Origin of the sequence: Paraburkholderia nemoris (assembly GCF_905221015.1) — a bacterium.
Lineage (GTDB): Bacteria > Pseudomonadota > Gammaproteobacteria > Burkholderiales > Burkholderiaceae > Paraburkholderia > Paraburkholderia nemoris.
Genome location: NZ_CAJNBO010000008.1, coordinates 1 through 115,343 on the forward strand (window position 1 = coordinate 1; position 115,343 = coordinate 115,343).

106 protein-coding genes (1 of these 106 running past the window's edge) are annotated in these 115,343 nt (G+C 62.3%); 37 read left to right on the forward strand and 69 right to left on the reverse strand.

The annotated features are described in order from the left end of the window. The 4 genes from KHO33_RS13820 to KHO33_RS13835 all read left to right on the forward strand — a co-directional run. The coding region (locus KHO33_RS13820) for a transposase (protein WP_211629215.1) at positions 1-331 on the forward strand (331 nt) is incomplete at its 5' end. A gap of 483 nt (positions 332-814) precedes the next feature. Further along, the gene (locus KHO33_RS13825; protein ID WP_200564765.1) at positions 815-2,359 is read left to right on the forward strand and encodes a methyl-accepting chemotaxis protein; all 1,545 of its coding nucleotides are present in this window, start codon (positions 815-817) and stop codon (positions 2,357-2,359) included. A 356-nt stretch (positions 2,360-2,715) separates the two neighbouring features. Continuing rightward, complete coding sequence (locus tag KHO33_RS13830) at positions 2,716-3,339, forward strand: trimeric intracellular cation channel family protein (RefSeq protein ID WP_200564766.1); 624 nt, start codon at positions 2,716-2,718, stop codon at positions 3,337-3,339. 120 nt (positions 3,340-3,459) lie between these two features. Continuing rightward, on the forward strand, positions 3,460-5,208 hold the full coding sequence (locus KHO33_RS13835; protein WP_200564767.1) for a peptidoglycan D,D-transpeptidase FtsI family protein: 1,749 nt from the start codon (positions 3,460-3,462) through the stop codon (positions 5,206-5,208). Between the two features lie 54 nt (positions 5,209-5,262). On the opposite strand, the gene KHO33_RS13840 is transcribed toward KHO33_RS13835, so the two are convergent. Then, complete coding sequence (locus tag KHO33_RS13840) at positions 5,263-6,378, reverse strand: GGDEF domain-containing protein (RefSeq protein ID WP_200564768.1); 1,116 nt, start codon at positions 6,376-6,378, stop codon at positions 5,263-5,265. A gap of 311 nt (positions 6,379-6,689) precedes the next feature. Between KHO33_RS13840 and KHO33_RS13845 the strand changes: the two genes are divergently transcribed. Next, positions 6,690-6,947 carry a DUF2866 domain-containing protein gene (locus tag KHO33_RS13845; RefSeq protein WP_093632986.1) on the forward strand — a complete coding sequence of 86 codons (258 nt, stop codon included), beginning with the start codon at positions 6,690-6,692 and terminating at the stop codon, positions 6,945-6,947. A gap of 22 nt (positions 6,948-6,969) precedes the next feature. Here the strand turns inward: KHO33_RS13845 and KHO33_RS13850 are convergent, their stop codons facing one another. Beyond that, the gene (locus KHO33_RS13850) at positions 6,970-7,608 is read right to left on the reverse strand and encodes a glutathione binding-like protein (RefSeq protein WP_200564769.1); all 639 of its coding nucleotides are present in this window, start codon (positions 7,606-7,608) and stop codon (positions 6,970-6,972) included. Between the two features lie 65 nt (positions 7,609-7,673). Between KHO33_RS13850 and KHO33_RS13855 the strand changes: the two genes are divergently transcribed. The 3 genes from KHO33_RS13855 (at position 7,674) to KHO33_RS13865 (ending at position 9,065) form a co-directional block, all read left to right on the forward strand. Next, positions 7,674-8,354, forward strand: coding sequence for a TetR/AcrR family transcriptional regulator (locus KHO33_RS13855; RefSeq protein ID WP_200564770.1), 681 nt, complete (start codon positions 7,674-7,676; stop codon positions 8,352-8,354). 77 nt (positions 8,355-8,431) lie between these two features. Then, the gene (locus tag KHO33_RS13860; protein WP_172737764.1) at positions 8,432-8,581 is read left to right on the forward strand and encodes a hypothetical protein; all 150 of its coding nucleotides are present in this window, start codon (positions 8,432-8,434) and stop codon (positions 8,579-8,581) included. Between the two features lie 115 nt (positions 8,582-8,696). Further along, positions 8,697-9,065, forward strand: a complete 369-nt coding sequence (locus tag KHO33_RS13865; RefSeq protein ID WP_200564771.1) for a hypothetical protein — start codon at positions 8,697-8,699, stop codon at positions 9,063-9,065. Between the two features lie 70 nt (positions 9,066-9,135). Here KHO33_RS13865 and KHO33_RS13870 read toward each other — a convergent pair whose 3' ends face one another. Continuing rightward, on the reverse strand, positions 9,136-9,762 hold the full coding sequence (locus KHO33_RS13870) for a LysE family translocator (RefSeq protein ID WP_093632989.1): 627 nt from the start codon (positions 9,760-9,762) through the stop codon (positions 9,136-9,138). Between the two features lie 165 nt (positions 9,763-9,927). On the opposite strand from KHO33_RS13870, the gene KHO33_RS13875 reads away from it, so the two are divergent. The 4 genes from KHO33_RS13875 to KHO33_RS13890 all read left to right on the forward strand — a co-directional run bounded on the left by KHO33_RS13875 (position 9,928) and on the right by KHO33_RS13890 (position 13,335). Continuing rightward, entirely contained in the window at positions 9,928-10,512 is a 585-nt protein-coding gene (locus KHO33_RS13875; RefSeq protein WP_128576932.1) for an IMPACT family protein, read from the forward strand. Between the two features lie 255 nt (positions 10,513-10,767). After that, positions 10,768-11,307, forward strand: a complete 540-nt coding sequence (locus KHO33_RS13880) for a hypothetical protein (RefSeq protein ID WP_200564772.1) — start codon at positions 10,768-10,770, stop codon at positions 11,305-11,307. Between the two features lie 162 nt (positions 11,308-11,469). After that, complete coding sequence (locus tag KHO33_RS13885; RefSeq protein ID WP_200564773.1) at positions 11,470-12,090, forward strand: LysE family translocator; 621 nt, start codon at positions 11,470-11,472, stop codon at positions 12,088-12,090. Positions 12,091-12,357: 267 nt separating this feature from the next. Further along, positions 12,358-13,335, forward strand: coding sequence for a 2-dehydropantoate 2-reductase (locus KHO33_RS13890; protein ID WP_054042627.1), 978 nt, complete (start codon positions 12,358-12,360; stop codon positions 13,333-13,335). Between the two features lie 86 nt (positions 13,336-13,421). Here KHO33_RS13890 and KHO33_RS13895 read toward each other — a convergent pair whose 3' ends face one another. The 3 genes from KHO33_RS13895 to oxlT are packed head-to-tail and all read right to left on the reverse strand — an operon-like array spanning position 13,422 to position 17,214. Beyond that, entirely contained in the window at positions 13,422-14,873 is a 1,452-nt protein-coding gene (locus tag KHO33_RS13895; protein ID WP_200564973.1) for an aldehyde dehydrogenase family protein, read from the reverse strand. Continuing rightward, positions 14,863-15,843, reverse strand: a complete 981-nt coding sequence (locus KHO33_RS13900; RefSeq protein ID WP_200564774.1) for a LysR family transcriptional regulator — start codon at positions 15,841-15,843, stop codon at positions 14,863-14,865. Before KHO33_RS13900 ends, KHO33_RS13895 begins: the two co-directional genes overlap by 11 nt. 30 nt (positions 15,844-15,873) lie before the next feature. Continuing rightward, the gene (gene oxlT / locus KHO33_RS13905; protein WP_093632995.1) at positions 15,874-17,214 is read right to left on the reverse strand and encodes an oxalate/formate MFS antiporter; all 1,341 of its coding nucleotides are present in this window, start codon (positions 17,212-17,214) and stop codon (positions 15,874-15,876) included. Positions 17,215-17,599: 385 nt separating this feature from the next. On the opposite strand from oxlT, the gene KHO33_RS13910 reads away from it, so the two are divergent. Next, positions 17,600-18,547 (forward strand): LysR family transcriptional regulator, encoded by a 948-nt coding sequence (locus KHO33_RS13910; RefSeq protein WP_093632996.1) that lies wholly within the window; start codon positions 17,600-17,602, stop codon positions 18,545-18,547. Between the two features lie 96 nt (positions 18,548-18,643). After that, on the forward strand, positions 18,644-18,949 hold the full coding sequence (locus KHO33_RS13915; RefSeq protein ID WP_054042619.1) for an HAD family hydrolase: 306 nt from the start codon (positions 18,644-18,646) through the stop codon (positions 18,947-18,949). Positions 18,950-19,008: 59 nt separating this feature from the next. Here KHO33_RS13915 and KHO33_RS13920 read toward each other — a convergent pair whose 3' ends face one another. The 5 genes from KHO33_RS13920 to KHO33_RS13940 form a co-directional block, all read right to left on the reverse strand. Beyond that, positions 19,009-19,656: an NAD(P)(+) transhydrogenase (Re/Si-specific) subunit beta gene (locus KHO33_RS13920; protein ID WP_054042617.1), complete on the reverse strand. Its 648-nt coding sequence runs from the start codon at positions 19,654-19,656 to the stop codon at positions 19,009-19,011. Continuing rightward, positions 19,653-20,438 (reverse strand): fumarylacetoacetate hydrolase family protein, encoded by a 786-nt coding sequence (locus KHO33_RS13925; protein WP_054042616.1) that lies wholly within the window; start codon positions 20,436-20,438, stop codon positions 19,653-19,655. The genes KHO33_RS13920 and KHO33_RS13925 overlap by 4 nt, the downstream gene beginning before the upstream one ends. Before the next feature lie 18 nt (positions 20,439-20,456). Next, a complete protein-coding gene (gene frc, locus KHO33_RS13930) occupies positions 20,457-21,704 on the reverse strand; it encodes a formyl-CoA transferase (RefSeq protein WP_200564775.1) in 1,248 nt (415 codons plus the stop codon). Positions 21,705-22,155: 451 nt separating this feature from the next. Continuing rightward, the gene (locus tag KHO33_RS13935; protein WP_154563562.1) at positions 22,156-22,875 is read right to left on the reverse strand and encodes a GntR family transcriptional regulator; all 720 of its coding nucleotides are present in this window, start codon (positions 22,873-22,875) and stop codon (positions 22,156-22,158) included. Further along, positions 22,853-23,089 (reverse strand): hypothetical protein, encoded by a 237-nt coding sequence (locus tag KHO33_RS13940; RefSeq protein ID WP_200564776.1) that lies wholly within the window; start codon positions 23,087-23,089, stop codon positions 22,853-22,855. Before KHO33_RS13940 ends, KHO33_RS13935 begins: the two co-directional genes overlap by 23 nt. A gap of 366 nt (positions 23,090-23,455) precedes the next feature. Between KHO33_RS13940 and shiA the strand changes: the two genes are divergently transcribed. From shiA to KHO33_RS13955, 3 genes are all read left to right on the forward strand, one after another. After that, positions 23,456-24,784 carry a shikimate transporter gene (gene shiA, locus KHO33_RS13945; protein ID WP_200564777.1) on the forward strand — a complete coding sequence of 443 codons (1,329 nt, stop codon included), beginning with the start codon at positions 23,456-23,458 and terminating at the stop codon, positions 24,782-24,784. 463 nt (positions 24,785-25,247) lie between these two features. Further along, positions 25,248-26,651 carry an L-lactate MFS transporter gene (locus tag KHO33_RS13950; protein ID WP_200564778.1) on the forward strand — a complete coding sequence of 468 codons (1,404 nt, stop codon included), beginning with the start codon at positions 25,248-25,250 and terminating at the stop codon, positions 26,649-26,651. Between the two features lie 10 nt (positions 26,652-26,661). Beyond that, positions 26,662-26,790, forward strand: a complete 129-nt coding sequence (locus KHO33_RS13955) for an MFS transporter small subunit (RefSeq protein WP_054042608.1) — start codon at positions 26,662-26,664, stop codon at positions 26,788-26,790. Between the two features lie 133 nt (positions 26,791-26,923). Here KHO33_RS13955 and KHO33_RS13960 read toward each other — a convergent pair whose 3' ends face one another. Further along, positions 26,924-27,349, reverse strand: a complete 426-nt coding sequence (locus KHO33_RS13960) for a DUF3830 family protein (protein WP_054042606.1) — start codon at positions 27,347-27,349, stop codon at positions 26,924-26,926. A 660-nt stretch (positions 27,350-28,009) separates the two neighbouring features. Then, on the reverse strand, positions 28,010-28,921 hold the full coding sequence (locus KHO33_RS13965; RefSeq protein WP_200564779.1) for a helix-turn-helix domain-containing protein: 912 nt from the start codon (positions 28,919-28,921) through the stop codon (positions 28,010-28,012). Positions 28,922-29,105: 184 nt separating this feature from the next. Here KHO33_RS13965 and KHO33_RS13970 point away from each other — a divergent pair, with 184 nt between their 5' ends. Then, positions 29,106-30,110, forward strand: a complete 1,005-nt coding sequence (locus KHO33_RS13970; RefSeq protein ID WP_200564780.1) for a helix-turn-helix transcriptional regulator — start codon at positions 29,106-29,108, stop codon at positions 30,108-30,110. Between the two features lie 146 nt (positions 30,111-30,256). Here the strand turns inward: KHO33_RS13970 and KHO33_RS13975 are convergent, their stop codons facing one another. From KHO33_RS13975 to KHO33_RS13990, 4 genes are all read right to left on the reverse strand, one after another. After that, positions 30,257-30,778, reverse strand: coding sequence for an LbetaH domain-containing protein (locus tag KHO33_RS13975; RefSeq protein ID WP_200564781.1), 522 nt, complete (start codon positions 30,776-30,778; stop codon positions 30,257-30,259). Positions 30,779-30,795: 17 nt separating this feature from the next. Further along, positions 30,796-31,188, reverse strand: a complete 393-nt coding sequence (locus KHO33_RS13980) for a nuclear transport factor 2 family protein (protein ID WP_200564782.1) — start codon at positions 31,186-31,188, stop codon at positions 30,796-30,798. A gap of 8 nt (positions 31,189-31,196) precedes the next feature. Then, complete coding sequence (locus tag KHO33_RS13985) at positions 31,197-31,982, reverse strand: SDR family NAD(P)-dependent oxidoreductase (RefSeq protein WP_093633009.1); 786 nt, start codon at positions 31,980-31,982, stop codon at positions 31,197-31,199. Positions 31,983-32,086: 104 nt separating this feature from the next. After that, the gene (locus tag KHO33_RS13990; RefSeq protein WP_200564783.1) at positions 32,087-32,980 is read right to left on the reverse strand and encodes an alpha/beta fold hydrolase; all 894 of its coding nucleotides are present in this window, start codon (positions 32,978-32,980) and stop codon (positions 32,087-32,089) included. A 231-nt stretch (positions 32,981-33,211) separates the two neighbouring features. On the opposite strand from KHO33_RS13990, the gene KHO33_RS13995 reads away from it, so the two are divergent. The 7 genes from KHO33_RS13995 (at position 33,212) to KHO33_RS14025 (ending at position 41,840) form a co-directional block, all read left to right on the forward strand. Beyond that, positions 33,212-34,084: an SDR family oxidoreductase gene (locus KHO33_RS13995; RefSeq protein WP_200564784.1), complete on the forward strand. Its 873-nt coding sequence runs from the start codon at positions 33,212-33,214 to the stop codon at positions 34,082-34,084. Between the two features lie 129 nt (positions 34,085-34,213). Further along, on the forward strand, positions 34,214-35,803 hold the full coding sequence (locus KHO33_RS14000; RefSeq protein ID WP_200564785.1) for a DUF1302 domain-containing protein: 1,590 nt from the start codon (positions 34,214-34,216) through the stop codon (positions 35,801-35,803). Between the two features lie 100 nt (positions 35,804-35,903). Then, positions 35,904-37,295 (forward strand): DUF1329 domain-containing protein, encoded by a 1,392-nt coding sequence (locus KHO33_RS14005; RefSeq protein ID WP_200564786.1) that lies wholly within the window; start codon positions 35,904-35,906, stop codon positions 37,293-37,295. A gap of 84 nt (positions 37,296-37,379) precedes the next feature. Then, positions 37,380-38,162 (forward strand): 2-oxopent-4-enoate hydratase, encoded by a 783-nt coding sequence (gene dmpE, locus KHO33_RS14010; protein WP_093633014.1) that lies wholly within the window; start codon positions 37,380-37,382, stop codon positions 38,160-38,162. 33 nt (positions 38,163-38,195) lie between these two features. Beyond that, entirely contained in the window at positions 38,196-39,095 is a 900-nt protein-coding gene (locus KHO33_RS14015; RefSeq protein WP_200564787.1) for an acetaldehyde dehydrogenase (acetylating), read from the forward strand. Positions 39,096-39,105: 10 nt separating this feature from the next. Continuing rightward, the gene (dmpG, locus tag KHO33_RS14020; RefSeq protein ID WP_200564788.1) at positions 39,106-40,137 is read left to right on the forward strand and encodes a 4-hydroxy-2-oxovalerate aldolase; all 1,032 of its coding nucleotides are present in this window, start codon (positions 39,106-39,108) and stop codon (positions 40,135-40,137) included. Positions 40,138-40,976: 839 nt separating this feature from the next. Beyond that, entirely contained in the window at positions 40,977-41,840 is an 864-nt protein-coding gene (locus KHO33_RS14025; RefSeq protein WP_200564789.1) for a tyrosine-protein phosphatase, read from the forward strand. Positions 41,841-41,980: 140 nt separating this feature from the next. Here KHO33_RS14025 and KHO33_RS14030 read toward each other — a convergent pair whose 3' ends face one another. The 26 genes from KHO33_RS14030 to KHO33_RS14155 all read right to left on the reverse strand — a co-directional run bounded on the left by KHO33_RS14030 (position 41,981) and on the right by KHO33_RS14155 (position 72,165). Next, complete coding sequence (locus KHO33_RS14030) at positions 41,981-43,057, reverse strand: Rieske 2Fe-2S domain-containing protein (RefSeq protein WP_200564790.1); 1,077 nt, start codon at positions 43,055-43,057, stop codon at positions 41,981-41,983. A 175-nt stretch (positions 43,058-43,232) separates the two neighbouring features. Further along, on the reverse strand, positions 43,233-45,734 hold the full coding sequence (locus KHO33_RS14035; protein ID WP_200564791.1) for an efflux RND transporter permease subunit: 2,502 nt from the start codon (positions 45,732-45,734) through the stop codon (positions 43,233-43,235). Positions 45,735-45,831: 97 nt separating this feature from the next. Continuing rightward, entirely contained in the window at positions 45,832-46,842 is a 1,011-nt protein-coding gene (locus KHO33_RS14040; protein ID WP_200564792.1) for a beta propeller repeat protein, read from the reverse strand. Positions 46,843-46,936: 94 nt separating this feature from the next. Beyond that, the gene (locus KHO33_RS14045; RefSeq protein ID WP_200564793.1) at positions 46,937-48,142 is read right to left on the reverse strand and encodes an acetyl-CoA C-acyltransferase; all 1,206 of its coding nucleotides are present in this window, start codon (positions 48,140-48,142) and stop codon (positions 46,937-46,939) included. 39 nt (positions 48,143-48,181) lie between these two features. Further along, on the reverse strand, positions 48,182-48,667 hold the full coding sequence (locus KHO33_RS14050) for a MaoC family dehydratase (RefSeq protein ID WP_200564974.1): 486 nt from the start codon (positions 48,665-48,667) through the stop codon (positions 48,182-48,184). 20 nt (positions 48,668-48,687) lie between these two features. Further along, positions 48,688-49,491: an SDR family oxidoreductase gene (locus tag KHO33_RS14055; RefSeq protein ID WP_200564794.1), complete on the reverse strand. Its 804-nt coding sequence runs from the start codon at positions 49,489-49,491 to the stop codon at positions 48,688-48,690. Beyond that, a complete protein-coding gene (locus KHO33_RS14060; protein ID WP_200564795.1) occupies positions 49,488-50,684 on the reverse strand; it encodes an acyl-CoA dehydrogenase family protein in 1,197 nt (398 codons plus the stop codon). The genes KHO33_RS14055 and KHO33_RS14060 overlap by 4 nt, the downstream gene beginning before the upstream one ends. Then, positions 50,684-52,078, reverse strand: a complete 1,395-nt coding sequence (locus KHO33_RS14065; protein WP_200564796.1) for an acyl-CoA dehydrogenase family protein — start codon at positions 52,076-52,078, stop codon at positions 50,684-50,686. Before KHO33_RS14065 ends, KHO33_RS14060 begins: the two co-directional genes overlap by 1 nt. Positions 52,079-52,082: 4 nt before the next feature. Next, entirely contained in the window at positions 52,083-52,958 is an 876-nt protein-coding gene (locus KHO33_RS14070) for an SDR family oxidoreductase (RefSeq protein ID WP_200564797.1), read from the reverse strand. Positions 52,959-52,985: 27 nt separating this feature from the next. After that, a complete protein-coding gene (locus KHO33_RS14075) occupies positions 52,986-54,137 on the reverse strand; it encodes an acetyl-CoA C-acetyltransferase (protein ID WP_200564798.1) in 1,152 nt (383 codons plus the stop codon). Beyond that, positions 54,134-55,198, reverse strand: a complete 1,065-nt coding sequence (locus KHO33_RS14080) for an acyl-CoA dehydrogenase (protein ID WP_200564799.1) — start codon at positions 55,196-55,198, stop codon at positions 54,134-54,136. The genes KHO33_RS14075 and KHO33_RS14080 overlap by 4 nt, the downstream gene beginning before the upstream one ends. 69 nt (positions 55,199-55,267) lie before the next feature. Beyond that, positions 55,268-56,449 (reverse strand): acyl-CoA dehydrogenase family protein, encoded by a 1,182-nt coding sequence (locus KHO33_RS14085; protein WP_200564800.1) that lies wholly within the window; start codon positions 56,447-56,449, stop codon positions 55,268-55,270. Continuing rightward, positions 56,446-57,255, reverse strand: a complete 810-nt coding sequence (locus tag KHO33_RS14090; protein ID WP_200564801.1) for an enoyl-CoA hydratase family protein — start codon at positions 57,253-57,255, stop codon at positions 56,446-56,448. The genes KHO33_RS14085 and KHO33_RS14090 overlap by 4 nt, the downstream gene beginning before the upstream one ends. 78 nt (positions 57,256-57,333) lie before the next feature. After that, a complete protein-coding gene (locus KHO33_RS14095; protein WP_200564802.1) occupies positions 57,334-58,416 on the reverse strand; it encodes an NAD(P)H-dependent flavin oxidoreductase in 1,083 nt (360 codons plus the stop codon). Further along, a complete protein-coding gene (locus KHO33_RS14100) occupies positions 58,413-59,306 on the reverse strand; it encodes an enoyl-CoA hydratase (RefSeq protein WP_200564803.1) in 894 nt (297 codons plus the stop codon). The genes KHO33_RS14095 and KHO33_RS14100 overlap by 4 nt, the downstream gene beginning before the upstream one ends. An 8-nt stretch (positions 59,307-59,314) precedes the next feature. Next, positions 59,315-60,112 (reverse strand): CoA-transferase subunit beta, encoded by a 798-nt coding sequence (locus KHO33_RS14105; protein ID WP_200564804.1) that lies wholly within the window; start codon positions 60,110-60,112, stop codon positions 59,315-59,317. A gap of 10 nt (positions 60,113-60,122) precedes the next feature. After that, a complete protein-coding gene (locus tag KHO33_RS14110) occupies positions 60,123-61,007 on the reverse strand; it encodes a CoA transferase subunit A (RefSeq protein WP_200564805.1) in 885 nt (294 codons plus the stop codon). 54 nt (positions 61,008-61,061) lie between these two features. Further along, positions 61,062-61,958 (reverse strand): VOC family protein, encoded by an 897-nt coding sequence (locus KHO33_RS14115; protein WP_200564806.1) that lies wholly within the window; start codon positions 61,956-61,958, stop codon positions 61,062-61,064. 76 nt (positions 61,959-62,034) lie between these two features. Next, on the reverse strand, positions 62,035-63,684 hold the full coding sequence (locus KHO33_RS14120) for a FadD3 family acyl-CoA ligase (RefSeq protein ID WP_200564807.1): 1,650 nt from the start codon (positions 63,682-63,684) through the stop codon (positions 62,035-62,037). Between the two features lie 67 nt (positions 63,685-63,751). Next, complete coding sequence (locus KHO33_RS14125) at positions 63,752-64,870, reverse strand: ferredoxin--NADP reductase (RefSeq protein ID WP_200564808.1); 1,119 nt, start codon at positions 64,868-64,870, stop codon at positions 63,752-63,754. An 11-nt stretch (positions 64,871-64,881) separates the two neighbouring features. Then, positions 64,882-65,646, reverse strand: a complete 765-nt coding sequence (locus KHO33_RS14130; protein WP_200564809.1) for a glucose 1-dehydrogenase — start codon at positions 65,644-65,646, stop codon at positions 64,882-64,884. A 21-nt stretch (positions 65,647-65,667) separates the two neighbouring features. Continuing rightward, positions 65,668-67,365 carry an FAD-binding protein gene (locus KHO33_RS14135; RefSeq protein ID WP_200564810.1) on the reverse strand — a complete coding sequence of 566 codons (1,698 nt, stop codon included), beginning with the start codon at positions 67,363-67,365 and terminating at the stop codon, positions 65,668-65,670. Between the two features lie 16 nt (positions 67,366-67,381). After that, a complete protein-coding gene (locus KHO33_RS14140; RefSeq protein WP_200564811.1) occupies positions 67,382-67,900 on the reverse strand; it encodes a flavin reductase family protein in 519 nt (172 codons plus the stop codon). Continuing rightward, positions 67,897-69,672 carry an FAD-dependent oxidoreductase gene (locus KHO33_RS14145; RefSeq protein WP_200564812.1) on the reverse strand — a complete coding sequence of 592 codons (1,776 nt, stop codon included), beginning with the start codon at positions 69,670-69,672 and terminating at the stop codon, positions 67,897-67,899. The genes KHO33_RS14140 and KHO33_RS14145 overlap by 4 nt, the downstream gene beginning before the upstream one ends. Positions 69,673-69,683: 11 nt before the next feature. Then, on the reverse strand, positions 69,684-70,877 hold the full coding sequence (locus KHO33_RS14150) for a flavin-dependent monooxygenase (RefSeq protein ID WP_200564813.1): 1,194 nt from the start codon (positions 70,875-70,877) through the stop codon (positions 69,684-69,686). Positions 70,878-71,010: 133 nt separating this feature from the next. Then, complete coding sequence (locus KHO33_RS14155; protein WP_200564814.1) at positions 71,011-72,165, reverse strand: LLM class flavin-dependent oxidoreductase; 1,155 nt, start codon at positions 72,163-72,165, stop codon at positions 71,011-71,013. Positions 72,166-72,482: 317 nt separating this feature from the next. Here KHO33_RS14155 and KHO33_RS14160 point away from each other — a divergent pair, with 317 nt between their 5' ends. Next, positions 72,483-72,833 carry a VOC family protein gene (locus tag KHO33_RS14160; RefSeq protein WP_200564815.1) on the forward strand — a complete coding sequence of 117 codons (351 nt, stop codon included), beginning with the start codon at positions 72,483-72,485 and terminating at the stop codon, positions 72,831-72,833. Positions 72,834-72,914: 81 nt separating this feature from the next. Here KHO33_RS14160 and KHO33_RS14165 read toward each other — a convergent pair whose 3' ends face one another. Continuing rightward, on the reverse strand, positions 72,915-74,096 hold the full coding sequence (locus KHO33_RS14165) for a helix-turn-helix transcriptional regulator (RefSeq protein WP_200564816.1): 1,182 nt from the start codon (positions 74,094-74,096) through the stop codon (positions 72,915-72,917). A gap of 287 nt (positions 74,097-74,383) precedes the next feature. On the opposite strand from KHO33_RS14165, the gene KHO33_RS14170 reads away from it, so the two are divergent. The 4 genes from KHO33_RS14170 to KHO33_RS14185 are packed head-to-tail and all read left to right on the forward strand — an operon-like array spanning position 74,384 to position 78,303. Then, positions 74,384-75,328 (forward strand): alpha/beta hydrolase, encoded by a 945-nt coding sequence (locus tag KHO33_RS14170; RefSeq protein ID WP_200564817.1) that lies wholly within the window; start codon positions 74,384-74,386, stop codon positions 75,326-75,328. A 20-nt stretch (positions 75,329-75,348) separates the two neighbouring features. Continuing rightward, positions 75,349-76,152 (forward strand): enoyl-CoA hydratase/isomerase family protein, encoded by an 804-nt coding sequence (locus tag KHO33_RS14175; RefSeq protein ID WP_200564818.1) that lies wholly within the window; start codon positions 75,349-75,351, stop codon positions 76,150-76,152. A gap of 53 nt (positions 76,153-76,205) precedes the next feature. Beyond that, the gene (ribBA, locus tag KHO33_RS14180) at positions 76,206-77,381 is read left to right on the forward strand and encodes a bifunctional 3,4-dihydroxy-2-butanone-4-phosphate synthase/GTP cyclohydrolase II (protein ID WP_200564819.1); all 1,176 of its coding nucleotides are present in this window, start codon (positions 76,206-76,208) and stop codon (positions 77,379-77,381) included. A gap of 55 nt (positions 77,382-77,436) precedes the next feature. Beyond that, the gene (locus KHO33_RS14185; protein WP_200564820.1) at positions 77,437-78,303 is read left to right on the forward strand and encodes an SDR family NAD(P)-dependent oxidoreductase; all 867 of its coding nucleotides are present in this window, start codon (positions 77,437-77,439) and stop codon (positions 78,301-78,303) included. Between the two features lie 16 nt (positions 78,304-78,319). On the opposite strand, the gene KHO33_RS14190 is transcribed toward KHO33_RS14185, so the two are convergent. The 5 genes from KHO33_RS14190 to KHO33_RS14210 all read right to left on the reverse strand — a co-directional run bounded on the left by KHO33_RS14190 (position 78,320) and on the right by KHO33_RS14210 (position 83,594). Continuing rightward, the gene (locus KHO33_RS14190; protein WP_200564821.1) at positions 78,320-78,610 is read right to left on the reverse strand and encodes a hypothetical protein; all 291 of its coding nucleotides are present in this window, start codon (positions 78,608-78,610) and stop codon (positions 78,320-78,322) included. A gap of 322 nt (positions 78,611-78,932) precedes the next feature. Then, on the reverse strand, positions 78,933-79,694 hold the full coding sequence (locus KHO33_RS14195; protein WP_054042604.1) for an ABC transporter permease: 762 nt from the start codon (positions 79,692-79,694) through the stop codon (positions 78,933-78,935). Further along, positions 79,691-80,617 carry an ABC transporter ATP-binding protein gene (locus KHO33_RS14200; RefSeq protein WP_054042631.1) on the reverse strand — a complete coding sequence of 309 codons (927 nt, stop codon included), beginning with the start codon at positions 80,615-80,617 and terminating at the stop codon, positions 79,691-79,693. Before KHO33_RS14200 ends, KHO33_RS14195 begins: the two co-directional genes overlap by 4 nt. Before the next feature lie 191 nt (positions 80,618-80,808). Continuing rightward, positions 80,809-82,491, reverse strand: coding sequence for a tannase/feruloyl esterase family alpha/beta hydrolase (locus KHO33_RS14205; RefSeq protein WP_200564822.1), 1,683 nt, complete (start codon positions 82,489-82,491; stop codon positions 80,809-80,811). Then, positions 82,488-83,594: an OpgC domain-containing protein gene (locus tag KHO33_RS14210; RefSeq protein ID WP_200564823.1), complete on the reverse strand. Its 1,107-nt coding sequence runs from the start codon at positions 83,592-83,594 to the stop codon at positions 82,488-82,490. The genes KHO33_RS14205 and KHO33_RS14210 overlap by 4 nt, the downstream gene beginning before the upstream one ends. Positions 83,595-83,992: 398 nt before the next feature. Between KHO33_RS14210 and KHO33_RS14215 the strand changes: the two genes are divergently transcribed. The 3 genes from KHO33_RS14215 to KHO33_RS14225 all read left to right on the forward strand — a co-directional run bounded on the left by KHO33_RS14215 (position 83,993) and on the right by KHO33_RS14225 (position 86,430). Continuing rightward, positions 83,993-85,177: an acyltransferase family protein gene (locus KHO33_RS14215; protein WP_200564824.1), complete on the forward strand. Its 1,185-nt coding sequence runs from the start codon at positions 83,993-83,995 to the stop codon at positions 85,175-85,177. A 197-nt stretch (positions 85,178-85,374) separates the two neighbouring features. Further along, complete coding sequence (locus KHO33_RS14220) at positions 85,375-86,169, forward strand: sulfite exporter TauE/SafE family protein (RefSeq protein ID WP_200564825.1); 795 nt, start codon at positions 85,375-85,377, stop codon at positions 86,167-86,169. An 87-nt stretch (positions 86,170-86,256) separates the two neighbouring features. Next, a complete protein-coding gene (locus KHO33_RS14225; protein WP_200564995.1) occupies positions 86,257-86,430 on the forward strand; it encodes a hypothetical protein in 174 nt (57 codons plus the stop codon). A gap of 47 nt (positions 86,431-86,477) precedes the next feature. On the opposite strand, the gene KHO33_RS14230 is transcribed toward KHO33_RS14225, so the two are convergent. The 3 genes from KHO33_RS14230 to KHO33_RS14240 all read right to left on the reverse strand — a co-directional run bounded on the left by KHO33_RS14230 (position 86,478) and on the right by KHO33_RS14240 (position 90,332). Then, positions 86,478-87,029: a hypothetical protein gene (locus KHO33_RS14230; RefSeq protein WP_128576841.1), complete on the reverse strand. Its 552-nt coding sequence runs from the start codon at positions 87,027-87,029 to the stop codon at positions 86,478-86,480. Positions 87,030-87,564: 535 nt separating this feature from the next. Continuing rightward, positions 87,565-89,469, reverse strand: a complete 1,905-nt coding sequence (locus tag KHO33_RS14235; RefSeq protein WP_200564826.1) for an AAA family ATPase — start codon at positions 89,467-89,469, stop codon at positions 87,565-87,567. A 578-nt stretch (positions 89,470-90,047) separates the two neighbouring features. Beyond that, entirely contained in the window at positions 90,048-90,332 is a 285-nt protein-coding gene (locus KHO33_RS14240) for a hypothetical protein (RefSeq protein WP_200564827.1), read from the reverse strand. A gap of 293 nt (positions 90,333-90,625) precedes the next feature. Here KHO33_RS14240 and KHO33_RS14245 point away from each other — a divergent pair, with 293 nt between their 5' ends. After that, positions 90,626-91,693, forward strand: coding sequence for an AraC family transcriptional regulator (locus tag KHO33_RS14245; protein ID WP_200564828.1), 1,068 nt, complete (start codon positions 90,626-90,628; stop codon positions 91,691-91,693). On the opposite strand, the gene KHO33_RS14250 is transcribed toward KHO33_RS14245, so the two are convergent. Further along, on the reverse strand, positions 91,690-93,000 hold the full coding sequence (locus KHO33_RS14250) for an MFS transporter (RefSeq protein ID WP_200564829.1): 1,311 nt from the start codon (positions 92,998-93,000) through the stop codon (positions 91,690-91,692). The two genes, KHO33_RS14245 and KHO33_RS14250, sit on opposite strands and share 4 nt — an antisense overlap. Before the next feature lie 261 nt (positions 93,001-93,261). Between KHO33_RS14250 and KHO33_RS14255 the strand changes: the two genes are divergently transcribed. Next, positions 93,262-93,885: an ABC transporter ATP-binding protein gene (locus tag KHO33_RS14255; protein WP_054042594.1), complete on the forward strand. Its 624-nt coding sequence runs from the start codon at positions 93,262-93,264 to the stop codon at positions 93,883-93,885. Positions 93,886-93,933: 48 nt separating this feature from the next. Here the strand turns inward: KHO33_RS14255 and KHO33_RS14260 are convergent, their stop codons facing one another. From KHO33_RS14260 to KHO33_RS14280, 5 genes are all read right to left on the reverse strand, one after another. Next, positions 93,934-94,974 (reverse strand): fimbrial protein, encoded by a 1,041-nt coding sequence (locus tag KHO33_RS14260; protein ID WP_128576840.1) that lies wholly within the window; start codon positions 94,972-94,974, stop codon positions 93,934-93,936. Continuing rightward, positions 94,971-97,598 carry a fimbria/pilus outer membrane usher protein gene (locus KHO33_RS14265; RefSeq protein ID WP_200564830.1) on the reverse strand — a complete coding sequence of 876 codons (2,628 nt, stop codon included), beginning with the start codon at positions 97,596-97,598 and terminating at the stop codon, positions 94,971-94,973. Before KHO33_RS14265 ends, KHO33_RS14260 begins: the two co-directional genes overlap by 4 nt. 2 nt (positions 97,599-97,600) lie before the next feature. Beyond that, entirely contained in the window at positions 97,601-98,359 is a 759-nt protein-coding gene (locus KHO33_RS14270; RefSeq protein WP_234480535.1) for a fimbrial biogenesis chaperone, read from the reverse strand. A gap of 107 nt (positions 98,360-98,466) precedes the next feature. After that, positions 98,467-99,012, reverse strand: a complete 546-nt coding sequence (locus tag KHO33_RS14275; protein ID WP_054042590.1) for a fimbrial protein — start codon at positions 99,010-99,012, stop codon at positions 98,467-98,469. A gap of 902 nt (positions 99,013-99,914) precedes the next feature. Beyond that, positions 99,915-100,418 carry a hypothetical protein gene (locus tag KHO33_RS14280; protein WP_200564832.1) on the reverse strand — a complete coding sequence of 168 codons (504 nt, stop codon included), beginning with the start codon at positions 100,416-100,418 and terminating at the stop codon, positions 99,915-99,917. A 79-nt stretch (positions 100,419-100,497) separates the two neighbouring features. Here KHO33_RS14280 and KHO33_RS14285 point away from each other — a divergent pair, with 79 nt between their 5' ends. Next, the gene (locus KHO33_RS14285; RefSeq protein ID WP_200564833.1) at positions 100,498-102,099 is read left to right on the forward strand and encodes a hypothetical protein; all 1,602 of its coding nucleotides are present in this window, start codon (positions 100,498-100,500) and stop codon (positions 102,097-102,099) included. Between the two features lie 230 nt (positions 102,100-102,329). Then, a complete protein-coding gene (locus KHO33_RS14290; RefSeq protein ID WP_200564834.1) occupies positions 102,330-104,303 on the forward strand; it encodes an APC family permease in 1,974 nt (657 codons plus the stop codon). Positions 104,304-104,305: 2 nt separating this feature from the next. Here the strand turns inward: KHO33_RS14290 and KHO33_RS14295 are convergent, their stop codons facing one another. The 11 genes from KHO33_RS14295 to KHO33_RS14345 form a co-directional block, all read right to left on the reverse strand. Next, on the reverse strand, positions 104,306-104,722 hold the full coding sequence (locus tag KHO33_RS14295) for a universal stress protein (RefSeq protein ID WP_054038403.1): 417 nt from the start codon (positions 104,720-104,722) through the stop codon (positions 104,306-104,308). Positions 104,723-104,845: 123 nt separating this feature from the next. Beyond that, positions 104,846-105,193, reverse strand: coding sequence for a hypothetical protein (locus tag KHO33_RS14300; protein WP_200564835.1), 348 nt, complete (start codon positions 105,191-105,193; stop codon positions 104,846-104,848). 194 nt (positions 105,194-105,387) lie between these two features. Then, positions 105,388-106,086, reverse strand: coding sequence for a response regulator (locus KHO33_RS14305; protein WP_054038397.1), 699 nt, complete (start codon positions 106,084-106,086; stop codon positions 105,388-105,390). Positions 106,087-106,094: 8 nt separating this feature from the next. Next, on the reverse strand, positions 106,095-106,676 hold the full coding sequence (gene kdpC / locus KHO33_RS14310) for a potassium-transporting ATPase subunit KdpC (RefSeq protein ID WP_200564836.1): 582 nt from the start codon (positions 106,674-106,676) through the stop codon (positions 106,095-106,097). Positions 106,677-106,694: 18 nt separating this feature from the next. Then, positions 106,695-108,758, reverse strand: a complete 2,064-nt coding sequence (gene kdpB / locus KHO33_RS14315; RefSeq protein ID WP_200564975.1) for a potassium-transporting ATPase subunit KdpB — start codon at positions 108,756-108,758, stop codon at positions 106,695-106,697. An 85-nt stretch (positions 108,759-108,843) separates the two neighbouring features. Next, entirely contained in the window at positions 108,844-110,652 is a 1,809-nt protein-coding gene (kdpA, locus tag KHO33_RS14320) for a potassium-transporting ATPase subunit KdpA (RefSeq protein ID WP_200564837.1), read from the reverse strand. Further along, positions 110,649-110,744, reverse strand: coding sequence for a K(+)-transporting ATPase subunit F (gene kdpF / locus KHO33_RS14325; protein WP_028193906.1), 96 nt, complete (start codon positions 110,742-110,744; stop codon positions 110,649-110,651). The genes kdpA and kdpF overlap by 4 nt, the downstream gene beginning before the upstream one ends. A 340-nt stretch (positions 110,745-111,084) precedes the next feature. Further along, on the reverse strand, positions 111,085-112,104 hold the full coding sequence (locus KHO33_RS14330) for an O-fucosyltransferase family protein (RefSeq protein WP_234480536.1): 1,020 nt from the start codon (positions 112,102-112,104) through the stop codon (positions 111,085-111,087). 180 nt (positions 112,105-112,284) lie between these two features. Then, positions 112,285-113,580, reverse strand: a complete 1,296-nt coding sequence (locus KHO33_RS14335) for a copper oxidase (RefSeq protein ID WP_200564838.1) — start codon at positions 113,578-113,580, stop codon at positions 112,285-112,287. A 1-nt stretch (position 113,581) separates the two neighbouring features. Then, positions 113,582-115,015, reverse strand: coding sequence for a TolC family protein (locus tag KHO33_RS14340; RefSeq protein ID WP_200564839.1), 1,434 nt, complete (start codon positions 115,013-115,015; stop codon positions 113,582-113,584). After that, positions 115,012-115,343, reverse strand: the 3' portion of a protein-coding gene (locus KHO33_RS14345) for a hypothetical protein (protein ID WP_200564840.1). The gene runs 25 nt beyond the window's last position; the window shows 332 of its 357 coding nt (coding positions 26-357); its start codon lies beyond the right edge, outside the window — the gene reads right to left on this strand; its stop codon occupies positions 115,012-115,014. Before KHO33_RS14345 ends, KHO33_RS14340 begins: the two co-directional genes overlap by 4 nt.

The following is a 115,343-nucleotide window of genomic DNA, read 5'->3' on the forward strand; positions in this document are numbered from 1 at the left end:
CTTTGCCGAAGGGCCATGGGGCGCAAAGTATCCCACCATCGTGCAGTCGTGGCGACGGGCGTGGGAGAACGTCACACCGTTCTTCGTGTTTCCGCCCGAGATACGCCGGGTTGTGTACACCACGAATGCTATTGAGAGTCTGAACATGCAGCTACGCAAGATCATCAAGACCCGTGGCCACTTCCCCAACGACGAGGCCGCCATCAAACTGCTATGGCTGGCACTGCGCAACGTGCTGGCGAAGTCTGTTCGGGCGGCATTCGACTGGTCCTCCGCCATGAACCAGTTCGCTATTCTGTTTGGAGAGCGTTTTACCAACGCACGCGGGTAACTCCGCCAACCGCCTCGCACACAAAAATGCGGACAGGTTCGTCACAAGAGCATGTAGTGGCACGAACACAGATTCCAGTCGCACCACTACCCGTAGCAGACCGCGGTGCCCACTTAGCATTAGCGGTTTGAGCTGCTTTCTCTTGCCTACTTCTCTTTGCAGCCGGCAAAGAGAAGTAGGTGCCGCCCCGCACAGGGGCAACGCTAATAGACCACTAACAATGCAAGGAAAGGCCAAAGCCCTAAGAACACGGCCAAAAAGCGCCGCGCAGGCAAAAAAACCCCAAAACCAAACCAATATAGTCAGACAAATAAAACAACGGGTTTCCCCTCCCCTGCGGAGCAAAGAACAACAAGCCGTAAACACAGTCAGCAACAAGCCACTCGCTGCAAGCGAAAAAGCAAGAGCGAAAAGCGAAGTGCCTACCCTGACCGACCACCTCGCGAAAGCGAAAGCAAACGCGAAAGCAAAAAGCCCATTGCTATGACTCTGAACAAAAAACTAGCCTCAATGATCGCGGTCCTCTGGACCGGCCTGATCCTGATCGGCGGCTTCGGCGCATGGCAAAACCGCGCCTCGATGATCTCGGACCGCCGCGATCAACTCGTCGCGTTGATCGACCAGGCCAATCACATCGTCAACCGCTACTACACCGTCGCCCAGCAGCACACGATCACCGAAGACGAAGCCAAAAAGCAGGCGCTCGAAACGATCGCCGCCATGCGCTACGGCAAAGACGGCTATATCTCCGTCAACAACTCGCAATCGGTCATGCTGATGCACCCAATCAAGCCGGAACTGGTCGGCAAGAACATGGCGCAATTCACCGATCCGGCCGGCAATCATCTGTTCACGGATATCGTCACCGCAGGCAATCACGAAGGCGGCGGCTATGTCGACTATCTCTGGTCCAAACCCGGCAGCGACAAACCCGTGGCGAAAACCAGCTTCTCGCGCCACTTCGAGCCGTGGGACTGGTATCTCGTCACCGGCATGTACATGGACGACGTGCAGCGCGCGTTCTACGCGAATCTGCTGCGCTGGCTCGTCATCACCCTGACGCTCGGCGCCATCGCCACGACCGTCATGCTGCTGGTGTTGCGCAGCATCCGCCGCACGCTCGGCGGCGATCTCGAAGTCGCGGTCGAAGCGACTCAACGGATGGCGGACGGCAACCTCGCCACGCGCGTGCCGCTGCAAGCGAACGACACCGGCGGCAGTCTCTTGCACGCGCTTCACACCATGCAGGCCGGTCTCGTCGATACGGTTTCGCGCGTGCGTCTCGGCACTGAAAACATCAATATCGGCGCAACCGAAATCGCCGCCGGCAATACGGATCTGTCGCAACGCACCGAGGAACAGGCCGCGGCGCTCGTCGAAACGGCGTCGAGCATGGATCAGATGACGGTCAACGTGAAGCAGAACGCGGACAGCGCGCTGCAAGCGGCACAACTCGCCGGTCAGGCGGCGGATGTGGCCACGCGCGGCAGCCGCGTCGTCGACGACGTGGTCCGCACGATGGGCGAAATCACCACCAGCTCGCGGCAGATCGGCGACATCATCGGCGTGATCGACGGCATCGCGTTCCAGACCAACATCCTCGCGCTCAACGCAGCGGTCGAAGCGGCGCGCGCGGGCGAACAGGGCCGCGGCTTCGCGGTGGTCGCCGCGGAAGTGCGCAGCCTCGCGCAGCGCTCGGCCACGGCCGCGAAGGAAATCAAGGCATTGATCGAAACGTCGACCCATACCGTGGAAGCCGGCGCGTCGCTGGTCGCCAATGCCGGTTCGACCATGGGCGAGATCGTGCAGTCGGTGCGCCGCGTGAACGAAATCCTCGAGGAAATCAGCAACGCGTCGCGCGAACAGAGCGCGGGCATCGAACAGGTCAATCGCGCAGTCGGTGAAATGGATCAGGTCACGCAGCAAAATGCCGCGCTCGTCGAAGAAGCCGCCGCCGCGGCCCATTCGCTGAAGGATCAGGTGGGCGTGTTGCGCGAGGCAATCTCGAGTTTCGCTCTGCCGGCCTGAGGCAGCCAGCTCTTTCAGGCAGCGGGATATAAGCAGAAGAGGGGCAGAAAAAAGAAGGCACTCTACAGGCAGAGAGCGCCTCTTTAACACGCCGCGTCGGAGTCGACGCATTAATCGAACGAGCCAGCCGCGCGGATTTTTCAAGTCCACGCGGCTTTTTTGTATTCAACGAACGCTTACCGCGCCCGATTGCGCAACCACGTTAAGCCGAATTTGGCATCGCCGAATTCGGCTTAAGGCATTTTCATCAGGACCCGCCGCTTCCGATAATGGCCGCTTTCCAACGCGCGCCTCGCGGCAAGCTCCCATGCGGAGCCTTCCCTCTCGCGAGCGCCGTCCCATCAGGGGTCGCCGTCATGTTGCTCCACCTCCTCTACCTCGTGGCGATCATCGCCGAAGCCATGTCCGGCGCCTTGATGGGCATGCGCCGCGGCATGGACCGCTTCGGCCTGTGCCTCGTCGGCACCGTCACCGCGCTCGGCGGCGGCACCGTGCGCGACGTACTGCTCGGCCACTATCCCCTTGCATGGATCTCGCATCCAGATTACGTTCTGATTACAATCGGGGCAGCGTCGGTTGCGGCGGCGAGCGCTAAATGGCTGCGCAACTGGCAAGGGCTGTTCGTCACGGTCGATGCAATCGGCCTGATCGCGTTCACGGTTATCGGTTGCGACGTCGCCGCGACACTGGACGTGAGCCCGGCGATCGTCGTGCTGGCCGGCGCGATTACCGGCGTGTGCGGCGGCATGCTGCGCGATGTGCTGTGCAATCAGATGCCGCTCGTGTTGCGTGAGGAGTTGTACGCCAGCATCGCGCTCGGCGCCGGGGTGCTGTATGTCGCACTACAGGCCTGCGACGTGGCGTCGGGGCCGGCCTCGATCGTGGTGCTGGCCGTTGGTTTCGCGGTACGCATGCTGGCCGTGCGGTTTCGCTGGCAACTCAAGGTATTCACCGCCGCCGATTCGGGCGGCGCAGGTTAATCCCGCTGCACGCCACGCGCGTGTGGCTTTTGCTCGAGGAGCACACTCGACAGTCACGCGCAACAGGACATCGGCCTCGCCGGTTTCTCGCCCTCGCACTGCTGTTCGTTATCCGCACTCATGATCCAAAAGAAGAAATCGCAGTCGCACGATCCGTACGCGCCCGTCGTGAAGAACCAGTTGCTGGCCGCGCGCCTGCCGATGTGGCGTTCGAAACTTGTCGTCCTGCTGGTGTTCGGCGCGTTCGCATCGCTGGCGGCGCGCGCGTTCTGGGTGCAGGTAGTCAATCAGGACTTCTATGTCGATCAGGGACAAAAACGCTATCAGCGCACGCTCGAACTCGACGCGACGCGTGGGCGCATCGTCGACCGCAATGGCTCGATGCTCGCGGTCAGTCTCGCGACCTACGAGATCTGGGCCTCGCCCAAGCTGCTTGACGAAGCCTCGTTCGCACCGCTTTCGAAGCTGCTCGACCTGCCGCTAGTGGAACTGCGCCGGCGTCTGAATGGCGATAAAACCTTCGTGCTCCTCAAGCGTCAGGTGGATGCCGACACCGCCGATCATCTCAACAAACTGGGTCTCGCCGGCATCACGCAGATCGCCGATTCGAAGCGCTTTTATCCCGAAGGCGAATCGGCAGCGCACGTGGTCGGCTTTACAGATATCGAGGACAACGGCCAGGAAGGCGTCGAGCTCGCCGCCAACGAGCAACTGCTCGGCGTGCCGGGCCAGCGCGAAGTGATTCGCGACCGCCTGGGCCGCGTGGTGTCCGAGACCCGGCCGCTCGTGCCCGCGCAGAACGGCGACACCATCCACCTGACGATCGACCGGCGCATCCAGCAACTCGCTTACGCGCAACTGAAGGACGCCATCGCCAAACATCACGCCGAGGCCGGCAGCGTGGTCGTGCTCGATGCGCGCAACGGCGAAATTCTCGCGCTCGCCAACTATCCGAGCTTCGATCCGAACGACCGCGCGCGGCTCACCGGGCGGCAACTGCGCAATCGCGCCGTCGTCGACACCTTCGAGCCGGGCTCGACGATCAAGCCGGTCGTCGTCGCGCTGTCGATCGACGAGGGCAAGGTTCGGCCGCAAAGCATCATCGATACCGCGCCGGGCTGGTACAAGATCGGCCCGGCGGTGATTCACGACACGTCGAATCACGGCGCGATGACCGTCGCCGAAGCCGTGCAGAAGTCGAGCAATATCGCGCTCGCCAAGCTCGCACTGAATCTGCCCGCTGAAAAAATCTGGAACAAGTATCAGGAATACGGGCTTGGGTTGAGGCCCGAGTTGACCTTTCCGGGCGTCGCGTCGGGCAAGGTGCGTCCGTACAAACGCTGGCGTCCAATCGAACAGGCGACCATGGCGTATGGCTACGGCCTGTCCACTTCGCTACTGCAGATCGCGCAGGTCTATACCGCCTATGCCGGCGACGGCACCATGCATCCCGTGAGTCTGTTGCGGACAGACAAAAACGCGGACGGAACCTCGAGTGCAAGCAGCGCGGTGCAGACCATGTATAAGGGCCATGCAGTCACCACGCCCGCCACCGCGCGCGCGATCCGTTCGATGCTTGAAATGGCCACCGGTGTTGGCGGTACAGGGCGCGCAGCAGTAGTGGAAGGCTACCGGATCGGCGGCAAAACCGGCACCGCGCGCAAGCAGGTCGGCGCGACTTACGCGAAAAACCGTTACCGCGCGCTGTTTGTCGGCATGGCGCCGATGAGCGACCCACGGCTGATCGTCGCCGTAATGATCGACGACCCGGCCGGCAAGGCGTTTTATGGTGGGACGGTGGCCGGGCCGGTGTTCGGCGCGGTAACGGGTGGAGCGCTGCAATTACTGGGGGTGCCGCCGGACGCGTGAGGATCCGCTGCGCCGTGAATCGCGGCGCGCCGTTCGTTACTCCAGCAGCGACAGTTAGCGTCGCGCGTTATCGCTGCCCGCTTTTGCCAACGCCTCGATGCGGTTGCGGCCATTGCGTTTGGCCTGGTACATCGCCCGATCGGCTTCTTCCATCATCGCGTGGCCATGCACGGCCGCGTCGGCAGGCGCACCGGCAAGCGTGCGCGCCGCCACGCCGATCGACACGGTCAACGCGATGCGCTCGCCATGGTCGTCCTGCAAATCCAGCCTTTCGACAGCCAGCCGCACGCGCTCGGCGACCGTCAGCGCATCGCCCCGATCGCCTTGCAGCAACGCAGTGAACTCTTCGCCGCCGTAGCGCGCCACGGTGTCGCCCAGCCGCACCTGTTGCCGCACGCAGGCCGCCACGGCCGCCAGCGCACGGTCGCCGGTCTGATGGCCGTAGGTGTCGTTGATCCGCTTGAAGCTGTCGATATCGATGAAAAGACACGCAACCGGCACGCCATACCGGACGGCGCGCATGATTTCCTCGCGCAGCCGTTCATCGAAGTAGCGGCGATTGGCGAGGCCGGTCAACGAATCGGTCATGCCGAGTTGCTTGAGCCGCTCGCGGTGCGCGACATTGTCGAGACTCGCCGTGACGATGCTCGCAAAGCGCTCCAGGATATCCGTCGCCATGCCTTCGGCGAAACGCGCCGGGTCGTCGCTGCACAGACATAGATAACCGCTGACCGTGTCGCCGGCGGCAAGCGGCAGCAAGATCGCGCTCGCCGGCGCGTCGGCGTCGCCGAAGAATGCGCGGCGCGCCGTTTTATCCAGTTGCCCAGGCTTGCCCAGCCATGGCCGCCCCTCGTCGCAGAGACCAAGGGCTGCGAGGCCGCCTTCGCGCGACGTTCTCAGATTGGGCTGGTCGAGCGCATCCAGAGCGCCCGGATCGAGCAGTTCAAGCAGCATCGGCGCGCGGTCGTCGAGCCACAACGTCACGCTCGCCAGCGAGAACTCCTTCGGCAGATGGCTGAACAGCGTGTCGAGAAACGACGCGAAATCCTGCGCGCCGATCAACCTTAGTTCGACGTTCTGGAAGCGGCGCAGCGTGCGCTCGTTGTGCTGCACGGTATCGACGAGCGAGCGCAGTCGGTCTGAAAGCGGCGTTTGGGCGAGATTCGTCACGTTATTGATGCGGGCCCGGAGGCGAAGCGGGGTCGGCGGCCCCAACCGCTGTAATAACGGCCAATTCCGCGAGGTCTTGAGGGTTCGATCACCGCACACGCAAAAACAGCGGTTTAACAGGGCGATCACGCAGAGGGACCAAGCGCGGGAATTTTAAGCGTGATCTTAAGTTTGGCTTAATTCTTACCTGTAACTATGGCACGCAACATCCCCTGTTGAGCCGCCAGAACATCGGCGGCGCTTTTTTTCTCAAGGGATGTCGCCGACGCGCCGATAGATGGACAGCATGCCTGCGAAGAAGGAGTCAAACGATGGTGGAAGACACGGTATTCGAGCATCTGCGCGCGATGCCCGGCAACGAATGGGTGCGCCAGATCCACTCGTGCAAGGTCTCGGACCCCTTGCAGCCCCCTTGGGGACGCTCGTACAGACTAGTCGAATGGACCATGAAGCACACCCCCGAATCGAGCCGCCGCGTGGTGCCCGCGGAAAGCACGCCACTCGAAATCGCACAAGCGGTCGTATCGCACATTCCGGGGCGCCGCTTTTGCCAGCACGGCGACGATTGATCCTGTCGCCGGCAAGCTGCCCTTAGTTTTTCGCGCGCTTCGCCATTTCTTCCTCAAACAGTGCGAATTCTTCCCCTGCGGCTTTTGCCACACTCGGCCGGCGCATCAAGCGCTTGTAGTACGCCGCCACCGCAGGCCATTGCGACAGATCGATGCCGCCATGCGACGCCCAGTTCAGCACCGTGACCAGATACGCGTCGCCCACGCTGAACCCGTCGAGCAGATACTCGCTTTGCGCCAGATGATCCTGCAGAACGCCTAGCCGCAATGCGGCCTTGTCGCGCGCATACCGCTTCACGTCTTCGGGCGCGCGCACATCGAGCAACGGCACGAACACTGCCTTGTGCAACTCCGTACTGATAAAACCCAGCCATTGCTGCAAGCGCGCGCGCTGTGCCGTGCCCGCAGCAGGCGCGAGCCGTGCGGCCGGAAAATGATCGGCCACATACGGCAAGATCGCCGTGTTTTCAGTCAACAGCCAGCCTTCATCCGTGCGCAGCACCGGCACCTGCCCGAGCGGACTGATCGGATAGAAGTCCGAGCCATCCGACAACTGTTTCGACTTCGTGTCGACCCGAATGAACCCAGCCTGTGCCCCCGCCTCGTACAACGCGATTCGGGTGGCCAGTGAACAAGCGAGCGGCGAGAAGTACAGATCCATGGGGAATCCCCTGTCGTTGGTGTTTTTGTACTATATTGCATATAAATCACTTACGCCATATTTTTATGCCGACCAGTACAAAAAAAGAAGTCCGCCCGCGCGGCCGTCCGCGTGCCTATGATTCCGACCAGGCGCTCGCCGATGCAAGAGACGTGTTCTGGCGCAGCGGCTATGCGGGCACCTCGCTGGATCAATTGAGCACTGCGACCGGTATGAACCGCCCGAGTCTGTACGGTGCATTCGGCGACAAACATGCGTTGTATCTGACCACGCTCGAACGTTATATCGAGGCCGGCCGGCTCGCGATGGTTCATGCTCTCAGCGAAGACCTGCCCTTGCAGCAGGCCTTGCTACGCGTCTATGACGGCGCGCTCGCGTGGTACTTGCCCGCCGACGGCGATCCGCTCGGCTGCTTCATGATCGGCACCGCCGCGGTCGAAGCGGTGGATGACGCCGAAGTCCGCGCAGCACTAGCCGAGGGCCTGCGCACTTACGACAAGGCCTTCGAGAAACGCTTAAAGCTGGCGCAGGCCGAAGGCGAACTGCCGGCCGATGCGCAACCGCCCCTTCTCGCGAAGATCGCATCGGCGATTTTGCACAGCCTCGCGTTGCGCGCCCGCGCGGGTGATTCGCGCGCGTCGCTGCGGGCAACGGCGGTTGCAGGGGTGGCGTTGATATGCGGCAATGCGGGCGCGTCACCTGCGCCGGCAACGGGCAAAACCACAGCAAAAGGACGTGGACGGTAAGCGGAAGGAGTTCGCTCGCGTTCTTCGATTTCCGTTCAGATCACAGGCGGCCGAGGGTAGCCGCGCCTTTGCAATGCTTGACAGTCACGGGAAATGTTTATGCCTATGATGGGTCGATTCACCCGACACGTCATGGTTTCGACATGAACTATCCGTACGACGTACTGACCGCCGCCTGTCTTTTCATCATCGTGATCTCCACCACCATCATGCTCGCGCTCACCTGAGCGAGCGTTGTAACGCCCCCTGCTGTAGGGCGTGCCAGCAGGTCAACGCGCTCCCCGCGTTTCCGTAAAAAGACGGGATATACTGTACATATATACAGTACTTTTCGTCTGAACAATGCGCCTTCCTCCCTTCGAGCCTCCCACACTCGCCGAACTGCGTGCCTGGTGGCGCACGCGCGACGAGCAGAGCATCCAGCGCCTCATCCTCGAGATTCAACGGCAACGGCTCACGCTGCTGGAGTTGCGCAACCTGATCGACAGCGGCGTCCAGCAGGCGCGCGCCGCCGACCGCACGCTGGTCGAGCGCGGCGAACCATTAATGACGTTACGCATACGGATCGCGCAGGAAGTACTGCGCGTGGGTGATATCGACGATACACGGCAGATGAGCCGTGCCGCACAGGAAAAGCTCGCCGTGCGCACCGAGGGCCAGATGGAATACGCACGCGAAGGCCGCCTGAGGCGGCAGCGCCGGAATATCTAGTTCGAGTGTCGCAGCGTGTTTCCGCGCACCCGAAGGAAAAACGGTGCGCGGCCGGGTCAATGCTGCAGGTTCAGCGCGTTTGCGTGGCGACGCGCAAGCCGAGCGAAATGAACAGCACGCCGATAATCTTGTTTTGCCAGCGGCTAAGCCATGTCAGGCGCTTGACGAGTTTGCCCAACGGACGAATCGTCAGCACGATCAGCGTTGTATAAAGCGCGCTCATGCCAACGAAAATCAGTCCGAGCGTCGTGAATTGCAGGAACGAAGAACCGTGCTCAGGGCGAACGAACTGCGGCAGAAACGCGAGGAAAAACAGCGCGGTCTTGGGGTTCAGCACTTCGGCAGGGATCGCCTGAAAGAAGGCCTTGGAAGCGGATACCGGCGCAACTGTCGGCAAATGCGCGCTCGCCTGCTTTTCGCGCAAGGCGCGAATGCCCAGATAGACGAGATAGGCGGCGCCGACGATTTTCACGGCATTGAAGGCGAGCGCCGACGTCATCAGCAAGGCCGACAGGCCAATCGCGGCGCCCAGCGTGTGGATGAAATCGCCAGCGGCGACGCCAAGACCGGTGAGTATGCCGGCCTTGCGCCCACCATGCACCGTGCGGGTCAAAACCAGCAGCACGGCCGGACCGGGAATCAGAAAGAGCCCGAGTACAACGGCAACGAAGGTTCCTAGCGTAGAAAGATCAAGCATGTCGTCTCCTGTGTGGCGCGCTCGGCTCAACGGGCAGGCGCGCGTTCAGCTGACGATTGTAGATCGTTCGAAGATTCCCAGCCGACGATCCGTTACCATTGCGGGCACAGGGCCGCCTAAGCTCCATATGCGGCCCGCATTTTTTCATCCACTGAAGTCTTTGCCTTGCCCACCTACACCTTGCCCGCGCCGCTCTCTGCGGAACTCGAGATTCGCAAGAGCCGTTTCATCGCGCACGCGATACCGGTCGCCGACCGCGACGCCGCGATGGCCGAATTGCGGCGTCTGCGCGACGAGCATCCTGGCGCGACGCATGTCTGCTGGGCGCTGCTGGCAGGTGGCCAGTCAGGCATGTCCGACGACGGCGAGCCGTCCGGAACCGCGGGCCGGCCGATTCTCGAAGTGTTGCGGCATCACGATCTGGACGGCGTGCTGGCCGCCGTCGTGCGGTATTACGGCGGCGTGAAGCTGGGCGCCGGCGGGTTGGTGCGAGCGTACACCGACGCGATTGCTTCGGTTCTACTGGACGCGCCGCGGGTGGAGAGGATTGCCCAGGTTACGCTGATCGTCGAAGTGAGCTATGCCGATGAAGCGAAGGTGCGCAGATGGATCGAGGCTGAAGGTTACGGACTCGTCGACAGCGCCTACGGGATGCTGGTGAAGATGACTGTCCGCCTGCCCGTCAATGCGGTAGATGACGCGCGGCTAGCCCTGGTGGATATGACTCAGGGGAAAGCCGGATTCTTTTGATCGTGTTGCTCCCGGAGCGAGGCTGCTTCAATCGCTCGATAATTCCGGACCTCGATCCAGGTCATGCCCCAACTAAGAAGATGCGCGGGATCAGCTCGCTGTTACCATGCTGCTCTGTACCGGAATGACTCCACCTAAAAGGCACTTCCTCTGACCTCGACCGCCGCTTTTTCCAGCTCAGCGCCCGAGTCGCCGCAACAGAGTCAGTCTCTGCGGCCATCGCTCGATCCCTTGCGTCCGGGCCTGAGATCCGCCGTGCTCAAGGGTTGCGGCGTCGTCGCCCTGCCGTTGATGCTGTCTGCATGCTCCTGGTCGTGGTTCGGCCTGAATTGCCCACCGCGCGCAACCGCGCATCCAACCGGCTGGCTGAGCGTCGCGCCCGCCAGCGATTTCGCCTACATGCCGGCTCGCAACGGCCAGGTTTCGCCGAACCGGATCGAAAACACGGCGATGACCGGCATCGTGCTAAAAAGCGATATCAACGAAACCGTGCGCAACAGCATTGCCAGCAGCTTGCAGGTCGCGGGCTTTCACCTCACCGAAGGCAGGAAAGTGCTGAGCGGCAGCATCGAGAAGTTCACGGTGGACGACGCGCGGTCGCCGGCATCGTGGACGCTGAAAATGCGCTACATCGTGACCGATGCCTCAACCCAGAAGGTTGTGTTCTCAACCACCAAGACGGTCCGGCAGAAGTCGCCTAAATTCACCAGCAATACCATCGCCGTCGAAGACACGGTCAAGCTGAGCGTCGAAGCGTTGATCCGCGACCCGGGCTTCGTTAACTCGGTGAATTGAGCGGACGGACCGAATCGGCGCTGTGCGCCGATTCGCTACAATCGGGAAATATCGAGGGAAACGCAGAATCGGGCAAAATCGCGCAGCATCGAAGCGCCGCTGGCGCCTGCCATCTCGCGTGCCCGATTCTGCAACCCGGTCCCCTTTTCCGTGCGAGCCGTCATGTCAATCACCACCTGGCTGTTCTTCCTGCCCGCCTGCTTCGCGATCAATCTCGCGCCGGGCCCGAACAATCTTCTATCCATCAACGCTGCTGCGCGTCACGGCTTCATGACGGCTTTCGTCGGCGGCACCGGCCGGCTGGTCGCGTTCGCGTTGATGCTGGTGTTGGCTGCGACCGGCCTTGCCGTCGTGCTGCACGCATCCGAGTGGTTCTTTCTCGCGATCAAACTGGCCGGCGCCGCGTATCTGATCTGGCTTGCCATCCAGTTGTGGCGCAGCGACGCACCGGCCATCGATACGATCCAGCAGGACGATGCGTCGCTCTGGCGGATTGCCAGGCAGGAATGTCTCGTGGCCGCGGGCAATCCAAAGGCGATTCTGGTTTTCACCGCATTTTTGCCGCAGTTCGTGGATATCGCCAAACCGATGCTGCCGCAGTTCGCGGTGCTCGGCGCGAGCTTTCTGGTCCTCGAATGGGTGGCCATCGCGCTGTATTCGTGGGCCGGCATGCACCTTGGCAAGTGGCTGGTTCGCGCCAAGGTTCGCCGGTGGTTCAATCGCTGCTGCGGGGCGTTTCTGGCGGCAATCGGCGTGAGCTTTCTGCTGGTTCGGCGGACGTAAAACGCCTGGACTCAAAGCTTGATAGTCAGCCTTCCGAATTATCTGTCCGGCCACGCGCCGGCTGTATGACACCCTCTCGCGTCGTTGAAACCTGAATGGCAGTTCGGCCTGTTTGCAAAACCATAAACAATAGCTAATGCACGACCTCATAAACTTTAACTGTCAGTAATCGTCCTGCGCCTTTATGCTCGAAGAATGACCCGCCGCCGCAGCTGGACCATACGCGGCATCGGACAAGCGACTTCTCATAGTCATAGGGGCGGCATCATGAAGATCTGTATCTTCGGAGCAGGAGCGATTGGCGGTTTGATGGGCGTGCAACTGGCGCGTGCCGGCGCGGATGTGAGTTTCGTCGCGCGTGGGGCGCACCTTGCTGCAATGCGCGAACACGGCGCGCGTCTGATCATGGACGGCGAGACGATCAGCGCGCCAGTACGCTGCACGTCCGACCCGCGCGAACTCGGCGTGCAAGACTTCGTGATCATTACACTGAAGGCGCACTCGCTGCCTGGCGTAGTCGACGCAATGCAGCCGCTCCTCGGCAAGCATACGGCTATCGTCACCGGCGTGAACGGCATTCCCTATTGGTACTTTTATCAGCACGGCGGAAAATTCGCCGGCACCCGCCTCGCCAGCATCGACCCGGACGGCAGCCAATGGACCAAACTCGGACCGGAACGCGCGATCGGCTGCGTGCTGTATCCCGCTGCGGAGATCGTCGAACCGGGTGTCATCAAGCACGTGTACGGCAAGAAATTCCCGATCGGCGAGCCGAGCGGCGAACGCACGCCGCGCATTCAGCAGTTGCACGAGATCATGCAGGCAGCAGGATTCGATGCGCCGATTCGCGACAATATCCGCGACGAAATCTGGCTCAAGCTGTGGGGCAACCTGTGCTTCAATCCGATCAGCGCATTGACCCACGCCACGCTCGATATCCTCACCAGCGACCCCGGTACACGTGCGGTATCACGCACGATGATGCTGGAAGCCAAGCGTATTGCCGATCAGTTCGGCGTGCATTTTCGCGTGGATGTGGAAAAACGCATCGACGGTGCGGGGGCGGTCGGCGCGCATAAGACCTCGACGCTGGTCGATCTGGAGAATCGCCGTCCGATGGAGATCGATCCGCTCTTGACGGTGGTGCAGGAAATGGGCCGTCTCGTTGCGGAGCCCACGCCGACTATCGATGTCGTGCTTGCCCTCATCAAGCTGCGTGAACGGATGGCATTGCAGGGGGATTGAGACTGAGCGCCGGTTGGCGCTTCGACCCACGCCTCACAAGCCTCACAAAAGGATCGAACGCCACGCGTTCGATCCTTTTTACATCGCTATTGATCAATCGCCAGCCACACCGCCTTTGGCTCGGTGAAGTTTTCGATCGCCACGTCGCCGTGCTCGCGGCCAAAACCCGAATCGCCGGAACCACCCCAAGGCAAGCGCACATCGGTATAGCCGTAGGTATTGATCCACACAGTGCCCGCCTTCAGGTCACGCGCAACCCGATGCACGCGGCCGATATCCGCGCTCCATACACCGGCCGCAAGGCTATACAAGGTGCCGTTGGCGATACGGATCGCATCGGCTTCGTCGTTGAAACGAATCACGCTCGCCACTGGCCCGAAGATCTCCTCCTGCGAAATGCACATTTCATGCTCGACATTGGCGAACACTGTCGGCTCGACGAAGAAGCCGCGCTCGCCCACCCGCACGCCGCCGGTCACGAGCGACGCCCCTTCGGAGCGCCCTGTCTCGACATAGCCGAGTACGGTTTTCATCTGCGCCGCGGAAATAAGCGGGCCCATCGACGTTTCGCGCGCCGCCGGATCGCCGACCTTGATCGCCTTGGCACGCGCCGCGAGACGCTCGACCACTTCGTCGTAAACATCGCGGTGAGCCAGAATCCGCGAGCCTGCCGAACAGACCTGGCCCGTGTTGAAGAAAATCCCCGACGCCGCGGCTCGCACCGCGTTGTCGAGATTCGCATCGGGGAAGATCAGGTTCGCCGACTTGCCGCCGAGTTCGAGCGTGACGCGCTTGAAGTTGCCGGCCGCACCCTGCAGAATGCCGCGCCCCACGGAAGGCGAGCCGGTGAAGGTCACCTTGTCGATCCCGGGATGCGCCACCAGCGCATCGCCGACCACTCGCCCCTTGCCGGTGACGATGTTCAGTACTCCCGGCGGCACACCCGCCTCGAGCGCGAGTTCACCGAGGCGCAACGCGGTCAGCGGCGTAATCTCCGCGGGCTTGACGATCAGCGTGCAACCACATGCCAGCGCGGGCGCGATTTTCCACATGCCGATCATCAGCGGGAAATTCCACGGCACGATCGCGGCGACCACGCCGACCGGCTCGCGCAGCGTGTACGTCAAGGCATCGGGACGTACCGGCACCACCTGTCCATTGATCTTGTCGCACCAGCCTGCGTAGTATTCGAGCGTATCGATCGCCGCAGGAATATCCTGGCGCATTACCGCCGAGATGGGTTTGCCGGCATCGAGACTTTCGAGCGCCGCGAGTTCGTCCAGATTCGCACGCATCAGGCCGGCGAGCCGCATCAGTATGCGGCCCCGCTCGGCTGCCCGTATCGCGTTCCATACTTTCAACGCGGCGCGCGCGGCGTGCACCGCGGTATCGACATCGGCCGCGCTGCCTTGTGCAACCAGCGCAATCGGCTCTTCGGTCGCCGGGTTGATGTCGATGGAATATTCGCCGGTGCCGGGCGGCAAACGCTTGCCGTCGATCAGCAAATCATGGCGCCTGAGGTCGGTTTCAGTTTCCATCATGAAGCTCCTTGCTTGGGATGTTGCGTGGGCTGACCGGCAACGGATCGGCCGGCGCCGCGCCGGCGGCAGGCGAAGCCACATCGGCGAGCGCAGCAAACTGCGCCCAGGCCGCTGCGGCGTTGGGTCTGAGGGAGCGATTGCGGCGATGCACGAGCAGCGTCGTCAGATTTATCTCGGGCACGAGCGGCCGGCTTACCAGCGACGCGCCGGGCGCGGGCCAATGTGCATCGACGGGTAAAACGCCGACGCCAAGGCCCAATTCGACCATGCGCGATACTGCCGCAACATGGCCGAGTTCCTGCACGGGCCGTCGCTTCAGGCCGTGCGAATTGAAGGCAAGGTCGAGCGCGGCGCGCGCACCCGCGTCGGCATTCAACGTGACGAGCGCCCACTCGTGCAATGCATGCCATGCGACGCTGGCTTGCCGCGCCAGCGGATGCGCGGGCGGCATCACCGCATGCAGCGGCGTGGTGAACACCACTTGCGCGTGCAACTGATCGCTGGCCAGAGGCTCAGCCACGGAGACCACGCCGAAGTCCACTTCCCCCTGCTCGACGCTCGCGAGCACGCAGCTTTGCGAGTGATCCTTGACGGACACGATCAGCTCGGGAAACGCTGACGCGCAACGCGCCAGCCCCTGCGCCACCCAGCTCGACGACAACACGGGATTGCTCGCCAGCACGACCACGCCAGTGTGTCCGTCGTAAGCGGCGCGCTCCTCACGCAGCGTCAATTCGATTTCATCGAGCAGGCGGCCGATTCTGCGCTCCAGACTCGCGCCCGCATGAGTCAGTTCCACCTGCCGCGTGGTGCGGTCGAACAGCTTCAATTCAACGGCGTCTTCAAGTTCGCGCACGCAACGGCTCACCGCCGACTGCGTCAGATCGAACTCGCGCGCCGCGCGCGTAAAGCTCCGTTCACGCGCTACGGCGACAAACACCTTGAGTTGCTGCAGCGAAACATTCATAACGTTACTGCCGGGCGTGGATAGGTCACCCTATTCCCCTGACTGCTCAGGCCAATGGCTAAGCCGCGAGGCCTTGCTGCCGGCAACGGCCAGCACGCCCTGGGGTTCGTTGTGCGCTTCGATCCAGCGCGAACGCATTGGCGCAAGAATGAACTTCGCCGAGATGCCCGCGGCGATCGTGACGACGGCAGAAACGATAAAGACCAGACTCCAGCCGCCTGTGGCCGACAGTACCGAAGCAATCGGCACCAGCAGCGAGGCCGTGCCCTTCGCGGTGTACAGCGTGCCCGCATTGGCCGCCGCATATTTGCTGCCGAAGGTATCGGCGCAAATCGCCGGGAAGATCGAGAAAATTTCGCCCCAGAACAGGAAGATCAACGCGGCGAATGTCATGAACGCATACGGGTTGGTGCCGTACTGCATGAGGCCGAGCAAGGCGAGGCCTTCGCCGATGAAGATCACGAACATCGTGTTCTCACGGCCGAGTTTGTCGGAGATGAAGCCGCACAGCGGACGGGTGAAGCCGTTGCAGATATTGTCGATGGAAAGCGTGGCCGTGAGCAGCGGCAGGGTCATGCCGAAGATCGTCATCGGAATGCGTGCGAGCCCCCAGTCTTTGGCGATCGGACCGATTTGCGCGGTCGCCATCAGGCCGCCCGCCGCCACTGCGACAAACGACACGTAGATCACCCAGAACACCGGCGTCTTGATCATCTGGCCCGGCGTGTAATCGACCTTCGTGACCGCGAACTTCTTCTTCGGTGCAGCTTGCTGGCGCAAGTTTGGTTTCTTCAACAGCAGCGCAAGCAAAAGTATGCTGACGCCCTGCAGGATGCCGAAGAAAAAGAAGGTGTGCTCATAGCCCGAGCGCGTGATCATGTTGGCGATCGGAATGACCGTGACGGCCGCGCCCGCGCCAAAACCTGCAGCAGTCAAACCGGCGGCAAGCCCCCGGCGATCCGGAAACCACTTCAACGCGTTGCCGACACAGGTACCGTACACGCCGCCGGCACCGATCCCGGCAATGACCGCCGACACATACAGCATCGGCAAAGTCGTCGCATATGAATTCATCACCCACGCGATGCCGGCGCATACCGCGCCGCCGGCGACCACCGGGCGCGGTCCGAATTTGTCGACCAGCCAGCCCTCCACCGGCACGAGCCATGTTTCTGTGAGAATGAAAATAGCGAACGCGAGCTGAATGGATGCTTCACCCCAGTGATGCCGCGAATTCATCGGCGTGACAAACAACGTCCATGCGTATTGCAGATTGGCTACCAATGCCATGCACATCATGCCGATGACGAGCTGCCACCAGCGGTTCGCCCAGAATACGCGAGTCGTGGTCTGTCGAGTGATATCGTCCATGAACCTTGTCTCCGCTATTTATTGAGTGCGGCCGGCCGTCACGCCGCACTGTATGCGTCTCACCTTCTGCTTATGACCCGAACAGCCTTGCCATTCGGGAATATTTAATATTTGCGTCTTTAATTCGAATTCTTTAGGGCCTGTTCCTACCTGAATCATCGTTTTTCAGACGATTTCTTTATTCCGATCAATTAAGTATCGGCATTGCATCGGCGTTTCGCCGCTTCCCTTTCTACGCCTCAAATACAAGCGTTAACCCGAGTACTGCAACGAGCACAACACCGGCAATTCCGCTTCTTATACAGCCCCATGCTAGGGTCATTGCTGAATAACTAATAATTAAAGTTTGTTATTATGTCGATTCATATTTGCTTATACATCGGCCATGACGATGCGCAATGCCACTCTGCGGCAATTGAAGGTCTTTGAAACGGTAGCGCGCCACCTCAGCTTCTCGCGTGCCGCGGAAGAATTGCATCTGACGCAACCCGCCGTCTCCACCCAGGTGCGGCAACTCGAGGAACACGCAGGGCTGCCGCTGTTCGAGCAGCTCGGCAAAAAAATCTATCTGACGCCGGCCGGCACCGAGATGCTTCACTACAGCCGCGCGATCATTCAGCAGTTCCACGAAGTCGACGAGGCGATGAGTCAGCTCAAGGGCGTCTCCGGCGGCAAGCTGAACGTCGCGGTGATCAGTGCAGGCGACTACTTTTTCCCGCGCCTGCTCGCTGAATTCACGCGGCGTTACGCGGGCGTCGTGCTCAATCTCGCCGTACACAATCGCGCAGAACTGTTGCATCAACTCGCGACCAACCAGACCGATCTCGCCGTGATGGTGCGGCCGCCGCACGAAACCGACGCGACCAACGAACCGTTCGCGCCGCACCCTTATGTGATCGTGGCGGCGCCCACGCATCCGCTCGCGCACAAACGCAACATCAAGATGAGCCAGTTGGCGAGCGAGGCCTTCATCGTGCGCGAACGCGGCTCGGACACCTGGAATTCGATGGAAGAAGGCTTCGCCGGCCGTCTCGCCAATCTGAAGATCGCGATGGAGATCAAGAGCACCGAGACGATCAAGCAGGCGGTGATCGCCGGCATGGGCATCGCGTTCCTGTCCGCGCATACGATCAGTCTCGAGTTGCAGCTCGGCCATCTGGTCGTGCTCGATGTGGAAAGCTTTCCCGTCATGCTCAACTGGTACGTCGTGCATCGGAAGAACAAGCGCCTGCCGCCGGTTGCAGTCGCCTTCAAACGCTTCCTGATGGAGGAAGGCGCGGGTCTCATCGAGAAGATCACGCGCGTGAAGGAATTGAGCGTCTATAAGCAGTAGGCTATGGAAAGCCAATGAAACTTTAACTATTGCGGATTGATCAGTATCCCTATGCTGCAAGTGAGTTCCCTTACTTGTCAGCCCAGGAGGCCGATCATGAACCACGCTGCGGTTGAGTCTCACGCCAGCACACGTACTGCACGCGCCACCGCGAACAATCCGGACGACGCCCATCTGAGCGCGTTCAACGCGGCCTTCAGCGACCTTGGCCTGCGGTTCCGCTGGGACCAGGCCACACTCGATGTGTTGAAGGAATTCAACAGCGAAGCGGCGCGCATCACCGCCTACATCGAGCGGTTTCACGCGCATCTTCACAGCGCGTACGATGCTGAGTTTCTTGCCCAGATGATCCTGAGCAAGAAGGCCAAGTACTACAGCGAATTCGCGGCGGCCGGCGAATAAGGGCTTCGGCGGGACGATTCCGCCGCTCGCTCTGCCCGCCGTCCGGCGCATCGGTGTATTCATCTTTGACGGCACGTTGAGCGATGGGTGGCGCGTTGGCGGACAAACCCACGCTTTTGTACGCCCACCGTCCCAGTGTTATGCCGGCCGTGCCGGTGCCGGTATGCTGCTGCGCGCACCATGCCGGGTGTTATCTCGCGCAGCGCCCACGCCTGCTCTTCGCCGCCATGCCATTCGATGCGCGCCAACAACCCGCGCCGCTCAGGTGCAAATCCATCGCAACGTCCGGCCAACGCATGGCAGTGTGAATCGCGCTCGTTCGTCGAGTACTCGCGGCTTGTCATCAGATGCGTGCCTAGCGAAACGGCCAGCACGCTCATCGCAAGCAGCGCGGCGAGTCCGAACGGCTGCGCCTGTTCCGTGACGAAGCCGTAGCCGAGCCAGCCACACAGTAAAAGCGCCGAGACGTTGACAATGCCATGCCCCGGACGCGCGACTGTACTCAGGTCCAGCACGCCACGCAGTTTGCAGAATGCGATTGCAGAAGTGGCGAAGACCAGCGCACCAATGAAGACCGCGGCATAGAGCTCGATACGCTCGACATTCGCCTGCGCCGCCGCCGACAGGTAGCACGCAAACCCGCCCACCATGACGGCGAACCCCGTGCCACTGCCGAGCAACGCAACGAGCCGCGGCCGTCGCGTCATAGCGCTATCTCGCACACAGCGCTCAAGGTGTTACTCAATGTGCCGATCCCTTCGATAGAGATCGTGACGGTGGCGCCGTCCTTGATCGAACCGACGCCGACCGACGTGCCGCACGCGATCACATCACCCGGTTCGAGCGTCAGGTCCTGTGAGATCAGGCTCACCTGCTCGGCAGGCGAAAACACCATATCGGCAAGCGGATAATTCTGCCGCTCCACCCCGTCGAGCATCGTCACGAGACGTGCGGCGTGCCAGTCGAAACCGGAGACGATCGAGGGTCCTATACAGCAGAACGTATCGAAGCCCTTCGCGCGGCACCATTGCGGGAAGTGCGGGTTCTCGTTCAGCAGATCGGCGGCGGTGACATCGTTGACCAGCGTGTAGCCGAAGATCGATTCCGCAGCCTCTTCAATACTCGCGTCGCGGCAGCGCCGCCCGATCACGATACCGAGTTCGCCTTCGTAGACGATCTTGCCCGCGTAACTAAGCGGCCGACGGATCGGTTCACCCGAACCGATCACCGACCCCGCCGGCTTCAACAGAAATAGCGGATGCGCCGGCACAGGCTTGTCGAGCTTCGCCGCCAGCGCGTGAAAGTTATTCCACAACGCGACGATCTTGCCGGGCGCACAAGGCGCGAGCGGCGTGAGCGCACGTGTCGACAACACCGCACCGGTCGGCACCGGTTGATCGAGACTTTCGTACTCGTGCAGATAACCGCCTTCCACCCGGCCGAACACGACACCACCGTCGCTCGACATGAAACGCATCCACGTATCCATACATCGCTCCTTGAGCTATCAGATCGCGCCGGCGGTCCGCAATGCGCTGATCTGCTCGGGCGAGTAGCCGAGTTCAGTCATCACCTCTTCGGTATGCTCGCCCAGCAGCGGCGAGCGCGTAACTTCGGTCGGACTGTCCGACAGTTTGATAGGATTACCAACCGTCAGATACTTGCCGCGGGTCGGATGATCCACTTCGACAATCGTGCCGGTCTTGCGCAGCGACGGCTCTTCGGCGATTTCCTTCATCGAGAGAATCGGCCCGCAAGGAATGTCGTATTTGTTGAGGATCTGCATGGCCTCGAACTTGGTCTTGGTCATGGTCCAGCGCTCGATCTCGGCAAAGATATCCTTCAGATGCGGCAAGCGCGCGGCAGGCGTCGCGTAGTTCGGATCGGTGGCCCACTCTTCCTTGCCGATCACATTGCAGATCTTCGCCCATACCGGCGCCTGCGTGATGAAGTAGATATACGCGTTCGGATCCGTCTCCCAGCCCTTGCACTTCAGAATCCAGCCCGGCTGGCCACCGCCCGAAGCATTCCCCGCGCGCGGCACCGCTTCACCGAACGTTCCGTTCGGATATTGCGGATACTCTTTCATCGTGCCGGTGCGTTCGAGCCGCTGCTGGTCGCGCAGCTTCACGCGGCACAGGTTGAGCACGCCGTCCTGCATCGCGGCGAGCACCTTCTGACCGCGCCCGGTTAGCGTGCGCTGATACAGCGCCGTGACAATGCCGAGCGCCAGATGCAAACCGGTGCCGCTGTCGCCGATCTGCGCGCCGCTCACCACCGGCGGGCCATCGTCGAAACCGGTGGTCGAGGCCGCGCCGCCCGCGCATTGCGCGACGTTCTCGTAGACTTTGCAGTCCTCGTAAGGGCCCGGGCCAAAGCCCTTCACGGAGGCCACGATCATGCGCGGGTTCAACTCCTGAATCCGCTCCCACGTGAAGCCCATCCGGTCCAGCGCGCCCGGGGCGAAATTCTCCACCAGCACGTCGCACTTCTGGATCAGCGCCTCGAGCACCAGCTTGCCTTCCGGGTTCTTGGTATCGATCGTGACCGAGCGCTTGTTGTGATTGAGCATCGTGAAGTACAAGCTGTCCACGTCGGGAATGTCCCGTAGTTGCTCGCGCGTGATGTCGCCGGCGCCGGCCCGCTCCACCTTGATCACGTCCGCGCCGAACCACGCGAGCAACTGCGTGCAAGTCGGACCCGATTGCACATGCGTGAAATCGAGAATGCGCACGCCGTCGAGTGCTTTGCTCATGTCAAGTCTCCTGTCCTGATCAGTCTCAGTTGTGTGCAACGGTTATCGACCGACGCGCCTGCTTCGATAACGTCCGCTCCAGCGGATGTCCGGTTAGCCCCGGTACATACGGTATGTGATATATCACATTCAATCAAGCGCGATCTCAAAATGCGGCTGTTTCGGGATTTCTGCTCTGAATGCTTATCAGGCCTACGTTTCAACGAGATGAAGCCGTGCCGGTCTGCTCGATTCGAGGGAAAACACCGAGATGTCGCTTGTCTCGATCACATTTGATATATCACATACTACATTTCAGTCACCGTCAAGCCGGGCTTAACCCCACCCACTGCGAGGCGACGACTAGAGAGGAAAGAAATGGATCGAAAACGCAAAAAAGGCCCGCGGTGACGTCATCACCGCGGGCCTTTCTTTTGCCATTCGTTGCGCCAATCAGGCGCTTAAGCCACCATTAATCCAGAAAATCACAATTCGCTTCGACGAACGTCGCCAGATCGAGCGAATGCTGGCGGGTAAGACGCTCAGCCAGTTCGGTATCGCGCTGCTCCAGCGCCTCGATAATGCGCAGGTGGTCGACGATCGAACGCGACGCGCGGTCGCTTTGCGAAATGGTCATGCGGCGAATCGCCCGCACGTGGATGAAGATGTTCTTGATCGTGTCGAGAATGATCTGCGACTTCGACAGCTCGACGATCGCCTGATGAAACGCGATGTTGGCGTCGGAATACTCGGCAATGTGCTCGGCCGGCGTGGCGTCGCGGAAATTGTCGAACATGTGGCGCAGGCGGGCGATTTCCTCGTCCGTGGCGTGCAGCGTGGCAAGACGCGCCGCCATGCTTTCGAGCGCAGCCCACATCTGGATCATTTCGACGATTTCACGCTTGCTCTTGCGCACGATATAGATGCCGCGCCGCGGCACCATGCGCAGAAAACCTTCCTGTTCGAGCAGCGTCATCGCCTCGCGCACCGGCGTGCGGCTCACGCCCAGCGATTCGCTCAGCACGCGCTCGTCGAGGCGGATTTCTTCGTGAGTCCGGTAGATATCTGCGTCGGCAATGGCCTGGCGGAGCATGGCATACGCCTGATCGCGCAAGCTCACGCTCGCGCCGATCGGCTGCAACGACAACGTCAGGGGTGGGGCCACTGCTTCAGTTTGAAGTTCTGACGACATTCATCGCCTCTTGTTGAACATGCGCACGATAGGGCACCACTGCGGGCGCCACTGCGGCCATTCTGCCATCCTGCTCGCCCAGGCCGACGAACCGGCCATGTTGCGCTGCAAGTTGCGCGACCGGCTGCGGGATCCAGCAGGTCAGCAGAACGGTGGCGGCAGAGCCCAAACCTACAAAACCAACGGCGAGCAGCGCGAGAGGAACAAATTCCATTTGTAACTCCGAATGATTGAGCGAAAAGATGACTCAATCATATGCTGCAACGCCGCAAAAATCAATATTCCGTATGTAGTATATCAGTGACTGTTGTTTTTAGGATTGCATGCTCAAGGTAGCACGGGCAACCCGCGGGCGGTTCCTCTGCATGTCCCAACACACAACGCTCGGTGTAAACGCGCAAAACGCGCGCTATGCGCGCAGTCGCGTTCGATGATCGCGCAATTTCACCTGAATGCGGATTGTGGGAACCGCTGCGCATCATTAACCTTCGGGGAATCCTGTGATGGGCCGCAGCGTCCCCTGCCCTGCATCTGCCGCGCGCTTCCAGACAGCACCCGAGAATTCGAAGGAGACACCGTCATGAGTACCACTATCCCGAGAGCGCCGAAAACGGCCATCACCGACAACCGCGCGGCGCGCAGCCAGGCACGCAAAGCGGCGCTCGGCAGCTTTGTCGGCGCCGTAGTCGACTGGTACGACTTTCTGCTGTACGGCATCGTCGCCGCGCTCGTCTTCAACGCCGAGTTCTTCCCGAAGGTCAGCCCGGCGATGGGCACACTCGCCGCATTCGCGACCTTCGGCGTCGGCTTTCTGTTCCGCCCGCTCGGCGGCTTCGTATTCGGCCACTACGGCGACCGGCTCGGACGCAAGCGCATGCTGGTCCTCACGGTGATGATGATGGGCCTCTCCACCGCGGCAATCGGTCTGCTGCCGGCTTTCTCCACCATCGGCTGGTGGGCGCCGGTGCTGCTCGTCACGCTGCGCGCGATCCAGGGCTTCGCTGTTGGCGGCGAATGGGGCGGCGCGGCGTTGATGGCAGTCGAAAGCGCGCCGGAGAAAAAGAAGGCGTTCTACAGCAGCGGCGTGCAGGTCGGCTATGGCGTGGGTCTGGTGCTCGCGACCGGATTGGTCGCGATCATCAGCCGCTCGATGGACAACGCGTCGTTCCTGAGCTGGGGCTGGCGCCTGCCCTTCCTGTTCAGTGTGTTGCTGGTGCTGATCGCGCTGTGGATCCGCTCGAGCATGGAAGAATCGAAGGAGTTCGTCGAGAAGGTCGGCGAGCGGGGCGAACGCAGCGTGCGGCTGCCGATCGTCGAAGCCTTGCTGAAGCACCCCAAGGCTTTCCTGCTGATCATCGCGCTGCGCCTTGCGGAGTTGTTCACGATGTATATCGTGACCGCCTTCGCACTGAACTACTCGACGGCGAATCTGCACATGCCGCGTGAGTTCTTCCTCTCGATCGGTCTGCTGGTCGGCGCGGTGAGCTGCGTGACGATTCCGTGCTTCGCGTGGCTTGCGGACCGTTTCGGCCGCCGGCGTGTGTATATCATCGGCGCGCTGGTCGGCATGTTCAGCGCGGTGCCGTTCTTCCTCGCGCTCGAAGCCCGCTCGACGGTGTGGATCGTGATCTTCGCGGTCATGCTCGCCAACGTCGCCCACGACATGGTCGTGAGCGTGCAGCAGCCGATGTTCACCGAACTGTTCGGCACCGAGTACCGCTATAGCGGCGCGGGCGTCGGTTATCAGGTGGCGAGCGTGGTCGGCGGCGGCTTCACGCCGTTTATCGCGGTGGCGCTGGTCAGCTTTGCCGGCGGCTCCTGGCATCCGGTGGCGGCGTATCTGGCGATCGGCTGTCTGATCTCGGTACTGGTGGCGGCGAAGATGAAGACGGGGCGCACGGTCGCCTGATTCCCCCCGGCGAAGATTGCGACGGGCCGGCGTGGCTAAGGTGCCACGACCGGCCCGTTGCTTTTGAATGAATGCTGGATTTCTCGCGGATGAGCGGTACTTCACCCGCTTCATGCCCCCTCGCTTACCTCCCCCCCAACACTCCGCTTTTTGCCGATTCCGAACGCTGATTGCCCCGCATTCAGTAGTTCGTTCATGGCGTTCGTGCCGCATCGCCGCATTTCAATACATTACGGCCGCATTTCACCAGGCTAATGCCTTATGCATTTACATCTCATATTGCAAACGCCAGATTCGCGCCCTATCGTTCGACGAAACGAGTTTTGTCTGAATTTGACGATCGTCATATGAAATAAGAATACATATATCTAGGCCACATGAATCTGCAATTTTTACGCCGCGACCCTAAAGCATTCTGTAAGAAGAGCCGATAACAAAGCATTCGTCACACCGGAGACCGACCATGAGCAGTATCACTGAGCCGAGCGGGAATTCAGGCTCTGCCCCATTCTTTTCCAAACAGGCCACCATTGCGAAACCGGGGTTTTCGCGCTGGATGGTTCCGCCCGCAGCGCTCGCCGTTCACCTTTGTATCGGTCAGGCGTACGCCTTCTCCGTGTTCAATGGACCGCTCACGAAAGTCATCGGCATTACGCAATCCGCCGCTGACGACTGGTCGCTGACCTCGCTCGGCTGGATCTTTTCGCTGGCGATCGTGTTCCTGGGTTTGTCGGCGGCGTTTGCCGGCAAGTGGCTCGAACATGTCGGCCCGCGCCGCACGATGTTTACCGCCGCGTGCTGCTTCGGCGGCGGCTTCCTCGTCTCCGCGCTCGGCGTGCATCTGCACCAGATCGCGCTGCTCTATCTCGGCTACGGCGTGATCGGCGGGATCGGACTCGGTCTTGGTTACGTCTCGCCGGTGTCGACCTTGATCCGCTGGTTCCCGGACCGTCGCGGCATGGCGACCGGCATGGCGATCATGGGCTTCGGCGGCGGCGCGATGATTGCCGCGCCGTTGTCGGTGGCGTTGATGAACCACTTCCGCAGCGCGACCAGCATCGGCGTGGCCGAGACCTTCGTCGTGCTCGGCATTGCGTACTTCATCTCGATGTCGATCGGCGCACTCGCGATTCGCGTGCCGCCGGCGGACTGGAAACCGGCCGGCTGGACGCCGCCCGAGACCACCCAGAAGAAGATGATTTCGCGCAACCACGTGCACATCGATCAGGCGTTGAAGACACCGCAGTTCTACCTGATCTGGCTGGTGCTGTTCCTGAACGTGACGGCCGGCATCGGCATTCTCGGCCAGGCGTCGGTGATGATTCAGGAGAGCTTCAAGGACACCGTGACGGCTGCCGCGGCGGCTGGTTTCGTCGGCCTGCTCTCGCTGTTCAACATGGGCGGCCGTTTCGTGTGGGCCTCGGCTTCGGACTGGATCGGCCGCAAGAACACTTACTTCATCTTCTTCGCGCTCGGCGCCGTGCTGTACTACCTCGTGCCCGGCTTCGCGGCTTCCGGCCAGATCGCTCTGTTCGTGCTCGCCTACTGCGTGATTCTGTCGATGTACGGCGGCGGCTTCGCCACGGTGCCCGCGTATCTCGCGGACATGTTCGGCACGGCGTTCGTCGGCGGCATTCACGGCCGTCTGCTGACGGCCTGGGCCGCGGCGGGTGTCGCCGGTCCGGTGCTGGTGAATTACATCCGTGCCTATCAGGTGGCGCACGGCGTGGCCAAGGCGGACGCCTACACGATGACGATCCACATCATGGTGGTGCTGCTGGTGATCGGTTTCGTCTGCAACCTGCTGGTCAAGCGCGTGGACGACAAGCACCACATGACCGACGCACAACTCGCCAAAGGCGCCTAAGGAGACTCGCATGTCGACCGTTCAAGCCGCTCATCCGACCAACAAGTTCAAGCTCGCCGTCTTCTGGCTATATGTGACGCTGCCGCTCGCATGGGGCGTGTTCAATACGCTCTCGCAAGCGATGAAGCTGTTCAAGTAAGTTAAGTGCTGCACCGCGCCCCGCACGATCGAACGTGCGGGGTGCCAGTAAAGCTTTGCAACGCGCGCGCAGGTTGCGCGCGCTCTCCTACCCTCCGCCTCCGGCTACTGTGGTGCATCGCACCGCCGCTGCTTCAGATCTTCTCGAACAGCACTTCTTGCGCGCCTTCCCACAGCACCTTGGTGCCGAGTTCGCGCAGCTTTTCCTTGCCTTCGACGATGGTCAGGAAGTGATTGCCCGCGAGCTGGCCGAGCTTGCTTGCGAAGCAGCACGAGCCGTACGCAAGAATGATCTCCGTTTCGCTGTAACCGCCCGGATAGAACAGGATGTCGCCCACCGACGGATGGCTCGTGTGATTTTCGAAGCCGACCGCGACCCCGTCGTTTTCAAGTTTGAAGTCGCCAAGCGGAACCCAGCAGCCCTCGCCGCTCCAACGCACGTGAATGATCTTCTGACGGTACGGCAGAAGCTTCAGAAAGGCGGCCACCGTTTGCGGCGCGTCGGGATGCGTTTCGGCGGTAAAGACGTGGCCGCAGGAGGTGATTCGGAGTCGGGTCATCGCTAGATATCCGGTGTGAAGGGTTGAGTGGAAGGGTCGGTCAGACGTCGGCTGGAGCCATGCCGACGGCATAACATTCTGTCGGCCGGTGCAAGGCTTCGACAGGTACAGTTGCCGCGCAACTGGTCAGGCCAGTTAGTCCAACGGGCACGACGTCCGCGCATCACACAGGCCGCGACGCGCTCATTGCGCCCCCACCGTGTGATATCGCAACCTAGCAAGCGCAATGGTTATAGGCGGTTCTATCGTTCACCGCGCATGGAACCCGAAGGCTTCAAAATGGTTATAGGCGGTTCTATCGTTCACCGCGCATGGAACCCGAAGGCTTCAAAATTGGCCGGAACAGCACCGAGGGGCATCCATGCCAGGTTCATCCTCAATCGCGCCACGAAACTTCGTAGTTTGCAAGCCGCGCAATGCGCAGCAAACTGCGAAAAGTGCGTGATTGCCGTTTTCGGCGCTTCATCAAACCTTGCCCTCGACAACCCACCGCGACCGGCCTCGATACACGGTGCCACGCGGCGATCAGGCGTTCCCGCTCTGCCCAGCAGCATAGCGTGTGGCGACCGACGAAGCCCGCGTGCCGTCAACCGTCGGCATGCCGCTCGGGCATCGCATATTGGCGAGCCGCCCGCACGATCCAGCCGCGCAACCTGACGCTCAGCCGCGCAGCCGGTAGGCAAGCGGCGTTACGCCGTAGCCACGCTTGAACTGCACGGAGAAATGACTGGCATTCTCGAAACCAACCGCAAGCGCGATCTGCAACACCGGCTGATCGGTGGCGCGCAGCAGCCTCGCGGCTTCTTCGAGACGCAAGCGCGTGACGAACTGATGGGGCGTTTCGCCGGTTTCGCGGCGGAACACACGCGCAAAGTGAAAGCTGCTTAAGCCGGCCTGCGCGGCCAGTTCGCTGATGGCCAGATCGGCGGCAAGATTGGCGCGAATGTAATCGGTTACACGGCGGATGCGGCGTGGCACCAGGCGCTCGGGATGCGGCGGCAGGCCGGCCTCGGCGTGACGGCCACGCGAATAATGTTGCAACAGATGAGCGGCGAGCGCGTGGGTCAGCGCGTCGACATACAGCCGCGAGTCGGCGGGATCTGCCGCGGCGCGGTGCAATGCGCCAAGCATCTCGGCGATCAGTGGATCGTGAAACTGCATGGCGTCGCCCAGCGACAGCTCGCGTGAACCGTCCAGCTCCATCTGGTCGGCGACGCTGTCGATCAGGCTGCGCTCCAGGTGCAAATGAACGGTCGACAGCGGCTCATCGCTGATCGAACGCCAGCGCCACGAGATCGGCACGGGCGGCACGAACCAGACGGCGCCCACACGCAGGTCGGCGCTCTCCCAACGTCCGTCGAGGTTGCGCTCGAGGTGTTCGGCGCCGCTGCCGAGCGTCATCAGCGTGACGTCCTGCAGACCCGGCGCCTCCAGCAGTTCCTGCTCGTCAGGTTCGAGATACGAGCGCAGCACCAGGTGCCGCCACGGGCGATTCACGCTCGACACCAGTTTCTGGCCCGCCATATAACGATCGTAGGCAAGCGTCGTTGTCAGCTTTGGAATTTTTGCCATCACGTCTCTTTCAGGGAGGTCCTATATGCACATGAGCAAACCCTGCCGCACCCGCGTCGCCGGTTAGAGGTCAGCGCAAGATCTCAAAAATGATAGCAAGGAACCGGCTACCGTAATATTTGGAAATAGTTAATCATCCAGGTTGTCGTCTTTCACGCGTTTCGAACGCCGGAGCTACCGTTTCATGGAACACGAATGCGATACGTTGCCGCATTGGCTGACGGGCTCGCCGCAAGGTGAAGCCAGCCACCACGTGTCGGCGGCATACAACTCAGCGGTTACCGCACAACCGGCTTACCCGGCCGGCACGCGGCAACTCGAGAAAACAGCCCACGCGGCTGAAGCATCCAGGACATCAACCCGCATGGCGTCAGGCATCTCGCCCACCGGCTTCCTGACTCTTTTCACCGAAGAGGAGATCGGCACACCCTCGCCCGCCGCACGGCGTGCAGCGCCAGTCATCAGTCCGCTGGTGCGCTTTGGCAGTGCGCAGGACCGCATCGAATTCGTGCGGCGGCGCATCAAACAGCTCGGCTTCGACTCGTTCAGCTATTCGGCCACGCGCACCACCGCGCATCACAAGTCGATGTTCGTGCTGACCAGCTACGAGTCGCAGACATGGCTCACGCGCTATTTCCGCGAGCGTTATTTCGAGCTCGATCCGCGCGTCGCGCTGGCGTCGCCGACCGGCATGCCGTTCCTCTGGAACATCGCCGACATGCGCGCCGACCTGCCGCGCGCGCAGATGCGCAGCGAGCGGCTCGGCGGGCTGATCGACATGCTGGAAGCCACCGGCCGCAAAAGCGGGATTCTCACGCAGATGCCGCTGCCCGAGCCGGAGCTGAGCGCGAGCCTGTGCTTCAACTCGGAGATCGGCAACCCGCGCTGGATGACGGAATCGATCGTGGCCGAAACGCTGATGTTCGCGCACACGATCCATGAATTCATCTGGACGCACGCGAAAAGCGTGATCGGGATCGCACCCGAGCAGCAGCAGCGGGTCGCGTTGAGCGAATTGCAGCATGCCGTGCTGAAGGCGGTTGTGCAGGGGCAGCGCGACAAGGAAATCGCCTACTTCCTCGGGCTGTCGCCGCACAACGTCGACTACCACTTGCGGCGCTTGCGGCAGTTGTTCAACGTGCGCAATCGCGTGCAGCTGATTAACGTGGCACAGGGGTATGTGACGTAGTAGATGGATGAAAGCGAGCCGCGGCCGGCGCATCTGCTGGTTGGCCGCGGCAGCTCGCTTGTTAAAGCCGGCCGGATCGGTACGCCTATCGGTGAGCGTGTTACGCGCCGGCCTCAGCGACATCGCGCGAGGCGCGGCGTCTAACCTCACACGCTGCGCATGGTGCGCAGGCAATCCGCCGCGAGTTGCTGGTAAAGCCGGGTTCCGGACGATTTCGCCACGATCTCATCCTCGCTCAAGCTGCGCACCACCCGCCCCGGCACGCCGGCCACCAGCACGCCCGCCGGCACCCGCCAGTCCTTCTTGACGAACGCGCAAGCGGCCACGATGCTCGCCGCGCCGAGCACCACACCGTCCATGACAACGGCATGCATGCCGACCATCGTGTTCGGTTCCAGGGTTGCGCCGTGAATGATCGCGCTGTGCCCGACATGGCTGTCGACACCAAGCCGGCAAGCATTCGCCACCCCGGTGTGCAGCACACAACTATCCTGCACGTTGCTGCCACGCTCCACCACCACCGCGCCGAAATCCCCGCGCAGGCTCGCATGCGGCCCGATGTAGCAGCAGGCGGCCACCATCACGTCGCCGATCAGCACGGCGCTCGGATGAACATAGGCTGACGGATCGACGCGCGGCCGCTTACCGTTGAACTCGTAGAGCGCCATCGCGCCGCCGTCCCGGTTCAGCTCGCGTTCGCGAGCACGTGATAATCGTCGGCGCCCCAGTACGCGCGCATGCGCAGAATCTTGCCGGCGGCGTCGAAGTCCATCACGTCGGTCACGTCGATATGCGCGGGCCGGCCGTCCTGCCCCGTGATATGCACACGAAAGCTGATCGACGCGCTATTGCCGTGCGAGCCGCGCGGCGGTGCCATCAGTTCGAGCCGCGCGCCCACTGAGGTCGCGTACGTATAGAACGTCTCGATCTCGCTCCTGCCCTCTTTCAAAGGCGTGCCGACCGGGTCTTCAACGCTCGCGTTATCGGCGAACAGCGCGACGACCCGTGCAGCGTCGGCCGCATTGAATGCCTCGATATAGTCGACGAGACGGGCTTTCATGTTTTCACTGGTGTTCATCCGTCCTCCTAGCGCGCGGTGTAGCCGCCATCGATCACCAACTCCGTGCCGGTCACGTAGCGGCCAGCCGGCGACACCAGATACAGAATGCCCGCCGCGATATCCTGCGGATCGCCGATCTTCGCAAGCGGCACCAGCGTTTTCATATGCTCGAAAATCTGCTCCGGGTCGCCGAGTTTTTCAAACGCCTCTTCCAGCAGCGGCGTGCGGATAAAGCCAGGATGCACGGAATTCGCGCGGATATTCTGCGTGGCGTACAGCATGGCTTCGGTCTTTGCCATCAGCCGCACTGCGCCCTTCGATGCGTGATATGCCGGCACGTCCGGTCCGCCGACCAGCCCATACATCGACGACAGATTCACGATCGAGCCGCCGCCCGCCGTCAGCATGTGCGGAATCGCGTACTTGGTGCAGAGGAACACGCCCGTCACGTTGACGTCGATGACTTTCTGCCATTGCTGCAGCGTCATTTCGTGCGTGGGCAGATTCGCGCCTTCGATGCCGGCGTTGTTCACCAGCGCGTCGAGCCGTCCAAAGCGCGTGGCGATTTCGCCGAACACGCGTTGCACGTTGTCTTCCTGCGTGACGTCCATCTTCCAGAACGCCGCCTTGCCGCCCGCCTCGTTGATTTCGGCGACCAGTTGTTCACCCGGTTCCGTCAGCACGTCGAGCACCGCGATCGCCGAGCCGGCTGCCGCCAGCGTGCGTGCTGTCTGCGCACCGATGCCGCGCGCACCGCCGGTGATGGCGGTCACTTTGCCGCTCATATCGAACAGTTGATGGGGAAATGTCATACCGTCTCCGTCATGTTGTAGTTGGGGTTTCTGTGGTGCTTCGCGTTGGGGCCTGCACATTGGCCGCGTCAATCGGGCCCGTCACGCCGCATCCGAAGCATGCCTCAAGCGGCACGCCGTTCCGCGAGAAATTCCAGACATTCGCGATTGAAATACCGTCGATGCTCGACCATCACCCAGTGCCCGCAGCGATTCATCAGGACAAAGCGCGCATCGGCGCAGTGCTCGAGAAAACGCATCGCGCCGCTGGCCGGATTGAAGCGATCATCGGTTCCCCAAAAACCCAGCACCGGGCATTTGAGTTCGCCCAGGCGCTCCGTCAGGTTGGGCACGCGCATCGTCGACAGTACTTCCGGCGGCTGCTGTTCACACACGGCGAGACGTTCTTCGACCAGTGCATCGGTGACGAGGCTGCGATCGAACACCAGCAGTTCGAGCAATTGCCGCATCGTCAGTCGATTCATCTGGCGGTTCGTGAAGAGCGACACCATCTTCTGGATGCCCTCCATTCTGAAGTAGGTCTCGCGCTCCTCGACGCCGCCCGGCGCCATCATGATCAGGCTGTCGACGTCGTCGGGATAGTCGAGCGCGTATTGCAACGCGATCGCGCCGCCGAGCGAATTACCGAGCAAGGTGGCCCGGCCGATGCCGTTCGCCGTGAGCTGCGCGCGCAATGCGTTGACGAAGAAATCGAGCGTGTAGTTCACGTCCGCGGGTTTCGACGACGCGCCATAGCCCGGCAGATCGACCACGATCGCGCGATGACCGGCTGCCGCGAACTGCGGGTAGTTGTGTTTGAAGTTGCTGAAGCCGCTGGCGCCTGGACCGCTGCCGTGGATGAACACCACGGGCGCGCCGCTGCCGGCTTCGAAGTGATGCAGTGTCAGGCCGCCGGGGACCTCCGTGAAAATCCCCTTGGGCGCCTGCGGGGTTGACGGTGCGCTACGTGACTTAGCTTGCGCGTCGGCGTGTTGGGACTCGGTGGGCGTTGCATTCATGCGCGCTTGTCTCCTATGTCGGCCGGAGTTAGCGCTTTAGCGCTTACTCCGGCCCCATGCAAGTTGGTTGCTGCCTTGCGCCACGCTCGTCGGCGCGGCAGATTGTATGAGGGTCGCCAGCGAAAGCATCATCCCGTCGAATCCGCAGCCAGGCATCGTCTTTTCAGACTACCAGGCGGCGCCGCATTTCTCCTACCATCGGCCCCACATGAACAACGGGAGACAGCGGCAATGAAGGGGTTCGATTTCAGCGGCAAGGTGGTGCTGGTGACGGGCGGCACCAAAGGGATCGGCGCAGCCATCGCACAGGCATTCAACGATGCGGGCGCTACGGTGTACGTGTGCGGACGCACGCCGCCTGCAAGCGCGGCCGAGAGTTCACAGACGGCTTCGCAGCCACATTTGCAAACGGGCCCTCACGAAGACCCGCATGCGGATTTCCCAGAGAACACCCCGCGCTTCATCGCCGCGGACGTGCGCGACATCGACACAATCGACGCGCTGCTCGCGCAGATCGAACGCGAAGCCGGCCGGCTCGACGTGCTCGTCAGCAACGCGGGCGGTGCGCCGTTCGCGCTCGCCGCGCAGGCCTCACCGCGCTTCACCGAAGCGGTCATCCGCCTGAACCTGGTGGCGCCGCTCCAGATCGCGCAACGTGCGAATGCACTCATGCAACAGCAAGCGGAAGGCGGGGTCCTGCTCTTCATCGGCAGCGTGAGCGGTTTGCGGGCGTCGCCGGGAACAGCGGCCTATGGCGCGGCGAAAGCCGGCCTGCTGAATGCGGTGCGCTCGCTCGCAGTGGAATGGGCCCCCAAGGTTCGCGTGTGCGCGGTAAGCCCGAGTCTCGTCGAAACCGAAGCCGCCACCAGTGGTCACACCGGATCGTCTCCGGCAGACAGCGCAGCCGTGCTCGACAACATCACCGCGACGATTCCCGCAGGCCGGCTCGCCAAACCCGGCGATATTGCGTCCGCGTGCCTGTTCCTCGCGTCACCGCACGCCGCCTATGCATCCGGCAGCAACCTGATTCTCGAAGGCGGTGGCGAAGTGCCCGCCTTTCTCGCCGCCACCGATCTGCACAACGCATTCGCTACGAAGCCCTGAACGCATTCACACGCGCAATGCTCGCATCCCTGGGGCAAGCGACTAGTCCGTTTTGACGATTCTCGCGCCGCACGTGCCCCCTAACCTCTGATCACAACAAATTTCAGATGTGACCACAGAGGAGACAGGATGCAGATCAACGGAACACAAGAGCGCGCACCGGCGATGCGCGCGGTGTGCGCGGCATGCAGACTCGCCGTGCTGGCAGCGGCGTCGGCAGCGACGCTGACGACGTTCGCCACCCCGGCTTATGCGGGCGACACCATCAATCTCGGCGCGGACACCACGCTCGACTACACCTTCACGCTCGGCTACGGCCTGGGCATGCGCACGCGCGCGCCGAGTGGCAATCTGCTGACGCCCGAGAACATCAACGGCGACGACGGCGACCGCAACTTCGCGAAGAACAAGCTGATCGAGAATCAGGTGAGCCTGCTCGGCGAAGTGAACCTCAAGCACGACGACTGGGGTCTCTTCGTGCGCGCCGACACGTTCTACGATCAGGCGTACCAGCATTCGAACTACAACGACGCACCCTTCACCGTGAATCACGGCGGCACCTACAACAACTTCACCGAACAGGCGAATTATTGGGCCGGCGGGCGCACCCAGTTGCTCGCGGCTTACGTCTACAACACGTTCAAGCTCGGTGGAACAAGCCTGAACGTGAAGGTCGGCGATCAGGTGGTGGCCTGGGGCGAGAGCGTGTTCTTCCCGAACATCGCCGGCGCGCAAGGCCCCGCAGACGCCACCAAATCGTTCGTCGCGGGCGCTGAAGTAAAAGACATCCTGTTGCCGGTACCGCAGATTTCGACGCAGTGGCAGATCGCGCCGAACTTCAGCCTGCTCGGCTACTACCAGTTTTCCTTCCAGCCGAATCAACTGAGCGCGCCGGGCAGCTATATGAGCTATTCGGACGTGGTCGGCCCCGGCGCCGAATACATCATCGGACCGGGCGGCATTCACATTCCGCGCGGCAACGACATTCGTCCTGGCAACAGCGGGCAATGGGGTCTCGGCGCACGTTGGCGCGTGTTCGGCGACACCGAAATCGGCGCGTACTACCTGCACTACAACGACATGAATCCGAGTGTCGTCACCACCTACTTCCCGACGTTGCAGTACCAGCAGAAGTACTTCGACAACATCAAACTCACCGGCCTGAGTTTCTCCACCGACCTGAACGGCGTGAACGTAGCCGGCGAAACGTCGTATCGCCAGGGCGCCGCCGTGCTCGTGAACACGCCTGCCGGTGCGCAGTCGACACGTGGCGACGTGTGGCAGTCGAATCTGTCCGCGATCTATTCGATCGGGCCGACGTTCCTCGCCGCGTCGCAAACCCTGGTTGGCGAAGTCTCGTATGTCCATGCCGGCAACATCACACCGCTGCTCGGTTCATCGACGCTCGCCAACACGCGTAACTCTGCCGCCTTCGAAGTGGCGTGGACGCTCAGCTACAAGAACGTCTTCAACGGTTGGGACGTCGACGTGCCGCTCACCTATGCCGACGATTTCACTGGCAAGTCAGCGCTTGCCGGCGCGCTCGGTTCGATGACCGGCGTAGGCGACCACCGCGTGACGGTCGGCGTGAACTTCACGCGCCTGAGCAATCTGAAACTCGGGCTGGTCTACGCGAAATTCCTCGGCCGGCCGGACCCGACCAATCGTCCGCTCGCCGATCGCGACTACGTGCTCGCCACGGCGACTTACTCGTTCTGATATTGCGTTCCCTGCTGACTGAGCGTCTTGTGCTTCGGGCGCATCACAGCATGCATCACCCTTTGAATCAGCCGTCTTTTTACTGCAAGAGGATTTGGTCATGAGTCGAATTTTCAATCCCGCATTGCGAGTCTGCGTGTTCGCGGCAGCCGCCGTGCTCGCCGCCGCACCCGGCGTCCCATCGTTTGCCAAAACCAGCCCGGAAGATCTCGCCAAGCTCGAAGGCCCGCTCACGCCGATGGGTGCCGAGCGCGCGGGCAATGCCGACGGCACGATCCCCGCGTGGAGCGGCAAATGGTTCGGCACGCCGCCGGGCGTCGACTACAAGCCGGGCCAGCGCTTCCCCGATCCGTATGCGAGCGAGAAGCCGCTCTTCGTGATTACCGCGCAAAACATGCAGCAATACGAAGCGCGCCTCACTGACGGAGAGAAAGCGCTGCTCAAGAAGTATCCGGATACCTTCAAGATCCCGGTCTATCCGAGCCACCGCGATTTCAGCTATGGCGACGCCGTGTACAAGGACATCCGTCTGTACTCGCCCACCACCACGATGACGAAAGACCAGAACGGGCTGAAGGATTTCCCGCCGGTCACGCCATTCCCGGTGCCTAAGAACGGTGTCGAGGCAATGTGGAATCTGCGCTTCGCATCCGCGGTCGAAGGCGAAACCGCGACCTACGATCAGGCCGTGGTCTACCCCGACGGCAATATCGCGTGGGGCAAGGTGCAGTACGCGATCTACGGCCCGCGCAGCGCAGACCATTTCGAACCGAAGAACGCACTGAACGCGAAGAGCTTCTTCCGCCAGACCACCATGCTGCCGCTATCCGATCGCGGCACGATCATCACTGGCTACGAAATGTGGGACCAGGAAGGCTCCGACACCCGCCGCACGTGGTCATATAACCCGGGCACGCGACGCGTGCGCCAGGCGCCGGAGTTCGGCTTCGACCAGCCCGAAGGGCCAGGCGGTTTTCGCACCGTCGACGACGACCGCCTCTTTAACGGCTCCGGCGAGCGTTACGACTGGAAGATCGTCGGCAAGCGCGAAGTGTATGTGCCGTACGACAACTACAAGCTGATGGATCCGTCGATCAAATACACCGATCTGCTGACCAAGGGCCATGAGAACACGCAGTACATGCGCTTCGAACTGCATCGCGTGTGGGTGTTGCAAGCCACGCTCAAGTCCGGCTATCGCCATCAATACGCGAAACGGGTGCTCTATCTCGACGAGGACACCTGGAACGCAGTCGCCGCGGACAACTACGACGCTCGCGGCACCTTGTGGCGCACCAACCTCGCCCCGACGCTCTACGCATTCGACGCCAAAGCGTTCTACTCGACCGCCGTGTTCTATCACGACCTGATCTCCGGCGCCTATTACGCGGACCGTCTCGCGAATCAGGAACCGATGCCGGTGCTCACGCGCGGCTCGCAACTGACCGAAGCGTACTTCTCGCCTGATGCGATTCGCGGCGCGGGCAATTGATTTCGTAGCGCCTCCACTGAAGCCACAACCGGGGACGGGTTCAGATTCCGCCCCGGCGCTTTTCCCTTTCTTATTGCGGTCGCCATGACTTCGACACTTCACGCCACACTCGGCGACGAGCTTTACCACGCATGGCGCGAACGCACGCCGATTGCGCCATTCTCGGCGCGCGCCGGCGGTTTGTCGCTCGCCGATGCCTACCGCGTGCAGCAGCACTTCGTCGCACGCCGCATCGAAGCGGGTGAAACCGTTGTCGGCAAGAAGATCGGTGTGACGAGCCAGGCCGTGCAGGACATGCTCGACGTGCGCCAGCCGGATTTCGGCGTGCTGCTTTCCGGCATGCATTACGTGGCCGGCGAGGACATCCCGATCGCCAAACTGATCGCACCGCGCGCCGAAGGCGAAATTGCGTTCTATCTGAAGGACGATTTGCGCGGCCCAGGCATCACGCGAGATGCGGTGCTTGCCGCCACCGAAGCGGTCGGCGCGTGCTTCGAGATCGTCGATTCGCGCATCCGCGATTGGGCGATCCGCATTGGCGACACAGTGGCCGACAACGCGTCATGCGGTGTCTACGTGCTAGGCGATGAACGCGTCGCGCCTCACTCGCTCGATCTTGCCGCGTGCCGCATGACGCTCGACAAGAACGGTACGCGTGCCGCCGAAGGAATCGGCGCGGCTGCGCTGGGTCATCCCGCCGATGCGGTCGCATGGCTCGCGAACACGCTGGGCGAACTCGGCGTGCCGCTGCTCGCCGGCGAAGTCGTGCTGTCCGGTTCGCTCGCGGCCTTGATTCCCGTCGCTTGCGGTGATCAGTTGCACATGCAGATTGAAGGCATCGGCAGTTGTTCCGTGCGCTTCATCTGATCGTTTGACCGTCTTTTCCTTGAGGAAGCACTAATGAGCAAGATCAAATGCGCGTTGATCGGGCCCGGCAATATCGGCACCGATCTGCTGTACAAACTGCGCCGCAGCGCGGTGCTCGAACCCGTTTGGATGGTCGGCGTCGACCCGGACTCGGACGGCCTCGCGCGCGCCCGCGAGATGGGACTGAAGACGACCGCCGACGGCATTGACGGCCTGCTGCCCCATCTGGCCGCCGACGATATCCGCATCGCCTTCGACGCCACTTCCGCGTACGTGCACCGCGAGCATTCCGACAAGCTGACCGCGCGTGGTGTGCGCGTGATCGACCTGACGCCCGCGGCGATCGGTCCGTTCTGCGTGCCACCCGTCAACCTCGCCGCGCAGATCGACCAGCAGGCGATGAACGTCAACATGGTCACGTGCGGCGGCCAGGCCACCATTCCGATGGTGTATGCGGTGTCGCGCGTGCAACACGTGGTGTATGGCGAGATCGTCGCGACCGTGTCGTCGCGCTCCGTCGGCCCCGGCACACGCAAGAACATCGACGAGTTCACCCGCACCACGGCGCAGGCGATCGAAAAGGTCGGCGGCGCGGCGGCGGGCAAGGCGATCATCGTGATCAATCCGGCCGAGCCGCCGCTGATCATGCGCGACACGATCCATTGCCTGACCGAAACCGATCCGGACGTCGAAGCGATTACGGCTTCCGTGCACGCGATGATCGACGAAGTACGTCAATACGTGCCCGGCTATACGTTAAAAAACGGCCCGGTGTTCGATGGCCGCCGCGTGTCCGTGTTCATGGAAGTCGAAGGTCTCGGTGACTATTTGCCGAAGTACGCCGGCAACCTCGACATCATGACCGCGGCTGCCGCGCGCACCGCCGAACTGTTTGCCCAACAGATGCTTGCCGCATCGCCTGCCACCGCGTGAGGAGCCGACTATGTCTTTAGCAGGAACCCGCATTACCGTGCACGACATGACCTTGCGTGACGGCATGCATCCCAAGCGTCACCAGATTTCACTCGAGCAGATGTGTTCGATTGCGCGCGGACTCGACGCTGCCGGCGTGCCCTTGATCGAAGTGACCCACGGTGACGGCCTGGGCGGCGCATCGGTCAACTATGGTTTTCCGGCGCATACGGACGAAGCGTATCTGAGCGCCGTGATCGCGGAAGTGAAACAGGCCAAGGTATCGGCGCTGTTGCTGCCGGGCATCGGCACGGTCGACCACTTGCGGCTCGCGCACGAGCTGGGTGTGCATACGATTCGTATTGCGACGCATTGCACGGAAGCCGATGTGTCCGAGCAGCACATTGGCCTTGCCCGCAAGCTGGAGATGGACACCGTTGGCTTTCTGATGATGGCGCATATGTCGTCGCCCGAGCAGTTGGTCAAGCAGGCCAGGTTGATGGAATCGTACGGCGCGAACTGCATCTACATTACGGATTCGGCCGGCTACATGTTGCCGGATGATGTGACTGCGCGGATTGGTCTTGTGCGTGCGGCGCTGAAGCCGGAAACGGAACTTGGATTTCACGGGCATCACAATCTGGCAATGGGGGTGGCGAATTCGATTGCGGCGATCGCTGCGGGGGCTAACCGTATCGATGCCGCTGCTGCGGGTCTGGGGGCTGGCGCCGGCAATACGCCGATGGAAGTTTTTGTCGCGGTGTGCGAGCGGATGGGGATTCAGACTGGCGTGGATGTTTTTAAAATTTCGGACGTTGCCGAGGATCTTGTTGTGCCTATTATGGATGCGCCGATTCGGATTGATCGCGATGCGTTGACGCTTGGGTATGCGGGGGTTTATTCGTCGTTTTTGCTGTTTGCCAAGCGGGCTGAAGTGAAGTATCGGGTTTCGGCTCGGGATATTCTTGTTGAAATGGGGAGGCAGCGGCTTGTCGGTGGGCAGGAGGATATGATCGAGGATACGGCTATTACTCTTGCCAGAGGGCAGGGGTTGATGGTTTAGTTTTTTTCTTGCGGGGCGCTTGTTTGGGCGTGTTCTTGGGGCTTTGGGCTTTCTTTGTTCTGGCTTTGGTGCCTTTCCTTGTTCTGGCTTTTTTGCCTTTTCTTGCTTTGTTAGTGGTCTATTAGCGTTCCCCCTGTGCGGGGGGGCACCTACTTTTCTTTGCCGCCGCAAAGAAAAGTAGGCAAAAGAAAGCGGCTAGAAGCCCCTGCTAAGTGGGTACCGTGGTCTGCACAGGGTAGTGGTACGACTGGAATCCGTGCTCTCGCACATTCCACGCTAGTGACAAAGGATTCATCAGCTCCCACTCCGCACTACGTGCGTCGCGGACGGGTCTGCAGGGGAAACCACGGGCTTCGGTTGCGCGCAGTGAGGGCCGTCGGCTTCGCCTCGGCGACGCGCTCCTGCATTAACCCCGGAAACCCCCACTTCAAATGACTTGTCGGTGCCTCGCAATCACGGTCGCGGCTGCGGCCGTGCAAGGACGAGCCACGGCCGGTGACGAGGCGTGGGCGTCAAAACGTGGCGATTGGTTTTATGAACGACTCTTCGGCGCGCGCAGCGCCGCCGGAAGTATGACGCCCTTGTCACAAGAGCATGTAGTGGCACGAACACAAATTCCAGTCGCACCACTACCCCTGGCAAACCACGAGACCCGCTTAGCAGGGGCTTCTAGCCGCTTTCTTTTGCCTACTTTTCTTTGCGGCGGCAAAGAAAAGTAGGTGCCCCCCCGCACAGGGGGAACGCTAATAGACCACTAACAATTCAAGGAAAGGCACCAAAGCCAGAGGCACGAACAAAAAGCGCCGCGCAGGCAAAAACCTCTACTTCAAACCAAAATCATGAAATCCAATCCATATAGACCCACAGCACTCGGTGCCCTGCTAATAGCAGTAACCATCACCACCACCGCGCAGCCTGCCCCCACAGCAGGCACCCCCACCCCTTACATCCAGATGGAAAAAATCCAGAACACCCGCGCCCTGGCGGGCATACCAACAAAAGAAGGCCGGCAAATCCAGCCCGGCCGCCTCTTCCGGAGCGGCAACCCAGCCTTCGCCACACCGGCCGACATCGCCAAACTCAAGGCGATGCACCTCGACGTCATTCTCGACTTCCGCGCTGAAAGCGAAAAAAACCCCACCGAACAACCCTTCGCCTCCCAATTCCCCTGGCAAGCCGACCCGGTCCTCGCCGGCAACCTCGCGCCGGAAACCATCATCCCCATGCTCAAGCGCTCGACGCCCGCGCAAATGCATCAGTTCATGGTGTCGCTCTACCAGCAATTCCCAGGCACCTATCAAGCGCAATTCGCACGCTTCCTCAAGCTCGCCGAAGACAATAAAACCATGCTCTATCACTGCACTGCAGGTAAAGATCGCACAGGCTTCGCGACAGTCCTGCTGCTGTCGGCCCTGGGTGTCGATCGAGCAACGGTGATTGCCGACTACCTGGCGTCGAATCGCTATAACGCCGCAGGCAACGCACAAGCAACCGCGCAGTTGCAGAAGATCGGCGTCGCGCCCGACGTCCTGGCGCCGCTGCTCGCGGTAGACCCGGATTACATCGGCGCAGCCATGGAGGTGATCGATCAGCAGTACGGCGGGATGCAGCATTACCTCGTGGATGTGCTGCACGTGAACGTGGAGAAGATCCAGCAGAACTATCTGGAACCGTCGACACACGCTGCGACGACGAACCCGTAAGCGCAACAGCCCTTGATTGCCTCAACACTCGCGCTTCACGCCGCGACCCGTCTGGCCTGAAAAACAAAACCCCACGCTCCGAAAAACGTGGGGTGCTCAGCAATCTGAAGGCGGTGCATGCACGGCCTTCTCAAACATCTTTATCCTTCGAACACGTGCCGCAGCGGCGGCGGCACCCCACCCTCACGCACCTTGATCTCCACCACCTTCCTCGCCGTACTCGACGGTCTCACATCCGCGGCATCGAGGTAAAACTGCGAGTACCAGTCGCGCATCTGATACAGCGGCCCGTCGCCCTCGCACAACAGCGGATTGTCGATGCGCGTCTTGCTGTCCCAGATCGCCACATCTTCATAGAACGCTGCCTGCGCCTGCTTCGAATACGCGCGCGCAATCTCCATGTTCTGTTCGTCCGACAAACCCGGCACCTTCTTCACCATCACGCCGTAACGCAGTTCGAAACTGTTCATGTCGATCGGTACATGGCAGTTCAGCAGTATCGAATGAATCGGATGCCCGCCGCTCTGCCCCGTCATCTCGGTGATGTGGTACGCGGGACCAAAGTAAGTGGACAGCGCAATCAACTCGTCGTCACCAAGGCGTTCGCTGCGGCCAACCAGCAGTTGCGTGGCCTTGTGTCCTTCAAACAGATTCGCGAAGTAATCGACCGGTGCGCCGTGCACGGTTGCGAAGTGCGCCATGTCGGAGATGTTGTCGACCAGTTCACGGCAGTTGGTGCCGATCGTCATCAGGTCGACCACCCAGTCCGACCATTCGTCCGAGAAACACGCATCGATGCGGGGAATCGTCACCTCTTCCGACGGTGGATTGCCTTCAGGATCGTGCCAGATGAACAGCAGCTGATTCTGCTCACACGTCTGCCATGTGCCGATCTTCGCTTTCGGCGGAATCCGCTTGCAATACGGAATCGACTGGCAATTGCCGTCGCCGTCCCATTGCCAACCGTGAAACGGGCACACCAGCGTGTCGCCATCCACGCGGCCAGTGCTCAGGTCGCCGCCCATGTGCGGGCAAAAGCCGTCGACGACGTTCACGCGCCCTTGTGAATCCATGAACGCAGCAAGGCGCTGGCCGAAAATGTTCAGCGTGTGCGGCTTGCCATCCTTGTATTCGCTGGCAAGACCAAGACAGTGCCAGCCGCGTGCATAACGCTGCACCAGCGGCTGTGATTCGATTTTGTACGGACGTGCGGACATCTCTTATCTCCTCCAATGGAAAAGGCGGCGCTTCTGAATAGCCGCCGTCTTAAGTGTTCTTGAGACGCGCGCTGACCTTCGCGCTCACGCCCGACAATAAGCGCGACGCACTCCGCCTTCATCGTCCCGACGGACTAGGGATTTCATCTACCCTTAAGCGCCCTTTCACAGACCCTCAGCGCCCCGAATTGCCATGCTCGAGCGCAGCCGCCTCGACGTTGCCGGAAGCCGATGCTGCGCCGCGCACGGGCCCACCCGGTGCGTTCGGCACGTTCGCCGCGCCCGCATTTGGCGCCACATCACGCGCGCCGGCACGCCGCTCCGCCCGCTCCACCCCGAGCCATGCCGCCAGCGCCGGCAACAGGAACACCGCACCGAACAGATTGACGAGGAACATGAAGGCAAGCAGCACGCCCATATCCACCTGGAACTTGAGTGCGGAAAACGCCCACGTCCCCACGCCGATGAACATCGTCACCGCGGTAAACAAGGCTGCGGTGCCGCGTTGGCGCATCGCCGCTGCGAACGCTTCGGGCAACGTGGCGCCGCCGCGCACCTCATGCTGCAAGCGCTCGTACAGGTAGATGCCATAGTCGACGCCCACCCCCACGCCCAGCGTAATCACCGGCAACGTAGCGACCTTCAGGCCGATGCCGAGCCATGCCATCACCGCGTTGCACAAAATCGACACCACCGTCAGCGGCACCACGATGCACAACACCGCGCGCCACGAACGGAACGTCACGAAGCACAGCAACGCGATCGCACCGAAAATCGACAACAGCATCGCCACTTCGGCCTCGCCGACCGCTTCGTTGGTTGCCGCCATCACGCCGACATTGCCGCCCGCAAGCCGGAACGCAATATTCGGCGTGTGATCTTCCGCGGCCAGCCGTTTGATTTCATCGACGATATGCGCGATCGTCTTGCCCTCGTGATCGGTGGTGTAGATCAACACCTGAATCGCCTGGCAGTTCTCGGTGTTCATGCCGTTGTCCGGATCGAACGCACTTGCGCCTTGCGTGAGACCGTCGTTCGAACGCGGCAACGCGCCCCAGCGCGGATTGCCTTCGTTAAAGGCGGCAATCGAAATCTTCGCGAGTGAAGGCACGCTCACCACCGACTGCACGCCCGCCACGCCGCGCATCTCCATCTCGAAGCGCTCGATCGCGCTCATCACCGGATAGTGCAGACAGGCATCGTCGAAACCGGTCGTCTCGACGATCACCGCGAGCGCATCCACACCGATGTTGTACTGGCTCGTGATCCGCGCGTTGTCGAGGTTGTAGCGCGAGGTGCTGCGCAACTCGGGCGCGCCTGCGCCGATGTCGCCGATCTGCAGATTGCGCGACTCCTTCGCGCCGAACGCCAGCAACAGCAGTGCGATCACGAACACGCCCAGCGCCGGCGCTGGGCGCGCAAACATCGCAAAACGCGTCCACAGGCGGCTGCCGCCTTGCGCTGCACGGCTCTGTGCACGCGCCAGCGTGCCGGCCTCCAGCCGCGTGTACGACAACAGGATCGGCAGAAACACCTTGTTGGTGACGATCATCAGCAGCACGCCGAGGCACGCCGTGACACCCAGCTCACGCACAATCTCGATCTGGATGCGCATGATCACCATGAAGCCGAGCGCATTCGTCAACAACGCAACGGTGCCTGGCACGAACAGCTTGCGAAACGCGTCGCGTGCCGCATCGGTCGAGGACATGCCGGCGACCAGCGCCTGCTTCCACGCATTCGTCATCTGCACGGCATGCGAGACGCCGATCGAGAAAATCAGGAACGGAACGAGGATCGACATCGGATCGATGCCGAGGCCGAGAATCGGCAACGCGCCGAGCAGCCACACCACCGGCAGCAACGCCACGAACAGCGCGAGTACCGTGGTCTTTGCCGAACGCGTATAAGCAAACAGCAGCGCGGCGGTAATCAGAAACGCGAGCGCGAAGAAACCGATCACGCCGCTGATCCCCGCCTCCACATCCCCCACCAGTTTCGCAAAGCCGATGATGTCGACCTCGACATCCTGATTCGAATAGCGCGCGCGGATCTGTTCGAGTTGGCGTGCAACCGCACCGTAATCCAGATGCTTGCCGGTGACGGGATCGGTCTCGCGCAACTCCGCGCGAATCAGCGCGGAATGCAGGTCATTGCCGACCAGCCTGCCGATCTGCCCGGAACGCGCGACATTGCGGCGCACTTTGGCAAGGTCGTCGGGATTGGCGCTGCTGAACTGGCCGGGGACAACCACGTCGCCACGAAAGCCCGCTTCGGTGACCTCCGTATAACGCACGTTCGGCGTGAACAGCGAGAACACGCGCGAGCGATTCACGCCGGGAATGAAGAACACATCATCGGTCGCGTGACGCAGGTCGTCCATGAACGCCTGGTTGTAGATGTCGCCGTGGCCCTTCCAGCGCAGACTCACGAGAATCGTGTTCGCACCCGGAAAGGCGCTCGCATAGCGGTTGAACACCTGCATATACGGGTGCTGCATCGGGATCATCTTGTTGAACCCGGGGTCGAGCCGCAAGCGCGTCGCGGAACAACCCAGTGCGACGGTCACCGCGAGGCACAGCGTCAGCAGGAGGCGCCGCTGCCGCATGATGGCGTCGGCACAACGCTCGACAAAACGCGCAAGGCGGGACGAAGAAGGACGGGACGATACGTTCATGATGCGTCTCACTGCAAGGCAACGGGGAGCGCGGCGGGCGTGGCTAACCGGTGGCCGGCGAGCGCGCTATGGAGTGTCGGCGAACCAAGCCGCGCGTTCAGGAAGATGACGCGCCTGGCGTAACAGGCGGAGACGCAAGCGGCGTTCGGACTGCGGGCAATACCGGCAGCAACGCGATGCCCGCTTCGCCGCCCAACGCAAGTTCGCCATGCCCGGCATCGACCACAGTCGCGAGGCTCTGCACGCCACCCACCTTGCGTACCGCGAAGCTCTGTCCGTTATCGCGCGAGGTGACGATCGCGCCGCCCTGGCCGACCAGCACGAGTTCTCCGTCGGCGAGTTGCGCCGCGCCGAAGTACGAGGTGCCGATGCGGCTATCGATGTGTGTCCACGTGTCGCCCTGATCGGTGCTACGCAGGACGTTGCCGCGCATGCCGTAGGCGAGCCAGTCGCCGTCGGCCAGCTTCAGCACGCCGAATAGCGAACCCTGATAGGGCACGGGACGCTTCTCCCAGCTCGCGCCGTTGTCGGTCGAGCGCAACAGCGTGCCGGTTTCGCCTGCGATCATCAGACGGCCGCTTGCATCGCCGGCAATCGCATTCAGGTGGCGATCATCCGCGGGTGTTTTTTGTTGGGCCCAGGTGGCGCCCGCGTCGTGCGAGACCAACAATTGGCCGAAGCTGCCGCTCGCGAACACCAGTCCGCTTGCATTGCCCCACACGGACAGCAGCGGGTCCGAATGCTGGCGATCGAAGCGCACTTCGCTCCAGTGCGCGCCGCCATCGACGGTACGCACGATCCAGCCGTCATGTCCCACCGCGATGCCGATACGCGGCGAGATGAAGAACACCTGGGTGAGCGCCGACGCCTCGTCGGACGCCATCGCGGCGCGTCGCCAGGATGCGCCTGCATCGTCGCTCAGGAGGATCACGCCGCGCTCCCCCACCGCGACGAGCCGCGTGCCGGCTTTGGCCAGCCCGTTGATCTGCAAGCGATCGGCCTGAATGGTGGTCGCCGCGAAGGCCGGCACCGGGCGAGGCGAAAACGCAAACAGCGCCGCACCCAGTACGGCCGCCGAGAGCAGCAGGCCAGGTAGTGTCGATTTCATTTTTTGTCTCCTGTCGACCAGATTTCGATCGGAGTAAGCACTAAAGCGCCAACTCCGATCGAAATCTGGTCCCATGCAAAGCTCCGACCGCGGTCTACGCCGCCGTTTCGAAGAGTGCCGCGGCGCCCATTCCGCCGCCGACGCACATTGTCACGACGACATAGCGCACACCGCGCCGCCGCGCTTCGAGCAAACCGTGCATCGTCATGCGGGTGCCGGACATACCGAACGGATGGCCGACCGAAATAGCGCCGCCGTTCACGTTCAGACGATCGGCCGGAATATGCAGCTGATCGCGGCAGTGAATGACCTGGCACGCGAAGGCTTCGTTCATCTCCCACAGGCCGATGTCGTTCACCGTCAGTCGATGACGCGCCAGCAGTTTCGGCACCGCGAGCGCCGGACCGATGCCCATTTCGTCGGCGTCGCAGCCCGCCACCGCCATGCCGCGATAGATACCGAGCGGTTTCAAACCACGCTGTTTCGCCTCCGTTGCGCTCATCACGACCACCGCCGCTGCGCCGTCGGACAGTTGCGACGCATTGCCGGCCGTGATGAACTCGCCCTGCGCGACTGCTTCGCCGCCGCTCCAGACCGGTTTCAGCGCCGCCAGACTGGCCGCGCTGGTATCCGCGCGATTGCATTCGTCGCGCGTGGCCCGCACGCTTTCGCTGCCGGTTTGCTTGCCTTCCTTGTCGAACAGCGCGCGTTGCGCATCGAACGGCACGATCTCTTCGTCGAAGCGCCCCGCCGCTTGCGCTGCGGCCGTACGCTGCTGGCTCATCAGTGCGTATTCGTCCTGCGCCGCGCGCGAGATGCCGTAACGGCGCGAGACGATTTCCGCCGTTTCGATCATCGCCATGTACGCAGCAGGCTGATGCGCGAGCACCGCGTCCGAGCGCGCCCGGTATGCATTCTTGTGCTTGTTCTGCGTCAGCGTGATCGACTCGACGCCGCCCGCCACTACGATCCGCGCGTCGCCGCACAGAATGTTCTGCGCGGCCGTCGCGATCGTCATCAAGCCCGACGAGCACATCCGGTCCATCGCCATGCCCGGCACCGAAGCCGGCAAGCCCGCCGCAGCCGCCGAAAGCCGGCCAATGTTGTAGCCCTGGGTACCTTGCTGCGCGGCGCAGCCCATCAGCACGTCGTCGATATCGGCGGGATCGAGTTGCGCGCGTTCGACCGCGGCCCGCACCACGTGACCACCGAGCGCGGGTGCTTCGGTGTTGTTGAACACGCCGCGATACGCTTTGCCGATCGGTGTGCGTGCAACCGAGACGATGACCGCTTCGTTCATGAATATTCCTCTACGGGTTCTACAGCTTTCTTCGGGTTACTACAGGTAGTAGCGGCTGATGGTGTCGGCCACGCAACCGGGTTTGGTCTCACCTTCGATTTCCACGGTCACGCGAATCCACGCCTGCACGCCGCCCTCGATCGCTTCAGCGCGCAGCAACTGGCCGACGCCTCGAATGCGTGCACCGGCTCGCACCGGCGCGGGGAAGCGGACCTTGTCGCAGCCGTAATTGACGCCGAGCCGCGCGCCGTCGATCCGAACGATCTGCGGCAGAAAGAAATTGACGAGCGAGAGGGTCAGGAAGCCGTGCGCGATACAGCCGCCGAACGGACCTTGTTGCGCGCGTTCGGCGTCGACATGGACCCACTGATGATCGAGCGTGGCGTCCGCGAACAGCGCGATGCGCGCCTGCTCGACCTGCATCCACGCGCTTTCACCGAGCCGCTCGCCGACCGCGGCGACCAGCTCGTCCGGATGAGCGAACACGCGAGCCGGCTGCGGGTTGCCGCGAACTTCAGCCCGCATTTCAGTCACGAGGCTATCCATCACGCGTGCTGACTGCTGACCGACAGCACTTCGCCGGTCATATACGATGCGTAGTCGCTTGCCAGAAAGACCATCACGTTCGCTACCTCCCACACTTCGGCGGCGCGTCCGAATGCTTCACGCGACGCCAGTTGATCGAGCAGATCGGCCGAAGCCGACTTCTTCAGAAAATCGTGCAGCGCAATACTCGGCGCCACCGCGTTGATGCGCACACCGTACGGCGCGGCTTCGAGCGCGGCGCAGCGCGTCAGCGCCATCACGCCGGCCTTCGCCGCTGCGTAATGCGCCTGTTCTGCCTGCGCTCGCCAGCCGAGCACCGATGCGTTATTCACGATCACGCCACGGCCACGCTGCTGCATGTGCGGCAACATCGCCCGCGTCATGCGGAAGGTGCCGGTGAGGCTAATGTCGATCACCCGCGACCATTCGGCATCGTCCATTTCGACGATGCGACGCGCGCCGCCGAGCCCGGCGTTGTTGATCAGTACGTCGACGCCTTGCATCCTGTCTTCGGCGTCCGCGACCAGCGCGCGTACGTCCTCTTCCACTGAGACGTTGCACAGACGGCCGTAAACCTTTTGCAAACCCGTTTCCGCACGCAAGGTTTCGACTGCCTGTGCGAGGCGCCGCTCGTGGATGTCGGAGATGAAGAGCGCGCGGCAGCCTTCTTCCGCGCAGCGTTTGGCGGCGGCGAAACCGATACCTACACCGGCGGCCGCTGTAATCAGCACAGATTTGCCAGCCAGCAGTTGGTGGCCCGGCACATAGGCAGGCGCGGTCCGCACCGTTTGGGATTCGTTCATTGCGTTCCTCGGGGTTCTCTCGGCATACCGAGCCCGCGCTCGGCCATGATGTTCAGTTGGATTTCGTTGGTGCCCGCGTAGATCGTGTCGGCGCGCGAGAAGAGGAACACGCCCTGCAGGCGGGTGCGTTTTGCGTCGGCGCTGTCGATCACGTTAGCGTCGGGCCCAAGCACGTCCATCGCCAATTGGCCGAGTTCGCGATGCCAGTTCGACCAGTAGTATTTGTAGATCAGCGCTTCACGGCCCAACGCGCCGCCGCTTTCATCGGCATCGGCGCCCGCCAGCATGCGCAGCGCGTTGTAGCGCATCACGCGCAAGCCGCTCCACGCTCGTGCGATCCGTTGGCGAATCAGCGGGTCATTCGCGACGCCCGCTTCATGCGCCGCGTCGACCACCCATTCGAGCTCGCGGATGAACTGCATCTGCTGACCCAGCGTGGACATGCCGCGCTCGAAACCGAGCAACGTCATCGCAATGCGCCAGCCATCGCCAGGCGTACCGACCAGATCTTCAGCAGCGGCGAGCGCGCCGTCGAAGAACACTTCGTTGAATTCGGCGCCGCCGTTCAATTGTTTGATCGGGCGAATCTCGATGCCGGGTTGATCGAGTGGCATCAACAGGAACGACAATCCGCGATTGCCGCGCGATTCCGCATCCGTGCGTGCGATCACGAAGATCCAGTCGGAATCGTGTGCGAGCGAGGTCCAGACTTTCTGGCCATGCACGCGCCAGTTGCCGTTTTCATCGCGGACTGCGCGAGTGCGGACGTTCGCGAGATCTGAACCCGCGCCCGGTTCCGAATAGCCCTGGCACCAGAACTGCGTGCCGTTCAGGATGCCGGGCAGAAAGCGCTTGCGTTGGTCTTCGGTGCCGCATGCGATCAGGGTTGGTCCCAGAAGACCTTCGCCGATATGGCCCATGCGCCCGGGACCACCAGCGCGGGCGTATTCCTCGTGGAAGATCACCTGGTCGGCGACGGACATTGCGCGGCCGCCTTGTTCTTTTGGCCAGCCGAGACCCGTCCAGCCGCCGCTTGCCAGTTCGCGCTCCCATTTCTTGCGTAATGCCGGATAGGCCTCTTCGTCGCCAGGACCGCCGCGGTATTGCAGGCAGGCGAACTGGCCGCTCAGATGCGCAGTCATCCAGTCGGCGACTTCCACGCACAGGTGGTGTTGCTGCGTTTCGCTGTTCATTAAAGGACTCCGGCGAGGACGGCTTGTGCGTGGTCGGCGGCAGGTGCCAGCGGCGACGGCACTGCTTCGCTAGAAGCCTCACTAGGGTCGATCACCTGCTCCGCGATAAACGACAGCATCTGCGCGGTCGTGCCAAATAGCGCGCTGCACGCCTGTGCGCGTTTGAAATACAGTTGTGGGTCGTATTCCCACGTGAAACCGACGCCGCCGTGAAGCTGGATCGCTTCCTGAGCGCAGAACCGGAAAGCGTCGTTGGCGGTGGCTTTTGCTGTGGCGATGTCGGCAAGCACGTCCGGTGGTAACGAAGCGCACGGCTGATTGCGCATTTGGTTCGGCACCTGAGCCCGTATTTGATTCCGCGCCTGGTCCCACGTCTGCGCCGCGCCTAGCACGGCCGAACGCGCCGCCTCGATTTCGACCATCATCTGTGCGCAACGGTGTTTGACTGCCTGAAACGATGCAATCGCGCGGCCGAATTGCACGCGCTCCGCGGTATAGACAAGCGTGAGATCGAGGCATTGCTGCGCGCCGCCAAGTTGTTCCGCAGCCAGCGCCAATGCTGCAAACCATGCAGTGTCAGACAGCGCGTGTTCAGCCTCGCGGCCACACGCCATCAATGCGTCACGCGGCACATCGACCGCATTCAGCTCAACACGCGCCAAAGGACGCGTCGCATCCAGCGTGACAAGTGGTGTGCGAGTGAGGCCGGCGAGATCAGCACAGTTCAATTCGAACAGCGCGATGGTCTGCGCTTCGTTTGCGATCAAAGCGGGCACCAGCAACAGATCGGCACCCGCACCATCGACAACCTGCGCCAGCGTCCCCGACAGACGGTAGCCGTGAGCCGTCTCTTCCGCGTAAACCGAAACCGTATGTGCATGAAATCCGGGGGCAGCGTACGCCAAGGCCGTACGCGCATCAAAGCCGGGAGCTGAGCGCGCCGAAGCCGTACTCGCATCAAAGCCGCGCGCCGCGTACACAGAAGCCGTCCTCGCATCAAACGCAGCCCCACCAGCGTGCAACGCGAGCGTCGCGCTCACCTCGCCGTTCGCTATTCGCGAGAGCCACACGCGAGCCGCCGCCGATCCGCACTGCGCCAACGCCGTCGCCGCCAGACACACCGTGCTGAAGTAAGGCGCGCAGACAAGGCGCCGCCCCATCTGCTCCATCAGTAACACCAGTTCCATCGCACCCAGGCCCGCACCGCCCGCCGCTTCTGGCACGGTCAACGCGCACCAGCCGAGTTCGCTGGCGAGCGTGCGCCACAACCCCGCATCTCGACCCGCGCTATGTTCAATCGCCTGCCGCACCGCCGCCGATGCGCTGCGCTCGGCCAGCACCTCGGCCGCCGAATCGCGAATCATGGTTTGTTCTTCGGAAAGAGCGAGATTCATCGCGTCAGCTTCCGTAGACTTGCTGCGCCGGCTCACGTTCTGCCACCAGCGCCGCGACCGCGCCACCCAGTGCAGTGACTTGCCAGCGTGCGCCGATGTCGATGCGCGGCCCCGTGCGCCAGCCTTCGGCCACGGCAATCATGCCGCCCGCCGCTTCGAACACCTGCCCGGTCACGTCGCGCGATTCAACGCTGCCGAGCCAGACGACCAAGGGCGCGACGTTCGCCGGATCGAAGTAGTCGAAGCCATTGGCAGGCTTTTTCATCATCTCGGCAAACACGCCTTCGGTCATCGACGTACGCGCCGCCGGCGCCAGCGCGTTCACCCGCACGCCGTAGCGCTGCAGTTCCGCGGCCTGCATCAACGTCAAAGCCGCGATTGCCGCCTTGGCCGCGCCATAGTTCGCCTGGCCGATCGAGCCTTGCAACCCCGCCCCCGAACTCGTATTGACGATGCGCGCGTCCACCCCGCGCCCCGCCTTCGACGCATCTCGCCATTCCTTTGCCAACAGTTGCGAAAGGCAGAAATGCCCGCGAAGGTGCACCCGCATCACGTCGTCCCAATCGGCTTCGGTCATGCTGATGAACATCCGGTCGCGGCAAATGCCCGCGTTGTTCACCAGCACATGAATCTCGCCGAAGGCCTCATGTGCGGCGTCGATGATGCGTTGCGCCGTGTCGATGCGCGTGATGTCGTCGGCATTGGCCAGTGCCCGGCCGCCAGCGCGCACAATCTCGTCGCACACAGCTTGCGCCGCTTCCTGACGAATATCGTTGACCACCACCGCGGCGCCTTCGGCGGCAAACGCCAGCGCATATTCGCGGCCCAACCCTCCACCCGCGCCGGTGACGATCACGGTGCGTTCGTTGCAGATTCCCATGCTCGATCCTCTTGGACAGTGATGCGCTTACAGACGCTCGATGATCGTGACGTTGGCGAGGCCACCGCCCTCGCACATCGTTTGCAAACCGTAGCGGCCTTGCGTGCGTTCGAGTTCGTGCAGCAGGCTCGTCATCAGCCGCGCGCCAGTTGCGCCGAGCGGATGACCAAGCGCGATCGCGCCGCCGTTCGGATTGGTCTTCTCGTGCGGATAGCCCGTCTCGGCGAGCCACGCCAGCGCCACCGAGGCAAACGCTTCGTTCAGCTCCACCACGTCGATGTCGTCCAGCGCGAGGCCGGCCTTCTTCAACGCGTGACGTGTCGCAGGAATCGGCGCGGTGAGCATCCACAGCGGATCGTCGCCGAGCACGCTCAAGTGATGGATACGGGCGCGCGGTGTGAGGCCGTAACGCTTGAGCGCCTCTTCAGAGACGATCAGCAACGCCGCTGCCGCATCGCAGGTCTGACTCGACACGGCGGCCGTCAACGCGCCGCCGGGCATCAATGATTCAAGCGACGCCATCTTTGCTAGCGTGGTGTCCTTACGCGGCGTCTCATCATGGACAACGCCTGCGAACGGCACGATTTCGCGCGCAAAGTAACCGCATTCGATCGCCGCCAGCGCGCGCCGGTGACTCTCCAGCGCGTACTGCTCCATCGTTTCGCGCGACAGGTTCCAGTGATCCGCGATCCGCTGCGCCGCATGGAATTGCGAAACCGGTGCCTCGCCGAAACGCGCGCGCCAGCCGATGCTGCCCGAGAACGGGTCGGTGAAACCGAGCGGCTCGGCTGCCGTCATCGCGGACGAAATCGGAATCTGCGTCATGGTCTGCACGCCGCCCGCCACCACCACGTCCTGCGTGCCGCTCATCACGGCCTGCGCGGCGAAATGCACGGCCTGTTGCGACGAACCGCATTGCCGGTCCACCGTCACGCCGGGCACCGTCAACGGCAAACCAGCGGCAAGCCAGCAGGTGCGCGCGATATTGCCCGCCAGCGGACCGATCGTATCCACGCAGCCGAATATCACGTCGTCGTATTCATCAGCAGGTATGCCGTTACGGCCAACCAGCTCCTTCAACACGAAGCCGCCGAGATCCGCGGCATGCACCTGCGCGAGTCCGCCTTTGCGGCGGCCGGTCGGCGTGCGCAACGCATCGACGATATAAGCCTGTTTCATTGCGATTCCAGTTCGAAAGTACGGGCCGGTCCGATCGGAGCACATGACTCGATCAGCGCGTCGGCCACGCGGGCCTTGTGAAACGTTATGTCGCCCCAACTGCCCGAGAGCGCCCAGATGCGTTTCATGAAGATCTGCAAGTCGAGCTCCCACGTGTAGCCGATCGCGCCGTGCACCTGCATCGCGTGGCGCGCGGCGAGCTGCGCCGCGGCGGTGGCGGCGAGCTTCGCGTGGGAGACGTACAACGCGCGGTTCGGGTCGTTGTCCGCGATCGCGCAGGCGGCCCGGTACACCACAGGCCGCGCGAACTCGTAGCGGATCGCGACGTCGGCGAGCAGATGCTTGAGCGCCTGATACGAGCCGATCGGTTTGCCGAACTGCTTGCGCTGCGCGCTGTAATCGATGGCGACATCGAGCACGCGTTGCGTGAGACCGAGCAACTGCGCGGCGACCGCGAACGCGCCTTGATCGAGTGCGCGCGCCAGCAACGGTTGCGCCTCGGCGGCCGTTGCCACGCGTGTGCCCGGCGTTGCCTGCCAATCGAGTTCGAACAGCCGGCGCGAAGGGTCGATGCTTTCCACCGCATTCAACCGGCAAGCGTCGGGGGTGAGCCAATGCAATTCGCCCTCCCGCTCACACAACAAAACCTTCGCGACGTGCGCATCGCTGACATACGGATTCACCGGATGCGCAATCGCCACACGCGCCGCAACTACCGCGATATCGCGCAACAGTGCGTCGCGCTGCGCACTGGCCGGGAGACCGTCCAGCAAGCCGACAGCGACGAGTGCCGTATCGAGCAACGGCTCGGGTCCCGCGAAGTAGCCATAGGTCTGCGCGAGCAGCGCCCACTCCACTTCGCCGAGCCCCATCCCGTCGTGACGTTCCGGCACCGACACTGCCGTCAGCCCTTGCGTGGCGAACATGTCCCACATGCGTTCCGAGCGGCCCGTGGGCGTGTTCCACAATTCGCGGATCAGCTCCGGCGTCATCTCCGTCATCAGAAAGCGCTTGACGCTGCTCGCCAACGCTTCCTGATCTTCGTTGAATACGAAATCCATAGTTCCTCGCTCAATCCTTTAAGCGTCTGAATGCGGGCTAAATGCGGGTTGCAGCATCGGCTGCCGGCATCACGAGCGCGGCATCCCCAGCATCCGTTCCGCGACGATGTTGCGCTGGATCTCGTTGGTGCCCGCATAGATCGGCCCGGCCTGCGCGAACAGAAAACCGTCGAGCCAGGTGCCGAGCGCCGCGTGTTGCTCCTGCGTTTGCGGCACGACCTCCGCGTGCGCGCCGAGAATATCGAGCGCGGTCTGGTGCATACGCAGATCGAGTTCGGACCAGAACACCTTGTTCGTACTCGACTCCGCACCGATGTGACCACCCTTCTGCAAGCGGCTCGCGGTGGCGTACGTGGAAAGCGCGTAAGCCTGCGCATCCATCCACGCGCTGATCACCCGATCACGCAAGGTCGGATCGCGGTCGGCTTGCGTGCGATGCGCCAGATAGAGCGCGCGCAATGCCTCGGCGGTACGCTGAAAACGGGCGGGCGAGCGCAGCATCAGGCCACGTTCGAAACCTGCCGTTGCCATGGCAACCTGCCAGCCCATGCCTTCACCGGCGAGACGGTTCTCGACCGGCACCCGCACATCGTCGAAGAAAATCTCGGCGAAACCGGTGTGGCCGTTCAATTGACGGATCGGCCGCACCGTGATGCCCGGCGTCGACAGCGGCACCATCAGAAAGGTCAAGCCGTGGTGACGTGTGGATTGCGAATCGCTGCGAAACAGGCCGAACAGCCAGTCGGCCCACACCGCGCGAGTCGACCAGATCTTCTGACCGTTCAGGATGTATTCGCCGCCCGTACCTTCGTCGGTACGAATAGCACTCGCGCGGATCGCAGCCATGTCGGAGCCTGCGTTCGGCTCCGACCACCCTTGCGCCCAAACGTGTTCGCCGGCCGCCATAGCCGGCAGAAAGCGGGCCTTTTGCTCTTCCGTGCCGAAGTCCATCAAAGTCGGGCCGAGCAGGAAGATGCCGTTCTGATTCACACGCATCGGTGCATCGGCGCGCCAGTATTCTTCTTCAAAGATCAGCCACTCGATCAGATCGCAACCGCGTCCGCCCAATTCGCGCGGCCACGTCACCATGCTCCAGCGGCCCGAATGCAGCGTGCGTTCCCACTCCCGATGCGCGGCAAAGCCGGCTTCAGTATCGAAGCTCGGCAGCGGCTCGCGCGGCACGTGGACCGCGAGCCAGCGGCGAATCTCGGCGCGAAACGCGCGTTGTGCCGGCGTGTAGTCGAGCTTCATGCGCGCGCTCCGGTTTTGCGTTCGGCCTCGCTGAACTGCGCGTCGCGTTTTTCGACGAAGGCCGAGCGGGCTTCAGCCGAGTCGTCCGTCATATACGCCTGCAAGGTGAAGCCCTGTTCCCAGCGGTATTTGTCTTCGAGGTCGCCATCCTCGACACCGTTCAGCGCTTCTTTCGCGAGTTGCAGCATGGCGGGGCTCTTCGCGGCGATCTTGCGGGCGATCTCGAACGCCGCCTCACGCAACTGCTCGCGCGGCACCACACGCTCGACTGCGCCGAGCCGGTAGGCTTCAGCGGCGTCGACCATGTCGCCGGTGAAATACATCGCCCGCACCTTCTGCACGCCGAACATGCGTTGCAAATGCGCGCCGCCGCCCATCGCGCCCCGGTCGATCTCGGGTACGCCGAAGCGCGCGCAGTCGGACGCGACGATCACGTCCGCCGCGCCGCAAATGCCGATACCACCGCCCAGCACGAAACCATGCACCGCGACGATCACCGGCTTCGGATTGCGGTGCACCGCGCGAAAGGTCGCGTAATTGCCGGCGTTGACCGCAACGATCCGTTCGGGATGCGCAGCCAGTTCCTTGATATCGACGCCCGCGCAAAAGCCGCGCCCGGCACCCCGCAACACGATCACGCGCACGCTGTCGTCGCGGCCGAGCGCGTCGATCGCATCGGCGAGCGCTTGCCAGCCGCGTGCGTCGAGCGCATTGACCGGCGGCTGGTCGATCACCAGTTCGCCGATGCCGCCTTCGCGTTCGATACTGAACGGCAGCGAGCGGACGCTATTGATGGGTTTTGTCATGTCTCCGTCCCTGGTGAATGTTTGTGGGTTTGCGTTATGAGGTCGTGCGTGGCGTCATGTCTTGAGTCATGTCTTACCTCATGCATGAGCCGGCGCGCCGCGCATCGCCGCCAGTGCATCGAGCCGCGCCACGGCTTCGTCGACGATGCGTGCGATCAAGGTCTCGCACGGTTCGATCGCACCAATCACCGCGGCGACCTGGCCGCTCGGCAATACGCCCTCGTCCGGTTCGCCGTCGACGATCGCGCGCTGGATCAGAAACGGCGCATTCGCCGCCATCAATGTCTGGCTCGCGGTGTAGCTGTGATCGCGCAGCGCCTTGAAGCCGAGCGCGGCCATCTGGCTCAGGCTCATGCCGCTCTGACGACGCCACGCTTCGGCCGTGCGCAACGCGAATAACGTGCGGCGCAACGGGCCGAATGCTTCAAGGCGCAGCAGATAGGGGTTGTCGATCATTCGTTGCGGAAGACCGTCCAGCGCCGCGGATACACGGATTTGCGCGGGATCGCTGACCTCCACGTAACGCGCGAGCGTCGAGCGCGGCACAGGCGATTCGGCGGCCATCAGAAAACGCGTGCCCATTGCAATACCTGCCGCGCCGTAGCCGAGCGCCGCCGCGAGGCCACGCCCGTCGAAGAAGCCGCCTGCTGCGATCACCGGCACGTTCACGGTATCGAGCACTTCAGGCAGCAGCAGCGTAGTCGGCATCGAGCCTGTATGCCCACCGCCTTCGGCGCCTTGCACGGTGACCGCGTCGGCACCGAGTTCGACTGCTTTGGCCGCGTGTTTCGGTGCGCCCACGGTGGGGATGCACATCACGCCCGCGTCCTTGAAGCGGCGGATCGTCTTCGCGTCCGGTCCGCGGCCGTAGCTGACCGCGCGCAGCCGGTGCTTGATCGCCAGATCGACCACCTGTGCCGCGTTCGGCTGGAACATATGGAAGTTGATGCCGAAGGGCTTGTCCGTCAGTTCCTTCACGCGCAGGATTTCCGCCTCCACGCGCTCGGCTTCGAGCGTCGCGCCGGCCAGAAAGCCGAAGCCGCCGGCATTACAGGTCGCGGCGACGAGCTTCGCATCGGCAACCCAACCCATGGCCGTCTGCACGATGGGATAGCGGCAACCAAGCAGATCGCACAAGGGCGTATGCAGGGTGGCGCTCATGCGGCCTCTCCTTTGGCCTTTGTATCGCTGACGGCCGTGGGACCGGGTCGTTGCGACTCGGCCATCCTGCGTGCGTCGTACCCACCCAGCTTGTCACCGCTCACCAGTTCGTTGTGTGCATGCGCGAAGTGGTGCCATGCGAACGCCGCGTCCATCGCCGCACGCTTGCCTTGTAGCTCTTCAACGTGATTCACAGCCTGCTTGGTCAGCGTCAATCCGAGCCGCGGCATGCGCGCAATCTTCGCTGCGATTTCCGTGGTGGCGTCCTGCAACCGCTCGCGCGGCACAACCCGATTGACCATACCCATCTGATACGCACGCGCCGCATCCATCCGCTCGCCGAGAAACAGAAACTCCTTGGCGATGCGCGGATTCAATTCATACGCATGCGCAAAGTACTCGACGCCTGGAATGCCCATGCGTACCACTGGATCGGAAAAGAACGCGTCCTCCGAAGCCACGATCAGGTCGCACACCCACGCCAGCATCAGGCCGCCTGCCACACAGGCGCCCTGCACCATCGCGATGGTCGGTTTGGGCAGATCACGCCAGCGGCGGCACATGCCGAGATACACCTCCTGTTCGCGGGCGTACAGGAACTCGCCACCTTCCTTGCCGACATGGTCGTACCAGAGCGAGGCGCGCTCGAACGACTGATCGATATCTCGACCAGGCGTGCCGATATCATGACCCGCCGAGAAATGCTTGCCCGCGCCCGCGAGAACAATGACCTTCACCGCATCGTCGTTCGACGCACGCTTGAACGCGGCGTCGAGCGCATACGTCATCTTCGAGTTCTGCGCGTTGTGATACTCGGGGCGATTCATCGTGATCGTGGCGATACCATCGCTCACGCTGTATTCGACGACGCTTTCGTGGGTGGCTTGCATGATGTCCCTCACCCGCGACGCGGCGCGGGGTTGTTGCGCACGACACTCGCACGCAGGTTGTGCGGATCGAGCGCGCGCACGATCCGCAAATCGTCCGCGCTTGGCGGTGGCGTCACGTGCATGTCGGGATGCTTTTCAAGTTCGAAACCCGTCGCGTCCTGCACTTCGTCGAAGCTCACGCCAGGATGGAGCGAGCGCACCTGCACCGCATGATTCACACCGCCGAAGTCCATTACGCACAGGTCAGTAATCACGCTGCGCAGATCGGTGAACGCACGCATGCCGGGAATCTCGCGTGCAGGGTTGTAGCCCACGCTGCACACCATATCCACTTCGCCGGCAACGAACGTACGCTTGCCATGACCGGAGACGAAGAACGAGTTCGCATGATTGATACTGTTGCCCGGGAAACCACGAGCGCCGAGCAATTGCGTTTTCGGGCGGGCGTAGTCGTCGCCGAGCCAGGAGATGTTGGCCTGGCCGTAGCGGTCTATCTGCGTGGGCATCACCAGCGCGTGACGTTTGCCGTGCCACACACAATCGAACACGCGCTCATAGGTCATCAAACCGGACGCCTGCACGCGATAGCCCGCTTCACGCGGTCCGAGCGGCACCGGGCTTTCGACCAGATAGGCCTCGCCATCGGTGAGCATCAGGCCGGCGTTGTACGCAAGGCGCGCAAGACCAGCGGCCAGACGCGGGCCCGTGCCGATGCCGGTTGCCAGCACTTCGCCGTCATCACGCCAGACGCGTGCCGCCGCGGCGATCATCAATTCGGCGAGAGAATAATCGAGAGAGTCGCTCATATGCGCTCCATTACAGAATCGGCAACGGCAACGCCGCCACATGGGACCGGCCGCCTGCGCGTTGCAGATAGCCCGGTTCGTCGGCGCCTACTACATCGTTCAGGTAAGCGGCAGTTTGTTGCGGATCTTCCACACTCGCGCAATACGTCTTCAGATGCGGCAAATCCCAGCCGTAAGCCGGCGCGCACGAAGTGGGATGCGCGCCGCACGGTGCGTGCACCACGCCGGTCACGAGCGATCGTTCGAAGGTGTTGCGGCGCGCGAGATCGAGGTCCTCGCTCGCGAGCGTTTCAACCAGCGTCTCGCTGCTGACGAAGCACTTCTTTGCCGCGCGTGCGAACCATGCGTCGAAGAAAGGATCGGGACCGTCGATGCGTGTGTTACCCATGCGGTCCGCGGCGTTCACGTGCAACAGCGCGGCGTCGAGTTCAAGCGCCGGCATCGCGAGCAGCGTCTCGCCGCCATACGGCGATTGCACGGTGCGCAGATGCGGCGCGTGTTTCAGCAGGTCGGTGCCGAGACCCACGCGCGTCGGCAGAAACGGCAGACGTGCCGCTGCTGCGCGCAAGCCGAGTTGCAGCAGACCCTCGTCGAGCTCCCACACGTCGAGCGCGCCCTGCTCGCGTGCCTGGCGAAAATGCGGCTCGAGCGGAATCACATCGAGCGACACGAAGCCGAACACCAGCTTGCGGACTTTGCCCGCCGCGCACAGCAGCCCGACGTCCGGGCCGCCATACGCAACCACGGTGAGGTCCTTCAGATTCGAGCGGACGATCTCGCGCACGAGTGCCATCGGCTTGCGGCGTGGACCCCAGCCGCCGATGCCGATCGTCATGCCGTCGGCGAGTTGTGCGACGGCATCGCGTGCGCTGAGTGTTTTATCGAGTGGTTTCATGCTGTATTCCTGCTGATTTCCTGCCAGTTTTCTGCGGGGTTTCCTGACGATGGCCTAGCGGAATCCAACGCTGAAGTCATGACCCCACAGGCTCACGCGCGTCGCTTCGTAGACGTTGTGCTGTGCCCAGTCGACCGTCAGGCCGCCATAGCCGTACTCCAGATCGAAGCCGCCTGGCGTTTTCATGTAGAACGAGATCATGTGGTCGTTGCAATGACGGCCGAGCGTGGCGGAGAGCTTCACGCCTTGCGTCGCAACACGGTCGAGCGCGCGGCCCACTTCGTCCATCGAATCCACTTCGGCCATCACGTGGATGCAGCCGGACGGCACCGGTAAGTCCATGATCGCGAGGCTGTGGTGACGCGCGTTTTTGCAATGCAGAAAATGGATGCGTTTCTCGGGCTCGGCGGGGTCGTCGGTGAAACGCACGCGGAAGATGTCGGAGAGCTCGAAACCGAGCACGTCGCGCAGGAATGCATCGGTCGCGTCGAATTTCGGTGCGGGCAGCACGGCGTGCCCGAGGCCCATCGCGCCGGTGACGAAACCGGCCACGCCCAGCGGCGATACGAAGCGCCGGAAATCGGCGCGCACGCCCCAGAAGAACTCGTGCCGGTTGCCGGAGGGATCCGTGCACCACACCATCGCCTGCACGCGCCGCAGCGCGGTTTCCTGTGCGCTGGCGCGAATCGGTTCAACGCCGGCCGCCTCGAGAGCTCGGATGGCATTGTCGAATGCGGCGGCATCGGCCAGTTCCCAACCTGATGCGAAATAGCGATCGGCGTCGCCCGGAACGATCAGGTAGCGGAAATCGCGCTCGTCCATCTTCACGTACAGAGCGCCGTCCGTTGCGTCCTGCGCCTGCATGCCCAGCACGTTTTCCGCGTAGCCGCGCCACGTGTCGACATCCGCCGACTGCACGACGATGTAGCCTAAAGCCCGTACATCGATCATCTCCGACTCCTCCAGAAGCTGTTGTTCTCAGGCTTATTCTGGCGGTCCCGGGGGCGGCTAACATCGTCTGTTGGGACTAGCTTGCCGCGGTGTTTTCAGCGGTGTTTTCAGCGGTGTTTTCGTGGGCTTTTCCGTCGCTTTTGACTGCCTCGCGCAAGCGGTATTTGAGTACCTTGCCGGCCGCGCTGACCGGCAGTTGATCGACCAGCGTGAGATGCCGCGGCACCTTGTAGTTCGCCATGTTCTTGCGGGCCCAGTCGGTCAGTTCTTCGGGGCTTGCGTGCTCGCCGGAACGCAGCACGACATACGCATGCCCCACCTCGCCGAGACGCTCGTCGGGCACGCCGACCAGCGCCACTTGCGCCACCGCCGGATGCGCGCTGAACAGCCGCTCGATCTCCGCCGGATAGCAATTGAAGCCGCCGACGATAAACATGTCCTTGATACGATCGGTGATACGCAGATAGCCGCGCTCGTCGAGCGTGCCGAGGTCGCCGGTGTGCAGCCAGCCTTCATCGTCAACCGCTTCGGAACTGGCGCCCTGCTGGCCGAAATAGCCCTGCATCACGTTGTAGCCGCGAATCAGGATTTCCCCCGTTGCGCCAGTGGGCAACGCATCGCCATTGGTATCGGCAATACGGATCTCTACGCCGGGCATCGCGCGCCCCGATGTGGTCGCGATGGTCTCGGCGTCGTCGCCACTGCGGCACAGCGCGGCGAAACCGCACGATTCAGTGAGGCCGTAGCCCGTCAGCACCGTTTCGAAACCTAGTTGCGCGCGCATCCTTTCGACCAGACTCGGCGCGATCGCGGCAGCGCCCGTCACCGCGACTCTCAACGAAGACAGATCGCGCGAGGCCAGATCCGGCATGTCGAGCAGCGCGTGATACAGCGTCGGCGGACCTGGCAATACGGACACGCGATCACGCACGATGCGCTCGAGCACCCGCTCAGGGTTGAACACAAGATGCGGCAGCACAGTCGCGCCGCTCGCGAACGCCGCGAGCCAGCCCGCCTTGTAGCCGAACGCATGAAAGAACGGATTGACGATCAGATAGCGGTCGCTCTCGCGCAGCGTTGCGATCTGCGCCCAATCGTGGACTGCGTGCAGGTTCTGGCCGTGCGTCGTCATCACGCCCTTCGGGCGGCCCGTCGTGCCGGACGTGAACATGATGTCCATCAGCGTGTCAGGGCGCACCGCCGCCTCGCGGGCGCGGAACGCTTCCATCGAGGTGCCCGCAGCGCGCATCAGGAACGCGGCCCACGTCTCGTCGCGGCCGTCGCGATCGTCGCTTGCATCCGCTGCCGCGCCGTCAAACACCACGACCCGTTCGAGTCCGGCAGGACGGTGCGCGGCCAGCATGGCCGGATACGAATCGCCGAGGAAGGTGCCGCAGCAGAACAGCAGCCGCGCGCCACTGTCCTCGAGAATCGCCGCGGCTTCCAGGCCCTTCATGCGCGTGTTGATCGGCACCAACGCCGCGCCCGCGCTGTGAATCGCGAGTGCCGCCACGATCCATTCAGCGACATTCGGCGCCCAGATCGCGACACGCTCGCCCGGCGCTATGCCGCAACTCATCAGCGCGCGCGCCGCTTCGATCCGCGCCGCGTCCAGTTGCGCGTAGCTCAGGTTGCCCTGGGCTGTTTCGATCGCGGTGCGCGTGCCGAAGCGCGCGGCGCCGCGCGCGATCAGCGCGGGCGTCGTCAGGATGTGGTTGAGCGTCATGATCAATTCGATGGATGGGGTTCGCGGCAAGCGCAACACGCGAGAGCCGCGCGTGCGAACCGCGAACCTAGTCGGGGAAAACCACGCGCAGCGTCGCGCTGGCGGGTGTCGCACTACAGGCAAGCGTCCAGCCGTCGGTCAGATCGGCCGCATCGAGCACGTGGTTGGCATTCAGGTTCACGCTGCCGGCTTCGACCCGGCACATGCAGGCGCCGCACAAACCGCTGCGGCACGAGTTCGGGGCCGGCACGTCGGCGCGCAGCATCGCGTCGAGCAAGGTTTCGCCGGTTTCGCAGGTGAACGTGAAGGTGTTGCCGTCGAGCAGGGTTTCGATTGCGGCGTTGGCGAAGGAGGCGGTCGGCGACGATTCAGATGCGGGTGGCACGTCGGGCACTTCGGACGCCGTGTGCGCTCTTGATACCGCGAGCACGCCACCAGCTTCAGGAAATGCTGACACACCAGACGTAGCCGGCAAATCAGGCAGCGAAGCAAACCGCTCCACATGCACCTTCGCTCGCGGCAAACCCAGCGCCAACATTGCCGCCAACGCGTTCTCCATAAACAGCGCCGGCCCGCAGACAAAGCACTCCTGCATGCTCCACGGTCGCGCCAGTTCTTCCAGGTGACGCTGCTGCGGAATGCCCTGCACGCTATCGAGCCAATGAATCACCCGCAATCGTCCCGCGTGCCGCTGCCCGAGTTGCCGCAGCTCTTCGCTGAAAATCACCGACTCTGCATCCCGATTCGCGTAGATCAGGGTCAGCATGCCGCGCCCGTTTACCAACGCGGACTTGAGAATCGACAGCACCGGCGTAATGCCACTGCCGCCCGCGAACAGCAGCAGATCGCCGTCGAGCGAACGCGGCGTGAACACGCCCGCAGGCGCCATCACGTCGAGCTCGTCGCCGGGCTGAATGCTGTCGCACATCCAGTTCGACACCCGCCCATCGCGCACCCGCTTGACGGTGATCTTCGGCGCACGGTCGATGCCGGGCGCGCTCGAGAGCGAATAACAGCGCTGCACAATAGCATCCGCGCACGGCACCTTGAGCGTGAGAAACTGCCCCGGGCGATAGCTGAATGCATCGTGCAGCGCCTGCGGCAGATCGAACACGAAAGAGCGCGCGTCGGCGCTCTCCGCGATCACGTCCGCCACTTTGAGCCGGTGAAAACGCGAATCGGCCATGACGTGGGAACTCAGGCAATGCCCATGATCAGCTGCGCGTTGTCGATCCGATACTCGCTGCCGTTGATAAAGCGCGATTCATCCGATGCAAGGAACAGCACCAGATTCGCGATATCTTCCGGCAGACACATGCGAGCGTGCGGATCGATCGACTGCGTGAGTGCGTCGCGCGTCTCGTCGGCCGCGCCGAAGAACGGCGCGGTCATCGGCGTAAGAATGCCGTCGGGGTGAATCGTGTTGCAGCGGACCTTGTAGCCCTGCTGCTTGCAGTGCGAGGCGATCGCACGCGTCATGGCCGTCACCGCGCCCTTGCTGGCCGAGTAGGCGCAGAACATACCGAGCCCGCCCAACGCCGCCACCGACGACATGTTGACGATCGACCCGCCCTTCTCCTTCATCGCCTTGACGGCCGCACGGCAGCCGAGAAAGTAGCCTTCGGCATTGATGCGCAGCACGCGCTGCCATTGTTCGAGCGTGGTGTCTTCAATGCTGCCGAGCAACAGCACCGCGGCGTTGTTGACCAGCACATCCGGTGTGCCGAAAGTCGTTTGCGCCGCGCCGAACACATCGTTCCAGCCTGTCTCGGACGTAATGTCGTGACGCACGAACAGTGCGGCATCGCCGATCTGCGCGGCCACTTCGCGGCCAGCTTCCTCGTTGACGTCGGTGAGCACGACACGCGCGCCTTCACGGGCGAACAGCAACGCGTCCTGTTTGCCGACGCCGCTCGCGGCGCCAGTCACGACGGCGATCTTGCCTTTGAGTCTGTCTCCCATCTTCGTTCTCTCTTTTCAGTGTCAGTCAGTTTCAGTCAGGGAATGGGCGGTGTTCGCGAGAACCACGCCCGCTGCGGCCCGGCCTGCCTGACGGCCGGACCAGATACAGTCCGCGAGCGAGAGGCCGCTCACGTAATGATTCGATGCCAGTCCGCACGCAGCCCGGCCGGCGGCGAACAGGCCTTCGATCGGCGTGCCCTGCTCAGAGAGCACGGCATTGCTGGTCTCGTCGACCCGCAAACCACCCAACGTGATCGATGGACAGGGGAAAACGCGGCTGTCCGATGAAATATCGATCGCGTAGTAAGGCCCGTATATGAGCGGTTGCAACATCGCGGCGGATTTACCGAACGCACGGTCGATGCCGTTCAGCGCGCCCAGGTTGTAGGCATTGATGGTTCGCTCGAGCACCGCCGGATCGCTGCCGATGCGTGCAGCCAGTTCGGGCAGCGAGCGGGCGCGTTTGCGGCCTGCCAGCATCAACAGCATCGCGGGTACGCTTTGAAACGCCCACAGCTTGCCGCGCACACATTCCTTGAGTGCGAGCTTCACGAGCCGCGCATCGAGAATCAGCCACGCGTGCCCGTCGCGGGTTTCGCACATCGCGTGACCGAGCGCGGCGCCATACACTTCCTCGTTGCAGAAGCGCTCGCCATGGCGATCGACGACGCAGCCTTGCGCCCATGCATACGGCGGATTGATGAAGCGCCACGCGGACACGCGTTCGAGCCGCTGCGCCACGCCACCGGCAGACAGACCGAGCCGGATGCCGGAGCCGTCGCAACCGGTGGTGCCAAGACGCCAGTTCGGCAGATAGCGCGGCGCGTAATGCGCCACCATCGACCGGTTGAAGATAAAGCCGCCGGTGCTCAACACCACCGCATCGGCCTTGATCGTGATGAGCCGGCCCTCGCGCTGCTCGAGGCGATGGAGCGCACCGCGTAGCCGGTCGGCCCATGCCGGCACGCCGTTATGCAGGCGTTCCGCCCAGCGCGCGAGCCGCCGGTGGGCGCGCTGGGCACGGCCCGGCGCCACTTGCCAGACTTGCGCGCCAATCACGCGCCCGCTGCGGTCGGTGATCAAGCGGCGCACGCTTGCGTGGCACAGCGTGTCGATGAACGGCTGCGCATCCACCGCGCGCCGCAGCGTGTCGTACAGCACGCGCCCCGACATGCCATCGCCGACCACGCGATGTCCGCGCGGTGCCGGCGCATGTTCGCGCACGGCGTCACCTACAGCTTCATTGCCCGAGTAATACAGGTAATAGCGGTTCTGCGGATACGACGTCTTGCGCGGCGGCACCGATGCGGCAAAGCGCACGCCGAGGCGTTCGAGCCAGCGCAACATGTCGACGCTGCCTGCGCAAAAGCGTTTGAGCGTCGCCGCCGACACCGCGTCGCCCACTTCCTGCCGCAAGTACGCGAACATCGCCTCGGGCGTGTCGCTGTAGCCGGCCTCGCTTTGATAGCGTGTGCCGCCACCTGCGTAGACCACGCCGCCGCTTTTCGCGCTTGCGCCACCGCCCTCGAATCGCTCTACGATCCGAACTTTCGCGCCGGCCGTCGCCGCTTCCAACGCGGCACACGCGCCCGCTGCACCAAAGCCCGCGACCAGCACGTCGCACACGTCGTCCCAACGCACGCACGCGGGATCGTCGACGACGAGCGGCGTTTCGACCGGCGTGGCCGATTCCTGCTGAGCGGACGAAGGGCTCTGCATCACGCCGCGCGCCCGCTTATGCCGCTGCGCAGCGCATGGGCGCCGCGGCAGTCGTATAGATGCCGTCCACATACACCAGCGGATCGACCTCGCCGCTAATCAACACCTGCTCGACACGGCCGATGAAGATCGCATGCGTGCCGTAATCGAAGCGCCCGTCCTGCGTGCAGATCAGGCTCGCCTGCGAATCGTGCAGATACGGCACGCCATGATCCGAGGTCTGCCAGTTGCCGGTCGTGAAGCGTTCCTCGCCTTTGAGGCGCCCGCTGCAATCGATGGCAATGTGCTGGTGCTGTGCCGAGAGCACGTTCACGCAAAACGCCGCGCCCTTGTCGAGCGGCGGAAAAATCGACGACGTGCGATTAATGCAGATCAGCAGCGATGGCGGTTCGGTCGAGAGCGAATCAACCGCGGTGGCCGACATCGAATAGCGTCGTTCGCCGTCGCTGCAACTGATGACCGCGACCGAGCGCGCGAGACGGCGCATCGCCAGCAGCATGTCGGCGCGCAACGGGTGAGAAGTGGGTTCAGTCATGGCGTGACTCCGCGAAGTTCGCTGCTGGCAGCGCGTGCTGGTTCTGAAATACTGCTGACGCCGTCGCGCTCATCTTCGCTATCGGCGAGATGATTGGCGGCGATGTAGCCAAAGGTCATGGCCGGGCCGAGCGTCGAGCCCGCGCCGGGATAGCTCGCCCCCATCATCGACGCGCTGGTGTTGCCGATCGCATAGAGCCCGGCAATCGGCGTACCGTCGGCGCGCAGCACGCGCGCGCGGGCATCGGTCAGGAGACCGCCTTTGGTGCCGATGTCGCCCGCGTCGATACGTACCGCGTAAAACGGTCCGGTCTCGATCGGCGCGAGGCACGGATTGGGCTTGACGCCCGGATCGCCGTAGTAGGTGTCGAAGGCGTTGCCGCCTTTGGCGAACTCTTCGTCGATACCGGTCGCGGCGTAGCGATTCATCTTCGCCACCGTGTCGCGCAGGCCTTGTGCGTCGACGCCGATTTGCGCGGCCAACGCATCGAGCGAATCAGCTTTGTAGAGCAAGGAACGAAACGCCGCGGGGATGCGGCTGTCCGGCATCATCGCGCCAGGCATGATCGGCCCGCATGGATATTTGTGGCGAAACTGCGCGTCGAACACCATCCACGCCGGCACGCAGGCACCGGTTTGCGCATGGTCGCGATACATCGCCGGCACGAACTCCGAATACGGCGCGGCCTCGTTGACGAAGCGCTTGCCGAGTCCGTTGACGACCACACAGCCCGGCAGATTGCGTTCGACGAACAACGCGCGCTGCTTCTCTTCCTGATCGACGTGAACGGTCGGCGCGCCCCAGACGTGTTCCATCAATGCGATCTGCGCGCCCAGTTTCAGGCCGACGGCAATCGCGTCACCTGTGTTGTTCGGCGGGGTCGCACTCCACTGCGCTTGTGTGGGACGCGGCAGATAGCGCTCGCGCATCGCCTGATTGCGTTCGAAGCCGCCCGCCGCGAGAATCACGCCGCGCCTGGCGAGCACTCGCACGCTTTCTCCACCGCGTTCGACCGCGACGCCCGTTACGCGGCCGTCTGCTTCGAGCAACTCGCTCATCGGCGCGTTGAGCCACAGCGGAACGTCGCGATCGAGCAAGGCGCGGCGCAGGCCCCCTGCCAACGCGTTGCCGAGCGTCAGGCGCCGATCGCGCCGCGAGCGGCTGCGTGCGCGCAGATCGAACCAGTAGCGGCCGAATTGCTTCAGCGCCAGCCCGATATAACCCGGTGCTTTAGACAGGAGCATGTGCGCCTCTTTCGAGGTCACCGCCACTCGCCCACCGATCAACGTTCCGGGTGAAGGCAGGCGTAGCCGCGCGAATTCTTCGCCGAGCGACGCGCCGTCCACCGGTAACGGATCGAGCGCGCGGTAACCAGGCATCGAACCTGGCAAGTCCTGAAAGTAGTCCGCGTACTTCGGCAACGCTTCATAACGCACCGGGGTATTCGCTTCGACATAGCGCAGCATTTCCGGTGCGGTGTCGAGATAGGCATCGATCCGATCGGGTGCGGTCACGCCTTTCGTGCAGGCATCGATATAGGTTCGTGCAGCCTCGCGCGTGTCCGTGGCGCCCAGTTCGGCGATATGGTGGTTGCACGGAATCCAGATGCCGCCGCCCGACACCGCCGAGGTTCCGCCGTATACGTCGCTCTTTTCGAGCACCACGACGGACAGGCCGCGGTCGGCCGCGCGACAGGCGGCCAGCATGCCGCCCGCGCCGGAGCCGACCACCACCACGTCGAACACGTAGGTCTGCGTTTGCTGTTCGCTCATGGCGGCATCCATCAAACGAAGAAATCGGTATTCGGACGTCCGAGCATCACGGCGCCGAGATTCTGGCCGAAGCGGTCAAGGTTGTTGGCGTAGTGCGCGCGCGCCGCATGCAGATCGAGAAAGCGCCGCACCAGCGGATTGCGGTTGTAAATGCCGTTGCCACCCGCGTAGCGCAGCAGCGCGTTGGCAGCCTGCGCGCAGCGTTCAGCCACTTGCGCGGATTGATAACGGAAATGCACGCGCCGCTCGATCGATACCGCCGGTCCGCCGTTGGCGGCCGCGAGCAGTTCGGCGAAATTGCGTTTGAGCAGCAGCTTCATTTCATCGAGCGCGACAGCCGCGTTGGCGCAGGCGGTTTGCGCGCCGGTATCGTCGGTGGTTTTCGCGCCGCTGTTGGCGCTCACGCGCGTCGCCGCGTAGGACGTGAAGTCGTCCAGCGCGCCTTGCAATGCGCCGATGCACGCAGTACACACCGCCCGTACGAAGATCTGCGCAAACGGCAGATGGAACAGAGGCGCATCGTTGACTGAGAGGCCGGGGCTCGTGCCCATCATGCCGTCGATGGCCTTGTGCGTGCGATAGTCCGGCACGAACGCATCGTTCACCACGATGTCGTGGCTGCCGGTCGCGCGCAGGCCCAGCACGTCCCAATCCTGTTCAATCGTGTAATCGCTTTTCGGCAGCAGGAAGGTGCGGTACTCCGGCGGTTCGCCTTCTTTCGCCGGCGGCACCAGCGCGCCGAGAAAGATCCATTCGCACAGTTCGCTGCCGCTGGAAAACTTCCAGTGCCCGGACAGGCGGAAGCCGTCTTCAACGGGCGTCACGCGGCCCACCGGCATATAGGTCGACGCGATCAGCGTGCTTTGATCCTTGCCCCACACATCCTGCTGCGCGCGTTCGTCGAATAGCGCCAGTTGCCAGTTGTGCACGCCAACCACGCCGTACACCCACGCGGTCGACATACAGCCGCGCGCCACGGCCATCTGAATCTCGAAGAAGGTCTGCGGATCGAGCTCGTAGCCGCCGTAACGCTTCGGCTGAAGCACCTTGAAAAAGCCGGCCGCCTGAAAATCGGCCACGGTTTCAGTGGGAATCCGGCCATTCGCCTCGGCCTGCACGGCACGCCCGGCGAGTACCGGCGCGAGCGCTTCGGCGCGGGCGATCAGTTCGGCTGCAAGGGCTTTCGAATCGTTGTCGCGATGCACGGCTGTCTCCATGATGGCGCGCGAGATGGGTGTCGCGCCTGTTTTGTTGGGTTCATCTTCGAGCCGCGGCTGCGGCGTCGCATCGTCTGAAGGGACTAGCGACGCCCGCCTCGCGCGCTCTTATGTAACGGCCTTATGCGGCGACCGGCGCCTTCTGCTTCTCGGCCTTCAGGCGATTGAAGTACGGAATCACGTGCTCGCCGATGTTGCGAATCGTTTCGAGCTGTGCTTCCTGGGACACCGTACCCATCTGGCAGAGGAACAGCACTTCATCCACACCCGCTTCCATCAACCGGCCCACATAGCCGATGCAATCGTCGACGGTGCCGTAGGCGTGATTCGGGTTCATCATCGAAAGCGCCGGATCGCTGAAGTCGACCACCACCTCCTCCGATGCGAAGCGCGAACGGATCACCATTTCGCCGGTATTGCCCTTCACGAGGTCATCGCCCCAGCTATCCGGATTCGGGCGCTCGCCGCCGGTGTACCAGTACGCCAGCGACTCCATGAAGTAGCGCTGACCGCGAATACCGATCTTGCGGGCTTGCTGGCCGTCGTTCAGCACCACGGTCGGGCACAGCGCTGCCAGATGCTGCGTCGGACGGAAACCGACCTGGTCTTCGGCTTTGCGGGTCGCCCATGCCTCGCGATACAGGGCATTTTTCTTCGCGACTTCATCAGGACCGCCGAAGCCAAGCACCAACGCACCCAGACCGCGTTGTCCGGCGCGCAGCAAGCCGTCGTTGTTGGTGCATGCCATATACATCGGCGGATGCGGGTCCTGGAACGGCTTCGGGTGAATCGGCCGTTTAGGAATCTTGATGTATTTGCCGTCGTGCTCGATCTCGTCCTGCACGAACATCTTCGGCACCAGGTACATCGATTCGTCGATCATCGGTTGCAGCTCGGCGAGGTCGTAGCCGAATGCCCCCGCTTCCTGCTGGCTGCCGCCTTTGCCGACGCCGAAATGCACGCGGCCGCCCGACAGAATGTCGAGCATGGACACACGTTCGGCCACCTTGATCGGGTGATTCATCGCGGGCGGCAGGCAGATCACGCCGTGGCCGAGGCCAATGCGGGTGGTGCGGCCGGCCAGATACGCGAGGAAGGTTTCGGGGGCGCTCATGTGCGCGTAGTTCGTCAGCGACGTGTGTTCGACGCACCAGACGGTATCGAAACCCATCTGTTCGGCGAGCAAGGCCTGCTCGACGGTCTCCTTGAATACCCGGTGATCGCCTTCCCGCGAAGCGTCCGTGGTCTGGGCTTCGTAAATCAGAGAAAACTTCATTGCGTGCGTCTCCATGAATTTTGGACTGTGCTGAAACGGGCGGTCCGCTCCCGACCCACCGATTCCTACGATGATCGTGACGGTCCACGGAATGAAGTTTCAGTTCGCGCGTGCGGGCCGGCATCGTCTATTTGGATTAACGGTGTGCGCTTTGATGTAGATGCTTTGATCGAAGGTGCTCCGGAGCCGCATTTCGCCACTTATTTCGCCGCGCTTTCGTACGCCGGATAGTCCGATTGGACCTCGTGCCGCAGTCGCCCGCGGCGCTACGATCGAGCCGTCATACAACGCGGCTCAACTGATGGGAGTGCAATGCAATGAAGGCTTCGATGATGCTGTACCCAGTCGACACGATCGATGCGGCGCTGCCGCTCTTTGTCGACGGGCTGGGTTTGACGGTGAAGTTTCGTGACGGCGAACGCTATTGCACGCTCGACGGTGGCGCGCTGAGCATCGCGTTAGTAGCGGGTGAAGAGCGGATCGTCGAACGCGCGGCGCTGGTGTTTCGTGTCGATGAAAACGACGACCTGTATGCGGCAATGGCGCGCGTGGTGGCGGCAGGTGCGTCAGTACGCGTGCCGGTGCAGCAAGGGCCGCACGAATTGCGCGCGGTGCTGGAGGACAAGAATGGCGCGTTGCTGGTGTTGTCGCAAAAGCGCGCAGGTTAAGACGTCGAAGGCGCCGTGTATGCCGCGCTAGATGCAAGCGCGGCACACACGGCGCCCTCGTTCAATTGAGTTGCAGCGGGTTCAGCCGAGCGGCACCACACTGCCCAGCAGAATGCGCACGAGCGTCGCCTGACGCGTCACGCCCGTCTTCGAGAAGATTGCCCGCAGATGAGCCCGCGCAGTGTTCTTGCTGATGCCCAGTTCGTCGGCCGCCTCTTCCAGTGTCAGGCCATTGGTCAACAGCAATGCGAGCGAGGTCTCCGCAGGCGTGAGGTCAAACAGCTTGCGCACGATCTCCTGCGAGCCCTGCGACTTGCGATCGGGATCGCGCAGAAACAGCACGGTTGCCGGGCGGCGTTTGTTGTCCTCGGACCAGTCCGACAGCGGAATCGTGCGCACCAGCACGCCGAGTTTCGGCTTGTCGCAACCGCGTGTGATCGGTATGGCTTCGACAATCGGTGCTGCCGTGCCGAAGTGCCCCATCAGCGCATGGCGCACCACACGTTGCAGATTGCGGTTCTCCTGCGCGTCCGTTGCCTCGACATTGCCGTGCACGATCCGCAGACCGTTTCCCTGCGCGAGAATCTCATCGGCCACGCTATTGGTGCGCATGATCGCGCCGCTCTCGTCGAGCGTCACCGTGCCCACCAGCATCCGGTCGATCGCGCTCGCATACAGCGTGCGCTCCGACTCCACGATATCGAGCCGCGAATGCAGTTCGACCGCGCGCCGCAAATGCGGCAGCAACAGCGCGCAAAACGCCTTGTCGCGCGCGGAAAAATGCTTCGAAGCATGACTGCGGCAAACGCGAAACCGGCATTCGACACCGGACTCCGTGCGCAGATCGGCGCCCATGATGTAGCGAATGTCAGCCGGCTTCAGAAACTGCTTGTAGAGTTCGCTGGTGAGCCAGCCCGTGTCGCCGAATACTTCGTCGACCGTGACCACGCGATCCGCCGGCAAACCGACGAACGGGTCGAGCGAATAGTAGTAGTTGTTGTACGAGGCTTCGCCCGGCACGCCCGACCCCATTTCGGATGCGTGCACCATCAGACCGCGCCGGTCGCTCGAAGGCGAACGCAGAATCAGGGTGGTATAGCTCGCACCGAGCGAGGTGCGGATCAACTCAAGCGCGCTAGCCCACGGCGTGCTTTCCAGCGCCCCCTGATAAATGCGCGCGGTCAGTTCGCTGAACTGCGCGACGCTCACCTCGGCCAGTTCACTCATGGCCTGGCCCTCTTCAGGGGCCCATTTTGTCTCCATCAACACTCTCCGTCCTCCATGCGACTTTGCATCGCGACGCCAAGCTTAAGGGCCGATCTGTTTGCTGGCATCGGGGGAAGTACTTAGCTGACGAAAGTTTCGCTGAGCGTGCGAACGAACTCTCGTCCAATCGGACGATGCCCCCTTAAAGCCGCCGCGTTTCAATGCATTCAGTGTTGCGGCGTGCGCGCTGAATGCCCTGATTTGCGGCACGATTCGCGTCATGTACGGCCGCATCGCTTATACGCGGTATAGCCGCTTTCATGACAGCTTTCTCAGGAGACCCGATGGCGCTCGATCCAGAAGCGCAGGCCGTGCTCGCCGCTCTTGCCGGTATGCCCCCGCTCGATTTCGCGCAACTCACTGCGCCCGCTTACCGCGCAATGCTCGCTGCGGGCGGCGGTTTTGCGCCGGGCGACACGGTCGCCTCGGAAGAAGATCTGATGATCCCGACCGCCGGCGGCCCGATCGGCGCGCGCCTTTACCGGCCGGTGATCGAAGGCGGCGATGGCCTGCTTCCCCTGACCGTCTTCTTTCACGGCGGCGGCTTCGTTTCCTGTGGGCTCGACACCCATGCCAACCTGTGCCGGTGTCTGGCGCAGCGCGCGCGAACGGTCGTGCTATCGGTCGATTACCAGCTCGCGCCGGAAGCGCGTTTTCCGGCCGCCGCACTCGATGCGTGCGACGCCGTGCGCTGGGCCGCATCCAACTCAGCCGATCTGCGCGTGCGGTCCGGCGCGCTTGCCGTTGCCGGCGACAGCGCGGGCGGCAATCTCGCTGCGGTAGCCGCGCAGCAGGTGCGTCATAGCGGCGTGAATATCGCGCATCAACTGCTGCTCTACCCGGTGGTGGATTGCGCGACCGAATATCCCTCATACAAATCGATGGGCGACGGCTACTTGCTGACGGCGGACATGATGCGCTGGTTCAAAGACCAGTATTTCGCCGCAGGCTCCAATCGCGCCGATCCGCTCGCCAGTCCGCTCGCCGCCACCGATCTCACCGGCGTGGCCAGCGCCACCATCATCAGCGCGGAATACGACCCGCTGCGCGACGAGGCCGAGCATTACGCGGCACGTCTCGCGCAAGCCGGCGTGCTCACAACGCATCTGCGCTGGCCGGGGCAAATGCACGGCTTCGCCAGTTTTCTCGGCGTACTCGATGCGGCCGACCATGCGCTGACGATGGCAGCGCAAGCCTTACGCCATGCACTGCACACCCAGAACACCTGACTCCGCTGACCAGACAAGATATGACTGCATTGATCCGCCTCGCGGCCGAAGACGGCATCGCGACGCTCACGTTCGACCGCCCCGAGGCACTGAACGCCCTCAACGAAGCGATGGCAATCGAACTGAACGCCAAACTCGCACGCCTCGCCCACCACGACGAGATCCGCGCGATCGTGCTGACCGGCGCCGGCAACGCGTTCATGGCGGGTGGCGATCTGCAGACCATGCGCACCGCACTCGACGCAAAACCCGTGGCACGCGACCGCTCGATCGGCAAACTCGTGCGGCTTGCGCAAACCGTGGCCGAGACCGTCACGGGTTCGCGCAAGCCGGTGATTGCCAGCGTCAACGGCGCCGTGGCGGGCTTCGGCTTAAGCCTCGTCGCGGCCTGCGATCTGGCGATCGCCGCAAAGAGCGCGACGTTCACTTCGGCGTATGGCCGCATCGGCACCTCGCCCGATGGCGGAGCGACCTACACGTTGCCGCGCGTGCTCGGCACCAAACAGGCTGCGCAGTGGATGTATCTCGACGAACGGCATACCGCCGACGAAGCATTGCGAGCGGGCTTCGTCAACTGGGTCGTACCGGACGATGACCTCACCGCGCAAACGCGCGCGCTGTTAAAGCGGATGGGCGCGCTCTCGCCGGATGCGTTCGCGCAAACCAAGGATCTGATCCAGCATGCGCCCGAGCGCAGCTTCGCCGAGCATCTGTACGCGGAGCAGCGCAGCTTTCTGCACTGCGCGGCAGGCGACGATTTCCGCGAGGGCATCGACGCCTTCTTTGACAGGCGCGCGCCTGTGTTCGGTTCTGGCGCACGTTGAGCGCCTCTCTTTCCATGCAGCGCCAGTAACAGTAGTAGCACAGGGATAAACCCATGAAACTCGCCACCACCGACGAAATCGTCGCCGAGCTGAAGGCCGGCCGCATGATCATTCTGGTCGACGAGGAAGATCGCGAGAACGAAGGCGATCTGCTCATTGCCGCCGACCACGTCACGCCCGAAGCGATCAACTTCATGGCGCGCTTTGGCCGCGGCCTCGTCTGTCTGACGCTGACAGCCGAACACTGCGCGCGCCTGAAACTTCCACCGATGGCGGAACAGAACGGCACGCAGTACGGCACCGCGTTCACCGTCAGCATCGAGGCGGCAGAAGGTGTCACCACCGGCATCTCCGCCGCCGACCGCGCGCATACGATCCGCACCGCGATTCACGCGGAGGTGCGCGCCGGGGATCTGGTGCAACCGGGTCACGTGTTCCCCATTGCCGCGCGGCCAGGCGGCGTGCTGGTGCGTGCCGGACATACCGAGGCCGGTTGCTATCTCACCGCGCTGGCAGGTTTGACGCCAGCCGCCGTGATCTGCGAAATCATGAACGACGACGGCACCATGTCGCGCCTGCCGCAACTGATCGAATTCGCGGAACTGCACGGCTTGAAGATTGGCACGATCGCCGATCTGATCCACTATCGCAGCACTCACGAGACGCTCGTGGAACGTGTCGGCGAGAGGCCGTTGCACACGCCGTGGGGACCGTTTCGCGCCATTCAGTATCGCGACACGGTACGGCAATCCACGCATCTCGCGCTGGTGCGCGGCACGCCCCTGCCCAACGTGCCGGTGCTCACGCGCGTGCACGAATGCTTTTCGCTGCTCGATCTGCTCGACGCAGAACCATCCGCACATTCGTGGCCGCTGCACGCGGCGCTGCAAAAAATCGATGCGGCCGGATGCGGCGTAGCGGTGCTGCTCGATTGCGACATGCGAGCCGATGCGATGAACAGCAGCAACGCTACGCCAACGCGCAAGGACGGCAGACTCTCCGGCATCGGCTCGCAGATTCTGCGCGAGCTCGGCGTGCGTCGGCTGAATGTGTTGTCGAGTCCGTTCAGGCTGCCGGCGCTGTCGGGTCATGAACTCGAAATCATGGCGTTCATTCCGCTTGGCGAAGCGGATCTGGATAACCCGCACGCTTTCGAACGCGCGCCTGCCGCGCCGAGGGTCAGCGCGCCGCCGATGTCCGCGCCGGTTCGGTCCGCAGCGACGGTGTAGTTAAACGCTCAGCCCGCGTCATACGAACTCGAAGCCTCCTCATGGTGAATCCTCGATGAATCAACGTCAAAAACCCTACGTAGCCCTCGTCACCGGCGCTTCGCGCGGCGCAGGCAAAGGTATCGCACTCGCGCTCGCCTCAACCGGCGCGACCGTCTACGTGACCGGACGCACACAACGCGAAGGTGACGCACCATTGCCCGGCACGGTGCACGCGACGGCGATCGAGATCGACAGGCTCGGCGGCAAAGGCATCGCCCTCGCCTGCGATCACGCCGATGACCGGCAAGTCGCGGAAGTGTTCGAGTACATCTGTCACAACAGCGGGCGCCTCGACATCCTCGTCAACAACGCCACCGCGTTGCATGATGAACTGATCCGCCCGGCGCCGTTCTGGGAAAAGCCGCTGGACCTCGTGAATATTCTCGACGTCGGCCTGCGCTCCGCGTATGTCGCGAGCTGGCATGCCGCGAAGTTAATGGCCGAACAGGGCGACGGGCTGATCGCGTTCACGTCTTCATTCGGCGCAAGCTGCTATATGCACGGCGCGGCATACGGCGCGCAGAAAGTGGGCGTCGACAAGTTCGCCAAGGACATGGCCGTCGATCTGAAACCACATGGCGTCGCCGCGGTTTCCATCTGGATGGGCATGCTGCAAACCGAGCGCACCGCGCGCGTGATCGCCGAGCATCCCGAACAGTATGCAGGCTTCAGCGAACTCGCTGAGACGCCGCAATTCACGGGGCGCCTGATCGATGCACTGTATCGCGACCCGCAACGTCAGCAGAAATCCGGTTTGGTGCTGGTCGGCGCGGAGCTTGCGCACGAGTACGGTATCACCGAGCTCGACGGACGCCGGCCGCCTTCGCATCGCGAGGCGTTGGGCGGACCGGTGCAGGCGCATCCGGCGATCGTGGCCTGATACGCTGCGCGGCACACTAAAAACCTGTCACCACCATCGCATACACCAGCGCTGCGCCGCCCACCGCGCCGAGGAATGTGAAGCACTGTTCGTCCGCGCCGGAGCGGCGCGCCCAGATTCTTCCAGCCAGCGCAGCCAGCCCGGTGATCCCCAGAAACAACGACAGCGATGACCCGGCCGTACACACCATGCCGGGAAACTCGTCGTTCCAGGCGCATGCATAGAGCTGCCGCAGGGATACGCCGACCACGCCGATCGCCACCAGCAAACCGGCAATCAATCCGTCCCGCTGAACTCTGGATTTCATTTGCATCCCTCCCGCATCGCAACCGCTCTCATCCCACTCGTCTCCATCCCTATACGCGGCCCCAACGGCTGCCACGTCGCTGTGTGCCGGGATGCGGTCGGCGAAAAATCATGCCGCGCCGCTCCCGGTTCATACCGTCATTGACGGCGATTGGGCTTGTGAGGGCATCGTCCGGATGGACTAAGGGGATAGCCTGAGGGGCTGCGGGGGGAATTGCGGGGGGAAATCGCGGGGAAACTGCGGCGGAATAACGGAAGGAACTTGCCCGGGAGGAAAGCAGCGGACGTGACGGCGAACACCGTCACGTCCATTCTGAGGGCTGTTAGCTCTTCAACCGGTACCCGGTCTTGAAGATCCAGGCAACGATCACGAGAAACACGGCCAGAAACAGCGCTGTCATCCCGAGGCTGACACCGACATCCACATCGGCGAGACCATAGAAGCTCCAGCGAAAGCCGCTGACCAGGTAAACGATCGGATTGAACAGCGTCACGACCTTCCAGAACGGCGGCAGCATATTGACCGCATAGAAACTGCCGCCGAGGAACGTAAGCGGCGTGATGATCAGGAGCGGCACGAGTTGCAGCTTCTCGAAGCTATCCGCCCAGATGCCGATAATAAAACCGAGCAGACTGAACGTGACCGCGGTGAGCACGAGAAACAGAATCATCCAGAACGGATGCTGCACCTGCAGCGGCACGAACAGGCCGGCCGTAGCCAGAATGATCAAGCCGAGCAGAATCGACTTGGTGGCCGCCGCGCCCACATAGCTCACCACGATTTCGAAATACGACACCGGCGCCGATAGCAACTCGTAGATTGTGCCGGTAAAGCGTGGAAAGTAAATCCCGAACGACGCGTTCGAAATGCTTTGCGACAGCAGCGAAAGCATAATCAGACCCGGCACGATGAACGCGCCGTAACTGATGCCGTCCACCTCCTTGATACGCGAACCGATGGCCGCGCCGAACACGACAAAGTAAAGCGAAGTTGAAATCACCGGCGCGATGATGCTCTGCATCAGCGTGCGCCAGGTGCGCGCCATCTCGAACTTATAGATCGCGCGGATTGCGTAGATGTTCATGAGTTACCTCGGAGCAGACTGACGAAGATGTCTTCGAGCGAACTTTGCGTCGTATGCAGATCCTTGAAGCGGATGCCGGCATCGTCGAGCGCTTTGAGCAGCGCGATGATGTCAGTGCGCCCACCGTCGCCCTCATACGTGTAGATCAACTCATTGCCACCTTTGGCGACATCCAGCCCATATCCGGCCAGCGCCGACGGCACTTCCGCGAGCGAACTCTCCAGTTGCAGCGTCAACTGCTTCTTGCCGAGTTTGCGCATCAACTCCGTCTTCTCTTCCACCAGCATGATTTCGCCCGCATTGATCACGCCGATGCGGTCAGCCATTTCCTCGGCTTCGTCGATATAGTGCGTGGTGAGAATGATCGTCACACCGCTTGCGGTGAGCGAGCGCACCAGCTTCCACATATCGCGGCGCAACTCGACGTCGACACCGGCCGTGGGTTCGTCGAGAAACAGCACGCGCGGTTCGTGCGAAAGCGCCTTCGCAATCAGCACGCGGCGCTTCATGCCGCCCGACAGCGTAATGATCTTGCTATCGCGCTTTTCCCACAGCGACAGATCGCGCAGGATCTTTTCGATGTAAGCGGGGTTTTTCGGCTTGCCGAACAGCCCGCGGCTGAAAGAGACGGTCGCCCAGACGGTTTCGAACGAGTCGGTGGTGAGCTCCTGCGGCACGAGGCCGATCAGCGAGCGTGCGCCGCGATAGTCCGTCGCGATGTCGCGGCCGTCCACCATCACGCTGCCAACGCTCGCGTTGACAATGCCGCAAATGATGCTGATGAGGGTGGTTTTACCCGCCCCGTTTGGCCCCAGCAAGGCGAAGATTTCTCCGCGATTGATCGCCAGATTGATGTTTTTGAGTGCATGAAAACCCGTGGCATAGGTTTTCGACAGATTCGTGACCGAGACGATAGGCTGCATGGATTCGACGATGGCAGACACCGGTATTGGATTAAAAGGGGGCGGGACGAATACGCCGCCGCACCCGCAATGTAATTGAAAGTGGGAAAGCGTGCAGCGTAACCGCGAGATTTCGGAGGAGCGGATACCGCCGGCAAGCGTATCAGCCTTTCAGGGCCGGGCAGGGTTCCTGACAGACAGGCCGGGGCCTGTCACGGTTCGGCGCACGCGAAACTGCTGGCGAGATTCACGTTGCCCTTGCCGCTATAGCGGGGAAACAGCGGGTAACGGCACAACGGACGCGAGCGTCCGTTGGTCGCGGCCGCGATATCCGTAGCGGTCAGTGTTTCGGGGGATACGCCACGCGTCACCCAATTGTCGAGCGCACCCAGCAGATCCACCGAGGGGATGAACACCCCGCTGCCATGCTGGAAGCCCGGCACCATGTAGAGCCGCATGAACCCATTGACCTGGTCGATACCGAATCGATCGATCAGCGCATCGTAGTAGGCGATCGTCTGGTTCGGGCTGATGACTTCGTCGGCGAGGCCCTGCAGGGTGATGAGCTTGCCGCCCCGCGCGATGTAGCGGGCCAGGTCGGGATTCATCGCACCGATCGTCTGTGAGAGCGCGATGAGCTGTCCGCGATATTTGCCGGGATGAAGCGGGTCGAACCTGAGCGAGTCGAACTCCGCATCGTGGGCCACGAAGTAGCGGATGTAGCCGTCACCCTGCGCGAACAGGTAGCCGTTGGCGTAGAAGGTCGGCACCGGCAGGCGCCCGGCTTGATGCCCCAGGCCGAGCATGCCGGTCAGATGCGTGCCCTGAAAGACGTTGTAGCCGCGATAGCCGCTAACATTCCATGCCAGCTTGTAGGGCAATGACAAGCCGTCGCGCATCAGCAGCAAGGTGGAGAGCTGCGTGTCGGTGAGGCATTCGTCATGCGAGGGGGCTCGTCCGGCGCAGCGCAACGAGGCGATGATTTCCGCTTCGTGTTCCTTGCACGCTTCGACGTCGCTGACCACGCCGTCCGCCGCGCCATCGAGCCGGTCGCAGACCGCGAGCGTGCGTTGATACACATGCTCGAGCAATAGCGGCGGAATGAAACCGCCGGGTGTCGCGTATTCCGCCTGACCGAGCTTCACGCCCATCAAACGCACGCCGGAAAAATTGAGCGCGGGCGAATTGGCGATCACGCCGTCGTAGTCGTCGGGATAGCGCTGCATCACCGTGTAGCCTTCGCGGCCGCCCGTCGAGCCACCGGCGAAATACATCCGTTGCGGCGGCCGGCCGTAAGCGCGTGCAATCAGCGCGAGCGCGGCGTCGTGCGTTTTCTTCAGATGGGCGTAGCCGAAATTCGTCACCGCTTCATCCACGAGGCCGAAGACCGCGAGCGACGAATCGCCCACATGCCCCGAATCGTCGCCGAAGGTCGCATAGCCTTGCGCGAGCGGTGCGCGATCCGGAGAGAACGGCATCACGCCCGTCCCGCTCACCACCACGCCGTTATAACCACCGCCGCCGATCTGCAACGCGCGGCCGTTCCAACGTCGCGGCAGATTCAGGTCGAAGCGGATATCCGGCGTGGTGGCTTTGAGCGCCTTGATGCGCCCGGTGATACGGCAATATTCGCCGCCTTGCTGATTGCCGAGCGCCGTGGCCGCGACCATCGCCGCGCTTTCGATCTGCACGCCAGCAGTCGGCAAAGCGATCAGTTCGGGGGGCAACACCGCGCCCGCGAATTCCGCGCAACGCATGGCGAGCGGCGCGTCCTTGGGCGCGGCGAATGCCTGCGAGGCGTTCGTCAGCCATAGCACGGCGCCGGCCACCGTGACGGCCGTGCGTGAACACCCCTTGGAAAGCCCATGACGGACATGGCGCATACGCGCCCTCATCCGTAACCCGCGCCGTTGACAGCCGCGCGCGAGCGCGGCCCTTTCCAGTCATTCCAGCCGCGCGCGATCATCAGCACTGCGCCAATGGCGACCAGATCGCCGCCGAGCCCGACCAGCGTGCCGCGAAAACCGTGGAACGTATGCGGCGTTGCCGTATCGACGATCAACGACACCAGCGTGCCGGCGACAAAACACACGAGCCCGGTACGGCCGACCGTCACCACGGCCGGCAAGCGCTGTGCGAGCCACGCGATGCTGCCCGTGCGCACGAACTGCGCGGCGAGCCAGGCGATGACGAGAAAGTTGATCACACGTTCCACGGAAAGGTTCTGTTTATTCACGCCGGGCAGCGGCTGCGTCAGCACAAAGAGTTTAACAATGGCGAACGCCAGCACCGCGACCACCGCGGCGCGCGTGAACCAGTGCGCCGTGCGGGTGGCGTGAAAGCGCTCGCTGACGGGTTGCACCCGGCACAGAATACCGAGCACGAACATCAGTTGCCATGCAAACGGATTAAAAGCCCAGTCGGCCACGTCGTCAATGCTGAATAGCGCGGCCAGCGGCCGGGCAAGCGCCCAGATCGTCATGCTCAGACCGAGCGCCGCGAGCGACGACCGGCGCGCCAACGGCACCACGAATGGCACGAATAGCGCAAAGATCACGTACATGGGCAGCACGCTCGACAAATACGGCTGACGCCGCAGCACGGCGATATCGAACGCTTCGCGCAGCGGCTGAACCGCGAACGGCTGCCAGCCGGTCAGGTCGACCATCGGCTGGTTCAGATGCAATAGCGCAAGCACAGCGCCGGACAGCAGCGTCAATACGGCCGTCAATAGATAGGCGCGATAGATCTCCCAGCAGCGCCTCACGAAACGCATCTTCGCCGCACTCTCGCCGCGGCCCGCAAGTACCGCTGTGAACGCTGCCGCCGACGCATAGCCGCCGAGGAACACGAACACTTCCGCCGAGTCGCACAGGGCATACGTGTGCAACATCAGATGCGACAGCGTGCTGCCGGGAATGTGGTCCAGCACGATGACGATCAACACGACGCCGCGGAAGAAATCCACTTCGATCGAGCGTCCGCGGCGGGTGTCCATTCTGGTTCTCGCAAGATGGCGCGTGTGTGCAATGCGCCGTGAAAAGCGGTCATACACAGGGCGTTCCATGTAGGAACTCCATGAGGATAAAACGTTCCCACCGAGACCGTGCGCCAACTCGACACGCGCTGACAACCGCCCTCTAAATGCATTCGGAGTGCCAGCAATCTGAAAATCAGATGTCGGCATGCAGTAATACTGAGTCGTCACACCATGCTTAGCAGAAAGTCTTGCAGCAAGTTTTGCGGCTTTTAAACCATCCCGCACAGGCACGATCGGTAAAGGTCACTGAAAAAAATCACCGATTGCGCTGCGCGATTTTTTTCGCTTTTTTTCATCGTAGTCTCGCCCTGAACGGCAGTGCCTTGCGCACCGCCTTCGCACTGGAAGATACGCACATGAACAACAGGATTGCAGGCTTCGACGGATTGCGTGCGATCGCAGTCCTCATGGTCTTTTTTCAGCACCGTTTATTCGGCGACATCGGCGAGATTGGCCATCTTGGCGTGTGGATATTCTTCGCGCTAAGCGGATTTCTGATCATCGGTATTTTGTCCGCGCAACGCGCGCGCATCGAAACCAACGGTAGCCGGTTCGGTGCAGAACTGAAGCGCTTTCTGTTTCGCCGCACGTTGCGCATTTTTCCGATTTACTACCTGATGCTGGTGGTGATGTGCGTGCTGATGGCGCTCGGGCTGGCGAGCCCGGAGTTAGCGAGTGGCATGCCGTTTCATTTCGCTTATCTGTCGAACTTCTGGATCGGCTCGGTGCTGCATTACTGGCCGGGGCGTTACTCGCATCTCTGGAGTCTCGCGATCGAAGAGCAGTTCTATCTCGTGTTTGCGCCGTTATTGCTGCTGGTTGCGGTGCGGCGGCATCGCGCGGTGTGCCTCGCGATCGTCGCGATTGGACTGGTTTCGCTGCTGGCGATGCGTGCTGCACAATGGCAGGACATCACGATCTATACGCATCCGCTGACCAACTTCTGGCTGCTGGCCTTGGGCGGGATTGGTGGCTTGCTGATCGCGAGGAAAGAGAGCCGCTTGCGAGTCGTGCTCGGGCATGGCATGACGCTGTTCGTGTTGAGCGTTTGCCTTGTGGGCTTCTGTGCGACCGAGCCCATGTGGAGTCAGTTGAACAGTTCGCTTGCCTTCACGACGGTCAGCGCCTTGTATGGCCTCTCTATCGCGGCACTGGTATGTTCGATTGCGTGCTGCCGCAACGCGGCCGTAATCGGCCTGCTCGAAACCGGCTGGCTAATAAACTTTGGACGCATCAGCTACGGCTTTTATCTCTATCACAACCTGATTCCAGACCTGACCCGTAACCACCACGCCGCCGCGTTCTTCGGCGGCACCGTGCCGCTGTGGGCGCATGTCGCCGGAATTGTCGCGTCGTTCCTGATTTCGCTGACGATGGCCGTGCTGTCCTGGCGCCTGATCGAAGCACCGATTCTTCGCCTGAAAACGCGGCGTGCGCCGTTGGACAGCACGACGCCAATGGCGACGCAAACGCCGGCCACTTTTGCCGCTCGCAATGGGCATGCGCTGAGAGACAAAAGCACCGCTTCAGATGCCGCCTGAAGGACTCGCCCATTACGTTCTGCTTTCATGCGACTTGAGTAAGGGCGCGGTATCATGCGGCCTCACTTAGCCGGCCGCTTCGACCCTTGCGCGACACGCAGGCACTGAACAGGCCGAACGATAAAAACAAGCCACTGCCCGCGCGAACTCCGGTCCATCCGCATCTGGTCCGCGCGGTTGGCTCGCGGACTTCGACGATGCTTCATTTCAGTTTCGCCAACGGCGTGCTCGGCGCGAGCCTGCAGACACTCAGCCTTTACGCGCTGCTTGGCATAGTTGCGGCGCTATTGCTGGGCGGGATGGTCAAGGGCGTGGTGAGTATCGGCGTGCCGCTCGTGGCGATGCCGATTCTCAGCCAGTTCATGCCGATCAAGGAGGCCGTTCTATTGCTGTCGATGCCGATCATTCTCGGCAATATTCCACAAGCACTGGAAGGCGGCGATATGCTGCCGACAGTCCGGCGCATTGCCGCGCCCTTGATCGGTACGGTGATCGGCAACATCGTCGGCGTGAGCGTACTGATTTCGCTTGCGCCTCATCGCGCGCAGGCTGCTGCGGGCGTATTGCTGATCGTTGCGGCGCTGCTCCTGCTGCTTTCGCCGCGACTCACGCTGTCACCAAGATGGGCGAAACCTGCCGGCTTCGTATTGGGATTCGGGGCGGCGCTGATGGAGAGCATCGCTTCGGTGCCGGGGCCTTTGCTGGCGATGTATCTGATCGCCACGGGCGCCACGGGAAAAGTCTTTACCAAGCAGATCGCAATTATTCTGGTGGTGTCGATCATTACGCTGGTTGCCACGTTTAGCGGCGGTGCGCATGCCAGCTGGAGCGATCTGGTCATTTCGGTCTGCGCGAGTGTGCCGGTGATCGTGGGCATACTGTTAGTACGGCCGCTTAGAGACAGATTACCGCCGGGGGCGTTTCGCGTTCTGGTTCTGGTGTTCGTCCTGGCGGCCGCTGCGCAAATGGTCTGGAAATCCGGGGTTTTATAAGTAGTTTGGGCTGCGCGCGCCGGCCAAACCTGGCCGTGGAACGCGTATTGCTGGTCATTGCTCATAGCAATCCACCGGAGAGCCATCATGGCAAACATGCCCAAGCCCCCGAACGAGCACGAAAACAGGCCGGACGAAGACCCCGGCAGCCCGCCTACCGAGGTCTCCAAGCCGATCGGCGATGCCATTCCTACCCCGGTCGAACCGGGTCTCGATCAGCCTCTGCCGCAAAAGGGCGACACACCACCACCGGCGAAATGACGTTCCCGCTTTCGTGGCGGCGCCAGAAGCGTGGCAGCCGCCCGGCTTTAGCGTAAGGCGAAAGACACGACCTTCCGCCCTTCGAGACTGACCTCGACCGCCTCGGCGCAAGGCGCCTGACAAGCCGTGCCGTCGATGGTGGGCGCGGCGCCCGGGAGTGTCTCGGTGATGATGATCGCTTTGATCACCCTCGCATCATCGGTCACGACCATCTCCAGAAGAAGTACCACCCCGCTGTCATACTGGATCGTCATCGTGCCGGTGCAGTCGGATTTGACCGTGTAGACGCCGGTTTGATTGCCGACAAAATCGGTCTGGCCTCCCTTTGGCCCGCCGCCGACGGTACCCGTGTCGATCCGCGTAAAGTGGCCGGCCCCGTCGAAGGTCACGAGGGCGACATCGTTAAGCAGCTGTTGCGTGACAAACGGATGGACGCCCCCCGACGAATCCAGCAATCCAATCAGGTGCCCTTGCGCGCTGAACCCATATGCGCCATTCAGCGTCGCCAGCGAGCACTTCCCGGCGGCCGCTGCCGCGCCACTGAGCGCCAGAAGCGCCACGGCGGTGGCCGACAGAACGCTTATACGTTTGCTATTCATGTTCATCTCCTTCGTAAGCAAATCAGACGTTCAATTCAATTCAATGCCCATACTTCGGCTACCTAACTGAATTGAGCGAGCCATTCAAACCGGTTGAACAGGCACACCCGTACACGGCCAACGCTATTCGCGGAGCCTGCGATGAAAGGACGAAATCCGTCAACAGGATTGCGTCCGGCGGAAATACAACACGGTATCGTCGGCGATTCGAGCAGCGCAAGCGTGCGATGCCGGGGGGCCGATAGTGGAAGATAGTGATGAGGGCATTGCTTCACCGGGCAAGTGATTGATAGCCCGGTGCCGGCGGATGCGTGCGGAGGAATCGCACGGAAATCCGCGCATTGGCTGACTTCGTGAGTCAGCGGTGCATTAAGACTGCACCGCGAAATTCAGTATAGGCCGCGCATCCGGAAAAATCGGACAAAAGCGCGGCGGATTATAACGACGACGCGCTTGCTCCCGGCTCACGCAATGCTTGCGCACCCAGGTACACAAGCGCACGCATTGACGTCAACTCAATTCAGCGCCAAACGGATCAAGCAGCAGCCGGTTCGTGAACGATCTTCAACGCGCTCTTGTGCTCCTTGATCAGCCGGTAAACCGCTTCGCCCGGGACCGTCTCCCGCTCGAGCAGTTCGTCGGCAATGGCGCGCAACACGGGCTCATAGGCATGCAGCAGCCCATAGCACAACTCGTTCAACTCCTTGAGGAGCACGTTGGCGTGCTCGATGGCGTTCTTCATTTGCAGGCCCGCGTACTGCGACGGCAGTGCCGCGAGGCTGAACAGATCGCCGTCTCGGTTGAAGCCGAACTTCGACACCATGTCGAGGCTGATGCGCGACGCTTCCTGCAGATCCGACGCGGCGCCGCTCGACGCTTCGGAGAACGTGAGAATTTCTGCGTTTCGACCGCCGAGCAGGACCTGAATCTCGTTGCGGATCTCGGTTTCGCGGTACAGGTGCTTGTCTTGCGCCTTCGTGATGAGCGCCACACCCAATGCGCCGCCACGCGGCAAGATCGTGACCTCTTCCAGCACACCGGTGCCGAGCAGCGCGGCAACGAGACCGTGCCCCGCTTCGTGCACCGCGATACGTGTGCGTTCGTCCTCGCTCAGTGCCCGCTCGGCGCCGCTCACGTCGCCGATGCGCGCAATCTTGATCGCCTCCATGAAATGCTTCGCGGCGATTTCCGTCTCGCCGGCTTTGCGCGCGACCAGCCCCGCCTGATTCACAACCATCGCGACCGTTGCCGGCGACAGGCCGGTGGTCAGGCGAGCGAGTTGGTCATAGTCGATGTCGGCGGCCTTCGACTTCAGCTTCTCCGCATAGAAGCGGAAAATTTTCGCGCGGTCTTCGCGGTCCGGCAAACGGACCTGCACCGTGCGATCGAAACGGCCTGGCCGGCGCAACGCCTCGTCCAGATTGTCGGGATGGTTGGTGGCCGCGACGATGATCACGCCTTCATTCGAAGCGAAGCCATCCATTTCCGCCAGCAACTGGTTGATGATGCGATTGCTCTCGGCTTCGACGGGACCGCCGCCGGTATCCGTGCGCTTGGCGAGGCCGTCGGCTTCGTCGATGAAGATGACCGTGGGGGCATTCTTGCGCGCGAGTTCGAACAGGTGTTTGACCTTCTGGATGCCGACGCCGTAGTACTTCGCACTGAAGTAGCTGCCGGTGATCGAAATGAAGTTCGCGCCGCATTCGCCGGCGAGCGCCTGGGCAAGCCGCGTCTTGCCGACGCCAGGGCCGCCGACCATCAGAATGCCGCACGGTGCGCGCACGCCCATCGCCGTGAACTGCTTCGGATCGGACAGATAGCCGCGGATGTCCGCGAGCGCCGCCTTCGCTTCACCCGCGCCGATCACGTCGTCGAAACACAACGTAGGCGCCTTGCTGAGAAGCGACGCGCCGCCTCTCATCTCGCGGCGCATAAACCACACCATGCCGCCGATCAGCAACAGCGGCAACAGCAAGCTGATCACGTCGCGTACCTGATTGAACACCGGCACCCAGCGCGATGCGCCGGTGCGGATGTCGGCGTCGGGCAGCCAGACGAGCTGATAGGACGCGGCCTGGCCAGCTTTGGGTTCACCGAGCAGCAGTGCGTGCGAAAACGTCGCGTTGTGGTCGGTGACGAAGTATTTCGCGCCGTCGCGCTTCGACACGAGAATCGCGTTGGGGCTCACGCCGATCACGGTCACGTTGGCGTCGTGAATATCACGCAACATTTGCGACGCGTCTTTCTCGTCATGGGTCCACGCCGAGGGATGGTGACGCATCTGATTCGCGATGCCGGTAAGCGCCGGGGTTATCTGCACGTCGCGCTGCTGATAAATCCAAACGCTCAGTGCGAGCAATACCGCGATTAATACCGCACTGACCCCAATGGCGATCTTACGTGCGCGTCTTTTCCCAAGCGAGTTCTTTCCCGGCTTCATGAGTCACTTCCAAAAACGGGCCAAAGGAGGGCCCAGTACTGGTCAAATACAGGTGGTAGCGGTGGGTGGTCCGGCGATTCGTATCGTCGAATTTGGGGGAGCGATCGGCGCCTTGAAAGCGATGACCTGTTGTTCCGGCGCACAGTTTATCAGCGCTATATTCACTGCGTATTCTGCATACCTGAAAGTAACCGCGCCCTATTAAAAAGCGGTCAATCTTGCAGTAAATCGCGGAATATTAGAGGCGCCGCTCCAAACGGACTGACGGCTATATAGACAGTGTTGGGTATGACGCAGGGGGGAGCCGAGCGAGCGCCCGGCGAGGACGACACTTTCGTGGCAATCCCCAGCCGGTTGCTCGGCCAAGTTCGGAGGTCCTAGTTGCAACACCCCCCAAACGTCCGATGGGCAAGACGCCCAACGGTTTCACAGCTGAGCGGCGAACCTCTGTGGGCCCGTCCGCCTCGTTACCGCACTCTCAGGTCCTTCTTTTTTTATCGCCGGTACCTTGTGGCACCGATCTTCTCTCCTGCAACTACCCCCGATCCTCGCAACCTTCCCCTTCAGCAAATCCGGACTCAGGCAGCGGTACGCCGCCTCAGCTTCATCTGCGCTTCACTCCCGAGCAGGCCGAGAAGCTTGATGACGCGTTTGCGCTGACTGGCAAGCAACTCGTGAGTTTCTTCCAGCGCGCGAATGCGCTTTTCCCAGTACTCATGGTCTAGCGGGACCAGCACGCTAACCGCGTCGCCACGTGTCACGTACTGAATCATGTTCTCAAGATGCTCCAGTTGGCTATCCACCAGACTGGCCGGACGCAGCCCGCCGCGCTGGGCGGTCGGTTGCCTGTTCGTGCCGCTCATCTTTCGATTCCCCGTAAATTGGCCGCCGGCAAAGCCTGGGCCTCGCACCCATTGCGCCGGGAATGCCAATCGGCGCGCTCTCTGCGTGCAGTTGTGTTTTCCAGCGCGGGGCCTGTTATAAACGCATGGGTGGCGCCGTCGATGAAAACGGTCTGCATCTAATCATCCGACGATACCGCAGGTTTTTTGTTAGGCTTTACCATCCGTCTCAATATTGGACGACGGCGTGTTAAATATCTGGTTACCGCCGCTACCCGCCGGAATCACACGCATTTGTTCGCAGCAACCGATCCATGAACCAGCGCACCTTGCCGCCTCACCTGGCTGCTGCCGCCGCAGCCGAATCGCGCTCCGTCATTTCCACGAGCCGCTTCAGCACGCACGCGCTCGCAGCCGACGAACAGTTTCTGGCCTGGCGCCAGCGCGTGGGGCATGTGGTCGACGTGCCACCGTCGAAGCAACAGGTCGCCGGTGGATTTCGCGGTGAGATCGATCTTTATGCGGTCGGCGGCATGGTGTTTACGGACTGCAGCACGGACGCGATGTTGCTGGAACGATCGGTCGCGCGGGTGTCCACAGACTCGCGGCGCGATTACGCCTTTCAACTGTTCGTGGAAGGCGAGGTCGGCCACGTGACAGGCATGCGCAAGAAGCGCAGCGCGCGGGGCTCGGTGCAGGGCATCGTCGCGTTCGACCTGAATCAGCCGTTTCGGGCCGAGCGGCCCGAATGCCGGCTTCTGAGCCTGTTCGTACCCGCTGCGATCGTGGACGAGGAACTGCGCGACGCCACAGCGATTCACGGCCGCGTCGTCCAGCAGGGAGCGCCGTTGACCAGTCTGGTGCTGGACCACCTGACCGCAGTCGCCCGGGAAATCCCCAGGCTCGACCCCGCCAGTGCGGCGGAAGCACTACATGCCGGCGCCCAACTGCTGATCGCCGCCTTCCGCAAGGAGGCGCGACTGACCGGCGCGAGCCGGGCGGCGATGCAGGCCGCCGTGATGGGACAGGTAAGGCGTTACGTCGAAGCCAATCTTCACCAGGGCGACCTCACACCGACCAGCGTGGTTCAGGCGTTGCAACTGAAACGCGCCACCATCTATCGCTGGTTCGAGCACGATGGCGGGCTCGGCGCCTACATCCGCAATCGCCGCTTGAGGGAAGCAGCGGACGAACTGGTTCGTTTCCCGCATCTTCAGGTCACGGAAATCGCCTATGGACTCGGCTTTCAGAGCGCGTCCGATTTCACACGCGCGTTTCGCCGCGCCTTCGACATGAGCCCGCAGGACATGCGGGCGCGCGCCATGGATCTGCAGCACCGCGGCGCGAGGGAGCGTTGGGGGAGCACGCTTAAGCCGGTTTAAGCCGGCGGCTGCGAGGCGCTGGCAAGGCGCGCATCCGGCGCCTCTGCCTCGGGAAAGGCCCTTAATGCGGCAAGCGTAAGCAGGGTTGCGGCCATCAGATACCACGCCGGGACCATCGGATCGCCCGTGCGGTTGATCAGCCACGTCACGAGGAACGGCGAAAATCCGCCGAACAGGACGACGCCGAAGCTGTAAATCATCGCCACTCCCGCCGCGCGCCGATGCACCGGAAACGCTTCCATCATCAGCACCGAACTCGGGCCGGCATTGTTGACCGCAAGCGCGACGTACCCCGTGATGATGACGAGCGCGGCAACGTCGCCCACGCCGTGGGTCAGCGCCCAGAATGCCGGCCATGCGGCCGCCAGCGACGCCACCAGTGCCGCGTACTGCAATGTCTTGCGGCTCACGAAACGGTCGGCCGCGCGCGCCACGAGCGGCGTCACCACCAGGATCACGAGACCCGACAGGCAGGCCGTCAGGAGACTGATTGCCGCCGGCCGATGCAGCGTACGAACCAGGTAGGCCGGCATATAGAAGACGGTGAGGTAGATGCCCACCGAAGGCGCCGCCATCATCAGGAGGCCGCAGATGAACGGACGCGGGTACTCCGTGACCATGCGCCTCGGACTGAGCCGCGTATGCGGCAGCGGCGCGGCCACCGGCATGCGGCGACGCAGGTACCAGCCGACCGGTCCGATCAGCCCGCCCAGCACGAACGGAATGCGCCATCCCCAGTCGTGCATGGCGGCAGGCGAAAGCAGCGCCGTCGTGCACGCCCCGACCAGCGCGGCGGCAAAAGCGGCCGCGCCCTGGCTCGCGCCGCGCCAGCTCACCATGAAACAGCGGTGCCGGTAGGCGACCGACTCCATCAGCGAAGCCGACGCCGGCCCGATCTCACCGCCTGCCGCAAGCCCCTGCATCAGGCGGGCGAGCACCATCAACACCGTTGCGGCCGGACCGATCGACGCATAGCCCGGCAGGCAGGCGATCAGCCACGTGCCCAGGGTCATCAGCGTGAGCGATACCGTGAGGCCGGCTTTGCGGCCACGGCTGTCGGCAATGTGGCCGATCATGATCGCGCCGAGCGGGCGCATCACGAAGCCCGCGCCGAAGGTGGCGAGCGAGAGCAGCAGCGACGACGCGGGATTGCTCGATGGAAAGAACAGATTACCGATGACGACTGCGGAAAAGCTGTAGACGGTGAAGTCGTACGCCACGAAGCCGTTGCCGATAACAATTGCCGTGACGATACGCCTGAGTTCGGCGCGGGACGGTTGGGCCGCTTTGCGGGCAGCAGTTTGCATGGATTGCGGTCGACGGGGGAAGCGTCGAGGTATTCAGGGGATGGACAGAATGGCGGTGAAGCCATCTTTAACGGCGCAAAAAGACGCAACTTTACACTGCGCGCGCAGATGCCGCTTCGCTTACCTCACCAGCGGGTGGTGTCATTGTTTGATGCCGCGAAAGCATCTGAGCGCACTGCTACACTTGCAAACCGCTAACTTCCCGAAGAATCCTCGCTGCCGTTGCGCGGCACTTTCTTCGGCTGACCCACTCCGCACGTCATGCTTCGATTCGAGAACCTCAGCAAACGCTATAGCGAACGCATTATCTTTCAGGGGCTGCATTACGACACGGCTGCAGGATGCGTGGCGCTCAACGATGAATCCGGCAGCGGCAAGTCGACGTTGCTGGGCATTCTCGCCGGCACGATCGAGCCCGACGCCGGCGAGGTGTGGCTCGGCGGGCATTCGCTGCGCACCGCGCCGCGCGAGGCGAAATCCACGCTCACGTACGTGCCTGAAGACTGCATGACGTATCCGGAGCAGACCGGTCGTGACTATCTGGCGCGTGTGGCGTTGGAGAGAAAGACAACGGTCGGCAGCCACGCGCTTGAGCTTGCCCAGCGCTTCGGACTCGAGCCGCATCTCGACAAACGCTTCGAGCAGATGTCGTTTGGCACGCGCAAGAAATTCTTCCTGACCGGGGCGGTACTCGGCGAGACCAAAGTCGTGATCGCGGATGAACCGGTGGGCGGACTCGACGCCTCGGCGCGCGGGGTGTTGGTCGATCTGTTTAAAACGCTGGCCGAAACCCGCACGGTCTTTTTCTCGAGCTACGACACGGCTTTTACGCAAGCATGCGAGGCGAGGACCGTCGGTTTTGCGGACCTCGGCATGCGCGGCTAGAAAGATTCCGCACCTTGTTGGCGAGCCAACGCGCCATACCTTCAAGCCTCACTGATAGCTCATCGTGAAGGTGGCGAGCCCCTTCACGATGCCCGGCCCAACCGTGCCGGTGGAGATGTACTGCGCGGTCAGCGGGATGCGGGTCGTGCTCGACGATGCACCGACCAGCCATTGGTTCCGGTTGCCCGCCACCGCCGAATCCGGTCCGTAGCTGACTGCCGTTCCACCGCTATTGAGCACGCGTAACGCGACACCCGTCGCAGTCGACCCGCTCGCCAGCGTCAGATTGCTGGTGGTATTGCCGGGAGTGGTCGCGTCGGTCAGCGTCACGTAGACATTCGCGCCGGCCTGACACGAGAGCCCGATGCTGAGGTTCGTGTTGCCGACTGTCGTGCCGACGGGGCTCAATGCACTGGCATTGACGGTAGGCAGCGTGACGCTCACCGACGGCGTGGTCACCGTGCACGTGGTCGCGACGATCGAGGTGTTGTTGACCGAGATCGTCACGAGAGCCGGCGACGTTATATTCGCAGGAATATTGTGGCTGACCAGCGTGAACAACTGCGGGATGTTCACCGCGCCACCTGTCGTCACCTGTGCGGCCGTTTTGACCAGTTGATAGCTGAACGTGAAGCTGCCCTGGAACGCCGCCGTGTTCGTGATCGGTGCGCCGAAATCGCCCCACTTGCCGACTGCCAGTGAGGACAAAGTCGAGTTGCCGTAGGTCACGTCCACGACCTTGATGCCGATGCCCGCAATGCCGGTGTTCCACACGCCTGCCACCGCGCTGCTCGTCAGTTGCGGGTAGTACTGGATATACCAACCGTTGTTGTACGGCGGCACCGTACCGGGATTCGACGGGCAGTTAACGGAAACGGTCGACGACTGCACCGGCCCAATTGCCGTGCCGACCGGCGTGTCGCGCGGCACAGTAAGCGTGCCGAAGCTGATCGCGGCCGACCCGGTAATCGTGCATTGCAGTGCTGCGTGGGCGGGTATGCTGGCGGTCAGGCCGGCACAACCCGCAGCGATTAGCATCAGGATGCCGAAGCATTTCCGTGCGGCTCTGAATGGGAGAAACTTCTTCATTGGGTATTTCCTCCAGCGGACGAGCCCGCCGCTGCCTGGTTCGCCACGCCGCCCGCCGCGCCGCACACTGCATCGATATGCGCGTAAGCGCCGCGATCTTCGCCCTTCGGCGGCAAGTGATAACCGAAGGCACACTGTTCATCGGCGGCATCGCCCCACTTCACCGTGAGCGCACCCTCATCGGCCACGCCGCGCACGAAGATCCGGCTGTTCTGGCCAATCGCGCCGACACCCTGCCCCTTCGCGTCGTACACCGTCGCACCGAATGGCAACGGTGCGCCGTTCGGCAAGCGAGCCGAGATCACCGCCGCCCTGCCCGTCACCGTGCCGAAGTGAATCATCACCACCGAGTTGGCACGTGGCGCGACCTGCTGACTGGTCGACTTGAATTCGACGTCGAGCGGGATTCCCTTCGGATCGATTTCGACCGTGTTCAGGCTATACGGCGTCAGATACGGGATCACCGCGTAGCCGAAGTTGTCGATGCGCACGCCGGACGAATTGGTGATGCGGGCGCCCTTCGCGTCTTTCGCCTCGACCACACCGATTGTGTCGCCCAGGTCGTTGGCGAAGGTCACGCCACCCGGATGCGCAACGATCGCGCCGGTCACACCCGCCGACACTTGCGAGTAGCCGGAGCCGCCGCTTGCGCTCGCCGCCAGCGTCGCGTACGGGCTGCGGTACTGGCCGTTCACGCCGCCGGCACTCGAACCCGGCGCATGGTTTGCAGTCACGCCATAAGTGAATTCGTTGTCCACGCCGGCCGAGCCGTTCAGCATCGCCTGCTCGGACGAGCCGCTCTGGCTGTTGTGGGTGAAGCTGGTCGACAGGGTCGGCGCATGCTGACCCGTGCCGAGCGGAATCGAGACGCTTGCGAAGATCTGGTTGTTCATCTGCCCGGTCAGGCCGTCGCGCTGCCGCGACAGCGACACGTTGTAGCTGAAGTTGGTGCCGAGCGCGCGCAGCACGTTGTTGTAACCGACCTGGAATTGCGTGGTGGTGCCGCTGCGATTCCAGTAGTCGAGCGTCGAGCCGACCACATAGGCATTGCCCCAACCATTGCCGAAGCTCTGGTTCATCGTCAGTTGGACCTGATTGCGCTGGCGATCCACCGAGCTCGGATCCTGCCCCGCGGCAACCGCGCTGCGCGCCAGCATGGCGTCGCGCAATGCCCAGAAACCGCTCGACGAATAGCGATATGCGGCGACAGTGAAGTTCGTGTTGGTGGCCGGCACCAGCTTGCTGTAGCTGATTCGCACGCTCTGGCCGGTGGTATTGGTCACACCGCGAATGTTGGCGCGCGCCTCGGTGACGTCTAACGCGACCGCGCCCAACGGCGTGTTGACCGCCGCGCCGAGCAGCCCGGCGAGATAGCCGTCCGCAACGATCGTCCCCGCGTAGCCGGTGATGACGTTGTTGAAACCGTGCTGCACTGTCCCCTGAAGGAGGTTGTCGTGCTGATTGACCTGCGCATCGCGAAGCTGTCCCGCGGCGACATTGAAACGCGTGATGCCCGGACGCAACAACTGCGCGACGGACGCATAGGGCACCGAGAAACTATGCTGACTGCCATCGGCTTCCGTGACGGTGACGAGCAGGTTGCCGCCGTAGCCGGTGGCGTACAGATCGTTGATCTCGAATGCGCCCGGTGCGACCGTTGTCTCGTACAGCTTGTTGCCGTTCTGCGTGACGCTCACGCGCGCATTGGTCATCGCCACGCCGCGAATCAGCGGTGCATAGCCGCGCAGCGAGTCCGGCAACATGCGGTCGTCGCTCGCGAGCTCGGCACCGCGAATGCCGATGCTGTCGAACACGGCGCCGTCGGTAAAGGCGTCACCGAGCGTCAACTGGCTGCGGATCGAGGGCAGATCGTGCTGCACGTAGGTCGCGATGTTCTGATACGTGCGCGGCCCGTTCGATTGCCACGTCAGCGCCGAATTCTGGCGGAAGTGCCAGCTGCCTACATTGACGCCGCTATTCAGGCCGAGATAGGTCTGCGTATTCTCGGAGCCCGACCCCGTCACTCGAAACGAATTCAGGTTGTAGCCCAAGGTGGCCGAGGTCACGCCTTCGTCCCAGAACTCGGGGCTCACATAGCCTTGCGGATTGCGCAGCAGCGCTGCCTGCGGGATGCTCAGATCGAGCCGCAGATCGGACAGGTCGAAGGATTGCGACGCACCGTCGACGAGATCGGCGACGTTCGCGCACTCGCCCGCCTGGGCTTTCGCGAGTTCGCCGCGGCCCTTGTCCGACAGTGCCGAAAAGTCCAGACCGAGACGCTCGATCAGCGCCTTGCTGAAACACGGCACGGCGTTCCCCGTGCCTTCCCGGGCCACGAAACGCAGCGTGTCGTGGCCGACCCAGTTTCCATTCACGTAGAGATCGACGGTGTACTCGCCGGGCTGCACCGGATTGCCGCGCTCGAAACGCGATACGTCGACGCTTTGGCCTTTCGGCTTCATCAGAAACTCGCTGTTGAACTGCACGTCGGCAAGCATCGTGGAGTCGGCGAACGCAGGCGTCGCGCCCCAGGCGGCCAGCGCGCCGAGCATCACGGCATGGCTGCGCCGGAGCGCGAACCAGTTTCCGGCTCGCGGCCGCGAAGAATATTCCCGGGTGCGCATGATTACTTGCGAGTCCCGTCGCGCAGCGTTTTGCCGGTGACACCGGCGCCGTAGTCGTTGATGAACGTGTAGTCGACTTGCGCCGGCACGTCGGCGAGCGGCGCAACGTTGCCAATTTCGAAGTCCGCGCTCGCGCCCGGGTCGACCATGCCGCCCTTGTCGCTGGTCCAGCTCGTCGTGCTCTCGCTCGCGACGATCCTGCTGAACGTCACGTGATAGGGCGTCGGATTGGTCGCCTCGAGTGCGTAAGCGCCGTTGTCCTTGCGCACGAATTTCCAGCTGACTTTCGCGGCCGCTTCGTCCGCATTGCCAGGCAGCCCCGCCGGACGGAAGAACAACTTGATGCGCGAACGGAACGCCAGCTGCAGCGAATTTGGATCGTCCGTTGTGGTGCTCGCGGCCGCGCGCGGCGGCACTTCAAGCACGTTGAGCCAGAACAGGGACTCCTTGTCTTGCGGCAACGGTTCCTGCGTGTAGATCAGGCGCAGGCTCTGCCCTTTCTTCGGATCGAGGCGAAAAAGCGGCGGCGACAAGGTGAACGGCACCTTCGATTCGTCCGGCATCGCGTTCGGATTGCCCGTGTCGAGCCACACCTGAACCAGCGCCGGTGCGTCACCTTCGTTACTGAGCTTGACAGTTACTTCACGCTCTTTTGCCTGATAGATCACGCGCGTGCCGCTGATTACGACACCCGCATGCGCGCTACTCACCAACCATGACAATGCGAAAACCGTCATCGCCTTTGATAATTTTTTTCGCATTGCCATTTCGTTATCCTGATTGCATGGCGAACCCGTGGTTCGCTCTGATCTCCTCGACAGCCGGCGCCTCTCTCGGGCGCCGGCTACCGCCCCGTAGCGTCGTGCTTTTACTGATAGACGATCGAGTACATGACGGTCGTATTGACGGTACCTGCCGTCGATGCGCCATTGGTTGCCACGTATTGCGCGAAGTACTTGAGCGTGGCCGCACCGCTTGCCAGCGCGACGGCCTTCGAGTTCTGCGAGGCCTGCGCGGCACCCAGCGTGATCACGCTGCTGTCGCCATTGAGCAGGCCGATTTCGACGTTGGTCGCCGTGCCCGAAGCGTTGACCAGTTGGCCCGTGGTCGTATCGACCGTGGCGCCCGGTTCGAAATAAGTCGACACGTTGCCCGAGTTCGGCGTGCAGTTCGACAGTGCGATGTTGAACGGCGTGCGGCCCGCGGTCGTGCCCGCAGTGGCGAGCGCCGAGGTCGAGACAGTCGGCAGCGTAACGGTGAAGTTCTTGCCGCCGCCGTTACCGCTGATCGTGCAGGTCTGGCTGGTGATCTGGCCGTTGAATGTGATGGTGCCGTCGGCTGCGTGCGAAACGGCCGGCATGACGGCTGCTGCAGCGATGGCCGTAGCGAGAACGCCTGAGCGCGTGAATTTCATGGTTATCCCCATTGATGAGTAATGCGTCGTATTGAAAGACCGTGTGTGTGGCGGGTTCAGCGATGGCGTTGCGCTCAAACCGACCGCGCCGGTGGCAATTATCGGGACGACGCCCAAAAGGGACAGTCAAGCAGTGTCAAGCGGGACGGGAGAAGTTTGAAGCAGTGTCAAAACGAACGTTTTCTGCAAGTAAGAGCTACTTGCGTGGCCGCTTTCGCTTCAGAAAAACGGGTCTACCCTAGCGGCTTTATTCATACGAATAACGCTTGATCAGGAAAAATCTACGTTTGAAACGTGAGTGTAAGTCGATTTTGCTGGAAAGAGCTTTTTGTTGTCCGTTTCTGGATCGTCAAATCGACTTAACTAAAGCTCGTTGTCTTCGCTCCCCAGCAGTGATCACGTATCGGACTGCCCCGACGCGTTCAATTGACGCGCGGGCATCTCTGACGACATCTATTCGCGGAGTCCGAAATGAAACGCGCGCTTCTGATGCTTGCGCCGGTCGGCGGGATGCTGGTTGGCGCTGCCCATGCGCAAAGCTCGTTGACGATCAGCGGAACAACGTACACGTACTGTGCGGCCGAGGGACAATTCTGTTCGTTCACCGGCACGGCGAACGTCGTCTACGGCACGACGACGCCTACGCTTCAATACGATATCAATGGCCCGTTCACGGGCGGGGTGCAGTGCTCGACGGGTGCGGTGTCGAGTACAGATCCCGCGTTCGGGTATGGGAAGAGCTGCTGGTACAAAAGCACTTCTGCGCCCACACCGACTCCTACTCCTACTCCTACTCCTACTCCAACACCCACCCCTGCTCCGACTCCGAGTCCCTCTGGTGCGTGGACGCAATGTGCTGTCGAAAACGCGCGCTGTTCGTTCACTGGCAAGATGACCGTGCTTTATGGTGCGAGCACGACTGCCAATAACGTGAGCAAAGTTTTCACCAATGGCGTGACTTGCAGCAATACGGCTTTTGGTACCGACCCGGCATACGGGGTTTCGAAGTTCTGCTGGATTCCGAAGACACCTGCGCCCGCGCCCACACCTACGCCTACGCCGACACCTACGCCTACGCCGACACCTACGCCTACGCCCACGCCCACGCCGACACCGACACCGACACCGACACCGACGCCGACGCCGACGCCGACGCCAACACCAACACCAACACCAACACCAACACCAACACCAACACCAACACCAACACCAACACCAACACCAACACCAACACCAACACCAACACCAACACCAACACCAACACCAACACCTACACCGACGCCGACGCCAACGCCAACGCCAACGCCAACACCAGCATCCGCCATTGCCTGCGCAGCACCGACGTCAGCAGCCGGAGGCACCACCAACGGCCTGATCGTCACCGACACGCCAAGCAGCGACGGCACACGCCTCTTCAATCAAGGCAGCAGCTTCCAGGTATCGTTCGTCACCGCGGCGACATCGGCAGACACCGTGGTCTGGTCGATGCAGGATCAACTGGGCAACATCAAGGGCAGTGGTTCGTTTGCCGTTGCGAGCGGCACGCGAACCAGCACACTGTCGTGCCAGAGCAGTGCGGCGGGTTACTTCGCGATCACGGCGACGCTGTCGCACTCAGGCGGCACGCTGCCGCAATTCGGCACGCGCCCAACCGGCATCGCCACGTTCGGCATCCTGCCGAACCTGTCCAGCACGATACCGGCAGTCAGCTACGCGCATCAGGAGCAGCACCGCTTCGGCATGCAGGGCTTCAACGACAATGGCCCGATGCTCGCGGCGCTCGGCATCTCCCAAACGATCGATGACCGCGAGCTGTCCGCAATGGAGCCCAATGCGGCGAATACGTGGACGCCTTCCTTATCGGATCTCGATCCGTTCTACACGAACGGCAAGATCATGCGGCTCATCAGGCTGGACGGCATTCCCGCGTGGGCGAGTCCGACCGGCGCGTTTCAGGACGACACCAACGCACCGTCCAACGAAACCTACTACCAGAACTACATGGCGCGCGTGGGCACCGACAGCGCTGCGATCCGCCAGCAGTATTTTCCCAATCAGCAATACAACTATTACCAGGTGACATGGGAGCCCCAATGGGTCGATTCGACCGCCAATTTCGTCGCAATGTATGCGGCCGTCTATAAAGGCCTGCATTCGACTGATCCGAACGCGGTTGTGATGGGCCCGACCAACGTCTTTCCCGCCAACTGCTCGACGCAATGTACGCAGGGATATCTCGCCACCTACGCATCGCTAGGGCTCGGCAATTACATCGACGGTGTGACGACACACGGCTACTACAACGCCGGCACGTTCGCGGGACATCCCCCGGAACAATACGATACCGATCCGAATCCCGCGAATGTCGCGAACGCCCTCGATCAGCAGATGAGGTCGCTGCGTTCGCAGATGCAGATGGTCAAGCCGAACATGCGCCTGTGGATGACCGAGCTCGGCATCACCTACGACTCCGGCGCCGCTTATGGGGCGAGCTATCCGCCGGCCAACCAGCTGTACGGGCAAGCCGCAGTCGCATTGCGCGCACATCTGATCATTCTCGGCGAAGGTGCACAGGTCACCTACTTCTTCTACGGCCCGGACTATCCTGCTGACGTGGGCATCGGCACGTTCTTCGATCTCGCCGATCCGCAGGGGCAATATGGCGCGACGAATCTGAGCCCCAAACCAGAAGCGCTCGCGTTCGCCGCGCTGACGCGTGTCCTCGACGGCACGCAAACGCTCGGGCGTCTCAACGGGCTTCCTTCGATGGTGTATGGCTATGCATTCCAGCAACTCAACTCGGGGGCGGTGATCGCGGCGCTCTGGACGCACAACAATTCGAACTGGCCGACGTCATCGGGCACCTACAGTTCGACCTATAGCACCCCCTATGCATTGACCGTGAACTCGACCGGCACGAACGGCACCGTAAGCGTCATCGACATGATGGGCAATGTAAGCTCGGTGAGCTACACGAACGGCGTCGCGAATCTCACGCTGACCGAGTCGCCGATTTATGTTGTGTTCGCGAACGCCAATGCGATCCAGGGCAAGTACACGGCACCCGTGGGCTATACAGGGCAATAATCACGTTTGAATAAAACTACGCCTGCCTTCCTTTCGATATCCTGACTACATTTACCCGGGGTATAGTCCACTGGCACACCGCGCGAAACTGCCCTACATTTTCGTTGTCGATTGCCGATGACCGCAGCCGCGGTCGCAACTTGTCATTCTCCTTACGCCCGAACCATTCGGGCGTCGAACCGTAGACAACAGCAGTCACACCGGCACGCCTGGGCGCGCCTGGAGGGGACATGGCCGTCTTCGCTAACTTCTGGCGCCTGATAGTCGGCAAGCCGCTGGATCCACTCGATCCCCGGACTCGCCACGCGATCGCTGTCACGCCGCTGCTGGCCTGGGTCGGTCTTGGCGCCGACGGCTTGTCGTCGTCATGCTATGGGCCTGAAGAAGCCTTCCTTGCGCTCGGCCAGCACACCTCGCTCGCCGTGTTTCTCGCACTGGCAACCGCGGCGACAGTTTTCATCATCGCGCTCGGGTATAACCAGGTCATCCAGCTTTTTCCCACCGGTGGTGGCGGTTATCGTGTTGCAACCGCATTACTGGGCCCGCATCCAGGGCTGGTGTCTGGCGCCGCGCTGCTGGTCGACTACGTCCTGACCGTTGCGACCTCGCTTGCAAGTGGCGTCGATGCCTTCTTCAGCTTGCTGCCGGTGAGCGCGCAGGCGTTCAAGCTCGCCACCGAACTCATCCTCATCGTCCTGATGACGGGCCTCAACTTTCGCGGCATGCGCGAATCGATCATGGTGCTGCTACCGATCTTCCTCGGCTTCGTGGTGCTGCATCTCGGCCTCATCGTGTACGGCATAGCAGTGCACGGCGATCATCTGGCCGCCGTTGTGCCGGGCGCGATCGGCGAGGCGCGTGGCATGTCGCACGCTGTCGGCCCTCTCGTCGTGGTGGCCTTGCTCATGCGCGCATTCTCGTTAGGCGGCGGCACGTATACGGGCCTCGAAGCCGTATCGAACAACGTCAACATGCTGGCCGAACCGCGCGTGCCGAACGGCAGGACGACGATGTTCTACATGTCCACGTCGCTCGCATTCACGGCCGGCGGCATCATTCTGCTGTACATGTTGTGGCATGCCCAGGCGGTGGAAGGTCAAACGCTCAACGCGGTGGTATTCGGCAGCGTCATCGATCATCTCGGGCTGGGCTCGGCGTTCGCACGGCATGCGTTGCTTGCCGCGGTGCTGGCCTTCGAAGCCGGTCTGCTACTGGTCGGCGCACAAACCGGCTTCCTGGATGGGCCGGCTGTGCTGTCGAACATGGCGTCGGATTCGTGGGTGCCGCGCCACTTTCGTGATCTGTCCGCGCGTCTGGTCAGACAGAACGGCATCGTCGTGATGGGGCTCGCGAGCCTCGCCATCCTCGTCTGGACGCACGGCGACGTGTCGATCCTGGTGGTGCTGTACAGCATCAACGTGTTCCTGACTTTCAGCCTCTCCCTGCTGGGCCTGTGCATTTACTGGTGGGGCCATCGCCATGAAGGCGAAAACTGGCTGACGCACTTCGCGCTATCCGCATTGGGGCTATCGGTCACCAGCGCCGTGCTGGTGATCACGCTGATCGAGAAGTTCACGGAGGGTGGCTGGCTGACGGTCCTGGTGACCGGCGCCGTGGTGGCGCTGTGCTTCGCCATCAAACGGCACTACAGCGAAACCCGCGCCCTCATTGCGAAGGAAGATGCCCTCTTTACCGGCGCTCCACCCGAGGTCAGCGAAGCAGCGGCAGCGATCAAACCGGACCCATCCCTGCCGACCGCTATTCTGCTCGTCGGCAAACACCGCGGCGCCAGCATGCATGCGCTGCTATGGGTGAACCGATTGTTCCCGGATCACTTCAGGAATGTGATTTTTCTCGCGGTCGGTGAAGTGGACGCGCAAAGCTACGAAGGTGCGGAGCACCTTGAGCATTTGCGGCAAACGATTTCGGCAGCGCTCGAATACTATGTGGCGCAGTGCCGCCGGCACGGAATGGCCGCCGAATACAGGATCGCTTTCGGCACCGATCCTGTGGAAGAATTCGTCGAACTGACCGGGACCGCCATGGAGGAATTCCCGAACAGCGTGTGCTTCGCCAGCAAACTGATTTTCAAGCGGGTGAATATTCTGACGCGCTGGCTTCACAATCACACACCGCTGGAAATCCAGACACGTCTGCACCAGCATGGCAAACAGATGGTGCTGCTGCCGATGAACGTGGGATGACTTCAGTGAACCATCGTTACCGGAGTGACCGTGCGCCTTGACAGCGACGCCAACGTGGCCAGTCTTCTAAAGAAGCCCATGTGGCTCGCGTCGATCACCATGACGTCGGGCTGGGTCGTTGCCGCATAGTCGGCGATGGCTTTCGTGCGGTGGCCGAATACCCGCTTCCAGCGGTACGGCACACCCGCTTCTTCGAGAATGGTGCGGGCATCGATCAGCGCTTTGAGCATCGCATGTTTTTCCATCCGCACCAGTGAGCTTCGGGTATGGAAGGCCGCAGCACGCCCCTGATCGACCGGCTCGAGTACTTCCAGCAATTCGACTTCGGTTATGCCGCGCTCCAGAAACATGAACGCCGCATAGCGCGCGGCTTCTATCGCGCCGCCGTGGTCGAGAACAGGGATCAGCATTCGTATCATCGAGAACTCCTGGCGGGTACTGTGTACTTTGAGCTTAGCGAAAGCGGCATTAATGTCGTGTAAAAAAACTGCTGGTTTCGCAGCACACGCGCACGCAAATTACGCGGCGAAAAAAAAGCATCCTCACGATGCCTGTATCGCAGCCGGATTCAACTCGATATGCAAAATCACCAGCCACCGCTTCGGACAATCCTCGGCAATTTGCAGTTCCTGTTTCCTGTCACCGGCGGTCTTCACGAAACCTTTCTCACGCGCGAAGCCGAACGCGCGCCGTGCATCGGACTGCAGCCACAGCGTCAGCAGCCCACATGTCACGCAGCTGAACAGCCAGATCGTTTCATGAGGCAGCGTGGCGTCGAGTTGCTGCGCGACGTACGTAAAAATAGTCGTGAGAACCTGATTGGTGACGAAGGCGATGGCGACAACCTTGCACATCCCCCTGAATATCATCGCGGGTCTTGAAGGCGTCATGGCAGATCAAAACCCGGTGCGTAAAACACGCAAGCGTCCACGGTCACGTTGCCCCTTGTTTGTTCGAATGCCATACACCCCCTCCAGCAAAACCCAGATTTTCCTTGCGGCGAAACGCCAGACTCGAACTATACGGAGCACACCGTAAAGGCCGAGAATCGATTGCCGCCGGTGATATAAAAATCCTGTGAAAATCACCGCACGCCGACCAGCCGGTAGCCCACGCCGGCCTCGGTGACAATGTGTTCAGGATGTGCCGGATCGCGCTCGAGCTTATGCCGCAGATGCCCCATGTAGATGCGCAGGTAGTGGTGGTTGTCGGTCTGCAAGGGTCCCCACACCTCGCCGAGCAGTTGCTCGTGCGTCAATACGCGGCCTGGATGGCGCACCAGTGCGGAGAGCAGGCGATATTCGGTGGGGCTGAGATGGACGATCCGACTGCCGCGTACCACCCTGCGCTCGCCGAGATCGATTGTGACGAGGCCGAACTGAACCTGAGGCACGCCGACCCTGTCGCCGTTGGTCTGCCTGCGCAAATGCGCCCTGATCCGCGCGCCAAGTTCGGGCAAGCCGAATGGTTTGGTGAGGTAATCGTCGGCACCCGCATCTAGCGCCGCAACCTTGTCTTCTTCACGGCTTCGCGCCGACAGGACGATCACCGGCATCGCGGACCAACCGCGCAACTCGCGGATCACTTCGATGCCGTCCATGTCCGGCAAACTCAGATCGATGATGACGAGATCCGCCAGCCGCGTCGCAGCCTGCGCCAGGCCTTGTGCGCCGGTCTGCGCCTCGAAGACGCTCATGCCGGCCGCTTCGAGGCTTGTCCGAATGAAACGGCGGATGGCTTTGTCGGCGTCGATCACAACGACTGTTACGGTGGGATCGCTCATCCATGGGCTCAATGCATCGGCTTGAGGTCATCCAAAGCCAGGTTGAGCTTCAGCACGTTCACGCGTGCCTCGCCGAAAATGCCGAACTGCCGACCTGACGTATTACGCGTGACAAGATCGCTTACCTGATCGGCGGTCAGGCCGCGGGCCTTCGCCACGCGCGCCACCTGATAGGCGGCCGCGGCCGGACTGATCTCCGGGTCGAGGCCGCTGCCTGACGACGTCACGAGATCCACCGGCACCGGTTGCGACATGTCGTTACCTGCCGCCTTCAACGCATCCAGACGGCCTTTGATTTCGTCAGCCAGCGCGGGATTGGTCGGGCCGAGGTTCGAACCACCCGAGTTCTGTGCGTTGTAGGGCTGCGGCGAAGTGGCCGACAGGCGGCCCCAGAAATAGTACGGCGCATCGAACTGCTGACCGATCAGTGCGGAGCCCGCGACTTTGCCATCTTTCTCGAGCATGCTGCCGTTCGCCTGAGCCGCGAAGGCAGCATGACCAATTGCGGTCACAACGATCGGATAGATCACCCCGGTAATTACCGTCATCAGGATGAACAGAACAAGTACCGGGCGAATCAGCGTTTTCATGATGTTCACTCTATTGGGTCAGACCCAGCCGAACACGTTCAGCACCATATCGATCAGCTTGATGAACGGGAACGGCAGCAGAATGCCGCCCAGCCCGTAGATCAGCAGATTGCGGCGCAGCAGCGACGCCGCGCCGAGCGGCCGGTACTTCACGCCCTTGAGTGCTAGCGGAATCAGCGCAACGATAATCAATGCATTGAAAATCACCGCCGAGAGAATGGCCGACGACGGCGAGCTCAGATGCATCACGTCGAGCACACGCAATTGCGGATAAGTCGTCGCGAACGCCGCCGGGATGATCGCGAAGTACTTCGCCACGTCGTTCGCAATCGAGAACGTGGTGAGCGAGCCGCGCGTCATCAGCATCTGTTTGCCGATCTCGACGATCTCGATCAGCTTGGTCGGATTCGAATCGAGGTCGACCATGTTGCCGGCTTCCTTCGCCGCCTGCGTGCCGGTGTTCATCGCCACCGCCACGTCCGCTTGCGCGAGCGCAGGGGCGTCGTTGGTGCCGTCGCCGGTCATTGCCACCAGCCGGCCTTCAGACTGGTGCGAACGGATCGTGGCGAGCTTGGCCTCAGGCGTCACCTCGGCGAGGAAGTCGTCCACGCCGGCCTCGGCGGCGATCGCTGCCGCTGTCAGGCGGTTGTCGCCCGTCACCATGATGGTCTTGATGCCCATCTTGCGCAGTTCGGCGAAGCGCTCCTTAATGCCGCCCTTGACGATATCCTTCAACTCGATCACGCCCATGCAACGTGCGCCGCTCTCGCCGCGCGCTTGCTGCGCGACGACCAGCGGCGTGCTGCCGCGCCGAGCGATTTCCGTCACCGCCGCCGTCAACTCAGCCGGGAAACGGCCGCCGTGCGCCTCGACATAGTGTTTGATCGCGTCGGACGCGCCCTTGCGAATCTCACGGTCGGGCAGATCGACACCGCTCATGCGCGACTGTGCGCTAAAGGCGAGGAACGTCGCCTGCAACGCGTGCATATCGCGTTCGCGGATATTGAAGCGCTGCTTGGCCAGCACGACGATGCTGCGCCCTTCCGGTGTTTCGTCCGCGAGTGAGGACAACTGCGCCGCGTCGGCGAGCTGTTCCTCCGTGACGCCCGGCGCCGGCGTGAAAGCCGAGGCCTGGCGATTGCCGAGCGTGATCGTGCCGGTCTTGTCGAGCAGCAACACGTCGACGTCGCCTGCGGCTTCGACAGCACGGCCCGAGGTGGCGATCACGTTCGCCTGCATCATCCGGCTCATGCCCGCTACACCGATCGCTGAAAGCAGACCGCCGATCGTGGTCGGAATCAGGCACACCAGCAGCGCGACCAGCGCGGTAATCGTGACCACGTGACCGGCTTTCGCGGCTTCGACCGAGAACATCGAGAACGGCAGCAGCGTCGCGGTAGCGAACAGCAGCACGAGCGTCAGCGCGACCAGCAGGATCGTCAGGGCGATCTCATTCGGCGTCTTTTGACGCTTCGCCCCTTCCACCATCGCGATCATCCGGTCGAGGAAGGCCTCGCCCGGATTCACGCTGACCCGCACGACGATCCAGTCCGACAACACACGCGTGCCGCCCGTCACCGATGAAAAATCGCCACCTGACTCGCGGATCACCGGCGCGGATTCGCCCGTGATCGCCGATTCGTCGACCGACGCGACACCTTCGATCACTTCGCCGTCCGCCGGAATTACGTCGCCGGTTTCCACCAGCACGACGTCGCCCTTGCGCAAATCAGTGGCCGTCGTAATACGGATCGGCGACTTGGGATGTGCCTCCTGCAGCTTCTTCGCCATCACGTCGCGCTTCGCGCCACGCAGCGAAGCCGCTTGCGCTTTCGAGCGCCCCTCAGCCAGCGCCTCCGCAAAGTTGGCGAACAGCACGGTAAACCACAGCCAGAGCGCGATCGCCAGAATGAAACCCGCGGGCGCCTCCGCCTGGCCGGCGAGCGCGGCGCCCCACAGAATGGTCGTCAGAATGCTGCCGATGTATACGCAGAACATCACCGGGTTACGCAACTGATGGCGTGGCGCGAGCTTCCTGAACGAATCGACGAGCGCCGGCCGGGCAATCGACGGGTCGAACATCGAGCGCGCGGCGTTGCGCGCCTGACCGATGTTGCCCGGCTGATGAACCGGCGGTTGGAGTCCGTTAGTCATGCTGTCCTCTCAGTCAATGTCCCGCAACCATGATCAGATGTTCGACGACCGGGCCGAGCGCCAGTGCCGGCACGTACGTCAGTGCACCGACCAGCACCACGGTGCCAAGCAGCAGCACGACGAACAGCGGACCGTGCGTCGGCAGCGTGCCGGCGGTCGCGGAGATGCGTTTCTTTGCGGCTAGCGATCCGGCGATTGCCAGCACCGGCACAATCGAGCCGAAGCGGCCGAACCACATGGCGATGGCCAGCGTGTTGTTGTAGAACGGCGTATTGACCGAGAGGCCGGCGAACGCGCTGCCGTTGTTATTGGCGGCCGAGCTGTAGGCGTAGAGAATCTCGGAGAATCCGTGCGGCCCGGGATTGGAGACGCCCGCCACGCCGGCCGCCGTCAGCACGCCGATCGACGCGCCGACCAGCACGAGCAGCGGCGTGAGCAGCACAGCGATCGACACCATCTTCATCTCGTACGACTCGATCTTCTTGCCGATGTATTCCGGCGTTCGTCCGATCATCAGGCCGGCCACGAACACCGCGAGCAGGGCGAACACGAGCATGCCGTACAGACCCGAGCCCACGCCGCCGAAGATCACCTCGCCGAGTTCGATCAGCAGGAGCGGAACGAAGCCGCCCATCGGCGTCAACGAATCGTGCGTGTTGAGCACGGCGCCACACGAGGCGGCGGTGGTCGCCACGGTAAAGATGCCGGACTGCGCGATGCCGAAGCGGGTTTCCTTGCCTTCCATGTTGCCGCCGGTTTGCGCGGCCGACGCCGTTTGATCGACATGCAGCGACGCATACAGCGGATTGCCGTTCTGCTCAGACGAAATCTCGCCCCAACAGGCGACCGCGAACGCGATCGTCATCGCGGCAAGCACCGCATAGCCCTGGCGCTTGTCGCCCACCATCCGGCCGAACACCAGGCACAACGCGGCCGGGATAACGAGCATCGCTATCATCTGAACGAAGTTGGCGAACGGTGTCGGGTTCTCGTATGGATGCGCGGAATTGGCGTTGAAAAAACCGCCGCCGTTGGTGCCGAGCATCTTGATCGCTTCCTGCGAGGCGACCGGCCCCATGGCGATGGTCTGCTTGTCGGCCTTGTTGTCCACCATCACCGGGTTGCCCTTGGCGTCCTTGACGGGGTTGCCCTGGGCATCGGTTTTCGGCGTCTGATACGTCGTCACCTGCAGCGTCGGCACATCTACGTATGACTTGAAGTTCTGCAGCACCCCTTGACTGATCAGGACGAGCGCGATGACCGTCGCGAGCGGCGCGAGGATATACAGCGTGATACGCGTCAGATCGACCCAGAAATTGCCGATCGTTGCGGTGGTGTGGCGTGCGAAACCACGAATCAGCGCGATCACGACAGCAATGCCGGTGGCGGCCGAGAAAAAGTTTTGCACCGTCAGCGCGGCCATCTGCGTCAGATAGCTAACGGTCGATTCCGGCGTGTAGTCCTGCCAGTTCGTGTTGGTCACGAAGCTGACTGCCGTGTTGAAGGCGGCGTCGGGCGTCATGGGTCCGAAGCCCTGCGGGTTCGCGGGCAGCCATTGCTGCAAACGCAGAAATCCATACACCGCGAGCACGCCGAGCGTGTTGAAGACCAGCACGGCCAGCGCGTAGTGCTTCCATGACATTTCGGCGTCAGGGTCGACCCCGGCGAGCTTGTAGAGCGCGGTTTCGATCGGACGCCCTATCCGGCGCACGACGACCGAAGAACCGTTCACCACGGCGGTCATGTAACGGCCGAGCGGGATGGCGAGCGCAATCAGCACGACGATGAACAGGCCGGGCTGAAACAGGTTGTTGAAGTTCATTCGAGAGCCTCCGCGCGTAGCAAGGCATACACGAGGTAAGCGAACAGAATCAGCGTCGAGGCCGCCGCGAGCCAGGTCATCCAGGTGGTCATGGACGGCCTCCAGGCGTGCGGTGAAGCTTGTCGCAGCCAATCACGAAGCCCGCGACGAGGCCGCTGAATGCAATGATGGCGATGAGGTAAAGCAGATCCATGGTCCGGTCTCCCACAGGGGACTCCTGCACCGTGAAATTTAGGAAAATCCGCGTAAACGCAGCGTTAATAGTTCGCGCGGTTTCGTAAAAACGATGGACGTGGTGCGGGAGAGCGCCGGGCCAGCGCGCGCAGCGGTATGGTCTTGCTGGGAGACTTTCGGGCTTTCGTACTGCTGTTTGAAAACGGCTGGCGCTGAAACGGCTGAAGAGACTTAAGCGACTGAAGCGACTTAAAGGGCTTAAGCCGCCTTGGCCGCCTTGGCCGCCTTACTCGCCTGAACCGCTTGCGCCGCCTGAGCGGCTTTAGCGGCTTCGCGCGCAGCCTGTTCGATCCAGAGCCGGCTATCCGGAAACCAGAACGCGTCCGGACGCGGCGGCGAGACAAGCTTCACCGGAAGGGAGGGATTGAATATCTTCGACCATGCGGACAGATAGGACGGCGTCTTCACGAGGAATCCGCAATTGGCCAGAAGCAGGCAGGACACCAGCGCCTCACGGCCGATTTCGAGTCCCGGATAGCCGCTGAAGTGAACGGGCGTGTTGCCACTGGCGAGATGTTTTGCCGGCGCAACCCTGACCGGTCTGCTGAATGGCCAGGCGACAAAATAATCGATAAACGCCCGTTCATCGCTCGATACAAAAATATTGGTCAAGTGCGGGTTTTCCGCGAGCGTGGCGTCCACCTGCCGGCAAAAGCTTCCCCATGAAACCGGGACGGCTTCCTGCGCCTTGTCGGTCCCTCTGAAATGCGCGCCAAGCGTCGACGGGCCGAGCCCGAGCTTCTGGCAGATCGCGTCGACTTCTTCGCAAATATGCGCGGCGGGACGATAGTGCGCGAAGAAGAGCTCGCTTGCACTCCTGAGTCGAAGCTGGGATTCATAACGCTGACGAAAGCCCAGTTGAACCAGGTCGCGCACTGTCGACGTTCTGACCTTATGGGTGATCGCGGCTTCCGAAGTGGTGTGCACAGATTCGAAGAAAGCCGAGAACCAGTCCAGCTTCCCTTCGGCATCACCATACAGGCCGCCGCGTGCGCTAATGCACGGGGTGAGGCATTTCTCTTCGCAATACATCAGAATAAACAGGACCATCTGCATCACGGAGAAAAAACCGGAGTTCTCCCGAATCTCGATGGAAAAGATACCTCTGTTCAAACGCTGTGTAGCATGAAGCGAAATCCGGCGCGGCATGGCCACGGAATGCTTGAATCCCTCGCTGCGTCGGATCTGTTTCGCCCGATCGAAGACTTTTCTCAACATGCCTGACTCCTAATTAATTAGGTATTTTTTAAAATGGCACGGCCCTGTTTGCTGCGAAGGAAGGGACGGTTCAGCATAACACCTCAAAAACCTGGCCACGTAAAGTTTGGCTCATCTTGGTGAGCTAGCGTACAAACGATCGGTAAGGTTTTCCCTGGATGGCCGCGCCACACTGCCGGCTCAACCCTCGGGCATCTCGCCGGTGTACTCATAGGCCACCGTCCCCCTGGGATGCCTGAACCACCCCGGATCGCGATAGTCGTTGCGCCCCAATCCCTCCCGCACTTTCACGACGCTGAACATGCCGCCCATCTCCAATGCGCCGAACGGCCCCGTGCCGGTCATCATCGGCAGCGTGTTGTCGGGCAGCGGCATTTGCATCCCGCCCATCGAGCCACCCGTGCTGCCCATCGCCATGTAATCGGGCACCAGCTTGTTGATGCGTTGCGCGAGGTCTTTCTGCGGCACACCGATCAGGTTCGGTACCTGATGGCCCATCGCGTTCATGGTGTGATGGGACTTGTGGCAATGAAACGCCCAGTCGCCCGGACGGTTCGCCGTGAACTCGATGGCGCGCATCTGGCCGACGGCAACGTCCGCCGTCACCTCGGGCCAGCGGGCGGAAGGTGGAATCCATCCGCCGTCCGTGCCCACCACTTCGAAGTGATAGCCGTGCAGATGGATCGGATGATTGGTCATGGTCAGATTGCCGACGCGGATGCGCACCCGATCGCCGGCGCGTACCGGCAAGGAATCGATGCCAGGAAAGACGCGCGCATTCCACGTCCACATGTTGAAGTCGGTCATCTCGTTCACGCGCGGCGTGAAACTGCCCGGGTCGATGTCGTAGGCGGACATGATGAATACGAAGTCGCGATCCACCTGCATGACGCCCGGGTCTTTCGGATGAACAATGAATGTGCCCATCATGCCCATTGCCATCTGCACCATCTCGTCGGCATGCGGGTGATACATAAAGGTGCCGTGTTTCTCCAGTTGAAACTCGTAGACGAAGGTTTTGCCCGGCGGAATGTGCGGCTGCGTGAGACCGCCGACGCCATCCATGCCGCACGGCAGAAGCATGCCGTGCCAGTGAACCGTGGTGTGCTCCGGCAGCTTGTTGGTCACGAAGATGCGCACCTTGTCGCCTTCAACGGCCTCGATGGTCGGCCCCGGCGCCTGGCCGTTATAGCCCCACAGGTTCGCGCTCATGCCTGGCGCCAGTTCGCGCACCACCGGCTCGGCAATCAGATGAAACTCCTTCCAGCCGTTCTTCATACGCCACGGCAGCGACCAGCCGTTCAACGTGGCAACGGGTGCATACGGCCGGCCATTCGGAGGCGCGAGCGGCGCCTGCATCGCGGCCTTCCCCATCGTGGGTGCCTCAGGCAACGACGCAGCGCCCGCCTTGCTAACGAGTGCGGCACCCAACAATGCGGCTCCAGAGCCGCCCAGAAAATTTCGACGAGACACCATGTCATTGACCTTCAGAATCTGTGGATGACGCCTGCGGCGTCATGGATGCAAATGGCGCAGCGGCCATCGCGAGAGGCGGCAGACGGCCGCCGAGCGCCTGTTGCAGGTCGGTTTCCGCGAGCCAGTAGTCTTTGAGCGCGTCGATATAACTGTTCACCGCGCCGATCTGGTCGCGCGAATCGGCGAGCAGTTCGAACACGCTCGCGAGCATGCCGTTATAGCGAAGCAGCAGTTCGTCCGAGATCGTTTTGCGGATCGGCACGACTTCGTCGCGATAGTGCTTCGCAACGTCGTAGTCGGTCACATAGGCCGAATACGATTCTCGAACCTCCCAGCGCGCGTTGATCGCGGTCTCGGCGACGCGGTTCGCCGACTGCAGATAGATCGCTTCTGCGCGCGCTACTTTCGAGCTGCCCCAATCGAAAATCGGAATCTCGACGCTGATCTCATAGCCTTGTTCGCGGCCGTCGGAGGTCGTGAAATTGTTCTGATAGCCGACATCCAGCGCATTGATGAATCGCGTTGCCCGGCTTAAGCCCAGTGAGCTAGCAACGCTCTGCATCTGGAGTTTTGCTGCCTGGATATCGAGGCGATTCTGCATCGCGAAGTGCTCGAGGTCCTGCAATTCGGGCCTCGTTGCAGGCAGGTCAGGCAGACGCTCAGGAAGGTCGTACTGCGCTTGCGAACCCCATAGGCCCATCGTGCGCGTAAGCTTTTCCCGCGCGGCTACCGACTGCTGCCGCGCTTTCGCCACTTGCGCCACGGCTTCCGCATAGAAGGCCTGCTCACGCGCATAGTCGAGCTTGCTGAAGTTGCCGGCTTGCTGCATGCGCAATGCGAGTTCGGCGCCGGCTTCCGCCGAGTCCTTCACCTGCTCTGCATAGGCGGCGGACTGCTTCGCCGCGACCGCACCGATATAGGCGCGTCGAGCATCGGCGGCGACCTTGAGCATGGCGTCCGCTGCGAGCAGCCGGGTCTGCTCGAAACGGCGACTCTCGATGCGTGTCGACAACGGCAGCGTCAGCACGCTCAACACGCCGAGCGTGAATGTGCGGCTGATGCTCAGATCGTTGCCACCGTGCGTTCGACTGAATGTGAAGCCGGGATTCGGCAGACGTCCCGCCTGCACCAGGTCCGCTTCGGCAATGCCGAGTTCGCTATACGAGGCCTGCAATCCGCGGTTATTCAACAGTGCGATCTGGATCGCGTCGTCCATGCCGAGTGGCCGGGATAGCAGTTCCTGTGTGCGTTTGGCGATAGCGTTTCGGTCTTCGTCTGTCCTGACTAGTACAGCGTCTTTGCCGAGCCGCTGCGCTGCTGTTGTTGACACGGTGTCGAAGCCGCCATCCTTCGAGAAGGTCGTGCAGCCGGCGAGGAACGCCAATGCGGTAGTGGCGGCAATGAGTCGGCTAGTGGGAAAGAGATGTGGCTTCATTCCGCCGGCTCCTCGTGATGGGCACTGTGGCCGCTGTGGTTGGCGTGAGGGTTGGAGCCGTGGTCGGAGTTGTGGTTGGCACCAGCGTTGGCACTCGCTTCCGCATCACCCGAATGCATTTGACCGTGGTCCATCTGAGGCTTGCCCGATGGACTCGTCACCGCGCGATTAAGCGCTTGCCAGGTGGGCGCTTTCTGTTCCCGATATGGCCGATAGTCCGCGAAGGCAGACGGCACATTGACCGCCGGAACCGATGCTGCGGCATCCGCCGGATCAGGAGGTAGTGATATGGCGTGCACGAGCGCCGGCAATACTGCCGTCGCGCCGA

Coding starts and splice junctions, on each gene's coding strand:
- KHO33_RS13825 (WP_200564765.1), top strand. CDS start 815: ATGACTCTGAACAAAAAACTAGCCTCAATGATCGCGGTCCTCTGGACC.
- KHO33_RS13830 (WP_200564766.1), top strand. CDS start 2,716: ATGTTGCTCCACCTCCTCTACCTCGTGGCGATCATCGCCGAAGCCATG.
- KHO33_RS13835 (WP_200564767.1), top strand. CDS start 3,460: ATGATCCAAAAGAAGAAATCGCAGTCGCACGATCCGTACGCGCCCGTC.
- KHO33_RS13845 (WP_093632986.1), top strand. CDS start 6,690: ATGGTGGAAGACACGGTATTCGAGCATCTGCGCGCGATGCCCGGCAAC.
- KHO33_RS13850 (WP_200564769.1), bottom strand. CDS start 7,608: ATGGATCTGTACTTCTCGCCGCTCGCTTGTTCACTGGCCACCCGAATC.
- KHO33_RS13855 (WP_200564770.1), top strand. CDS start 7,674: ATGCCGACCAGTACAAAAAAAGAAGTCCGCCCGCGCGGCCGTCCGCGT.
- KHO33_RS13865 (WP_200564771.1), top strand. CDS start 8,697: ATGCGCCTTCCTCCCTTCGAGCCTCCCACACTCGCCGAACTGCGTGCC.
- KHO33_RS13870 (WP_093632989.1), bottom strand. CDS start 9,762: ATGCTTGATCTTTCTACGCTAGGAACCTTCGTTGCCGTTGTACTCGGG.
- KHO33_RS13885 (WP_200564773.1), top strand. CDS start 11,470: ATGTCAATCACCACCTGGCTGTTCTTCCTGCCCGCCTGCTTCGCGATC.
- KHO33_RS13890 (WP_054042627.1), top strand. CDS start 12,358: ATGAAGATCTGTATCTTCGGAGCAGGAGCGATTGGCGGTTTGATGGGC.
- KHO33_RS13895 (WP_200564973.1), bottom strand. CDS start 14,873: ATGGAAACTGAAACCGACCTCAGGCGCCATGATTTGCTGATCGACGGC.
- KHO33_RS13900 (WP_200564774.1), bottom strand. CDS start 15,843: ATGAATGTTTCGCTGCAGCAACTCAAGGTGTTTGTCGCCGTAGCGCGT.
- oxlT (WP_093632995.1), bottom strand. CDS start 17,214: ATGGACGATATCACTCGACAGACCACGACTCGCGTATTCTGGGCGAAC.
- KHO33_RS13910 (WP_093632996.1), top strand. CDS start 17,600: ATGACGATGCGCAATGCCACTCTGCGGCAATTGAAGGTCTTTGAAACG.
- KHO33_RS13915 (WP_054042619.1), top strand. CDS start 18,644: ATGAACCACGCTGCGGTTGAGTCTCACGCCAGCACACGTACTGCACGC.
- KHO33_RS13920 (WP_054042617.1), bottom strand. CDS start 19,656: ATGACGCGACGGCCGCGGCTCGTTGCGTTGCTCGGCAGTGGCACGGGG.
- KHO33_RS13925 (WP_054042616.1), bottom strand. CDS start 20,438: ATGGATACGTGGATGCGTTTCATGTCGAGCGACGGTGGTGTCGTGTTC.
- frc (WP_200564775.1), bottom strand. CDS start 21,704: ATGAGCAAAGCACTCGACGGCGTGCGCATTCTCGATTTCACGCATGTG.
- KHO33_RS13935 (WP_154563562.1), bottom strand. CDS start 22,875: ATGTCGTCAGAACTTCAAACTGAAGCAGTGGCCCCACCCCTGACGTTG.
- KHO33_RS13940 (WP_200564776.1), bottom strand. CDS start 23,089: ATGGAATTTGTTCCTCTCGCGCTGCTCGCCGTTGGTTTTGTAGGTTTG.
- shiA (WP_200564777.1), top strand. CDS start 23,456: ATGAGTACCACTATCCCGAGAGCGCCGAAAACGGCCATCACCGACAAC.
- KHO33_RS13950 (WP_200564778.1), top strand. CDS start 25,248: ATGAGCAGTATCACTGAGCCGAGCGGGAATTCAGGCTCTGCCCCATTC.
- KHO33_RS13955 (WP_054042608.1), top strand. CDS start 26,662: ATGTCGACCGTTCAAGCCGCTCATCCGACCAACAAGTTCAAGCTCGCC.
- KHO33_RS13960 (WP_054042606.1), bottom strand. CDS start 27,349: ATGACCCGACTCCGAATCACCTCCTGCGGCCACGTCTTTACCGCCGAA.
- KHO33_RS13965 (WP_200564779.1), bottom strand. CDS start 28,921: ATGGCAAAAATTCCAAAGCTGACAACGACGCTTGCCTACGATCGTTAT.
- KHO33_RS13970 (WP_200564780.1), top strand. CDS start 29,106: ATGGAACACGAATGCGATACGTTGCCGCATTGGCTGACGGGCTCGCCG.
- KHO33_RS13975 (WP_200564781.1), bottom strand. CDS start 30,778: ATGGCGCTCTACGAGTTCAACGGTAAGCGGCCGCGCGTCGATCCGTCA.
- KHO33_RS13980 (WP_200564782.1), bottom strand. CDS start 31,188: ATGAACACCAGTGAAAACATGAAAGCCCGTCTCGTCGACTATATCGAG.
- KHO33_RS13985 (WP_093633009.1), bottom strand. CDS start 31,982: ATGACATTTCCCCATCAACTGTTCGATATGAGCGGCAAAGTGACCGCC.
- KHO33_RS13990 (WP_200564783.1), bottom strand. CDS start 32,980: ATGAATGCAACGCCCACCGAGTCCCAACACGCCGACGCGCAAGCTAAG.
- KHO33_RS13995 (WP_200564784.1), top strand. CDS start 33,212: ATGAAGGGGTTCGATTTCAGCGGCAAGGTGGTGCTGGTGACGGGCGGC.
- KHO33_RS14000 (WP_200564785.1), top strand. CDS start 34,214: ATGCAGATCAACGGAACACAAGAGCGCGCACCGGCGATGCGCGCGGTG.
- KHO33_RS14005 (WP_200564786.1), top strand. CDS start 35,904: ATGAGTCGAATTTTCAATCCCGCATTGCGAGTCTGCGTGTTCGCGGCA.
- dmpE (WP_093633014.1), top strand. CDS start 37,380: ATGACTTCGACACTTCACGCCACACTCGGCGACGAGCTTTACCACGCA.
- KHO33_RS14015 (WP_200564787.1), top strand. CDS start 38,196: ATGAGCAAGATCAAATGCGCGTTGATCGGGCCCGGCAATATCGGCACC.
- dmpG (WP_200564788.1), top strand. CDS start 39,106: ATGTCTTTAGCAGGAACCCGCATTACCGTGCACGACATGACCTTGCGT.
- KHO33_RS14025 (WP_200564789.1), top strand. CDS start 40,977: ATGAAATCCAATCCATATAGACCCACAGCACTCGGTGCCCTGCTAATA.
- KHO33_RS14030 (WP_200564790.1), bottom strand. CDS start 43,057: ATGTCCGCACGTCCGTACAAAATCGAATCACAGCCGCTGGTGCAGCGT.
- KHO33_RS14035 (WP_200564791.1), bottom strand. CDS start 45,734: ATGAACGTATCGTCCCGTCCTTCTTCGTCCCGCCTTGCGCGTTTTGTC.
- KHO33_RS14040 (WP_200564792.1), bottom strand. CDS start 46,842: ATGAAATCGACACTACCTGGCCTGCTGCTCTCGGCGGCCGTACTGGGT.
- KHO33_RS14045 (WP_200564793.1), bottom strand. CDS start 48,142: ATGAACGAAGCGGTCATCGTCTCGGTTGCACGCACACCGATCGGCAAA.
- KHO33_RS14050 (WP_200564974.1), bottom strand. CDS start 48,667: ATGCGGGCTGAAGTTCGCGGCAACCCGCAGCCGGCTCGCGTGTTCGCT.
- KHO33_RS14055 (WP_200564794.1), bottom strand. CDS start 49,491: ATGAACGAATCCCAAACGGTGCGGACCGCGCCTGCCTATGTGCCGGGC.
- KHO33_RS14060 (WP_200564795.1), bottom strand. CDS start 50,684: ATGAACAGCGAAACGCAGCAACACCACCTGTGCGTGGAAGTCGCCGAC.
- KHO33_RS14065 (WP_200564796.1), bottom strand. CDS start 52,078: ATGAATCTCGCTCTTTCCGAAGAACAAACCATGATTCGCGATTCGGCG.
- KHO33_RS14070 (WP_200564797.1), bottom strand. CDS start 52,958: ATGGGAATCTGCAACGAACGCACCGTGATCGTCACCGGCGCGGGTGGA.
- KHO33_RS14075 (WP_200564798.1), bottom strand. CDS start 54,137: ATGAAACAGGCTTATATCGTCGATGCGTTGCGCACGCCGACCGGCCGC.
- KHO33_RS14080 (WP_200564799.1), bottom strand. CDS start 55,198: ATGGATTTCGTATTCAACGAAGATCAGGAAGCGTTGGCGAGCAGCGTC.
- KHO33_RS14085 (WP_200564800.1), bottom strand. CDS start 56,449: ATGAAGCTCGACTACACGCCGGCACAACGCGCGTTTCGCGCCGAGATT.
- KHO33_RS14090 (WP_200564801.1), bottom strand. CDS start 57,255: ATGACAAAACCCATCAATAGCGTCCGCTCGCTGCCGTTCAGTATCGAA.
- KHO33_RS14095 (WP_200564802.1), bottom strand. CDS start 58,416: ATGAGCGCCACCCTGCATACGCCCTTGTGCGATCTGCTTGGTTGCCGC.
- KHO33_RS14100 (WP_200564803.1), bottom strand. CDS start 59,306: ATGCAAGCCACCCACGAAAGCGTCGTCGAATACAGCGTGAGCGATGGT.
- KHO33_RS14105 (WP_200564804.1), bottom strand. CDS start 60,112: ATGAGCGACTCTCTCGATTATTCTCTCGCCGAATTGATGATCGCCGCG.
- KHO33_RS14110 (WP_200564805.1), bottom strand. CDS start 61,007: ATGAAACCACTCGATAAAACACTCAGCGCACGCGATGCCGTCGCACAA.
- KHO33_RS14115 (WP_200564806.1), bottom strand. CDS start 61,958: ATGATCGATGTACGGGCTTTAGGCTACATCGTCGTGCAGTCGGCGGAT.
- KHO33_RS14120 (WP_200564807.1), bottom strand. CDS start 63,684: ATGACGCTCAACCACATCCTGACGACGCCCGCGCTGATCGCGCGCGGC.
- KHO33_RS14125 (WP_200564808.1), bottom strand. CDS start 64,870: ATGGCCGATTCGCGTTTTCACCGGCTCAAAGTGGCGGACGTGATCGCG.
- KHO33_RS14130 (WP_200564809.1), bottom strand. CDS start 65,646: ATGGGAGACAGACTCAAAGGCAAGATCGCCGTCGTGACTGGCGCCGCG.
- KHO33_RS14135 (WP_200564810.1), bottom strand. CDS start 67,365: ATGCAGAGCCCTTCGTCCGCTCAGCAGGAATCGGCCACGCCGGTCGAA.
- KHO33_RS14140 (WP_200564811.1), bottom strand. CDS start 67,900: ATGACTGAACCCACTTCTCACCCGTTGCGCGCCGACATGCTGCTGGCG.
- KHO33_RS14145 (WP_200564812.1), bottom strand. CDS start 69,672: ATGAGCGAACAGCAAACGCAGACCTACGTGTTCGACGTGGTGGTGGTC.
- KHO33_RS14155 (WP_200564814.1), bottom strand. CDS start 72,165: ATGAAGTTTTCTCTGATTTACGAAGCCCAGACCACGGACGCTTCGCGG.
- KHO33_RS14160 (WP_200564815.1), top strand. CDS start 72,483: ATGAAGGCTTCGATGATGCTGTACCCAGTCGACACGATCGATGCGGCG.
- KHO33_RS14165 (WP_200564816.1), bottom strand. CDS start 74,096: ATGGAGACAAAATGGGCCCCTGAAGAGGGCCAGGCCATGAGTGAACTG.
- KHO33_RS14170 (WP_200564817.1), top strand. CDS start 74,384: ATGGCGCTCGATCCAGAAGCGCAGGCCGTGCTCGCCGCTCTTGCCGGT.
- KHO33_RS14175 (WP_200564818.1), top strand. CDS start 75,349: ATGACTGCATTGATCCGCCTCGCGGCCGAAGACGGCATCGCGACGCTC.
- ribBA (WP_200564819.1), top strand. CDS start 76,206: ATGAAACTCGCCACCACCGACGAAATCGTCGCCGAGCTGAAGGCCGGC.
- KHO33_RS14185 (WP_200564820.1), top strand. CDS start 77,437: ATGAATCAACGTCAAAAACCCTACGTAGCCCTCGTCACCGGCGCTTCG.
- KHO33_RS14190 (WP_200564821.1), bottom strand. CDS start 78,610: ATGAAATCCAGAGTTCAGCGGGACGGATTGATTGCCGGTTTGCTGGTG.
- KHO33_RS14195 (WP_054042604.1), bottom strand. CDS start 79,694: ATGAACATCTACGCAATCCGCGCGATCTATAAGTTCGAGATGGCGCGC.
- KHO33_RS14200 (WP_054042631.1), bottom strand. CDS start 80,617: ATGCAGCCTATCGTCTCGGTCACGAATCTGTCGAAAACCTATGCCACG.
- KHO33_RS14205 (WP_200564822.1), bottom strand. CDS start 82,491: ATGAGGGCGCGTATGCGCCATGTCCGTCATGGGCTTTCCAAGGGGTGT.
- KHO33_RS14210 (WP_200564823.1), bottom strand. CDS start 83,594: ATGGACACCCGCCGCGGACGCTCGATCGAAGTGGATTTCTTCCGCGGC.
- KHO33_RS14215 (WP_200564824.1), top strand. CDS start 83,993: ATGAACAACAGGATTGCAGGCTTCGACGGATTGCGTGCGATCGCAGTC.
- KHO33_RS14220 (WP_200564825.1), top strand. CDS start 85,375: ATGCTTCATTTCAGTTTCGCCAACGGCGTGCTCGGCGCGAGCCTGCAG.
- KHO33_RS14225 (WP_200564995.1), top strand. CDS start 86,257: ATGGCAAACATGCCCAAGCCCCCGAACGAGCACGAAAACAGGCCGGAC.
- KHO33_RS14230 (WP_128576841.1), bottom strand. CDS start 87,029: ATGAATAGCAAACGTATAAGCGTTCTGTCGGCCACCGCCGTGGCGCTT.
- KHO33_RS14235 (WP_200564826.1), bottom strand. CDS start 89,469: ATGAAGCCGGGAAAGAACTCGCTTGGGAAAAGACGCGCACGTAAGATC.
- KHO33_RS14240 (WP_200564827.1), bottom strand. CDS start 90,332: ATGAGCGGCACGAACAGGCAACCGACCGCCCAGCGCGGCGGGCTGCGT.
- KHO33_RS14245 (WP_200564828.1), top strand. CDS start 90,626: ATGAACCAGCGCACCTTGCCGCCTCACCTGGCTGCTGCCGCCGCAGCC.
- KHO33_RS14250 (WP_200564829.1), bottom strand. CDS start 93,000: ATGCAAACTGCTGCCCGCAAAGCGGCCCAACCGTCCCGCGCCGAACTC.
- KHO33_RS14255 (WP_054042594.1), top strand. CDS start 93,262: ATGCTTCGATTCGAGAACCTCAGCAAACGCTATAGCGAACGCATTATC.
- KHO33_RS14260 (WP_128576840.1), bottom strand. CDS start 94,974: ATGAAGAAGTTTCTCCCATTCAGAGCCGCACGGAAATGCTTCGGCATC.
- KHO33_RS14265 (WP_200564830.1), bottom strand. CDS start 97,598: ATGCGCACCCGGGAATATTCTTCGCGGCCGCGAGCCGGAAACTGGTTC.
- KHO33_RS14270 (WP_234480535.1), bottom strand. CDS start 98,359: ATGCGAAAAAAATTATCAAAGGCGATGACGGTTTTCGCATTGTCATGG.
- KHO33_RS14275 (WP_054042590.1), bottom strand. CDS start 99,012: ATGAAATTCACGCGCTCAGGCGTTCTCGCTACGGCCATCGCTGCAGCA.
- KHO33_RS14285 (WP_200564833.1), top strand. CDS start 100,498: ATGCAGGATCAACTGGGCAACATCAAGGGCAGTGGTTCGTTTGCCGTT.
- KHO33_RS14290 (WP_200564834.1), top strand. CDS start 102,330: ATGGCCGTCTTCGCTAACTTCTGGCGCCTGATAGTCGGCAAGCCGCTG.
- KHO33_RS14295 (WP_054038403.1), bottom strand. CDS start 104,722: ATGATACGAATGCTGATCCCTGTTCTCGACCACGGCGGCGCGATAGAA.
- KHO33_RS14300 (WP_200564835.1), bottom strand. CDS start 105,193: ATGACGCCTTCAAGACCCGCGATGATATTCAGGGGGATGTGCAAGGTT.
- KHO33_RS14305 (WP_054038397.1), bottom strand. CDS start 106,086: ATGAGCGATCCCACCGTAACAGTCGTTGTGATCGACGCCGACAAAGCC.
- kdpC (WP_200564836.1), bottom strand. CDS start 106,676: ATGAAAACGCTGATTCGCCCGGTACTTGTTCTGTTCATCCTGATGACG.
- kdpB (WP_200564975.1), bottom strand. CDS start 108,758: ATGTTCGACCCGTCGATTGCCCGGCCGGCGCTCGTCGATTCGTTCAGG.
- kdpA (WP_200564837.1), bottom strand. CDS start 110,652: ATGAACTTCAACAACCTGTTTCAGCCCGGCCTGTTCATCGTCGTGCTG.
- kdpF (WP_028193906.1), bottom strand. CDS start 110,744: ATGACCACCTGGATGACCTGGCTCGCGGCGGCCTCGACGCTGATTCTG.
- KHO33_RS14330 (WP_234480536.1), bottom strand. CDS start 112,104: ATGTTGAGAAAAGTCTTCGATCGGGCGAAACAGATCCGACGCAGCGAG.
- KHO33_RS14335 (WP_200564838.1), bottom strand. CDS start 113,580: ATGGTGTCTCGTCGAAATTTTCTGGGCGGCTCTGGAGCCGCATTGTTG.
- KHO33_RS14340 (WP_200564839.1), bottom strand. CDS start 115,015: ATGAAGCCACATCTCTTTCCCACTAGCCGACTCATTGCCGCCACTACC.